At 72.2% G+C, this 112,923-nt stretch carries 98 protein-coding genes, 1 tRNA gene and 2 pseudogenes (1 of these 101 only partly in view); 43 read left to right on the top strand and 58 right to left on the bottom strand.

Annotated features, from left to right (window positions below):
• Positions 1-331: 331 nt before the first annotated feature.
• Entirely contained in the window at positions 332-1,582 is a 1,251-nt protein-coding gene (locus tag ACFVT2_RS03100; RefSeq protein WP_390011369.1) for an acyl-CoA dehydrogenase family protein, read from the top strand.
• Between the two features lie 85 nt (positions 1,583-1,667).
• Here ACFVT2_RS03100 and ACFVT2_RS03105 read toward each other — a convergent pair whose 3' ends face one another.
• The 6 genes from ACFVT2_RS03105 to ACFVT2_RS03130 form a co-directional block, all read right to left on the bottom strand.
• Positions 1,668-2,327: a GAF domain-containing protein gene (locus tag ACFVT2_RS03105; protein WP_390011371.1), complete on the bottom strand. Its 660-nt coding sequence runs from the start codon at positions 2,325-2,327 to the stop codon at positions 1,668-1,670.
• The gene (locus tag ACFVT2_RS03110; protein ID WP_390011373.1) at positions 2,324-2,944 is read right to left on the bottom strand and encodes an ATP/GTP-binding protein; all 621 of its coding nucleotides are present in this window, start codon (positions 2,942-2,944) and stop codon (positions 2,324-2,326) included. The genes ACFVT2_RS03105 and ACFVT2_RS03110 overlap by 4 nt, the downstream gene beginning before the upstream one ends.
• Positions 2,922-3,332, bottom strand: a complete 411-nt coding sequence (locus tag ACFVT2_RS03115; protein ID WP_390011376.1) for a DUF742 domain-containing protein — start codon at positions 3,330-3,332, stop codon at positions 2,922-2,924. Before ACFVT2_RS03115 ends, ACFVT2_RS03110 begins: the two co-directional genes overlap by 23 nt.
• Positions 3,329-3,778, bottom strand: coding sequence for a roadblock/LC7 domain-containing protein (locus tag ACFVT2_RS03120; protein WP_390011378.1), 450 nt, complete (start codon positions 3,776-3,778; stop codon positions 3,329-3,331). Before ACFVT2_RS03120 ends, ACFVT2_RS03115 begins: the two co-directional genes overlap by 4 nt.
• Positions 3,768-5,747, bottom strand: a complete 1,980-nt coding sequence (locus ACFVT2_RS03125) for a sensor histidine kinase (RefSeq protein ID WP_390011381.1) — start codon at positions 5,745-5,747, stop codon at positions 3,768-3,770. Before ACFVT2_RS03125 ends, ACFVT2_RS03120 begins: the two co-directional genes overlap by 11 nt.
• A 213-nt stretch (positions 5,748-5,960) precedes the next feature.
• On the bottom strand, positions 5,961-6,161 hold the full coding sequence (locus ACFVT2_RS03130) for a hypothetical protein (RefSeq protein ID WP_390011384.1): 201 nt from the start codon (positions 6,159-6,161) through the stop codon (positions 5,961-5,963).
• Between the two features lie 390 nt (positions 6,162-6,551).
• Between ACFVT2_RS03130 and ACFVT2_RS03135 the strand changes: the two genes are divergently transcribed.
• Positions 6,552-7,271 (top strand): hypothetical protein, encoded by a 720-nt coding sequence (locus ACFVT2_RS03135; RefSeq protein WP_390011386.1) that lies wholly within the window; start codon positions 6,552-6,554, stop codon positions 7,269-7,271.
• A gap of 625 nt (positions 7,272-7,896) precedes the next feature.
• On the opposite strand, the gene ACFVT2_RS03140 is transcribed toward ACFVT2_RS03135, so the two are convergent.
• The 3 genes from ACFVT2_RS03140 to ACFVT2_RS03150 all read right to left on the bottom strand — a co-directional run bounded on the left by ACFVT2_RS03140 (position 7,897) and on the right by ACFVT2_RS03150 (position 11,925).
• Complete coding sequence (locus tag ACFVT2_RS03140; RefSeq protein WP_390011388.1) at positions 7,897-9,120, bottom strand: MBL fold metallo-hydrolase; 1,224 nt, start codon at positions 9,118-9,120, stop codon at positions 7,897-7,899.
• Between the two features lie 335 nt (positions 9,121-9,455).
• Complete coding sequence (locus ACFVT2_RS03145) at positions 9,456-10,322, bottom strand: GNAT family N-acetyltransferase (RefSeq protein ID WP_390011391.1); 867 nt, start codon at positions 10,320-10,322, stop codon at positions 9,456-9,458.
• Between the two features lie 196 nt (positions 10,323-10,518).
• Positions 10,519-11,925, bottom strand: coding sequence for an NAD(P)/FAD-dependent oxidoreductase (locus tag ACFVT2_RS03150; protein WP_390011393.1), 1,407 nt, complete (start codon positions 11,923-11,925; stop codon positions 10,519-10,521).
• Positions 11,926-12,480: 555 nt separating this feature from the next.
• Between ACFVT2_RS03150 and ACFVT2_RS03155 the strand changes: the two genes are divergently transcribed.
• Positions 12,481-13,455, top strand: a complete 975-nt coding sequence (locus tag ACFVT2_RS03155) for a carbohydrate kinase family protein (RefSeq protein WP_390011395.1) — start codon at positions 12,481-12,483, stop codon at positions 13,453-13,455.
• Here the strand turns inward: ACFVT2_RS03155 and ACFVT2_RS03160 are convergent.
• Together ACFVT2_RS03160 and ACFVT2_RS03165 are read right to left on the bottom strand one after the other, a co-directional pair.
• Positions 13,431-14,561, bottom strand: a complete 1,131-nt coding sequence (locus tag ACFVT2_RS03160) for a DUF6745 domain-containing protein (RefSeq protein ID WP_390011397.1) — start codon at positions 14,559-14,561, stop codon at positions 13,431-13,433. The two genes, ACFVT2_RS03155 and ACFVT2_RS03160, sit on opposite strands and share 25 nt — an antisense overlap.
• A 170-nt stretch (positions 14,562-14,731) precedes the next feature.
• Positions 14,732-15,058 carry a hypothetical protein gene (locus ACFVT2_RS03165; protein ID WP_390011399.1) on the bottom strand — a complete coding sequence of 109 codons (327 nt, stop codon included), beginning with the start codon at positions 15,056-15,058 and terminating at the stop codon, positions 14,732-14,734.
• Positions 15,059-15,270: 212 nt separating this feature from the next.
• Here ACFVT2_RS03165 and ACFVT2_RS03170 point away from each other — a divergent pair, with 212 nt between their 5' ends.
• The 5 genes from ACFVT2_RS03170 to ACFVT2_RS03190 all read left to right on the top strand — a co-directional run bounded on the left by ACFVT2_RS03170 (position 15,271) and on the right by ACFVT2_RS03190 (position 20,761).
• On the top strand, positions 15,271-16,230 hold the full coding sequence (locus ACFVT2_RS03170; RefSeq protein ID WP_390011400.1) for an STM4015 family protein: 960 nt from the start codon (positions 15,271-15,273) through the stop codon (positions 16,228-16,230).
• Between the two features lie 83 nt (positions 16,231-16,313).
• Positions 16,314-17,471, top strand: a complete 1,158-nt coding sequence (locus tag ACFVT2_RS03175; RefSeq protein ID WP_390011403.1) for an STM4014 family protein — start codon at positions 16,314-16,316, stop codon at positions 17,469-17,471.
• Between the two features lie 61 nt (positions 17,472-17,532).
• Complete coding sequence (locus ACFVT2_RS03180) at positions 17,533-18,339, top strand: STM4013/SEN3800 family hydrolase (RefSeq protein ID WP_390012208.1); 807 nt, start codon at positions 17,533-17,535, stop codon at positions 18,337-18,339.
• Entirely contained in the window at positions 18,336-19,718 is a 1,383-nt protein-coding gene (locus ACFVT2_RS03185; RefSeq protein ID WP_390011406.1) for an STM4012 family radical SAM protein, read from the top strand. Before ACFVT2_RS03180 ends, ACFVT2_RS03185 begins: the two co-directional genes overlap by 4 nt.
• 11 nt (positions 19,719-19,729) lie before the next feature.
• Complete coding sequence (locus tag ACFVT2_RS03190) at positions 19,730-20,761, top strand: STM4011 family radical SAM protein (protein WP_390011408.1); 1,032 nt, start codon at positions 19,730-19,732, stop codon at positions 20,759-20,761.
• Here ACFVT2_RS03190 and ACFVT2_RS03195 read toward each other — a convergent pair.
• Genes ACFVT2_RS03195 through ACFVT2_RS03205 form a run of 3 tightly spaced genes read right to left on the bottom strand, consistent with a single transcriptional unit; the run spans position 20,734 to position 22,784 of the window.
• Positions 20,734-21,636 carry an SAM-dependent methyltransferase gene (locus tag ACFVT2_RS03195; RefSeq protein WP_390011410.1) on the bottom strand — a complete coding sequence of 301 codons (903 nt, stop codon included), beginning with the start codon at positions 21,634-21,636 and terminating at the stop codon, positions 20,734-20,736. The genes ACFVT2_RS03190 and ACFVT2_RS03195 overlap by 28 nt on opposite strands.
• Before the next feature lie 10 nt (positions 21,637-21,646).
• Positions 21,647-21,910, bottom strand: coding sequence for a DUF397 domain-containing protein (locus ACFVT2_RS03200; protein ID WP_390011413.1), 264 nt, complete (start codon positions 21,908-21,910; stop codon positions 21,647-21,649).
• Positions 21,911-21,917: 7 nt separating this feature from the next.
• Entirely contained in the window at positions 21,918-22,784 is an 867-nt protein-coding gene (locus ACFVT2_RS03205; RefSeq protein ID WP_390011415.1) for a helix-turn-helix domain-containing protein, read from the bottom strand.
• 214 nt (positions 22,785-22,998) lie between these two features.
• Here ACFVT2_RS03205 and ACFVT2_RS03210 point away from each other — a divergent pair, with 214 nt between their 5' ends.
• Positions 22,999-23,382, top strand: coding sequence for an ATP-binding protein (locus ACFVT2_RS03210; protein ID WP_390012210.1), 384 nt, complete (start codon positions 22,999-23,001; stop codon positions 23,380-23,382).
• Between the two features lie 51 nt (positions 23,383-23,433).
• Here the strand turns inward: ACFVT2_RS03210 and ACFVT2_RS03215 are convergent, their stop codons facing one another.
• On the bottom strand, positions 23,434-24,234 hold the full coding sequence (locus tag ACFVT2_RS03215) for an SGNH/GDSL hydrolase family protein (protein ID WP_390011418.1): 801 nt from the start codon (positions 24,232-24,234) through the stop codon (positions 23,434-23,436).
• A gap of 273 nt (positions 24,235-24,507) precedes the next feature.
• Between ACFVT2_RS03215 and ACFVT2_RS03220 the strand changes: the two genes are divergently transcribed.
• The gene (locus tag ACFVT2_RS03220) at positions 24,508-25,317 is read left to right on the top strand and encodes a tyrosine-protein phosphatase (RefSeq protein ID WP_390011420.1); all 810 of its coding nucleotides are present in this window, start codon (positions 24,508-24,510) and stop codon (positions 25,315-25,317) included.
• Positions 25,318-25,427: 110 nt separating this feature from the next.
• Here the strand turns inward: ACFVT2_RS03220 and ACFVT2_RS03225 are convergent, their stop codons facing one another.
• The 15 genes from ACFVT2_RS03225 to ACFVT2_RS03295 form a co-directional block, all read right to left on the bottom strand.
• The gene (locus ACFVT2_RS03225; protein WP_390011422.1) at positions 25,428-26,810 is read right to left on the bottom strand and encodes an aspartate aminotransferase family protein; all 1,383 of its coding nucleotides are present in this window, start codon (positions 26,808-26,810) and stop codon (positions 25,428-25,430) included.
• A gap of 94 nt (positions 26,811-26,904) precedes the next feature.
• Positions 26,905-27,930 (bottom strand): adenosyl-hopene transferase HpnH, encoded by a 1,026-nt coding sequence (gene hpnH, locus ACFVT2_RS03230; protein ID WP_390011424.1) that lies wholly within the window; start codon positions 27,928-27,930, stop codon positions 26,905-26,907.
• 5 nt (positions 27,931-27,935) lie between these two features.
• Complete coding sequence (locus ACFVT2_RS03235) at positions 27,936-28,592, bottom strand: 1-hydroxy-2-methyl-2-butenyl 4-diphosphate reductase (RefSeq protein WP_390011427.1); 657 nt, start codon at positions 28,590-28,592, stop codon at positions 27,936-27,938.
• A complete protein-coding gene (gene shc, locus ACFVT2_RS03240; protein ID WP_390011430.1) occupies positions 28,592-30,631 on the bottom strand; it encodes a squalene--hopene cyclase in 2,040 nt (679 codons plus the stop codon). The genes ACFVT2_RS03235 and shc overlap by 1 nt, the downstream gene beginning before the upstream one ends.
• Before the next feature lie 106 nt (positions 30,632-30,737).
• Positions 30,738-31,847, bottom strand: coding sequence for a polyprenyl synthetase family protein (locus ACFVT2_RS03245; protein ID WP_390012213.1), 1,110 nt, complete (start codon positions 31,845-31,847; stop codon positions 30,738-30,740).
• A gap of 2 nt (positions 31,848-31,849) precedes the next feature.
• On the bottom strand, positions 31,850-33,319 hold the full coding sequence (gene hpnE, locus ACFVT2_RS03250; protein WP_390011433.1) for a hydroxysqualene dehydroxylase HpnE: 1,470 nt from the start codon (positions 33,317-33,319) through the stop codon (positions 31,850-31,852).
• Between the two features lie 100 nt (positions 33,320-33,419).
• The gene (hpnD, locus tag ACFVT2_RS03255; protein WP_390012215.1) at positions 33,420-34,346 is read right to left on the bottom strand and encodes a presqualene diphosphate synthase HpnD; all 927 of its coding nucleotides are present in this window, start codon (positions 34,344-34,346) and stop codon (positions 33,420-33,422) included.
• A gap of 26 nt (positions 34,347-34,372) precedes the next feature.
• Positions 34,373-35,239: a squalene synthase HpnC gene (gene hpnC, locus ACFVT2_RS03260; RefSeq protein WP_390011435.1), complete on the bottom strand. Its 867-nt coding sequence runs from the start codon at positions 35,237-35,239 to the stop codon at positions 34,373-34,375.
• Positions 35,240-35,684: 445 nt separating this feature from the next.
• On the bottom strand, positions 35,685-36,476 hold the full coding sequence (locus ACFVT2_RS03265) for an ABC transporter ATP-binding protein (RefSeq protein WP_390012218.1): 792 nt from the start codon (positions 36,474-36,476) through the stop codon (positions 35,685-35,687).
• 4 nt (positions 36,477-36,480) lie between these two features.
• Positions 36,481-37,410 (bottom strand): ABC transporter permease, encoded by a 930-nt coding sequence (locus ACFVT2_RS03270; RefSeq protein WP_390011438.1) that lies wholly within the window; start codon positions 37,408-37,410, stop codon positions 36,481-36,483.
• Between the two features lie 76 nt (positions 37,411-37,486).
• A complete protein-coding gene (locus ACFVT2_RS03275) occupies positions 37,487-38,431 on the bottom strand; it encodes a glycosyltransferase family 2 protein (RefSeq protein WP_390012219.1) in 945 nt (314 codons plus the stop codon).
• Between the two features lie 14 nt (positions 38,432-38,445).
• Complete coding sequence (locus ACFVT2_RS03280; RefSeq protein ID WP_390011441.1) at positions 38,446-39,225, bottom strand: CDP-alcohol phosphatidyltransferase family protein; 780 nt, start codon at positions 39,223-39,225, stop codon at positions 38,446-38,448.
• On the bottom strand, positions 39,203-40,264 hold the full coding sequence (locus tag ACFVT2_RS03285; RefSeq protein ID WP_390011444.1) for an iron-containing alcohol dehydrogenase family protein: 1,062 nt from the start codon (positions 40,262-40,264) through the stop codon (positions 39,203-39,205). Before ACFVT2_RS03285 ends, ACFVT2_RS03280 begins: the two co-directional genes overlap by 23 nt.
• On the bottom strand, positions 40,252-40,995 hold the full coding sequence (locus tag ACFVT2_RS03290; RefSeq protein ID WP_390011447.1) for a sugar phosphate nucleotidyltransferase: 744 nt from the start codon (positions 40,993-40,995) through the stop codon (positions 40,252-40,254). The genes ACFVT2_RS03285 and ACFVT2_RS03290 overlap by 13 nt, the downstream gene beginning before the upstream one ends.
• Positions 40,992-42,812, bottom strand: coding sequence for a DUF5941 domain-containing protein (locus ACFVT2_RS03295; RefSeq protein ID WP_390012220.1), 1,821 nt, complete (start codon positions 42,810-42,812; stop codon positions 40,992-40,994). Before ACFVT2_RS03295 ends, ACFVT2_RS03290 begins: the two co-directional genes overlap by 4 nt.
• A 469-nt stretch (positions 42,813-43,281) precedes the next feature.
• Between ACFVT2_RS03295 and idi the strand changes: the two genes are divergently transcribed.
• On the top strand, positions 43,282-43,893 hold the full coding sequence (gene idi, locus ACFVT2_RS03300; protein ID WP_390011450.1) for an isopentenyl-diphosphate Delta-isomerase: 612 nt from the start codon (positions 43,282-43,284) through the stop codon (positions 43,891-43,893).
• Here idi and ACFVT2_RS03305 read toward each other — a convergent pair.
• The 4 genes from ACFVT2_RS03305 to ACFVT2_RS03320 form a co-directional block, all read right to left on the bottom strand.
• On the bottom strand, positions 43,868-44,359 hold the full coding sequence (locus ACFVT2_RS03305; RefSeq protein ID WP_390011452.1) for an ATP-binding protein: 492 nt from the start codon (positions 44,357-44,359) through the stop codon (positions 43,868-43,870). The two genes, idi and ACFVT2_RS03305, sit on opposite strands and share 26 nt — an antisense overlap.
• A 201-nt stretch (positions 44,360-44,560) precedes the next feature.
• On the bottom strand, positions 44,561-45,151 hold the full coding sequence (locus tag ACFVT2_RS03310; protein ID WP_390011455.1) for an HdeD family acid-resistance protein: 591 nt from the start codon (positions 45,149-45,151) through the stop codon (positions 44,561-44,563).
• Between the two features lie 139 nt (positions 45,152-45,290).
• Positions 45,291-45,364, bottom strand: a tRNA-Met gene (locus tag ACFVT2_RS03315).
• Positions 45,365-45,445: 81 nt separating this feature from the next.
• Complete coding sequence (locus tag ACFVT2_RS03320; protein ID WP_390011457.1) at positions 45,446-47,098, bottom strand: ABC-F family ATP-binding cassette domain-containing protein; 1,653 nt, start codon at positions 47,096-47,098, stop codon at positions 45,446-45,448.
• Positions 47,099-47,151: 53 nt separating this feature from the next.
• Here ACFVT2_RS03320 and ACFVT2_RS03325 point away from each other — a divergent pair, with 53 nt between their 5' ends.
• The gene (locus tag ACFVT2_RS03325; protein ID WP_390011459.1) at positions 47,152-47,922 is read left to right on the top strand and encodes an enoyl-CoA hydratase/isomerase family protein; all 771 of its coding nucleotides are present in this window, start codon (positions 47,152-47,154) and stop codon (positions 47,920-47,922) included.
• Positions 47,923-47,955: 33 nt separating this feature from the next.
• Here the strand turns inward: ACFVT2_RS03325 and ACFVT2_RS03330 are convergent, their stop codons facing one another.
• Positions 47,956-48,627, bottom strand: a complete 672-nt coding sequence (locus ACFVT2_RS03330) for a DJ-1/PfpI family protein (RefSeq protein ID WP_390011461.1) — start codon at positions 48,625-48,627, stop codon at positions 47,956-47,958.
• 72 nt (positions 48,628-48,699) lie between these two features.
• Positions 48,700-49,659, bottom strand: coding sequence for a GlxA family transcriptional regulator (locus ACFVT2_RS03335; protein WP_390011464.1), 960 nt, complete (start codon positions 49,657-49,659; stop codon positions 48,700-48,702).
• 140 nt (positions 49,660-49,799) lie between these two features.
• On the opposite strand from ACFVT2_RS03335, the gene ACFVT2_RS03340 reads away from it, so the two are divergent.
• The 5 genes from ACFVT2_RS03340 to ACFVT2_RS03360 all read left to right on the top strand — a co-directional run bounded on the left by ACFVT2_RS03340 (position 49,800) and on the right by ACFVT2_RS03360 (position 58,355).
• The gene (locus tag ACFVT2_RS03340; RefSeq protein ID WP_390011467.1) at positions 49,800-50,666 is read left to right on the top strand and encodes a hypothetical protein; all 867 of its coding nucleotides are present in this window, start codon (positions 49,800-49,802) and stop codon (positions 50,664-50,666) included.
• Between the two features lie 141 nt (positions 50,667-50,807).
• Entirely contained in the window at positions 50,808-53,270 is a 2,463-nt protein-coding gene (locus ACFVT2_RS03345; protein WP_390011470.1) for a Tex family protein, read from the top strand.
• A 169-nt stretch (positions 53,271-53,439) separates the two neighbouring features.
• Entirely contained in the window at positions 53,440-54,840 is a 1,401-nt protein-coding gene (locus ACFVT2_RS03350) for a hypothetical protein (protein ID WP_390012223.1), read from the top strand.
• Positions 54,837-56,702 carry an AAA family ATPase gene (locus tag ACFVT2_RS03355; RefSeq protein WP_390011473.1) on the top strand — a complete coding sequence of 622 codons (1,866 nt, stop codon included), beginning with the start codon at positions 54,837-54,839 and terminating at the stop codon, positions 56,700-56,702. Before ACFVT2_RS03350 ends, ACFVT2_RS03355 begins: the two co-directional genes overlap by 4 nt.
• A gap of 450 nt (positions 56,703-57,152) precedes the next feature.
• On the top strand, positions 57,153-58,355 hold the full coding sequence (locus ACFVT2_RS03360; protein ID WP_390011475.1) for a Cmx/CmrA family chloramphenicol efflux MFS transporter: 1,203 nt from the start codon (positions 57,153-57,155) through the stop codon (positions 58,353-58,355).
• Between the two features lie 318 nt (positions 58,356-58,673).
• Here ACFVT2_RS03360 and ACFVT2_RS03365 read toward each other — a convergent pair whose 3' ends face one another.
• Positions 58,674-60,653: an FUSC family protein gene (locus tag ACFVT2_RS03365; protein ID WP_390011478.1), complete on the bottom strand. Its 1,980-nt coding sequence runs from the start codon at positions 60,651-60,653 to the stop codon at positions 58,674-58,676.
• Between the two features lie 466 nt (positions 60,654-61,119).
• On the opposite strand from ACFVT2_RS03365, the gene ACFVT2_RS03370 reads away from it, so the two are divergent.
• The gene (locus ACFVT2_RS03370; RefSeq protein WP_390011481.1) at positions 61,120-62,220 is read left to right on the top strand and encodes an FAD-dependent oxidoreductase; all 1,101 of its coding nucleotides are present in this window, start codon (positions 61,120-61,122) and stop codon (positions 62,218-62,220) included.
• On the opposite strand, the gene ACFVT2_RS03375 is transcribed toward ACFVT2_RS03370, so the two are convergent.
• Both ACFVT2_RS03375 and ACFVT2_RS03380 read right to left on the bottom strand, forming a co-directional pair.
• Complete coding sequence (locus ACFVT2_RS03375) at positions 62,187-63,557, bottom strand: M14 family metallocarboxypeptidase (RefSeq protein ID WP_390011484.1); 1,371 nt, start codon at positions 63,555-63,557, stop codon at positions 62,187-62,189. The two genes, ACFVT2_RS03370 and ACFVT2_RS03375, sit on opposite strands and share 34 nt — an antisense overlap.
• A 69-nt stretch (positions 63,558-63,626) precedes the next feature.
• Positions 63,627-65,600, bottom strand: a complete 1,974-nt coding sequence (locus ACFVT2_RS03380) for a Xaa-Pro dipeptidyl-peptidase (protein ID WP_390011487.1) — start codon at positions 65,598-65,600, stop codon at positions 63,627-63,629.
• Between the two features lie 164 nt (positions 65,601-65,764).
• On the opposite strand from ACFVT2_RS03380, the gene ACFVT2_RS03385 reads away from it, so the two are divergent.
• Positions 65,765-67,252, top strand: coding sequence for a M1 family metallopeptidase (locus ACFVT2_RS03385; protein ID WP_390011490.1), 1,488 nt, complete (start codon positions 65,765-65,767; stop codon positions 67,250-67,252).
• Positions 67,253-67,306: 54 nt separating this feature from the next.
• Here the strand turns inward: ACFVT2_RS03385 and ACFVT2_RS03390 are convergent, their stop codons facing one another.
• Together ACFVT2_RS03390 and ACFVT2_RS03395 are read right to left on the bottom strand one after the other, a co-directional pair.
• Positions 67,307-68,182 carry an oxygenase MpaB family protein gene (locus ACFVT2_RS03390; RefSeq protein WP_390011493.1) on the bottom strand — a complete coding sequence of 292 codons (876 nt, stop codon included), beginning with the start codon at positions 68,180-68,182 and terminating at the stop codon, positions 67,307-67,309.
• Between the two features lie 11 nt (positions 68,183-68,193).
• Positions 68,194-69,120, bottom strand: a complete 927-nt coding sequence (locus ACFVT2_RS03395; RefSeq protein ID WP_390011496.1) for an oxygenase MpaB family protein — start codon at positions 69,118-69,120, stop codon at positions 68,194-68,196.
• Between the two features lie 101 nt (positions 69,121-69,221).
• Here ACFVT2_RS03395 and ACFVT2_RS03400 point away from each other — a divergent pair, with 101 nt between their 5' ends.
• The 4 genes and pseudogenes from ACFVT2_RS03400 to ACFVT2_RS03415 form a co-directional block, all read left to right on the top strand.
• On the top strand, positions 69,222-69,842 hold the full coding sequence (locus tag ACFVT2_RS03400) for a DUF6230 family protein (protein WP_390011499.1): 621 nt from the start codon (positions 69,222-69,224) through the stop codon (positions 69,840-69,842).
• Positions 69,843-69,857: 15 nt separating this feature from the next.
• Entirely contained in the window at positions 69,858-71,129 is a 1,272-nt protein-coding gene (locus ACFVT2_RS03405) for a DUF6114 domain-containing protein (RefSeq protein WP_390011501.1), read from the top strand.
• Between the two features lie 134 nt (positions 71,130-71,263).
• Positions 71,264-72,145, top strand: a complete 882-nt coding sequence (locus ACFVT2_RS03410; protein WP_390011503.1) for an oxygenase MpaB family protein — start codon at positions 71,264-71,266, stop codon at positions 72,143-72,145.
• A 51-nt stretch (positions 72,146-72,196) separates the two neighbouring features.
• Positions 72,197-72,478: pseudogene (locus ACFVT2_RS03415) on the top strand (aldehyde dehydrogenase family protein); the annotation flags it as partial.
• A gap of 34 nt (positions 72,479-72,512) precedes the next feature.
• On the opposite strand, the gene ACFVT2_RS03420 reads toward ACFVT2_RS03415, so the two are convergent.
• Positions 72,513-73,211 carry a TetR/AcrR family transcriptional regulator gene (locus ACFVT2_RS03420; protein WP_390011506.1) on the bottom strand — a complete coding sequence of 233 codons (699 nt, stop codon included), beginning with the start codon at positions 73,209-73,211 and terminating at the stop codon, positions 72,513-72,515.
• Positions 73,212-73,258: 47 nt separating this feature from the next.
• On the opposite strand from ACFVT2_RS03420, the gene ACFVT2_RS03425 reads away from it, so the two are divergent.
• Positions 73,259-73,663, top strand: a complete 405-nt coding sequence (locus tag ACFVT2_RS03425) for a hypothetical protein (RefSeq protein ID WP_390011509.1) — start codon at positions 73,259-73,261, stop codon at positions 73,661-73,663.
• A 99-nt stretch (positions 73,664-73,762) separates the two neighbouring features.
• Positions 73,763-74,779, top strand: coding sequence for a sphingomyelin phosphodiesterase (sph, locus tag ACFVT2_RS03430; protein WP_390011512.1), 1,017 nt, complete (start codon positions 73,763-73,765; stop codon positions 74,777-74,779).
• 95 nt (positions 74,780-74,874) lie between these two features.
• Here sph and ACFVT2_RS03435 read toward each other — a convergent pair whose 3' ends face one another.
• The 3 genes from ACFVT2_RS03435 to ACFVT2_RS03445 form a co-directional block, all read right to left on the bottom strand.
• Positions 74,875-75,369 (bottom strand): macro domain-containing protein, encoded by a 495-nt coding sequence (locus tag ACFVT2_RS03435; protein ID WP_390011515.1) that lies wholly within the window; start codon positions 75,367-75,369, stop codon positions 74,875-74,877.
• 116 nt (positions 75,370-75,485) lie between these two features.
• Entirely contained in the window at positions 75,486-76,928 is a 1,443-nt protein-coding gene (locus ACFVT2_RS03440; RefSeq protein ID WP_390011518.1) for an amino acid permease, read from the bottom strand.
• Between the two features lie 128 nt (positions 76,929-77,056).
• Positions 77,057-78,901 (bottom strand): AMP-dependent synthetase/ligase, encoded by a 1,845-nt coding sequence (locus ACFVT2_RS03445; protein ID WP_390011521.1) that lies wholly within the window; start codon positions 78,899-78,901, stop codon positions 77,057-77,059.
• A 133-nt stretch (positions 78,902-79,034) separates the two neighbouring features.
• Between ACFVT2_RS03445 and ACFVT2_RS03450 the strand changes: the two genes are divergently transcribed.
• The gene (locus ACFVT2_RS03450; protein WP_390011524.1) at positions 79,035-79,820 is read left to right on the top strand and encodes a MerR family transcriptional regulator; all 786 of its coding nucleotides are present in this window, start codon (positions 79,035-79,037) and stop codon (positions 79,818-79,820) included.
• A gap of 39 nt (positions 79,821-79,859) precedes the next feature.
• Here ACFVT2_RS03450 and ACFVT2_RS03455 read toward each other — a convergent pair whose 3' ends face one another.
• From ACFVT2_RS03455 to ACFVT2_RS03475, 5 genes and pseudogenes are all read right to left on the bottom strand, one after another.
• Positions 79,860-82,040: a 3-hydroxyacyl-CoA dehydrogenase NAD-binding domain-containing protein gene (locus ACFVT2_RS03455; RefSeq protein WP_390011527.1), complete on the bottom strand. Its 2,181-nt coding sequence runs from the start codon at positions 82,038-82,040 to the stop codon at positions 79,860-79,862.
• A 32-nt stretch (positions 82,041-82,072) separates the two neighbouring features.
• Positions 82,073-83,287: an acetyl-CoA C-acetyltransferase gene (locus ACFVT2_RS03460; RefSeq protein ID WP_390011530.1), complete on the bottom strand. Its 1,215-nt coding sequence runs from the start codon at positions 83,285-83,287 to the stop codon at positions 82,073-82,075.
• An 87-nt stretch (positions 83,288-83,374) separates the two neighbouring features.
• Positions 83,375-84,517 carry an acyl-CoA dehydrogenase family protein gene (locus tag ACFVT2_RS03465; protein WP_390011533.1) on the bottom strand — a complete coding sequence of 381 codons (1,143 nt, stop codon included), beginning with the start codon at positions 84,515-84,517 and terminating at the stop codon, positions 83,375-83,377.
• A 102-nt stretch (positions 84,518-84,619) separates the two neighbouring features.
• Positions 84,620-85,255 (bottom strand): annotated as a pseudogene (locus tag ACFVT2_RS03470) (LLM class flavin-dependent oxidoreductase).
• Positions 85,255-86,421 carry a CaiB/BaiF CoA transferase family protein gene (locus tag ACFVT2_RS03475; RefSeq protein WP_390011536.1) on the bottom strand — a complete coding sequence of 389 codons (1,167 nt, stop codon included), beginning with the start codon at positions 86,419-86,421 and terminating at the stop codon, positions 85,255-85,257. Before ACFVT2_RS03475 ends, ACFVT2_RS03470 begins: the two are co-directional and overlap by 1 nt.
• Positions 86,422-86,866: 445 nt before the next feature.
• Between ACFVT2_RS03475 and ACFVT2_RS03480 the strand changes: the two genes are divergently transcribed.
• Positions 86,867-87,601, top strand: a complete 735-nt coding sequence (locus tag ACFVT2_RS03480) for an MgtC/SapB family protein (RefSeq protein ID WP_390011539.1) — start codon at positions 86,867-86,869, stop codon at positions 87,599-87,601.
• Positions 87,602-87,656: 55 nt separating this feature from the next.
• On the opposite strand, the gene ACFVT2_RS03485 is transcribed toward ACFVT2_RS03480, so the two are convergent.
• Positions 87,657-89,195: a sialate:H+ symport family MFS transporter gene (locus ACFVT2_RS03485; protein ID WP_390011542.1), complete on the bottom strand. Its 1,539-nt coding sequence runs from the start codon at positions 89,193-89,195 to the stop codon at positions 87,657-87,659.
• A gap of 228 nt (positions 89,196-89,423) precedes the next feature.
• On the opposite strand from ACFVT2_RS03485, the gene ACFVT2_RS03490 reads away from it, so the two are divergent.
• The gene (locus ACFVT2_RS03490; RefSeq protein WP_390011544.1) at positions 89,424-90,611 is read left to right on the top strand and encodes a saccharopine dehydrogenase family protein; all 1,188 of its coding nucleotides are present in this window, start codon (positions 89,424-89,426) and stop codon (positions 90,609-90,611) included.
• Positions 90,612-90,623: 12 nt separating this feature from the next.
• On the opposite strand, the gene ACFVT2_RS03495 is transcribed toward ACFVT2_RS03490, so the two are convergent.
• Positions 90,624-91,346, bottom strand: coding sequence for an endonuclease V (locus ACFVT2_RS03495; protein WP_390011547.1), 723 nt, complete (start codon positions 91,344-91,346; stop codon positions 90,624-90,626).
• A gap of 90 nt (positions 91,347-91,436) precedes the next feature.
• Between ACFVT2_RS03495 and ACFVT2_RS03500 the strand changes: the two genes are divergently transcribed.
• A complete protein-coding gene (locus ACFVT2_RS03500; protein WP_390011550.1) occupies positions 91,437-91,736 on the top strand; it encodes a YciI family protein in 300 nt (99 codons plus the stop codon).
• A 130-nt stretch (positions 91,737-91,866) separates the two neighbouring features.
• Here the strand turns inward: ACFVT2_RS03500 and ACFVT2_RS03505 are convergent, their stop codons facing one another.
• Entirely contained in the window at positions 91,867-93,324 is a 1,458-nt protein-coding gene (locus ACFVT2_RS03505; protein WP_390011552.1) for a sugar porter family MFS transporter, read from the bottom strand.
• 356 nt (positions 93,325-93,680) lie between these two features.
• On the opposite strand from ACFVT2_RS03505, the gene ACFVT2_RS03510 reads away from it, so the two are divergent.
• The 3 genes from ACFVT2_RS03510 to ACFVT2_RS03520 all read left to right on the top strand — a co-directional run bounded on the left by ACFVT2_RS03510 (position 93,681) and on the right by ACFVT2_RS03520 (position 97,115).
• The gene (locus tag ACFVT2_RS03510; RefSeq protein ID WP_390011555.1) at positions 93,681-94,586 is read left to right on the top strand and encodes an SIS domain-containing protein; all 906 of its coding nucleotides are present in this window, start codon (positions 93,681-93,683) and stop codon (positions 94,584-94,586) included.
• Between the two features lie 91 nt (positions 94,587-94,677).
• Positions 94,678-95,559 (top strand): class II fructose-bisphosphate aldolase, encoded by an 882-nt coding sequence (locus tag ACFVT2_RS03515; RefSeq protein WP_390011558.1) that lies wholly within the window; start codon positions 94,678-94,680, stop codon positions 95,557-95,559.
• 752 nt (positions 95,560-96,311) lie between these two features.
• On the top strand, positions 96,312-97,115 hold the full coding sequence (locus ACFVT2_RS03520; protein WP_390011561.1) for a DeoR/GlpR family DNA-binding transcription regulator: 804 nt from the start codon (positions 96,312-96,314) through the stop codon (positions 97,113-97,115).
• Positions 97,116-97,532: 417 nt separating this feature from the next.
• On the opposite strand, the gene ACFVT2_RS03525 is transcribed toward ACFVT2_RS03520, so the two are convergent.
• Complete coding sequence (locus tag ACFVT2_RS03525) at positions 97,533-98,312, bottom strand: SDR family oxidoreductase (protein ID WP_390011564.1); 780 nt, start codon at positions 98,310-98,312, stop codon at positions 97,533-97,535.
• Positions 98,313-99,079: 767 nt separating this feature from the next.
• Between ACFVT2_RS03525 and ACFVT2_RS03530 the strand changes: the two genes are divergently transcribed.
• Both ACFVT2_RS03530 and ACFVT2_RS03535 read left to right on the top strand, forming a co-directional pair.
• Positions 99,080-99,700 (top strand): TetR/AcrR family transcriptional regulator, encoded by a 621-nt coding sequence (locus ACFVT2_RS03530; protein WP_390011567.1) that lies wholly within the window; start codon positions 99,080-99,082, stop codon positions 99,698-99,700.
• 242 nt (positions 99,701-99,942) lie between these two features.
• Positions 99,943-100,251, top strand: coding sequence for a hypothetical protein (locus ACFVT2_RS03535; protein ID WP_390011570.1), 309 nt, complete (start codon positions 99,943-99,945; stop codon positions 100,249-100,251).
• A 276-nt stretch (positions 100,252-100,527) separates the two neighbouring features.
• Here the strand turns inward: ACFVT2_RS03535 and ACFVT2_RS03540 are convergent, their stop codons facing one another.
• Entirely contained in the window at positions 100,528-101,133 is a 606-nt protein-coding gene (locus ACFVT2_RS03540) for a TetR/AcrR family transcriptional regulator (RefSeq protein ID WP_390012226.1), read from the bottom strand.
• A gap of 231 nt (positions 101,134-101,364) precedes the next feature.
• Between ACFVT2_RS03540 and ACFVT2_RS03545 the strand changes: the two genes are divergently transcribed.
• Both ACFVT2_RS03545 and ACFVT2_RS03550 read left to right on the top strand, forming a co-directional pair.
• The gene (locus tag ACFVT2_RS03545) at positions 101,365-103,542 is read left to right on the top strand and encodes an FUSC family protein (protein ID WP_390011573.1); all 2,178 of its coding nucleotides are present in this window, start codon (positions 101,365-101,367) and stop codon (positions 103,540-103,542) included.
• Between the two features lie 93 nt (positions 103,543-103,635).
• Positions 103,636-104,142: a MarR family winged helix-turn-helix transcriptional regulator gene (locus ACFVT2_RS03550; RefSeq protein WP_100600194.1), complete on the top strand. Its 507-nt coding sequence runs from the start codon at positions 103,636-103,638 to the stop codon at positions 104,140-104,142.
• Between the two features lie 158 nt (positions 104,143-104,300).
• Here the strand turns inward: ACFVT2_RS03550 and ACFVT2_RS03555 are convergent, their stop codons facing one another.
• Both ACFVT2_RS03555 and ACFVT2_RS03560 read right to left on the bottom strand, forming a co-directional pair.
• Complete coding sequence (locus ACFVT2_RS03555; RefSeq protein ID WP_390011577.1) at positions 104,301-104,627, bottom strand: hypothetical protein; 327 nt, start codon at positions 104,625-104,627, stop codon at positions 104,301-104,303.
• Positions 104,628-104,809: 182 nt separating this feature from the next.
• On the bottom strand, positions 104,810-105,607 hold the full coding sequence (locus ACFVT2_RS03560; RefSeq protein WP_390011579.1) for a TetR/AcrR family transcriptional regulator: 798 nt from the start codon (positions 105,605-105,607) through the stop codon (positions 104,810-104,812).
• Between the two features lie 389 nt (positions 105,608-105,996).
• Between ACFVT2_RS03560 and ACFVT2_RS03565 the strand changes: the two genes are divergently transcribed.
• The 3 genes from ACFVT2_RS03565 to ACFVT2_RS03575 all read left to right on the top strand — a co-directional run bounded on the left by ACFVT2_RS03565 (position 105,997) and on the right by ACFVT2_RS03575 (position 108,636).
• A complete protein-coding gene (locus ACFVT2_RS03565) occupies positions 105,997-106,515 on the top strand; it encodes a PH domain-containing protein (protein ID WP_390011581.1) in 519 nt (172 codons plus the stop codon).
• Positions 106,512-108,119 (top strand): PH domain-containing protein, encoded by a 1,608-nt coding sequence (locus ACFVT2_RS03570; protein WP_390011584.1) that lies wholly within the window; start codon positions 106,512-106,514, stop codon positions 108,117-108,119. The genes ACFVT2_RS03565 and ACFVT2_RS03570 overlap by 4 nt, the downstream gene beginning before the upstream one ends.
• Before the next feature lie 106 nt (positions 108,120-108,225).
• A complete protein-coding gene (locus ACFVT2_RS03575) occupies positions 108,226-108,636 on the top strand; it encodes an SsgA family sporulation/cell division regulator (RefSeq protein ID WP_390011587.1) in 411 nt (136 codons plus the stop codon).
• A gap of 104 nt (positions 108,637-108,740) precedes the next feature.
• Here the strand turns inward: ACFVT2_RS03575 and ACFVT2_RS03580 are convergent, their stop codons facing one another.
• On the bottom strand, positions 108,741-109,523 hold the full coding sequence (locus tag ACFVT2_RS03580; protein ID WP_390011590.1) for a polysaccharide deacetylase family protein: 783 nt from the start codon (positions 109,521-109,523) through the stop codon (positions 108,741-108,743).
• 155 nt (positions 109,524-109,678) lie between these two features.
• On the opposite strand from ACFVT2_RS03580, the gene ACFVT2_RS03585 reads away from it, so the two are divergent.
• From ACFVT2_RS03585 to ACFVT2_RS03600, 4 genes are all read left to right on the top strand, one after another.
• Positions 109,679-110,383, top strand: coding sequence for a response regulator (locus ACFVT2_RS03585; protein WP_390011593.1), 705 nt, complete (start codon positions 109,679-109,681; stop codon positions 110,381-110,383).
• A 17-nt stretch (positions 110,384-110,400) separates the two neighbouring features.
• Positions 110,401-111,909, top strand: coding sequence for an ATP-binding protein (locus ACFVT2_RS03590; protein WP_390012228.1), 1,509 nt, complete (start codon positions 110,401-110,403; stop codon positions 111,907-111,909).
• Positions 111,906-112,535, top strand: coding sequence for a hypothetical protein (locus tag ACFVT2_RS03595; RefSeq protein WP_390011596.1), 630 nt, complete (start codon positions 111,906-111,908; stop codon positions 112,533-112,535). Before ACFVT2_RS03590 ends, ACFVT2_RS03595 begins: the two co-directional genes overlap by 4 nt.
• A gap of 94 nt (positions 112,536-112,629) precedes the next feature.
• On the top strand, positions 112,630-112,923 hold the 5' portion of the coding sequence (locus tag ACFVT2_RS03600; RefSeq protein WP_390011598.1) for a DUF1992 domain-containing protein. The gene runs 108 nt beyond the window's last position; the window shows 294 of its 402 coding nt (coding positions 1-294); its start codon is at positions 112,630-112,632; its stop codon lies off the right edge, out of view.

Consider the following 112,923-nt stretch of genomic DNA (forward strand, 5'->3'; position numbering starts at 1 on the left):
GGGGTGGCGGCGGCGCGCGCCGGGGCGGGCCGCCCGCCGCGCCCGCCGGCCGGGGCGGGGCGGGGGCGCGGGGGGGGGGGGGGGCCCCGGCCCCCCCCCCCCCCCGCCACCCTGCATGTGGCGGCCGGGGGGTGCGCGGCGCATCCGCGCACTCCAAGTGCCCGTATGAATGCGCCCGGTTGATGTTTTGCGCGACCCGCAGCTGGTATGCCAACGGGTGTTGCACACGGTAGGCACAAGATCATTTCCGATACGATCACGGCGGCACCGTCCGTGCCGCCCCGAGGCGGGGAGCGATCGGCACGCGGAAGTTCGCGCAGGAGGGCTCGTCTTGCATCGCTACTTCACGGACCAGCGACATGAGGGACTCCGGTGCCGGGTACGGGACTTCGCCGAACGCGAGGTCCGCCCCCGGATCGCCGAGATGGAGGCGAGCCGCACCGTTTGCCCCGACCTCTCGCGGCTGATCGCCCGACAGGGCTGGATCGGCGCGACGGTGGACCGCGCGTACGGCGGGATGGGCGCCGGGCACGTCGCCAAGACCCTCATCATCGAGGAGCTGTCGCGGGTCAGCGCCGCGATGGGCGCCATGGTGCAGGCGTCCCAGCTGGGCGTGGCGAAGATCGTCCACTTCGGCAGCGAGGAGCAGAAGAAGACCTGGCTGCCGGCGATCGCCTCGGGCGACTGCCTGCCGACCATCGCGGTCACCGAGCCGCAGTCCGGCGGCCATGTGCTGGGCATGGCCTCCACCGCGGTCCGCGACGGCGACGACTACGTCCTCAACGGCCGGAAGATCTACGTCGGCAACAGCCACATCGGGGATCTGCACGGGGTGGTGGTGCGCACCGGCGAGGGCTCCAAGGGCCTGTCGGCGTTCCTCGTCGAGTCCGGTGCCCCCGGCTTCCGGGTCGGGCCGCAGCGGCCCGCGATGGGCCTGCACGGCTTCAGCTTCGGTGAGTTGTTCTTCGACGACTGCCGGGTCCCGGCGGCGCAGTTGCTGGGCCGGGAGGGCGACGGGCTGTCCGTGGCGTACTCCTCCAGCGTGCTGTACGGGCGGCCGAACCTGACCGCGGTCTCGCTCGGCATCCACCAGGCGGTCCTGGACGAGACCACGGCGTTCTGCACCGAGCGGCGGCGCTACGGCGAACCGCTCGCGGAGCTGCCGACCATCAAGCTCAAGCTGGGCCGGATCCAGTCCCGGCTACTGCTGGCCCGACTGTCCGCGTACCACGCGGTGCACCTGCTGGACCAGGGGCTGCCGTGCGACGCGGAGCTGATGAACGCCAAACTGGTGAACGTGGAGTCGGCGCTGGAGTCGGCGCGGGACGCGATGGACATCCACGCCGCCTGCGGATTGTTCACCGACCGGCCGGTGGAGCGCTTCCTGCGCGACGCGCACCACATCTTCGCGCCGGCCGGCACCTCCGACATCCAACTGCTGCGGCTGGGCGAACTGGCCCTGGGACAGGGGAAGGGCGACTGGTCCGACCGGCTGGCGGAACTCCTACGGCCGGCGCCGGCCGAGCGGCCGACGGAAGAGGCGCTGCCGGGCGGCCGGGAGGCATTGGCCCGGGTGTCCTGAGCGGCGGGCGCCCGCTCCTCCGGTGCGCCGCCCGGGTGCGGCCCCGGCCGGCCGTACGGGCCTCCGGGGCCGCGGCCGCGCCCGGTCAGGAGGCGTCGGCCTCCCGCTGCCGCCGTTCCATCTCGTCGATCTGCTCGACGAGTTCGGCGGCGAACGCCTTGATGGTGTGCAGCCCCTCGCGCCCCCAGGGCCGGGGTTCGCGGTCGATGACGCAGACGGTGCCCAGCGTCATCCCGGTGCGGTCGATCAACGGAGCGCCGAGGTAGGTGCGGATGCCCAGTTCGTCGACGACGGGGTTCCCGGCGAACCGCGGGTAGTCGCAGACGTCCTCCAGGACCAGCGCCTTGCGCCGCACCACGACGTACGGGCAGTAGCCGTGGTCACGGGACATGATCCGCTCGGGGCGGCCGCTGGGCGGCGCCGGGCCCAGCTCGACGGAGGTGTCGAGGTCGGGGGCGTAGAGGCCGGCGAAGTACTGCTCTCGCTCGTCGATGAAGTTGACCATCGCGTACGGGGTGTTGGTGGTCCGGGCGAGCTTGCGGGCGAAGTCGTCGAACGCGGGCAGCGGGTTCTTGCCGATGCCCAGCTCGCGCAGCCGGGCCACCCGGGCCGGCGCCTCGTGGTCCTCCGGCGTGATCACCAGCCGACGCGTCATGTCATCGGTCAAATAAGGGAGTTGGGAGGAGGGGTAACGCCAGGACGGATAACGGGAGGGAAGGGGGAAGCGTGCGGAGGGGACGTTCATGGCAGCTCCGGGGTGGCGGTGAGGACAGGGCTGAGCAGGTATTCGACGAGGGACACCAGGACATGGGTGCCGGAGGCGCACTGACGGGCGTCGCAGCGCACGACCGGTACCTGCGGGGAGAGGTCCAGGGCGGCCCGGACCTCATCGGGCGCGTAGCGGTGGCCGCCGTCGAACTCGTTGACCGCGACGACGAAGTGGATGCCCCGCCCCTCGAAGAAGTCGACCGCGGCGAAGGACTGGTCCAGCCTTCGGGTGTCGGCGAGCACCACCGCGCCGAGCGCGCCGTGGGACAGCTCGTCCCACAGGAACCAGAAGCGGTGCTGCCCGGGCGTCCCGAAGAGGTAGAGGACGTGGTCCGGGCCGAGTGTGATCCGCCCGAAGTCCATGGCGACGGTCGTGGTGGTCTTGTCCTCCACGCCGGCCAGGTCGTCGGTGCCGGCGCTGATCTGGGTGATGAGCTCTTCGGTGCTGAGCGGTGCGATCTCGCTGACCGCGCCGACGAAGGTGGTCTTGCCGACTCCGAAGCCGCCCGCGACCAGGACTTTCAGCGCGGTCGGGAAGCAGTCGGACGCGGAGTCCCCCGGGAGCCGGGAGTCAGAGTCGTTCACGAAGTCCATGCAGCACGGCCTCCAGCAGAGCACGGTCGGTACAGGGGACGGGCCCGGCCGAGACGGCCGGAGGAGTCCGCGCGGTGAGCGCCCCGCAGTCGACGAGGTCGGCGAGGAGCACCTTGGTGACCGCGGCGGGCAGCCGGACGTGCGCGGCGACCTCGGCGACCGGGACGGGCCCGTCGCACAGCCCCAGGACCCGGTCGTAGTCGGGTCCTTGGAGGCCGGCGGGCCGCCGCCCGGTCGCCCGCACCATGGTCATCAGGTCGAAGTGCGCCGTGGGCCGGGTGCGGCCCTTGCTGACGGTGTAGGGGCGGACCAGGCGGCCCGCCACCTCGTCGATCCACGGCGCGTCCGGGCCGTGCGACCGCTGCCGGCGCGGCAGGGCCACGGTCAACGGCCACCCGCCGGGGCTTGGTGGCGCGGGGGCGTCGACAAGTACGGCCGGACGCTCTTGACCAGCATCCCCATCTCGTAGCCGAGCACCCCGGCGTCGGCCTCGCGTCCGGCGAGGACCGCCAGACAGGCGCCGGAGCCGGCGGCGGCGACGAAGAGGAAGGTCTGCTCCATCTCGACGACGACCTGAAGGATGTCGCTGCCCTCCCCGAAGCGGGAACCGGCGCTGCGGGCGAGGGAGTACAGGCCGGAGGAGAGCGCCGCCATGTGGTCGGCGACGTCCGGTTCGAAGCCGTGGGATGCCTTGACGAGGCCGTCGGAGGACAGCAGGACGGCGCTGCGGGTGTGCGGTACCCGCTGGACGAGTCCGGTCAGCAGCCAGGAAAGGTCGGTGTGCTGATTGGCGCGGAACTCCGCGTGCGCCTGCGCGCGCACATCACTCACCATGGTCGGGGTCGTCTCCTCGGGGGCGGGCCATCGGGGCGTCGTGGTCGGGGGCAAGGAGCAGTTCGGGGTCTCCGGGGCTGCCGGTCACGCAGTCCTGATCCGGGGTGGTGGCAGGAGCGGGGGCGGGGTGGCCGGCGGCGATGAGGCCGGCCGCGTAGCTGGGGTCGGCTCGGCTGAAGCCGCGCTGGTAGGCGGCCATCAGGTTCGGGTCGTGGAGGCGTTCGGGGCCGGTGCGCTGGGGCGGGGGGTCCGGCACGTCGCGCAGTTGGGGGGCGATGTGCGCCTGCTTGACGCGGCGCGGCAGCCGGGGGCGGGTGCCGTCGTCGAGGGGCGGCGGCGGAGGCGGCAGGACCACCGGGCCGGGATCGGCGAGCCAACCGGTGGCCGGCCGGGCCTCGGCGGGCCGGTGGTCGGCGGGGTGGCCGCCACCGGGCAGGAAGGCGGGCGGGCCGTCGGGCACGCCGGACGTGTGCTGCGGGGCGAGCACCGCGGCCTCGACACTGGCGATGGTGGTCGAGGCGGGGGTGCGGACGATGCGCCGGCGGGCGGGGAGGTCGTCGGATCCGGCGGTGAGCGCACGGGCGGGGGGCAGGGCGCGGGGCGCGGGGGCGGCGGGGGCGGCGGCCGGTTCGCGGCGGCCGGCGACGCCGTCGAACCGGTCGCCGTACGCCCGTTGGCCGCGCGCCGGGGCCGGTTCGGCCTCCTCGTCCTCCATGCCGTCCGGGAACTCCTCGCGGGTCTCGGCCGAGTTGGCGCCCAGCAGCTCCGGCGGCACGATCACGGTGGCCTGGACGCCGCCGTAGATGCTGCCCTGGAGCCGGACCACGAGGCCGTGCCGCTGGGCGAGCGAGGAGACCACGTAGAGACCGATCCGGCCGTCGTCGAGAAGTTCGGTGAGGTCGATCCGCTCGGGGTCGGCCAACAGGCGGTTCATCTGCTCCTGTTCCTCCGCCGGCATGCCCAGGCCACGGTCCTCCACCTCGACGGCGAGCCCCGCGGTGACGTGCCGGGCCCGCACCGTGACCGGCGTCTCCGGGTCGGAGAACTCGGTCGCGTTCTCGACGAGTTCGGCGAGCAGGTGCACGACGTCGGCGACCGCATGCCCGCGCAGGGTGCCCTCGAACGGCGACACCAGCTTGATCCGGGTGTACTGCTCGACCTCGGCGGTCGAGGAGCGTACGACCTCGGTCATGGTGATCGGGCGGGTCCACTGGCGGCGGGTGATGGCGCCGCCGAGGACGGCGAGGTTCTCGGCGTGCCGCCGGATCCGCGTGGCCAGGTGGTCGATGACGAACAGGCCCTTGAGCAGGTCCGGGTCCTCGACCTGGTGCTCCATCTCGTCCAGGGTCAGGATCTGGCGGTGGACGAGGGATTGCAGGCGCCGGGCGAGATTGACGAAGACCTCCAGCTTCTGCTGGTTGCCGGTGGCGTCGCTGCGGACGATGCCCACCGCCTCGATGAGCGCGGCCTCGGCGGCCCGGCCGGTGGCGGCGACCTCGTGGGCGAGCCGGCCGAGCGGGTCGCCACCGGGCTCCGGCAACTGCTCCCGGTCGTCGTGGGTCCGCAGCCATTCGTCATTGCGCACCCGGTCGAGGAGAGCGTCGATATCGGCCTGCGCGCGGGCGCACACCTCGCGCAGCCGCGCGCACCGGTGCGCCAGGGCGCGCGCCTCGAAGTTCCCGACCAGGCCGCCGACGAGGACGATGCCGCAGACCACTACGAGGCCACCGGCCAGCACCGCCCACTCACGGCCGCCGAGCCGGGCGCCGCCGCTGCGGACCACGAACGCGGCGACGCCCGCGCAGACCACCGCGGCCAGCAGGGCGGGGAGGGCGGCGAGCCGGACCAGGCGGGACCGTATGGCCGAGTCGGTGACCGGCTCCGAGAAAGCCGTCCGGCCGTGCCGTCCGCCATGGGACCGGGGAGCCTCCTGGGACGTCTCGGTCCTCGGCGGGGTTGCGGTAGGCATCGGCGCCCTCCGGATCGGCCGTTGGCAGTTCGCGGAGCACGCACGCTAGTTGTTGCGGGGGTGGGATTCGGACCCCCTCCGGGGTTTCGCTACCCCTCGCCACCTCCTTGGGTAGGCACGTCCCGCACGAAAGTGCGAAAAGATCCGAACTCCCGTACAGGAAACAGTCGTTGAGGCGTCACCGAACGCCTCACCCGCACCACTGCCCCCGCCTCACTGCGGGAGTTCGACCGAGGTCACGCCCACCGAACCGTCCACCGCCGCGGTCGACCGTGCCGCCACCGGGCCCACCGGCGGCCAACTCGGCCAACCCCACACCGGCGGCACCGCCACCGCCCGCCACCACGGCGCCACGACCTGCCCGTCGGCGAGCTCGAAGGGCCGCCCCGGCGGCGGCACGGCCGCCACCGCCATGGAGGTCGAGGTGGACCCGCGACCGTTCCGCCGGCAGCATGGCGATATCGGGGCAGAGTTCTACGAAGTGTCCGATGGGTCTGGTGACTTCGGGTGAGTTCAGGTGGGTTCGAGTGACTTCTGATTTTCCTGACCGCTCCGGTCGCTGTGGGGCGGGGCGCCGGTGGGTACGACCTTGACCTGTCGGATGCCCCTGGTACCGGCAAACAGCTGCGTATTCCCCCACTAGGCAGCCGCGGCCTGGCTCTTCGGGTTCCTCTGGGCGTCCTTCCCCTCCCCGCACCCGTGTTAGCCGGATGTTAGCGGCGCGGCAGCCTTGTGACAGCGGCGCCGATCAAAGTGGGAGACGTACCGAGGAAACAACGACGCCCACCGCCCCCGGGGACCGAAATGAACTCCAACACCACCGTCCGCACCGTCCGTCGCCGCACCCTGCGCGTTGCCGCCGCGGCCCTGACCGCAGCCGCCGCCCTGACCCTGACCGCCTGCTCCGGCTCGGACGCCTCCGGCGCGAAGCCCGCGGCCCACACGGACACGGGTACGGCCACCGCCCAGTCCAGCGGCGCGGGCTCCTCCGCCGGAGTGCAGGGCTCCGATGCCAAGGCCGGCTCCGATGCCAAGGCCGGCACCAAGGCGGGCGCTGTGGGCAAGCAGTCGGGCAGCTCGCACACCGGCACCGCCAAGACGGCATCCCCGGTCCGCACCGTGCCCCTGGTGGACGGCAGCAAGGCCGAGATCTACGAGCTCGGTGCCCAGCGCTACCGCGCCAAGATCGTCAGCCGCGGTTCGGTCCTGGCCACACTGGAGACGACGGGGCAGGACGCCGACGCCGGGCTCGACGCCAACGACATGTTCGTCGTGCTCACGATGGGCGGCGAGGTGCACTCCTGGATGGGCGGTGGACACCAGGGACCAGGCACCTTCAAGCTCGCGGGCGGCTGGACGGCCAAGGTCACGAAGGTCGGCGAGCTGCGGTACCGCGCGCAGATCCTCGGCCACGGGGGCGAGGTGGACGCCACGCTGGAGACGAACCAGCACGACGTCGGGGTCGACGCCAACGGCGTATACATCGTGCTCAGCAACGGCGGTGTGATCAGCGCCCACGAGTAGACACCCGACCCGCTGCGGCAGTGGAGCCACCTCCGGCGGGGCGGCTCCACCGCCGCAGTGACAGAAGCGTTCGCGTGGCCCTGAATGCCTCCCAGGGCCACGCGAACGCGGTGTGCGAAGCGGGTCTTGCATGAACGAATTGATGGCACCAGCCTTCGCGGAATCGCCGTGCAGCTTGTTGAGCCCCGACAGATGAACCTACGAAGTCGGGCTGCCCTGGCCACCGTTGACCGGTCATGACCACTCGGAGGGCAGCCACAGCCCTCGGTCTCACCGCTGCCGCGGTCCGAGCCGGACTCATCAGCGCCGCACCCGCGTCAGCCGGCGGATCGCTTTCACACCCCGGCCGCCAGTAGGTGACAGCGGGCGCACCATCACGAGCGGGCGCTCGGCCATATCACTACCGGGCGCTCAAAGTGTCGTCGTCGCACCTCAGGAAGACACCATTCGGCTGACCACGCGTACGGCCGCCCCGGGGTGGCGCGCAGACGGCAGGGGACGGAATTCCGGCTCATTCTCTTTTCTCGCCTGCCGCGGCGGCCCGTCGACAGCTCGAAGCAGCCGTTGACGCTCCGAATCTGACATGGACGCAAAGGCTTGCGCTACCTGCCTCAGCTCGTCCGCATCAGCCCTCGCGGACAAGGTCGAGGTCTCTTCTGCCCTTCCTCGACGCGCTCTCGGGGACGGGCCATTTGCGGTTCAGGGGGAGGGCCAAGTCACGCCACCAGGGCCGTATGGGGAGCGTGCCAGCGGGCTCATAAGGCTGGCCCGGGACGGGGAAGGCGACGTCCTGCCCAACGGTCTTCGCGGCCGCCATCGCCCACTCCGCAGGCTCGGCCCACGGGTGCGGGGCGAGGTTGAACGTCCCCCAGTGGATCGGCAACATGACCCCGCCGGCACGGCCTTGTTGCAGGTCAAGGTGACTCTGGACGCCTTGAGCCGGATTCATGTGAATGTCCGGCCACCCGCCGGGATGGGGTGCACCGCTCGTGCGGTTATCGGGCCAGAAGTCGGAGTAGGCCCCTATCTGGATCATCGTCGCGTCGAACGGGCCGTGCGCCGCACCGGTCTCGGCGAAACCGGGGAAGTAGCCGGTGTCACCGCTGTGGTAGATGCGGTGCTCGGGGCCGGCGACGACCCAGGAGGCCCAGAGCGTGTGCTGTGCACCGCGCAGACCGCGACCGCAGAAGTGCTGGGCCGGTGTGGCGGTGAGGGTCAGCCCACCGATCCGGGTCGACTCGTGCCAGTCCAGCTCGGTGATCCGCGCCGCGGGTACGCCCCAGAACTCCAGGTCGGCGCCGACGCCGAGCGGTACGACGAAGAGCACACCGGAGGCAATCAGGCCCTTGATGGTGGGCATGTCGAGGTGGTCGTAGTGGTCGTGCGAGATCACCACGACGTCGACCGGGGGCAGCTCCGCCAGCTCCACCGGCACCGGGTGCATCCGCTTCGGCCCGGCCCAGCTGAACGGTGAACAGCGCTCGCCCCAGACCGGGTCGAAGAGCACCCGCTGCCCGTCGATCTCGGCGAGCACGCTGGAGTGTCCCATCCAGGTGAGTCGCAGACCGGAGGCGGGCGGGCGGCCCCAGTCCGCGTCGGTCGGGCGGTGCACCGGGATCCGTCCGACCGGTGCCCGCCGCAGCCGCCCCTCGCGGCTGAGCCGCGTACGCGCCATCGGCAGCGCGGCACCCCGGAGCAGATCCCGGGTGGGGGTCGGGTTGCGGAACTGACCGTCCACGAACTGCGGCGATCTTTGCATCCTCGCCAGCCGCTCCCCGGTCGGCTCGGCGCCGAAACTCTCGGGGCGCAGCGCGGTCAGTCGCGTGGGGCGGGGTCGGGATGCGGTCACGGCACCTCCATGGTCGGGGCAGTCGCGGAGTGAACGGACCGCGTGAACGCTGTGTTCCGGTACTTCCGGCCCGCCGGGTGGCGGCCCCGGATGCAGCACCGGCACTCTCCGGGGCAACGGCGCAGCCTGCCGGCGCATTCCCGGCCGGGGTGGACGGGTGTGTTCATCGGCCGGTGGCGGGAGGGTTCGGGTGCTTACGACGGGATGAACGGGAGCGCCAGCCGAAAGCACCCGTTCGGGTGAATCGTGGGTGGGTGTGCCGGGAGCGCGGGGGCGGATGCCGCACGGCGTGCCGCCGGCTCCCGCGTGCCGCCTGCCTCCTCCCCCGCCCCTCCCTAGCTGGCCCGCTCCTCCGCTCCGAACGCGATGACCAGGTGGTCCTCCACCGGGCGGTAGCCGATCCGCTGGTAGAGCGCGTTGCTGGTGGGGTTCGCGAGGTCCGTGAAGAGCAGCAGCTCGGTGACGCCTGCGGTCCGGGCGGCTCCCGAGAGGGCGGCGGTCAGGGCGCCGGCGTAGCCGCGTCCGCGCAGCTCCGGCGGTGTGTAGACGGGGGCGACGCGAGCCATGCCGGCGAGCGTCACGGTGATGCCGGCCATCGCGACCGGGCGTCCGCCGGCCTCCCAGAGGGTGCAGCGGCCCTCGGCGATCCGCTCGTCGAGGGCGCGGGCGTCGCGGGGCGGCGGCTGGCCGATGTCCGCGGCGAAGGCCGTGGACCAGCGGAGCAGTTGTTCCCGATCGGCGGGCGTGGCGGGCCGAGCCGCACCGGGTGGGGCGGGCTGCGGCGGCGTCAGCTCGCCGAGCCGGTAGAGCCGGTGCCGTTCGACGATCCGCACAGGACGGTCGTGCCGCCGCTGCCAGGCCGCGGCGACCGCCTCCGCCGCCGCCCGCCCCGCGTTCACTCCGGGGAGCCCCGTCCGCCGCCGCGCCAAGACGTCGACCAACTCGGCCGCGGCGCCCTCCGGCAGCGGGGAGAGCAGCAGCTTCCGCGGCGGCGTCCATAGGAACGCCCCGCCGACCGCCGCCCCTTCGTCGCCGCGCCACCAGCCGTACCGGGGTGCTTCCGAGCCGTACGCGTCCGGCCCGAGCGCCCGCACGGCGGCCGACACCGACAGCAGCGTGGTGTGCTCGACCGGCCGCCCCCGTAGGAACTCCCCCGCGGCCGTCTCGAAGTCGGCGGGGTCCCGGGTCAACGCCCAGGTCATGGCGCGGCCCCCGCCCTGGTGCCGGTCACCGTTGCCGTCCTTACCGCCGTTGTCCTTGCTGCCGTTGTCCTTGCCTCCGTCGCCGTTTCTGCCGTCGCCGTTTCTGCCGTCGCCGTTGCTGCCGCCAGTCGTCCCCCTCGGGGCCGGTGTGGGCCGGGCGTGCGGGGCCGGTCGCCGGGGCCTCCGCTCCGTGGTGTCATGCCGCCTCCACCGCGACGGATGGGCGGGGCAGGCCCGGGCGGCGGGGCAGGAAGACGGTGCGCAGGAGGACCTGTGGGGCCATCAGGCGGGAGGGTGCGGCGGTGAGGCAGAAGACGTCCCGGAAGGCGGCTCCGACGACACGGTCGACGGCGGCGCGGGCGGAGAGCCGGTCGAGGTACCACGTCGTCAACCGCTCGCCGAGACCCGCCTTGGCACCGGCCCCCCGCACATAGGGGCGGTCCGCGCCGACCGCGGCGATCCAGGCCGGATCCGCGGCCCGGCAGACCGCCCGCTGCGCCCGGGCGAGGACACCGGGCCCCGGCCCACCGGCGGCGTCGAGGGTGTCCCGTAGGGCCATCGCGCCGAGCGCGGCCACCGACATGCCCTGGCCGTAGACCGGGTTGAAGGTGCAGTTGGCATCCCCCAGGACCAGGAGACCGTCGGGGACCGCACCGGGGCGCTCGTAGTGCCGGCGGCGGTTGCAGGTGTCGCGGAAGCCGTGCACCGGCGAGATCGGTTCGGCGCGGGTGAGCAGTTCGTGGACGTAGGGGTCGCCGATGGTGGCGCTGAACGCGGCGAACTCCGCCTCTTCGGTGGGCGGGTGGTGCCCGCGCACCCCCGACAGGGTCAACAGCCAGTTGCCGTCCTCCACGGGGATGTAGGCGGCGCCCCGCGGGCACTCCGGCCAGCCGGGGACGTTGATGCCGACCTCCGGTTCGCCGTCCTCGGCGGTGGGGCGGTACATCCGGGTGGCGTAGGCGAGACCGGAGTCGACGGTCTCCTCCTGCGGCGCCTCGCGGCCCAGTTCGGCGTACCACCGGGGCGTACGGGAGCCCCGGCCGGAGGCGTCGACGACCAGGTCGGCGCGGAGCGCCCGGGCGGTCCCGGCACTGCGGTCGCCGTTGCGGGCACGGACCTTGACGCCGGTGACCCGCCGGGCGTCGCCGGTGAGGCCGATGGCCTCGGTCGCCTCCAGGACCTCGACGCGGGTGCCCGGGCCGGCGGTGGCGCGCAGGGCCCGCTCGCGGACGACGCCGTCCAGGACCGGTCGGGTGACGCTGAGCGTGGGATGCCGGCGCTCGTCGAAACGGCGCTGCCAGCCGGTGGGCGTACGGGTGACCAGGTCGCGCGGCAGATACAGGCTGCGGGCCCCGGCCTCGGTGAGCGCGGCGACCGTACCGGGCAGCAGCCGGTCCAGGGCTCGCTGTCCACCGCTGAGGAAGATGTGCAGGTGGTGGGCTTGCGGGACGCCCTTACGGAACGTGCGATCGGCCGGGTAGCGGTCCCGTTCGATGACCGTGATCGCGTCGAAGTGGCCCCGCAGGGCAGTGACGGCGAGCATCCCGGCGAGTCCGCCGCCGATCACGATCGCGGTCCGCCCGCGCCCGGTGTGCTCCGCCATGCGTACCCCTTCTCCGCCGCGGCCGGCGCGTCCACCGACGGGTGGTCGTACCGGTCACCGGGACCTGCTCACTGGTGCGCCTCAGCCTCAGCGCCCGGCACGCCCGTGTCAACGATCCGTTCCCCATCGTGACCGTTCCTCCGACAAAGCGACCGGGCGCCGCCCCTTCCGACCCGGCTCCCTGCCCCCCCAGCCGCTATGCCTGCTCCTGTCCCTCCTCCTCTGCCTGCTCCTCTGCCTGCTCCCGTACCTGCTCCCCATTCCTCTCTGCATCCTGGTCTGCTTCCCGCCCCTCCCCGTGTACTTCCTCCTCACGTCCCCGCTCTGCTTTCTGACGGCCGGTCGGGAGTAACCCGGTCGTCGCCCGTTCACCGCCGGGCTCCGGGCCTGAGCGGCGGCTTCTCCGGTGCCGTTCCGCCCGCGCGTCACGCCAGTCCCTAACATCCCGATATGAGGCGAGTGTGCGTCTAGACTCCCGACGGCGGGCGCACCGCGGCCGCGGCCGCTCCCACCAGCACGGGACTCGTCTCACCAGCAAGGGATTCAGGGACGCTTGTGACCTTCCAGCAGGTATCTGAGCCATATGACGTACTCGTCGTCGGCGGATCGGGCGTGGACACCATCGTGCGGGTCGGCGCACTGCCCGTACCGTCCGCCGACAGCCATGCGGTGCCGCCCATCCGCGAATGGGCCGGGCACACCGGTACCGGTGTCGCGCTCGGCTGCGCGGCGCTGGGACTCGCCACCGGATTCGTGGACTTCCTCGGCGACGACCCGCCGGGCGCGCTGGTCCGCGAGCGGCTGGCCGGCAGCGGCGTCGACTTCCGCCCGCTGATCTCCCCGCACGGAACCCGCCGGGCGATCAACCTCGTCTCGCCCGACGGCCGCCGGATGTCCTTCTACGACGCCCGCGACCCGCTCGATCTGCGGATGCCGCCCGAGCACTACCTCCCCCTCCTGCGCCGCACCCGCCACGTCCACCTGTCGATCAGCCACTTCGCCCGCTACCTCTACGACGACATCGAGGCACTGGGCATCCCCATCTCCACGGACCTGCACGACTGGGACGGCCTGACCGAGCACCACCGCGCCTTCGCGTTCCGCTCGGACCTGGTCTTCCTCAGTACGGCGGGAGCCGGCGAGCGGATCGGCCAGATCATGCGGGAGATCATCCGCGAGGGGCGTGCCAAGGCGGTGATCGCCACCGCCGGCGCGGGCGGCGCCTATCTCCTCACGCCCGACGACCGCACCCCGCGGCTGGTGCCGGCCGCCGTACCGTCCGCCCCGGTCGTGGACAGCAACGGTGCCGGTGACGCCTTCACCTGCGGCTTCCTCTACGGCCGGCTGTCGGGCGAGGACCTGGAGGAGTGCGCCCGGCTCGGTGCCGTGGCCGGCGCCCACGCCTGTACCGCGGCGGGCACCCACACCGCGCTGGCCGAACCGGACGACCTCCGGGCCGCCGTCACCCCGCCGCCGCCTCCGCCCCCGATCCCCGCCGCCGAGTCTCAGGTCTCCAGCACCGGGGCATAGCTCTCCTCTGCGAGCCCGAAGGTCCAGGCGACGCCTTGCCGCGCCGTCCGCGTCCGCGGCGGCACCCGCAGCCAATACGTGCGATGGGTGCCGTCCGGCTCGGGCGTGGAGTTGACCACCTCGACCATCACCGCCGGCTCGTCGTCGGGCAGGTCGATGCGCCACAGCACGCCCGTCTCGTCGCGGTCCATCGGCCGCGCCCCGGACTCCTCCAAGTAGCGGTCGTAGCCGTAGAACTCCAGCATGATGCGGCGGAGTTCGGCGTTCTCCTCCGCGCGGATCCGCTGTGGGGTGAGGCCCCCGAGCTCGTCCAGGAAGGCGGCCGGGACCGGCATTCCCCGCCAGGCGTGCAGCGCGAAGCCGTCGGGGAAGGCCAGCGCCGGGCCGTCGGCGCGATCCAGCCGCCCCGCCTCGTCACGGTGCAACTCGGTGGGCCGTTCGGCGACGAGCGCGACCTTCTCGTACGGCCACCACCAGCCGGCGCTGCGTGCCACCGCGGCGAGCCCGGCCAGCCGCCCGTCCGCCGCGCCGAACGCGGCCAGCCAGGGCGCGTCGTGCTGTCCGTGCACCGCGTCCAGCAGCGCCAGCCGCACCGCGCCCTGCTCCTCCGGTGCTCCCGCCAGCTCCGCGACGACTCCGGTCGCTATCCGCTCGGTCAGCGTCCGGGTGGTGTCCCACAGCCGGCCGCCGGTGCGCTGCCAGTGCTCGCTCCAGGCGGCCCGTCCCACCGCGGCGTGCCATGCGTCCCGTTCAGCCGCCCAGGGTCGGCTACGGACGACGTCGCGGACGCTCGCGCCCAGTTCGCCCGGCGGCGCAGCGAGCACCCGGGCGACCGCTTCCCTGGGCGACGCCACCCACTCCACGCGCTCCGGTTCGTCGAGTCCGGCCAGCCGGTAGGCAAGCCGCACCCCGGCCTCGGCGGCACCCCGATCCGCTGCGTCCGTGACGGTCACGAGCCGACGCCACTCCTCGGTCTCGGCGACCGCCGTGGACACCTCCGTCGCACGGGCCGCGTCCACCGACGCCTCCACCGACACCGCCGCTTCCGTCACTTCCACCAATTCCGTCACTTCGGCCGTCTGTGCCGCCTCTGCAACGTCTGTCATGTCTGCCACGTCTGTCACGTCTGTCACGTCTGTCATATCCAACGCCCCGTTCTCGCCGTTCTCCCCGTAATCCCCGTGATCCCCGATCTCGCGCTCGCAGCCGCTGCCGCTGCCGCTCCGTACGCCACTGCCGCAGCCGCTGCGCGCCCCGCCGCGTACGGTGAACGGCCCTAGTCCGCCACCAACCGCACCGACCCCGGCACGTACTCGCGCTGGCGGACCACGCGGTACCAGCCCTTCGGGAGCGATATCGCGGCGTGCTCCTCGTGGACCACCCGGCCGCCGTCCGGCAGGTGCAGCAGCATCGGGCCCCAGTCCCCCGCCACCCGCCGGAGCGCTCCGGGACCGACCACCGCATGGGCGTGGCCGGTGACTTCGCCGAGCGCCAGCACCATCCGCCCGCGGGCATCGCGCGGTTCGTCCGGCAGCCCTTCCGTATGCTCCGGCAGCGCCCCTTCCGCGACCGGCACGATCAGTACATCTCCCTGTCGGTACACGACCGTTGTTCCTCTCGTCCGTTCTCGCCCGTTCTCGTCCGTCCCGACGTCCGACCCGCCGCACAGCGGTCGTGTCGCACTCCGCGAGTTGTCGAAAACGTTAGGGGGTGGGTCTGACAATCGGCGCTGAGCTGCGGAAACGCCCGGACCGCGGCGGGCGGGAAGCGGGGGCTCGGGCGGGATTGTCAGTGCCGGTTGATAGGAATGTCGGCATGAGCGTTCACGAGTTCATCGAAGAGTTCGACGGGCTGCCCGTCTTCACGTTCCCGGAGTCCGCCGAGGCCCCGGACCCGCTCCCCGCGGCCGGCGCGGTCGCCTGGCGGCTCGCCCACGATCCGTACGGCGACGGCGAGGACAGCAGCTTCGAGGAGCTCTGGAAGCGCTTCGTCAAGGCCGTGGACCTGTCGGGGGTGCGCGCGCTGATCGTCGGTCAGTGGGGCGAGGCGTACGACAACACCTCCGAGGTCGTCGTCTCGGCCATCGTGGCCGCCCAGGACCGGTTCACCAGCCTGCGGGCCGTCTTCCTCGGCGAGATCGCCCAGGAGGAGTCGGAGATCTCCTGGATCCAGCAGTCCGATGTGTCCCCGCTGCTCACCGCCTTCCCCGCGCTGGAGGTGCTCACCGTGCGCGGCGGCACGGAGCTGGAATTCCCGGCTGTGCGCCATGAGGCGCTGCGGGAGCTGCGGTTGGAGTCCGGTGGGCTGCCGGCCGAGGTGGTCCGGGGGGTCTGCGGGAGCGACCTCCCCGCCCTGGAGTCGTTGGTCCTCTGGCTCGGGGTGCCGGAGTACGGCGGGGACTACGAGATCGGCGACCTGACCGGGGTGCTGTCCGGCGCCCGCTTCCCCCGGCTGCGTCACCTGGGGCTGCAGAACAGCGAGATCCAGGACGAGATCGCCACCGCCGTCGCCGCGGCTCCGGTCGTCGCCGGCCTGGAGAGCCTGGACCTGTCGATGGGCACGCTCACCGACACCGGTGCGGAGGCACTGCTCGTCGGCCAGCCGCTCACCCACCTCAAGCAGCTCGACCTGGAGCACCACTTCCTCACCGCCGCGATGGCCGAGCGGGTGCGCACGACACTGACGCAGCAGGGCGTCGAGGTCGTCATAGGCGAGAGCGAGACGATGGGGCAGTACGAGGACCGGGTCTGGCGGTACGCCGCGGTGACCGAGTAGCCCGCGACGCCGCCACGACCGACCCGAGACCGGACCGGGCCCTCCCCAAGTCCCGCCGGACCACCCACCGCCCGGAGGCACCCATGCACACCGCCGACCGACCCGGCACCGCGGGCCCGCCCCGCTTCGCCGTGGTCGGCAATCCCGAGAACCGTCGGGTGACGCTCTTCACCGAGGCGGTCCGCGCCGCGGGGCTGCCCGCGCCGCGACTGCTGGCCTGGGCCGAGGTGCTGCGCACGGGTGCGGAGTTCGCGCCGGGCGAGTTCGTGCGGATCGACTCACCGGGGGAGAACGCCGACGTCGAGCGGCTGCTGCGGGGGGCAGTCGATCCGACCGCGGTCGAGGGCACCGCCCGGTGGTACGCCCGCTTCACCGAGGCGGTGCGCGCGGTCGCCCGGGCCGCCTCGGTGGGCGGGGCCGTCCTGCTGGACGATCCGGGCGAGTTGGCGGTGCTCTTCGACAAGCGGCGGTGCCACGGGGTGCTGCGGGCCGCCGGGGTGCCGGTGCCGGAGTCGCCGACGTCGGGCCCGGCCGCGCCGGCGTTCGGTGGCTGGGCCGAGGTCCGGGCAGTGTTGGAGTCGGCCGGTCTGTGGCGGGCCTTCCTCAAGCCGGCGCACGGCTCCTCGGCGTCCGGAGTGGTGGCCTTGGAGGGCGACGGCCGGGGTCGACTCCGCGCCACCACCTCGGTCGAACTGACCGGGGACGGGCGCCTGTTCAACTCCCTGCGGGTGCGCCGCTACGACGGCGAGCCGCAGATCGCGGCCATCGTGGACGCGCTGGCCCCGGACGGCCTGCACATCGAGCGGTGGTATCCCAAGGCGGCGCAGCACGGTCGGGTGGCCGATCTGCGGGTGGTGGTCGTGGCCGGCCGCGCGACCCACGCCGTGGTGCGGACCAGCCGTTCCCCGATGACCAACCTCCATCTGGGCGGGGTGCGCGGCGACCTCGATGCCGCGCGGGCGGCCATCGAGGCGTCGGGGGCCCGCTGGTCCGATGCCCTCGCGGTCTGCGAGGCGGCCGCCGCGTGCTTCCCGCGCACCCTGTGCGTGGGCGTGGACCTGCTGCCGGCGGCGGGCTGGCGGCGGTTCGCGGTGGGTGAGGTGAACGCCTTCGGGGATCTGCTGCCCCGGCTGACCGGACTGCCCGGCGGTGGTGCCGAGGGCCTGGACACCTACGGGGCGCAGGTCGCCGCCGTATGCCGTACGCATGGAAAGAACGGAACGTCTCGTGCACGCCCCTGAAACCGCCCCCCGGATCCCGAAAGCAGCGGCCGTCCCCGAGGGGGTGCCCGCCGGGCCCGACATGACCGCGATCGTGGGCAGCCACGACCTGCTGCTGGTCACCCTCGACACGCTGCGTTACGACGTGGCGCAGGAGCTCGCCGCGGCCGGCCGGATCCCGCATCTGGCCCGCCATCTGCCCGGTGGCCGGTGGGAGCGCCGGCACGCCCCTGGCAGCTTCACCTACGCCTCCCACCAGGCGATCTTCGCCGGTTTCCTGCCGACGCCGGCCTTCCCGGGGCCGCATCCGCGGTTGTTCGCGGCGCGGTTCGCCGGCAGCGAGACCACCGCGCCCGGCACCTGGGTGTTCGACGCCCCCGACCTGGTCTCCGGGCTGGCCGCGGTGGGCTACCGCACGGTGTGCATCGGCGGGGTGGGGTTCTTCAACCGGCAGGCGGCGCTGGGGTCGGTGCTCCCCGGGCTGTTCCAGGAGGCGTACTGGGAGCCCGAGTTCGGCGTCGCCTCGCCCACTTCGTTCGAGGCTCAGGTGCGTCGGGCCGAGGAGGTCGTCGCCGGGCTGCCGGCCGAGCAGCGGCTCTTCCTGTTCGTGAACGTCTCGGCGCTGCACCAGCCGAACTGGTTCCACCTGCCGGGCGCCACCCGGGAGGCCGGCGACAGCCGTGCCACGCACGCCGCCGCCCTGGAATACGTCGACCGGCACATCGGCCGGCTCTTCGCCGCGGCCGCCGGCCGCCGCCCGTGCTTCGCCATCGTCTGTTCCGACCACGGCACGACCTATGGCGACGACGGCTATACGGGCCATCGCCTCGGCCACGAGGCCGTATGGACCGTCCCCTACGCCCAGTTCACGATCGAGGCCGCCCGATGATCCGCACCCCGCTCCCCCTGCTGTCCCCGGCTCCCGCCGCGGCACCCGTCTCACCGTACGAGAGCTACGTCTACGCCTACCCCCACAAGACGGCGTACCGGCGGCTGCCGGACCGCCCGGCGCTGCGCGAGCTGTGGGCGGCCGAGCCACAGCACGCCCTCTCGCTCTACCTCCACATACCGTTCTGCGAGGTGCGGTGCGGCTTCTGCAACCTCTTCACCCGGATCGGTGCCCCGGGCGAGCTGACCACGGCGTATCTGGACGCCCTGGAGCGGCAGGCGACGGCCGTCCGCGCGGCGCTCGGCCCGGACGCCCGCTTCGCGGCCGCGGCGTTCGGCGGTGGCACTCCGACGTTCCTCGGCGCCGGGGAGTTGTCGCGGCTGTGCGACATCGCGGAGCGGCGGATGGGGGCGGATCTGCGGACGGTGCCGCTGTCGGTCGAGACGTCGCCGTCGACCGCCACCGCGGACCGGTTGGCGGTGCTCGCCGAGCGGGGGGCGACCCGGATCAGCATCGGTGTGCAGAGCTTCGTCGAGGAGGAGGCGCGGGCGGCGGTCCGTCCGCAGGATCCGGCGGAGGTGACGGCGGCGCTGGACCGCATACGGGAGTCGGGCGTTCCGGTGCTCAACATCGATCTGATCTACGGGATCGACGGGCAGACGGAGCGCAGCTGGCAGCGGTCGCTGGACGCCGCGCTGCGCTGGCGCCCCGAGGAGCTGTATCTGTACCCGCTGTATGTGCGACCGCTGACGGGGCTGGGCCGCAAGGAGAGCGCCGGCCCCGACCCGGAGTGGGACGCCCAGCGGCTGCGGCTGTACCGCCACGGCCGGGACCACCTCCTCGCCGCGGGATACGAGCAGGTCTCCATGCGGATGTTCCGCCGTCCGGCGGCCGGTCCCGACGTGGCCCCGGGCGCGGACGGCGACTACGCCTGCCAGACCGACGGCATGATCGGCCTGGGCTGCGGTGCCCGCTCGTACACCTCGACGCTGCACTACTCCTTCGACTACGCGGTCGGGATGACGCAGATCCGCTCGCTCATCGACGACTACGCCTCCCGCCCCGCCGCGGACTTCGCGCACGCCGAGTTCGGCTGGCGGATGACCGGTGACGAGCCGCGCCGCCGCCATCTCTTGCAGTCGGTCCTCCAGGCGGCGGGCATGCCGGTGGCGGACTACCGGGCCCGCTTCGGCAGTGCGCCGGCGGACGACTTCCCGGTGGAGCTGGCGGCGTTCGCCGAGCGCGGCTGGCTGGACGGGACGGCCGGCCCGGACCTGCTGCGACTGTCCCCCGAGGGACTTGCGCACTCCGACGCCCTGGGCCCGCTGCTGTTCTCCCCCGGCGTCCGGTCCCGGATGGCCGCCTACGACCTCAAGTGACGGACCCTGCGATGGACTTGACGCTTCTCTACCGCGGGCCACTGGCGTCCTGCGACTACGACTGCCCCTACTGCCCGTTCGCCAAGCGGCGGGACAGCCGCGAGCAGCTGCGTGCCGACCGGGCCGCGCTGGACCGTTTCACCACCTGGGCCGCGCACCAGACGGGCGACCGGCTGTCGGTGCTCTTCACCCCGTGGGGCGAGGGCCTGGTCCGCTCCTGGTACCGGCGCGCCCTCGTCGAGCTGAGCCGCCTCCCGCACGTGCGCCGGGTGACGATCCAGACCAACCTCAGCTGCCGCACGGACTGGCTCGCCGGGGCCGACCTCGACACCCTCGCCCTGTGGTGCACCTACCACCCGGGCCAGACGCCCTCCGAGCGTTTCCTTTCGAAGACCCGGGAGTTGGCCGACCGCGGTGTCCGGTTCAGCGTGGGCGTCGTCGGCTTCCCCGAGCACCTCGAAGCCGCCCGCAGGCTCCGCGCGGACCTTCCCGAGCGGGTCTACCTCTGGGTCAACGCCGCGGAGGGCCGTACGTACACGGACGCCGAGGCCGCCGACTGGACGGCGCTGGATCCCCTCTTCCCGTACAGCCGGCATCCGCACCGCAGTGCCGGACTCCCCTGCCGGACGGGCGAGTCGGTGCTGTCGGTGGACGGTGACGGCACGGTCCGGCGCTGTCATTTCGTCCGGGCCGAGCTGGGCAATCTCTACGACGGCAGCTTCCGCGCTGCGCTCCGCCCGCGCCCCTGCCCGCTGGCCGTCTGCGACTGCCACATCGGCTACGTCCATCTGGAGACTCTGCCGCTGTACGACGTCTTCGCGGGCGGCGTACTGGAGCGGATCCCCGCCCCGGGGCAACTCCCCGCCCCCGGGCATCACTCCGTGCCCGTGGAGCTCTCCGTGCCGGTGGAACTCCCCCTCCCCGGGCGACTCCCCGCACCCGGTCGGACTCCCACACCGGATCGGCCCCGTACTGCGGGGGCGCCGGCGTCCGACCGTGCCGGGGTACCGCCGGTTCAGTCCTTGCGGCCCACCACTCCGTAGAAGATGGTGTCGTTGAGCTCCTTCGGGCCGGGCACGGGCCCGTCCGGTCGCCATAGCGGCACGCGTACGATCCCCGGCTCCAGCGGGGTGAACGGCCCGAGGAGGGCCGCGAACTCGTCCTTGGTGCGGAGCGCGAGCGGGGTGGTGGCGCTCTTGTAGACCTCCTCCACATGGGCCCGGGCCGCCTCGTCGATCTTGCCTTCCGCATAGCCCTCGTACGGTTCGTACGTGCCGTGCGAGAGCACCAGGTGGCTGCCGGCCGGCACCGCGGCGCCGAACGCGGCGAGCAGTGCGGCGGGGTTGTCGTCCTCGCCGAGGAAGTCCATCACGCCGCCGACCAGCAGCCCCACCGGGCGCTCGAAGTCGATCAGTTCGCGGACCACCGGGTCGTCCAGGACGGCCTTGGGATCGCGGATGTCCCCGAGGGCGAAGGCGGTGCCCGGGGCGTTGGCGAGCCGGGCCCGGGCGTGGGTGGCGACGATCGGGTCGCTGTCCACGTAGACCACCCGGGTACCGGGTGCGGTCTCCCGGGCCACCTCGTGGGTGTTGGGCGAGGTGGGGATGCCGATGCCGAGGACGAGGAACTGTCGGATCCCGGACGCCACCACCGCGCGGACCGCGCGCCGGCGGAAGGCCCCGTTGGCGCGGACGCTGTCGCGCACCTGCGGGTGCAGTTCGATGACCCGGTCGGCGGCGACCCGGTCGACCTCGTAGTTGTCCCATCCGCCGAGGAAGTAGTCGTACATCCGCGCCGGATGCGGCCGGCTGGTGTCGATCTCCTCGGCGGAGAAGCCCAGATGGTCCGGCCCCGGCGGGTACGGCCCGATCTCCGGAACGCCGGCGTCCGCCTCGGGAGGGCTGTGCTGGTCGGTCATGGCCCCTCCCTCAGTGCGCCGAACACGGCGCGGCGGAGAGCAGGAAGTCGGCGTGGCCGGCCTTCGCGCCCTCGATGAAACTGACCATCTCGCGGTGGGTGTAGATCAGTGCGGGACCGTCCGGGTCGGTGGACTGGCGCAGTGCGACCCGGCCGTCCCGCAGGCGCATGGCCTCGACGCACTCGCCGCCGTTTCCGCCGCTCCACGGCTTGTGCCAGCCGTCGTTGCCCAGTTCGTTGGCGGGCATGCCGTTGTAGATACGTATGCGATCCATGGGGGGTTCAGATCTCCTTGCGAAAGCCACCCAGAATGGCCTCGGTGGTGTGTGCCGGCGCGGCCTGCGCACACATCCGGTCCAGGGCCTCCAGGAACTGCGAGACGTCGTTGCGCTGGTCGAAGTACACGGCTCCGACGAGGCTTTCCGCGTACGCGATGTCCGGGAGCTCCGGGATCGGGAAGCGGAAGATGTGGAACGGCCCGTACATGGCTGGGTGCGGGCCCGCGGCGAAGGGCATCACCTGGAGCCGGACGTTCGGCATCGAGGTGGCATCCATCAGCCGGGCGATCTGGTCGCGCATCACCTTGGGTCCGCCGATGGGCCGCCGCAGCACGGTCTCGTCCATGACCGACCACAGCATCGGGGCGTTCTCGCGGGTCAACAGTGCCTGCCGCTCCATGCGCAGGGCCACGATGCGATCGATGTCGGCCGGGGCGGCGTGCGGCATTCCGGCGCGCAGCACGGCGGCGGCGTACTCCTCGGTCTGCAACAGGCCGGGGACGTAGTGCGGTTGGTAGGAGCGGATCAGGTTGGCTTCGCTCTCCAGGCTGACGAAGGCGCTGAACCACTCGGGGAGGACGTCGCGGAAGCGGTGCCACCAGCCCGGGCGGTTGGCCTCGCGGGCCAGGGAGAGGAAGCCGTCGATCTCTCGTTGATCGGTGACGCCGTAGGTCGCCAACAGCTTCTCGACGTACGGGATCTTGAGGCCGACCTCGGCCTTTTCCATGCGCCGTATCGTGGCGTGCGTCACATCCAGCGCGGCCGCGGCCCGCTCGAAGGAGAGCCCCGCCCTCTCCCGCAGGTCCTGCAGTCGCTTGCCGAGCACTACCCGCAGGACGGTCGGTGCACCTGCAGACCGTGGGTCCGCCACGTCCGATCCCCTCCAACCAGCTTCAGTGTTCAGCAGTGTGTCATGCCGTCATCAGCTCGAACAGACTGCACTTTCAATTCTGCAAATTACAGACTGATCCTTGCCAACGGTGAGCAACATCGCACATAGTTATGTCGTGGCTTCCTACAAAAACGCTCCGTCGTTAGGGCGATGCGGCGGCTTCCTCGCCCAGAGCCCTCAGGACGCGTTCCACTTGCCGGCGCGGCGCACGTCCGTGCCCGAGGCACGCAGGCGCGTGAGCACGCTGCTGCGCGAGTGGGACGCTGCTCAACAGGTCCGCGACGACGTGGAGTTGGTGGTCACCGAGCTGTTCACCAACGCGGTGCGGCACACCGACAGCGAAAAGGTCGGTTGCGAGATCGCGGTGGTCGGCGCGCACATACGCATAGAGATCACCGACGAGGGCGGCCCGGGCCTCTCCGCCCCGCACGCCCAACCCGGCACCCTCGACCAGGAGGGCGGGCGCGGACTCTTCCTGGTCGGTGCGCTCTCCGACAGTTGGGGCACCCGGCCCGACGACAGCGGCCGGGGCCAGGTCGTCTGGGCGGACCTTCCGTACCACACCGCAACGCACTGAAGGCCCCGCGCCGCCACGGGGGCGGACACGGGGCCTTGCGCACCGGAAGAGTTACAGCGGCAGCAGATCGGGCCGCTTGGGCTCGACGTGATCACCGGAGGAGACGCCGCGCAGTCGGCGGCCGATCCACGGCACCAGGTGCTCGCGCGCCCAGTGGACGTTGTCCCGCCGGGCCTCGGCGGCGGTCCGCTCGGTCTCCGGCGGCCACGGCTGGTCCGGGTCGGCCGGCACCGCAAGGCCCAGCACCTGCCCGGCCCGCAGCGCCACCCGGGTGTGGCCGTCGGCCGACAGGTGCAGCCGGTCCTGACTCCATGCCCGACGGTCCTGGACGGACTTCAGCGACCACAGGTCGAGCACCGGGCAGTCATGCCGGTCGGCGATGGCCCGCACATGAGCGGTGTACGTGGCGATCTTTCCCCGCAGATGCTTGAGGACCGGGACCCCACGGGTGTCGAAACCGGTGCACAGCAGCACCGTCGGGACCGTCTCCCGCAGCGCGACCACGGCCGCCTCGTAGCGCTCGGCCACCGCGTCCGGATCCGAGCCCGGCCGCAGAATGTCATTGCCACCGGCACAGAACGTCACCAGCTCGGGGGCGAGCTGCTGCGCCCGGGGCACCTGCTCCTCAATGATCCGGTCCAGGAGTCGCCCGCGCACGGCGAGGTTCGCATAGCGGAAGTCCCCCTCGTCCCGCTGGTCGGCGAGGAGGACCGCGAGCCGGTCCGCCCAACCGATGTACGCCCCGTCCGGACCGGGATCCCCGACCCCCTCGGTAAAGCTGTCCCCGACGGCTGCGTACGACCCGATGGCGCTTATCGCGCTCTTGCTTATGTTGTTCGAATCGTCTGCCACGTCAGGACATACTTCACCTTCCGAAGTGACCTACGCCACCGTAACCAGGGGTTGACGGGAGGTGATTAATACCACCAGGTCAAATTCTGTCCAACTTGGAATAATGAACGCTCACGGAGTGCTGCTCCGGAGCCGCGCATGGGGGATGATGCGCGCCGTTGCGATGGTGTTGCGCGCTCTTGCCACCTGATTGCCTACGGCATCAATGTCGTATCGTCGAAGGAGCCCGCCTCGTCGACGAGTAGCGTCGGCGGCCGACCCCGAGGAGCGCCCGTGACGCAGCAGACGCCGCAGGTCCCCCAGTCCCAGCCCGAGCTCGCCGAGGTGCGCAACTTCCGCGACGTGGGCGGACTGCCGACCGTCGACGGGCGTCGCATCCAGCACGGTCGGCTCTACCGCAGTGGCCACCTGGCGCACGCCACCGAGGCGGACGCCGCATTCCTCGCCGGTCTCGGGCTGCACACCATTTTCGACTTCCGCAACGCCTCCGACATCAAGCTCGAAGGCCCCGACGTCACCCTGCCCGGTGTACGGAACGTCAACATCCCGCTCACCGATCCCGCCGACGGGGCGGAATTCTGGACGATGGTACGGGACGGCGAACTGGACCAGCTCCGGGTCATGCTCGGTGACGGCAAGGCCGCGGGCCGCATGGCCCACACCTACCGCGAGATCATCACCACCCGCACCGCGGACCACAGCCGGGTGCTGCACGCCCTCGCCGAGGACAGCGTGCCGGCGCTGATGCACTGCGCCGCCGGCAAGGACCGCGCGGGGCTGTCCATCGCGGTCACCCTGCTCGCGGTCGGCGTGGAGCGGGACGCCATCGAGGCGGACTACCTCCAGTCCAACGACCCCAGCCGGCGCTACAAGGTCCGCCGCTCGAACCACTCCGCGGCAGGCATGTCGCCGGAGGTCATGGAACTGCTGTCGCCGCTGTTCGGCGCGGACATCGACTACCTGACGGCCGCCTTCGACGCGATCGACGAGACCTGGGGCTCGACCGAGACCTACCTCGTCGACGGCCTGAAGCTCTCGCCCGCCACCCGCGAGCGGCTGCGCGACCGGCTGCTGACGGACTGACGTCCGACCGGGTGGGTCACGGCTCGGTGACCCACCCGGTCGCGCTTCACCGGACCTGCCGTGTTTCCGTGCGGGCGGGCCCGGCGACCACGGCATCTCCCCCTGCGCCGTCAGCGGTTGGCGACCGCCTGTTTGACCAGCGTCCGCCCGAAGTCCCACATCAGGCCGCCGCCGCTGTGGGCGTCGTCCATGACGGCCGTGAACGCCCCGACGAACCGGTCCACTTCCCGTTCACCGATGATCAACGGCGGAATCAGCTTGATGACCTCCAGGTGGTCGCCGGAGACCTGGGTCAGGATGCGGTGGCGCTGGAGCAGCGGCACCACGACCATCTGCGCGAACAACCCCTTGCGGGCGGCCTGCAACATCGTCCAACGGCTCCGCAGGCCAAGGGACTTGGGGCGGCCGAACTCGATGCCGATCATCAGGCCGCGGCCGCGCACCTCGTGCAGCAGCTCGTACCTGTCGGTCAGCGCGGCCAGTCGGGTGCGCAGCAGATCGCCGGTGTGCCGGGCGTTCGCGACGATCTCCTCGTCCTCCATCACCGCGAGCACCGCCAGCCCGGCCGCCATCGCCTGGGCGTTGGCCCCGAAGCTGGCGGAGTGCACCAGCACCCGGTCCATGGACGAGTAGACCTTCTTGAAGATCCAGTCCTTGCCCAGGGTGGCGCCGACCGGGATGTAGCCGCCGGAGAGCGCCTTGGCGACGCACACCAGGTCCGGTTCGACGCCCTCCTCGTGCTGGTAGGCGAAGAAGTCGCCGGTCCGGCCGAGGCCGGTCTGCACCTCGTCGGCGATCAGCAGCGCCTTGTGGCGGTGCAGCAACTCCTGTGCGGCGCGCAGGAATCCGGGCGGCGCTGCGGTGACGCCCTTGCCCTGGATGGGTTCGACGACGAAGCCCGCCACGTCGCCGCGCCCCAACTCCCGCTCCAACGCCGCCAGGTCGCCCATCTCGACGGCGGTGTCCGGCAGGAGTGGGGTGAAGCCGTCGCGGAAGCCGTCCTCGCCGTTGACGGAGAGCGAGCCGGTGGTCAGACCGTGGAAGGCATGGGTGCAGTAGAGGATGCGCGGCCGGCCGGTGGCGTAGCGGGCGAACTTCAGGGCGGTCTCGACGGCCTCGGTGCCGCTGTTGCCGAAGAAGACCCGGTCCAGGTGGGGCGCGTGGCCCAGCAGCTTCTCGGCGAGCAGTCCGGGCAGCGGCTGGCAGTCGAAGCGGGTCAGGTCGGCGAGTTGGGCGTCGAGTACGTCGTGCAGGGCCTGGCGGACGACCGGATGGTGCCGGCCCAGGCCCATCACGCCGAAACCGGCGAGCATGTCGAGGTAGTCCTGGCCGTCGGCGTCGTAGAAGTAGGCGCCCTCGGCCCGTTCGTAGACCTTGTCGAAGCCGATGGTGTGCAGCATCCGCGGCAGTTGGTGGTTGAGGTGGCGGCTGTGCAGTGCGTAGCGCTCGGCGCCGCGTTCGGCGAGCAGCTTGGTCAGGTCGAATCCGGTCACGAGGTGTTCTCCTTACGGGCGGCGGGCCCCGCCGCCCCGAGCCGGACCGGCGGCACCGGACCGCTCCGGTGCCGCCGGCTCTCCGCACGTCGTGTCAGCCGCGGTTCCCGGCGACGGTCTCCCTGGCGGCCCGGAGGGACTCCTTCAGGGAGCCCATGGTGGCCAGGACGGCGGTGGGCTCGTAGCCGCAGTGCGCCATGCAGTTGGCGCAGCGGGGGTCCTTGCCCCGGCCGTACTTCTCCCAGTCGGTCTTCTCGATCAGCTCCCGGTACGTCGGGACGTAGCCGTCGCTCATCAGGTAGCAGGGGCGTTGCCAACCGAACAGCGAGTAGTTGGGGATCGCCCAGGCCGTGCACGGGAAGTCGGCCTTGCCCTCCAGGAAGTCCAGGAAGAGCGGGCTGTGGTTGAGCCGCCAGCGCTGCCGGTTGCCGCCGGCGAACGCCTTCCGGAACAGCTCCCGGGTCTGCTCCACGCCGAGGAAGTGCTCCTGGTCGGGGGCCTTCTCGTAGGCGTAGGCGGGCGACAGCATCATCTCGTCGACCTGTAGGTCGTCGTTGAGGAAGTTGAGGACCTCGATGATGGTCTGCGGGGTGTCGGTGTTGAAGAAGGTGGAATTGGTGGTGACCCGGAAGCCGCGCCGCTTGGCCTCCTTGATGGCCGCCACCGCCTCGTCGAATACGCCTTCCTTCGCCACGGATTCGTCGTGGCGCTCCCGCATCCCGTCGATGTGCACCGCGAAGGCGAAATACGGCGAGGGCTTGAACTTGTCGATCTTCTTGCGCAGCAGCATCGCGTTGGTGCACAGGAAGACGTACTTCCGGCGGGCCACCAGTTGCCGGACGATCTCGTCCATCTGAGGGTGCATCAAAGGCTCACCGCCGGCGATAGAAACCATCGGGGCGCCGGATTCCAGCACCGCCCCCACCGCCTGGGCCACCGGCATCCGCTGCTTGAGGACTCCGGCCGGATGCTGGATCTTCCCGCATCCCTCGCATTTGAGATTGCAGGCGAAGAGCGGTTCCAGTTCGACAATCAGCGGGAATTTCTCCCGCTTGCGCAGCACTTTCTGTTCAAACAGATAGGTCCCGACCCGGATGGACTGACGGAGCGGCATTGCCATCTGGCTCACCTCCTGGGGAGCAGCAAAGAACGGTGCCATTCAAAGAAAACAGGGAAAACCGAGCGCAGCACACGGAAGGCAGATATTCCACCGCGTACCGTCCCGATACGCACGAGTTCGTGTTCCGGAGCGTCCACGACCACTCGGACGGCCGCAACCGCACGGCTGCCGCAGTGCACCGCGGTCCGGAGCGTCGCGGCGGACTCCATGTCCACCGCGAGCGCGCCCTCGGCGTGCAGTGCGGCCCGCTCCGCGCCCCGGACGACGTGGTCCGAGCCGCGCAGCAGTCCGGTGTGCACCCGCAGGCCGCGCTCCCGCAGGGACCGCACCAAGGGGCCGTTGTCGCGGCAAGGAACATCGGGGACGCCGGGCCGATGGTCCCGGGTGGCCTCGGCGACGATCACGTCCCCGGGGCGCATCCCCGGGGCCAGCCCGGCGCAGAAGCCGCTGGCCACCACGGGCGAACCCGCGGTGGCCGCCCCCTCACCCAGTGCGGCGGCCAGGGCCCGCTCCGCCGCCTGGGGCCCCATGCCGGTGCGGAGGGTGACCACGGGCGCCACCGCTGCCCCGTGGTCACCGCCCCGCAGCGCGAACCGTTCGATGCCGAGCGCACAGGCGACCAGCAGCGGCGGTTCCACGTCCGGCGGGAGCCGTCTCGGCATCAGTCCCCCACCGGCGCCCCGGCGATCCCGCCGGTGGCCGGTCCGCCGTGGACGTAGCGGCCGAGGGCGGTCAGCGGGAAGACCTGGCGGTAGAGGTGGTAGTTGATGGAGAAGTCCCCCGGGAAGCCGGTGCCGGTGAAGTACGGCTCGTCCCAGGAGCCGTCCGGCAATTGGGTCTCCACCAACCACCGCACCCCGCGGCGGACCGCTTCGCCGTCCCGCTCACCGGCCGCGAGCAGCGCCATCAGCGCCCAGGCGGTCTGCGAGGCGGTGGAGGCGCCGCGTCCGGCCCACCCTTGCGCGTCCTGGTAGGAGCGCTGGTCCTCACCCCAACCACCGTCGTCGTTCTGCACCCGCTCCAGCCAGCCGACGGCCCGTCGGACGGCGGGGTGCGAGGTGGGGATCCCGGCGGCGGTGAGCGCGGGCAGCACCGAGCCGGTGCCGTAGACGTAGTTGGTGCCCCAGCGTCCGAACCAGGCGCCGCTGGGCTCCTGTTCGGCCAGCAGCCAGGCGAGGCCGCGGCGGGTGCGCGGGTCGTGGACCCGGCCGACCTCGGCGAGCATCTCGACGACGTGCGCGGTGACATCGGCCGACGGCGGGTCGATGACCTCGCCGAAGTCGCAGAACGGCAGCCGGTTGGGGAACGGGCTGGTGTTGTCGGCGTCGAACGCGCCCCAGGCCCCGTTCTTCGACTGCATCCCGAGGTTCCAGCGCACCGCGCGGTCGAGCGCGGCCTCCACCCGCTGCGGGTCGGGGTGCCGGACCCGGCGCAGCGCCAGGACCACCTCGGCGGTGTCGTCGATATCCGGATAGTTGTCGTTGTGGAACTCGAACGCCCAACCACCGGAGGGGAGTTGGGGGCGGCGCACGGACCAGTCGCCGGGGCGGTCGATCTGCTCGCCGAGCATCCACTCGGCGGCCTGGACCAGCTGCGGGTGATCGGCGGGCACCCCGGCGTCGGCCAGGGCGATGGTCGCCAGGCAGGTGTCCCACACCGGCGACTGGCACGCCTCGATCATGCGGGCACCGTCCTCGCGCCAGACCGCGAACCGGTCCAGGGATTCCAGGCCGGCCCGCAGCACGGGGTGGTCGAGGTCGTAGCCGAGCAGGTGCAGGGCGATGACGGAGTAGACGGCGGGGGGCTGGATGCCGCCCCAGCAGCCGTCGTTCTCCTGCCGCTCGATGATCCAGCGGCCGGCCGAGCGCATCGCGGCGGCGCGCGGCCGGCGCAACGCGACCTTGTGGTAGAGGTGCAGCGCCTTGTCCAGGCGCTGGAAGAGGCCGTCCCAGCTCGCGGCGGGGGCGATCGGCCGCGGCGGGTTGGGGTTGCGGGGGTCGGTGTGCAGCTCGTCGAGGGCGAACGGCGCCGGGCGGACCGGGCGTTTGGCCGAGACGACGGTCAGCGGGACGATGGTCTGCCGGGCCCAACAGCCGAAGGCGTAGATGCTGAGCGGGAACCACTTCGGGAAGTAGATGAGTTCCGGGGGGAGTTCGGGCAGGTCGTCCCACTTCCACCAGCCGAAGAGGGCGAGCCAGATCCGGGTGAAGACGCGGGAGGCGGCGATGCCGCCCTGTTCGCGGATCCAGGCCGACGCGGTGGCCATGTGCGGGGCGTCCGGCGCGTCGCCGGCCAGCCGCAGCGCCACGTACGCCTCGATGGTGGTGGAGAGTTCACCGGGCCCGCCGTAGAAGGTGGCCCAGGTGCCGTCCGGGTGCTGCTCGCCGCGGATGTAGCGGGCGGCGGCCTCGGTGAGCTCGGGGTCCTGGATGCCCAGGAACTGACGGAGCAGCAGGTCCTCGGCGTCCATCGTGACGTTGGTTTCGAGGTCGCCCTTCCACCAGCCGGCGGGGTCCTGGACGGAGAGCAGGTAGTCGGTGGCGCGGGCGGTCGCTTCCCGCGCGGCGTCCGCCGTGACCTGGAGCACGGCGGTGGGCGGTCTGCCGGCCGGACCGGCCTGCGCGGTCTCGTCGGCGGCATCGGTGGCCGAGGAGCCCGGGGGCGGGAGCGCTCCGGTGCTGCCGTCGGTCGTCGCTGTCATGGCTTCCCCTTCTGCAGTGAACTGTCAATGCGTGCTCAGGGATTCCGTCGGCCGGCGCCCGGACGGCGCCGGCCGGCGACTGCGATCTAGTTCGTGTTGATGGTCATCATCTCTCTCGTACGACGACGAAGTCCGCGAGCGCGATGAGCTGCGCGCGGATGCGTTCGGGCATGTCGATCTCGTCCAGGGCGGCGATGGCGGTGGCGTGCTGGCGGCGGGCCTCCTGGGAGGTCCACTCGCGGCCGCCGGCCTCTTCGATCAACGCCGCGCGGGAGGCGAATTCTTCCTCGGTGAAGTCGGCGATCTCGGTCTCGCTCTTCTTGGCGTCGGCGGCCAGGATCTGAGCGAGCCGCTCGGAGGCGGGCCCACCGGCCGCGAGCGCGGCGACGACCGGCAGCGACTTCTTGCGCTGGCGCAGGTCGCTCCAGGTCTGCTTGCCGGTGGCCTCCGGGTCGCCCCAGATGCCCAGCACGTCGTCGACGGCCTGGAAGGCGAGGCCGAGGTGGTAGCCGTACTTCTCCAGGATGTCCGCGGTGCGGTCGTCGGCGCCGCCGAGGACCGCACCGATGGAGACCGCGCAGGCGAGCAGGGCGCCGGTCTTGTTGCCCTCCATCTCCAGGCACTCCTCGACGGTGACCCGCTCGCGGTGCTCGTAGGAGATGTCCTGGGCCTGACCGTCGATCAGTTTGCGGGTGGCCAGGGTCAGTCGGCGGGTGGCGCGGCCCGCTTCGACGGTGCCGAGCTCCAGCAGTATTTCGTTGGCCAGCGCGAACAGCGCGTCGCCGACCAGGATGGCCTGCGCGGGTCCGTGCACCTTCCAGACCGTGTCGCGATGCCGGCGCTGCTCGTCACCGTCCATCAGGTCGTCGTGCAGCAGCGAGAAGTTGTGCACCAACTCGACGGCGACCGCGCCGGGCACTCCGATCTCGGGGGCGGCGCCCGCGACCTCGGCGGACAGCAGGGCGAGTGCGGGGCGCACCGCCTTGCCGCTGTCACCGGCGCTGGGGTTGCCGGCCGCGTCGATCCACCCGAAGTGGTAGGCGGCGACGGTGTCCATGGGAGGGGCGAGCCTGGCCACGGCGGCACGCAGCACGGGAGTGGCGAGTGTCCGCCCGCGCTCCAGCAGCGCGGTGACGCTCGCGGTGTCGATAGCCGGGGAAGCCACGGTTTCTCCTCTGTTTCCGATGCTTGTGCTCGTGCGAGCGCCCGTACTCATGGTCATGCCGCCTCCTGAGGCAACCGGCCCTGGGGGACGCCGAGTTCGGTGAGTGCCTCACGGGCGGCGGCGGTGCCGCTGCGGACAGCGCTCTCCATGGTCGCGGGCCACCCGGTGGCGGTCCACGCACCGGCCAGGAACAGGCCGGGAACTTGGGTGCGGGCAGCCGGGCGGAGCCGACCGACGCCCGGTGCGGGCGCGAAGGTCGCGGTGCGCTCGCGGGTGACGAAGAAGTCGAGGACCCGGGCGCCCCGGGCGGCCGGGAGCAACCGTTCCAGCTCGGGGAGGTAGCGGGCACGGAGTTCGGCGACCGGCCGGTCGATCTCCTCCTGTGCGGCGGACTGCGAGAGGGCCAGGTACTGGCTGCGTGCGTGGCCGGTGGTACGGGCCAGTCCGGAGGCGTCGGTGCGGTCGAAGACCCACTGGACCGGCGAGCTGACCGCGGCGAAGAACGGGCGGCGCACCACCTTGCGGTCGTAGACGACGTGGACGTTGAGGATCGGTGCGGTGCCGATGTCCAACAGCCGGTCCCGGGCGGGCAACGCGCCGTCGGGCAACAGGGCGTGCGCCTCGCGCTGCGGTACGGCGAGGACGACGGTGTCCGCGGCGAGCGTCTCCCGACCGTGCGGGCCGTTCTCCACCGCGACCCGCCAGCCGGCGTCGTCGCGGGTGACCGCGGCGACCCGGGTGCGCAGCGCGGTCCGGACACCGGCCTTCTTCAGCGCGGCGGCGGCGTGGGTGTCGTGCAGGTCGCCGAGCGGTACCCGGGCCCAGCCGATGTCGGCGGCGCCGGGGGCGGAGAGCAGCCCGGTCTTGAAGACCTTGGCGGCCAGCCCCAGCGAGGCGTCGCCGGCAGTGGCGTTGAGGGTGGCGATACCGACCAGGTCCCACAGCGCTTCGACGGCGCGCGGGCTCTGTCCGTGGCGGCGCAGCCAGCTGCCGAAGTCGGTGGCGTCCAGCGCGGGGTCGGCCAGGTCCAGGCGTCCCAGGGCCAGGGTGGCGCGGACCACGCCGGCGCGTTCGGCGGGTGAGAGGTGCGGATAGAGCGCGAGGCTCTTGGCCAGGTGGAGCGGGACCGGCAGGCCGGCGCGGCGCAGCCGGCCGAGCCGCGGCCGGCCCCCGGCGTTCCCCGCATCGAGCACCGGGACGTCCATCCGGTCCTGGAGAGGAGCAAGGTGGCCCGCGCCGAGCCGCTCCAGGTGGCTGCCGTAGGCGGTGCAGCAGCGCAGGTAGACGTGCTGACCGTTGTCGACGGTCAGCGGGCCGGCGGCGGAGTCGCGGCGGAACGAGAAGACCAGACCACCGAGCCGCGGCCGGCCCTCGACCAACGTGACCCGTAGGCCGGCGTCGGCCAGGGCCAGCGCCGCGGTGGTGCCGGCGAGTCCGCCCCCTACGACCACCGCGGCCGCCCCTTCGGGACGGCCGGAGGGACGGGCGGAATCGCGCCCGGGCAGCGTGGCTCCCACTGTCATGTGCTCTTCCCCCTTACGCCTGTCATGGACGCCTCCGTCCGGCGAAGGGTTGCCCGCCGCACCGACGCCGGACCGTGGCCGGTGTACGCGGTCCGGCACCTCATCCACGCCTCCTGCTCACGGCCTGCCGGCGGCCGATCGCCCGCGCGTCGAGCCCGGAGAGCCCGCGCACCGCGACGAACGCCTTCTCCCGGCCGGGCAGCGAGACCCGGCCGCGGAGGACCGCCGCCGGGTCGTCGGCGATCCGCGACAGCAGACGGTGGTAGATACCGGCCATCGCCGCCACGCAGGCGCCGCTGCGCCGGTCGAGCATCGGCAGCAGCCGGAAACCCTCGGCGAACAGTGCGCGGGCCCGCCGAACCTCGAACTGCACCAGACCGGCGAAGTCGGCGCCGGGCGGCGGCACCGGGCTCTGGAACCCCGCCGAACAGCCGAACTTGGCGAGATCCTCGGCCGGGAGGTACGTCCGTCCGTTGCCCGCGTCCTCGCGAACATCCCTGAGGATATTGGTCAGTTGGAGCGCGAGCCCGAGCGTATCGGCGTATTCCGGGGCGCGTTCGGCGTCGAGTGCGCCCGGTACGGTGCCGAACACACCGAGTGAGATCCGGCCGATCGCCCCGGCGACGCAGCGGCAGTAGACCTTCAGCTCGTCCCAGGTCTCGTACGTCTCGCCGCGAACGTCCGCCAGCACCCCGTCGATCAGCTCGTCCAGCGCGCCGAGCGGAATGGGGAAGCGCCGGGCGGCGTCGGCGAGCGCGACGGCCACCGGGTCGGTGTCGTCCTCGGCGATCCGGCCGTCCTTGATACGGGTGAGCAGCGCGCGGGTGTCCTCCAGGCGCCGCCCCTTGGCTTCGGGGGCCAGCGCCCCGTCACCGATGTCGTCGACCCGGCGGGAGAAGGCGTAGAGCGCCGACATGGCCTGTCGCCTGTCGGCCGGCAGCAGCCTGATCCCGTAGGCGAAGTTGCGCGCCTGCTGCCCGGTGACCGTCTCGCAGTAGCGGTACGCAGCGAGCACCGGCGCGGACATCCGTGTGGTTGCCTCCACGGTCCGACTCACCCCTCTCGTCGCAAAGTCGCCCCGACCTCGCGCAGCAGGCTGAGCTTGGTCGGCTTGGGCGGTCCAGGGAGTACGTCGTGATCGGCGGCCGCGACCGCCTGGAGTGCGGCGCGCCCGCCGGCGACGAAGCCGGCCAACAGCAGCTTGAGCCGGCCGTGCACGCTCCCCACCAGCGGAGCGCCCTCGTCCAGCAGCTCACCGGCGCGCTCCGCCTCGAAGGCGATCAGCGCGCGCACCGAGGGGCCCCCGGTCGGCGCGGCCAGATCATCCTCGGTGACGCCGAAGCTCTTCATGTCCTCGGCGGGGAGGTAGACCCGGTCCCGGCCCAGGTCCTCGGCGACGTCCTGGATGTGCTCGACGAGCTGGAGGGCGGTGCAGATGGCGTCCGAGAGCCGGACGCGCTCGGGACTGGACGTGCCGGTGACGCCGAGGACGAGCCGGCCGACCGGGTTGGCGGACAGCTCGCAGTAGGCGGCGAGGTCACCGTAGGTGGCGTAACGGCTGATCCGCTGGTCCTGGCGGTTGGCCTCGATGAGGCCGAGGAAGGGCTCGGGAATGAGCGCGCAGCGGCGGACGGTCGGGCCGAGCCGGCGCATCAGCGGGTGCTTGGGGCCGGGGGCTCGGTCGCTGAAGACCCGGTGCAGGTCCGCTTCCAGGGCGTCGAGCAGTGCCGGACGGTCGTCGTACTGGACGCGGTCCAGGCCGAGGAGGACGGCGTCGCCACCGCCGGGCGCCAGATCGCCGTCGCCGATGTCGTCGACGAGGCGGGCGAAGCCGTAGAGGGCCATCAGGTCGGCGCGCCAGGCACGGGGCAGGAAGAACGGCGCGACCGGGAAATTCTCGTGCGCGGCTTGATCGAGCACGGTGCGCGTGTGGTCCCTCCCGCCACTCACCGCCACCCTCCGGAGGAAGGCGCGACGCGCCTGCTCGTCTCCTCGGCTCACCGGGGTCTACCCGGCGTGTTGTGGAGCCGGAGCGAACCAGTAGCCATTGCCGTCACGTCTCCCGTTCTACACCGCCAAGCTAAAACATCCCATTTCGGACACGCCGCACCTCGCGACGCGCTCCGATCGAGCCCCGTCGCTCGCCCGGGTGAATGCCCGACTTGCACCACTTGTGCTGTTCAGTACCCGTACAGCTTACGCCGTACAGCTAGACCGCGTCCGAGTGGGTGCTACAGCCTCGGGCAACGATCCGATCAACGTCGCGCGGAACCCAACTGTTCCCGCACTCCGCGAAGTTGACCTTTCCGTCACGATCGAAGGCCCCCGCGAACCGGATTCGCGGGGGCCTCCTGCGAAGGATGGGCTATTTGCCCGTCTCCTTCTCGTACGCCTTGATGACCTCGTCGGTCGGGCCGTCCATCAGCAGTTCGCCTCGCTCCAGCCACAACACCCGGTCACAGGTGTCCCGGATCGAGTTGTTGTTGTGGCTGACCAGGAAGACCGTACCCGCTTCCTTGCGCAGCTCGCGGATGCGGGCCTCGGAGCGCTTCTGGAAGGCCCGGTCGCCGGTGGCCAGCGCCTCGTCGATCAGCAGCACGTCGTGGTCCTTGGCCGCCGCGATGGAGAACCGCAGTCGGGCCGCCATACCGGACGAATAGGTGCGCATCGGGAGCGAGATGAAGTCGCCCTTCTCGTTGATGCCCGAGAAGTCGACGATCTCGTCGTAGCGGGAACGGACCTGCTCGCGGGACATGCCCATCGCCAGGCCGCCCAGGATGACGTTCTTCTCGCCGGTCAGGTCGTTCATCAGGGCCGCGTTCACGCCCAGCAGCGAAGGCTGACCGTGGGTGTAAACCTTGCCGCGCTCGGCGGGCAGCAGACCCGCCACGGCCTTGAGGAGCGTCGACTTGCCGGAGCCGTTCGAACCGATCAGACCGATCGATTCGCCCCGGTAGGCGGTGAAGGAGACACCCTTGACCGCGTGCACCTCGCGCGCGCCCGCCGACGGCCGGCGCCGGATGATGCGGTTGAGCGCCGCGGTCGCGCTGCCCTTGCCCGCGCCGGTGCCGTAGACCCGGTAAACGATGTGCAGGTCGTCTGCGATCACCGTCGGGATGTGCTCCTGCGCCGCCTCCGTCGGCTGGACGCCGTCCATCTGCTCAGCCACGTCCGTACCGCTCCTCAGCCTTCCAGAAGTACACAAAGCCCGCGACGCCCGCCAGCACAGCCCAGCCGAGCGCGAACAGCCACACGTGCGGCGGGAGCTGGTTCGCCTTGAAGCTGTCGATCAGCGCGAACCGGATCAGGTCGATGTAGACGGCGGCGGGGTTGCCATAGAGCAGCACCTCGACCCAGTGCGGGACGTGCTTGCCCTTCATGATCACGCTGATGCTGAACATCACGCCGGACGCGTACATCCACGTCCGCATGATGAAGGGCATCAGCTGCGCCAGGTCCGGCGTCTTGCTGCCGAGCCGGGCCATGATCATCGCCAGTCCGGTGTTGAACACGAACTGCAGCGCCAGCGCGGGGAGCACCAGCAGCCAGGACAAGGTGGGCAGCTGTCCGAAGGCCAGCAGGATCACCACCAGCACGCCCATGGAGAACAGCAGTTGCTGGAGCTGCATGAGGCAGAACGAGATCGGCAGGCAGGCCCGCGGGAAGTGCAGCGCACGCACCAGACCCAGGTTGCCGGAGATCGCCCGCGTACCGGCCATCACCGAGCTCTGGGTGAAGGTGAAGATGAAGACACCGGTCACCAGGAACGGGACGTAGTCCGGGACGCCCCGCTTCGTGCCGATCAGCATGCCGAAGATGAAGTAGTAGACGAGCGCGTTCAGCAGCGGCGTCGCCACCTGCCAGACCTGACCCAGCTTCGCCTGGCTGAACTGCGCGGTCAGCCTCGCGCTGGAGAAGGCGGAGATGAAGTGCCGCCGGTCCCACAGCTCGCGGACGTATTCCGCAAGGCCGGGGCGGGCCCCGCTCTGCGACAGCCCGTACTTCTCAGCCCGCTGGGCCGGCGTGAGTCCTTCGTCGGCGGATGGCGGGGCACTCATGGCGACCGCACTGTCGTGCGTGGTCTCGCTCACAGTTGACACTTTCGTCCTCAAGGTGCGCTGCCGGGGACGCCCCGGTTCGCGCCTGATGCTCTCAGATACGAGCTTGTCAGATGATGGGAGGGCGGCCCAGCCGGCTCAGTCGCCAAACGGTAGCCCACTTCATGGGACGCCTGGGACCGCACGGAGTGGCCCAGCCTTCCTTGAAGCCGCCCAACCAGGCCCGGAGCCCCGGCAGCGACGGCCGGCGGGCGAGGGTGAGCAGGAACCAGACACCGAGATAGACCGGGACCAGCGGGGCGGGGAGGTTGCGGCGGGCCAGCCAGACCCGGTTGCGGGCCACCATCCGGTGGTAGACCGCGTGCCGGGCCGGGGCCGTGGTGGGGTGGTGCAGGACCATGTCCGCCCGGTAGTCGACCAGCCAGCCGGCGTCCAGCGCCCGCCAGGCCAGGTCAGTCTCCTCATGGGCGTAGAAGAACTCGTCGGGCAGGCCGCCGACCTGGGCGAACACCGCCGTGCGGACCGCGTTGGCGCCACCGAGGAAGGTGGTCACCCGCGAGGAGCGCATCGGGTCGGAGGCGCGCAACCGCGGGACGTGCCGGCGCTGGGTCAGTCCGGTGTCCGGGTCGGCGATCCGGAAGCTGATGATGCCCAGCTCCCGGTCCGCGGCGAACGCTTCGCGGCACAGCTCGGCGGTGTCCGTCCTGGCCAGCAGCCCGTCGTCGTCGAGGAAGAGCAGGGCGTCCACGCGGTAGCCGTCGGCGTTGGCGGTGCTGCCTGTGCCTTCAGTGCTGCGGGTGCCGGCAGCGCCGCCGGTACTGGCGGTCTTGAACGCCTCGATGCCGACGTTGCGGCCGGCCGGGATGCCGACGTTCTCCGGCAGCTCGACCGTCCGCACGACCAGTCCGGGAACGGCCAGCTCGGGCAGCGGTGCGCCGTTGCCGACCACCACCACCTCGATCGGGTCGCCGTCCTGCCGGGCGACAGAGCCCAGCAGCGCGCGCAGCTCGTCGGGGCGGTTGCCCATGGTCAGGACAACCGCACCGAGTCGCATTCCGGACGCCGCGGTCACTTCAGCCTGCTGGAGGCGAGGATGGACACGAGGTGCAGCAGGGTCTGGAGGAGCGCGATACCGGCCAGCACCGCGACGCCGAGCCGGGAGAAGAACAGGTCGCCCCGCACCGAGTCCACGATCGCCAGGACCAGGATCAGCAGGGACGCCTCGATCCCGAGGACCAGCCGGTGGAACTTGAGCGCGGCGGCGGCCTTGCGGGCCAGCGCCAGACCGGACGAGCGCGGCTCGGCAGCCGCCTCCTTCACCGGCGGCAGTCCGCCCTGGTGGCGGGCGACGCCGACGAGGTCGGTCTCGGCCTTGATCAGGATCGCGCCGAGAGCGGCCAGGGTGCCGAGGAAGGCCCAGAGCCAGTCGATCCGCCCGGGACCCCACAGGTCCGCGGCCCGCAGGCCGAAGCCGACGAGCACCGCGGCGTCACACAGGTAGGCACCGACCCGGTCCAAGTAGACCCCGCCGAGCGAGAACTGCTTCTTCCAGCGCGCGACCTCGCCGTCGATGCAGTCGAGCAGCAGGTAGAGCTGGACCATCACCACGCCGAGCACGGCGCCCCAGATCCCCGGCACCAGCAGCGCCGGAGCCGCGAGGACCCCGAAGACGGTCATCAGGTAGGTCAGCTGGTTGGGCGTGACCCGGGTGTTGACCAAGTACCGGTCGCAACGCAGCGAGATTTCCCGCATGTAGAGGCGGCCTGCCCAGTGCTCACCGCTGCGCCGGTCCTTCACGCCCGCGGGGTGAACGACCGGGCGGAGTTCAGCTACTGATGGTTTCGGCATAGTCGGCGTATGCGTCCCTGATCTGATCGGTGGACAGGTCCAGGTGCTCCAGGATCGTGTAGCGGCCCGGACGGGTCTTCGGGGCGAACTCGACGGCCTGCACGAACTCCTCGTCGGTGAAGCCCATTTCGCCCGGGGTGACCGGCAGGCCGTGGCGCTGGAGCACCTCGACCATCAGCGCCGAGGTCTCCCGGTCGCCACGCAGGTGGGTGGCGAAGGCGGCGCCGAGGCCGCACTGCTCGCCGTGGCTCGCCGCCCTCTTGGGGAAGAGGATGTCGAAGGCGTGGTTGATCTCGTGGCAGGCGCCGGAGGCGGGACGGCTGTCGCCGGCCACCGACATCGAGATGCCCGTGAGGACCAGGCCCTCGGCCAGCACCTGGAGGAAGCTGTCGTCGCTGACGCTCCCGGGGTGGCGCAGCACGGCCTCGCCGGCCTGCCGGGCCATGGCCGCGGCCAGCCCGTCGATGCCCTCACCGGTCTCCCGGTGCGACAGCTCCCAGTCCGCGACCGCGGAGATGTTGGAGATCGCGTCCCCGATGCCGGAGCGGACGAAGCGGACCGGGGCCTCGCGGACGATGTCGAGGTCGATCACCACGGCGATCGGGTTCGGCACGCCGTAGGAGCCGCGGCCCGCATCGTTGTCGAGGGTGGCGACCGGCGAGCACAGCCCGTCGTGCGCCAGGTTCGTCGCGACCGCCACCAACGGCAGGCCGATGCGTGCCGCGGCGAACTTCGCACAGTCGATGATCTTGCCGCCGCCCAGGCCCACGACCGCGTCGTAGTGGCCCTTCTTCATGGCGTCGGCGAGCTTGATCGCTTCGTCCAGGGTTCCGCCGCCGATCTCGTACCACTCGGCGCCGGGCAGGGCGGGGGCCAGCCGTCGGCGCAGCCGCGCCCCCGAGCCGCCGCTGATCGCGATGGCGAGCTTGCCGGACGCCGAGATGCGCTGGTCGGCCAGCAGACCCGCCAGGTCGTCCAGGGCGCCGGCGCTGATGTCGACGACGACCGGGGACGGAATGAGGCGGGTCAGTACTGGCATGCGATAACACGGCCCTTCGCGAGGTCGTCGTGGTTGTCGATCTCGACCCACTTGACCTCGCCGATCGGTGCCACATCGACCTTGAAGCCGCGGTTGACCAGCTCCTGGTAGCCGTCCTCGTAGTAGAGGTCGGGGTCCCGCTCGAAGGTGGTCTTCAGGACGTCGGCCAGCTCGGCGGCGGCCTCGCCCTCGATGAGGGTGACGCCGATGTACTCGCCGGTCGCCTCGGCCGGGTCCATCAGCTTGGTGATCTTCCGGACGCCCTTGGCGGGGTCCGCGACGACCTTCATCTCCTCGTCGGCGAGCTGCTTGACGGTGTCCAGCGCGAGGATGATCTTCTGGCCGTTGCCGCGGGCGGCGAGCAGCGTCTGCTCGACGGAGACCGGATGCACGGTGTCGCCGTTGGCGAGGATCACCGAGTCGTGGGCCGCGAACACGTCACGGGCGCACCACAGGGAGTAGGCGTTGTTCCACTCCTCGGCCTTGTCGTTGTCGATCAGCGTGATCTTGAGGCCGTACTTCTGCTCCAGGGCCTCCTTGCGCTCGTACACGGCTTCCTTGCGGTAGCCGACGATGATCGCGACCTCGGTCAGGCCGATCTCGGCGAAGTTGCCGAGGGTCAGGTCGAGGATCGTGGTGTCCCCGTCGACCGGCACCAGAGCCTTGGGCAGGGTGTCGGTGTAGGGGCGCAGACGCCGTCCGGCGCCGGCGGCCAGCACGAGGCCGATCATGCGGGTTCTCCTTCATCGTGTACGGCGGGTGCACCGTGTTTGTGGGCGGCCACCCAGAAGCGGATGCTCTCGGCGAGCACCAGCAGCGCCAGGACCACAGCGAGTGCCGTGAGCGCGATTGTGAAACCTGTGGCGGGCAGCAGGGCGGCGAGGATGGTGACCACGAGGATCCGTCCTTCGTGCCCACCGGTCGCCCGGACCAGCCACCGCGGTGGGGCCCCGGTGCCACCGCGGATGCGGTAGACCGTGTCGTAGTGATGGTAGGCGACCGCCGCGACCAGCCCGAACGCCGCGGGCAGCGCTCCGTGGGCGTCCGACCGGGCGGCCAGCACCAGGACGGTGACGTACTCGCCGACCCGGAAGAAGGGCGGGACGAGCCAGTCCAGGGCGCCCTTGAGCGGGCGGGACACTGCTGCGGCGGCCAGCAGCGCCGAGCAGGCCGCGACGCCGACGGTGAGCCAGGAGGCGGGGTCCGGCTGGGAGATCACCCACACCAGTAGCACCGCGGACGAGAGAAACGCCATAACGGGTGCGAGGAAGGAACCGGTCCGGCCCCGACCCCGGCCGCCGCCGGTGAGCAGTTCGACCAGCGGGCCGTAGTCGGCCAGGTCCGCGAGCGCGCGGGCGGCCCGGTCGGTGCGCCGGGCCCGGCGGGCCCGGGAGCGCAGCACCCGGCCGGCCGTGGTGTAGCAGGCGGCCAGCGCACAGCCGATGAGCAGGACGTAGAAGACGATGCGCGGGGTGGTGAGCGCGGTCAGTACGGCGATCATGGCCCAGCGTTCGCCGATGGGCAGCACGATCATCCGGCGCGCCCAGACCGTCCAGCCGACCCGGTCGAGCCGGTCGGACAGTGCCACGGCGGGGCCGGCGTTCCCGGCGCCGCCCTCGAAGTCACTGGCCTCGTTGAAGGCGAAGTCGACGACGTGCCGGCAGGTCTGCAGGATCATCGCGCCGAGCGCCAGCGCCCATACGTCGTCCCCGCCCCGGGCCGCTCCGAGAGCGAGTCCGGCGTAGTACGCGTACTCCTTGGCGCGGTCGAAGGTGGCGTCCAGCCAGGCGCCGAGCGTCGAGTACTGGAGCGAGTAGCGGGCGAGCTGCCCGTCGGTGCAGTCCAGGACGAAGGAGAGCAGGAGCAGCACACCGGCGGCGATGAAGCCGCCGCGGGTGCCGGTGGCCGCGCAGCCCGCCGCGATCAGCGCGGTGAGCAGGGAGGCGGTGGTGACCTGGTTGGGGGTGAGGCCGCGGCGCGCGCACCAGCGGGCGAGGTAGCGGGAGTACGGGCTGATGAAGAAGGTGGTGAAGAAACCGTCGCGGGACTTCACGGCGGTACGCAGCCGGACCGCCTCGTCGTCGACGGCGGCGACCGCCTCGCGGGCCTCCTCCCGCTGGGCGGGGGTCAGCGCGATGGTGGCGACCAGGCTGCCCGGCTCCACGTGGTGCAGCCCGACGTCGGCCCGGTCGAGCGCCTCGGTGAGGGTGTCGGTGAGCACGTCGGTCAGGTGGGCGGTGCCGGCCCCGACCGGAATGCGGCCGGCCGCCCGGTCCAGCGCGGCGCGGGCCTCGGGCTGCACGGTGAGTACGCCGGGCACCGCGGCGGCCGGGAAGCGGGGGTCGGTCAGGGCGAGCCGCAGGGCGTGCAGGTGGCCGACGAAGCGGGGGTCCACCAGGGCCACCCGTTCCTGGGCCGGGACCTCGGCGAGCAGCTCGGTGGCGCCGGTGGGTTCACTGACCGTACGGACGTCAAAACCCAGTGTGCGCAGGTCGGTTTCGAGCGACGACCCGGCGACCGGCGGACCGGTGAGGATGGCGGTCGACAGACGAACTCACTCCTTGGATGCTGACGAGCAACGCCGGTCGGTCCGCATTCGACACGAACTACCCGGGCGGCGGGCGTGGCACACCCTGGCCCCGGAGGGCTGGGAGGCACGTCGGCAGAGGCTATCCGATCGCGGGATGCGGCCGTTCACCACGTATTCACCACTCGATCGGGTGAGCGACGGCTGCGCCTGCCGCGATCATCATGGTGGATCGGGCCTCGCCGGAACAACTGGCCGCCGGCCCGGGTGCCGGTTATGCGGGGGCTGGTCACGGTTGCCGCGGAGCCGCTGTGGCGAGGGCCATGCCGCGGGCCGGTGCCGAGCGACCGCCCCCGGCGGCGGACTGTTCGGGGGCGGTCCGGCTCGGCGCCGGGACATGCGGCGCCGCGCGGCACCCGGCAGTGCTCTGCCACTGACGGCGGCCCTGGTGGGGCAGACTTGACAGCGACGACCGACGACAAGGATGAGCATGCCGATCACACCTGCCAACGGACAGACCGCCGGAACTTCGGCGGTGGGCGCGCCGGGCGGCGCCGCCGAGCCGATCATGCTGGAGCTGGTCGACGAGGACGGCACGACGATCGGCACCGCGGAGAAGCTCGCGGCGCACCAGCCGCCCGGGCAGTTGCACCGGGCGTTCTCGGTCTTCCTCTTCGACGAGAAGGGGCGGCTGCTGCTCCAGCGCCGGGCGCTGTCGAAGTACCACTCCCCCGGTGTGTGGTCCAACACCTGCTGCGGCCACCCGTACCCGGGCGAAACGCCGTTCGCGGCGGCGGCCCGGCGGACCGCGGAGGAGCTGCACGTGGCACCCGCGCTGCTCGGCGAGGCCGGCACGGTGCGCTACAACCACCCGGACCCGGACTCCGGCCTGGTGGAGCAGGAGTACAACCACCTGTTCGTGGGGCTGGTGCGGGCCGAGCCGGACCCGGACCCGGAGGAGATCTCCGAGGTCGCCTTCGTCACGCCGGAGGAGCTGGCCGAGCGGCATGCCCGGGTGCCGTTCTCCGCGTGGTTCATGACCGTGCTGGACGCGGCGCGGCCGGCGGTCCGGGAGCTCACCGGGCAGTCGGTGGGCTGGTAGCGAGCGGGGTCAGCGGCAGCTCGGCCCAGATGGACTTGCCGCCGCCCGCGGTGTGCTCCACGTCGCACTTCCCGCCCACTTCCGCGGTGAACGCCTTGACCAGCCACAGTCCGCGGCCGCCGATGTCACCCTCGTCCGCCTCCAGTGCCTTGGGGCGGTAGGGGTGGTCGTCCTCGACCGCGACCCGGAGCCAGTTGGCGCCGATGGTGAGCTGGACGGCGATCTGCGGGGAGAGCAGCGCGGCGTGCCGGACGGCGTTGGTGACCAGTTCGGAGACGATCAGCAGGAGCCCGTCCAGGATGTCGTCGGCGACGGGCACGTGCTGTTCGACGAGCAGATCCCGCACCGCGTGGCGCGCCTGGGGCACCGACGACTCCAGTGCCGGGGCGGTGAACCGCCAGACACCTTCGTAGGCGAGCGGGGAGGTCAGCTCCTCGGGGGGTTCTGCGGGGGGTCCGGAAGGCATCCTCACACGATGAGTGTTGAGAATGTGCTGGTCCGGGCCGGCCTCCTGAACACAAGTCAGCGCCAATCGACGCCTTTTGGTCGATTCTGACGGAATCGACCGGCCTCGCGACATGTTCCGTCGTTTTTGATTCGCGTTTTTATGGCGACCTCCGGGACGGCCGCCGGTCCGCCGCCGGAACGGGCTTGGCCGGGGTAAGGATCAAGCCACTCTGCTGTCCTCGACCATGCCGACCACGCGCCGGCCGCCGATCCCCATGGCGAGCAGGCCCAGCCCGTCGAAGAGCAGTTCCAGCGAGAAGAAGCAGCCGATGACGTAGAGGCTGCTCTGCGGCCAGTTGGCGAGCACCAGGACGCCCAGCAGGATGCCGATCACGCCCTGGAGCAGCGTCCAGCCGAACTGCGGTCCGCGTACCACCACGGCGCCGGCCAGGCGGAACAGCCCGCCGGTCAGGAAGAGCAGGGCCGCGAACATGGTCAGCGCGGCGGCGGTGGCGTCGGGCAGGCGGAGCACCACCACCCCGGCCGCGATGTTCAGTGCCGCGACGATCACCGCGAGCCAGAAGTAGCTCGATCCCCGGGACTGGACGGCGTGCACCAGTCCGACCAAGCCGCCGATCAACAGCAGCCATCCGAAGAGCAGCATCGTGGTGAGCGTGGCCACACCGACGTAGATCAGCCCGACGATCCCGGCCAGGACGAGGATGACCCCGAGGGCCGCGAGGAGCCCGAAGCTGCGCCCCAGCTTGGCCGCCGCCGGATTGCGCCGGGAAGTTCTGGACCTGCCGGTCATCGCCGCCTCCTCGATCGGGGACCGTTTTTCCCGGTATACCCCGTATTACGGGAGGAGGCAGAGTGAGTGGGCAGCGCCCGTGCGTGCACATACGACAGCAGGCCCGGTGCCTGGGCACCGGGCCTGCTGTTCTTGTGAGTAGCGGGGACAGGATTTGAACCTGCGACCTCTGGGTTATGAGCCCAGCGAGCTACCGAGCTGCTCCACCCCGCGTCGACTCGGATTACCTTACGGGGTCCCTGCCCCGCACACAAATCGAAAACCGGAGCGGGCTCCTGGCCGCATCAGGGCTGGTCACACCGCCCGGTCGGTGATCCGTCCGCCGTCGACCTCGATCCGGCGCGTGGTGTGCACCGCCGTCAGCATCCGGCGGTCGTGGGTGACCAGCAGCAGGGTGCCCGGGTACGAGGCGAGCGCGGACTCCAGTTGCTCGATGGCGGGGAGGTCGAGGTGGTTGGTCGGCTCGTCGAGCACCAGGAGGTTGACCCCGCGGCCCTGGAGGAGGGCGAGCGCGGCCCGGGTGCGCTCGCCGGGCGAGAGGGTGCCCGCCGGGCGCAGCACGTGGCCCGCCTTGAGGCCGAACTTGGCGAGGAGGGTGCGCACGTCGGCGGGCGCCAGGTCCGGGACGGCGGCCCGGAAGGCGTCCATCAGCGCGGTGTCGCCGCTGCCCCGGAACAGCTGGCCGCGGGCCTGGTCGATCTCGCCGACCACCACGCCGGGGCCGAGCGAGGCCGCTCCGGAGTCCAGCGGCAGCCGGCCCAGGAGGGCGGCGAGCAGGGTGGACTTGCCGGCGCCGTTGGGGCCGGTGATGGCGACCCGGTCCGCCCAGTCGATCTGGAGGTCCACCGGGCCGAAGTGGAAGTCGCCGCGGCGGACCGTGGCCTGCCGGAGGGTGGCCACCACCGCGCCGGCCCGGGGCGCCGCGGCGATCTCCATCCGCAGCTCCCACTCCTTGCGGGGCTCCTCGACGACGTCCAGCCGGTCGATCATGCGCTGGGTCTGCTTGGCCTTGGCGGCCTGCTTCTCGGTGGCCTCGACCCGGCCCTTGCGGGCGATCTTGTCGTTGTCGGGGGCCTTGCGGCGGGCGTTGCGGACGCCCTTCTCCATCCAGTTGCGCTGGGTGTGCGCCCGGGTCTCCAGGGTCGCCCTGGTGTCGGCGTACTCCTCGTAGCGCTCGCGGGCGTGCCGCCGGGCCCGTTCGCGCTCTTCCAGGTACGCGGTGTAGCCGCCGCCGTAGGTGTTGACCTGTTGCTGGGCGAGGTCGAGTTCGACGACCTGGGTGACCGTGCGGGCCAGGAACTCGCGGTCGTGGCTGACCAGGACGGTGCCGGCGCGCAGACCGGTGACGAAGGACTCCAGGCGGTCCAGGCCGTCCAGGTCGAGGTCGTTGGTGGGCTCGTCGAGGAGGAAGACGTCGTAGCGGGAGAGCAGCAGTGAGGCGAGCGAGGCGCGGGCGGCCTGGCCGCCGGAGAGGGTCGTCATCGGCTGGTCGAGGCTGACCGACAGGCCCAGCTGTGCGGCGGTCTCCTCGGCGCGGTCGTCGAGGTCGGCGGCGCCGAGGGCGAGCCAGCGTTCCAGGGCCGTGGCGTAGGCGTCGTCGGCGCCCGGGCGTCCGTCGGCCAGCGCCTCGGTGGTGGCGTCCAGGGCGTGCTGGGCCTCGGCCACGCCCGTGCGGCGGGCGAGAAAAGCGCGGACCGACTCACCGGGGCGCCGGTCCGGCTCCTGCGGGAGGTGGCCGACGGTGGCGGTCGGCGGGCTGAGGGCGAGAGCGCCCTGCTCCGGGGGGACCAGCCCGGCGAGTAGGCGCAGCAGGGTGGACTTGCCGGCACCGTTGGCGCCGACGAGGCCGATCACGTCGCCGGGGGCGACGACCAGATCGAGACCGGAGAACAGGACGCGCTCGCCGTGGCCGGCGGCGAGGTCTTTGGCGACGAGGGTTGCAGACATCAGTCGCCGATCGTATCCGGCCGGGCGCCCGGCGGTCGCTCTAATATCCGGGCATGGAACCGGGTCTGAAGACGCATGTCAGCGACGGTACGGCGACCGTCACCATCAGCAATACGGGCAAGCGCAATGCGATGACCGTCCCGATGTGGCAGGAGCTGCCGCCGCTGCTGGCGCGGCTGGCGGACGACGGCGCGGTGCGGGCGCTGGTGCTGACCGGGGATGGCGGGACGTTCTGCGCGGGAGCGGACATCGGGTCGCTGCGGGACGCGTCGGGTGCGTCGCAGGGGCTGGCGGTGGTGGCCGAGGAGGCGCTGGCGGCCTTTCCGCGACCGACGGTGGCGGCGATACGCGGCTACTGCGTGGGGGGTGGCGCCCAGCTGGCGGCCGCGTGTGATCTGCGGTTCGCGGAGGAGGGGGCGTTGTTCGGGGTGACGCCCGCCAAGTTGGGGGTGGCCTATCCGGCGTCCGCGACCCGGCGGCTGGTCCGGCTGGTGGGACTGTCGGCCGCGAAGTACCTGCTGTTCTCCGGGGAGTTGATCGACTGCGCGCGGGCGCTGCGGAGCGGGCTGGTGGACGAGGTGGTGGCCGAGGGTGAGCTGGACAAGCGGATCGCGGAGTTCACCGCCGTCCTGGCGAGCCGGTCGCTGCTGACCCAGACCGCGGCGAAGGAACTGGCCAACGGGACCTGGGACGTGCCGCCGGAGGAGGCGGAGGCGCGCGGGGCGTTCTGGGCGGCACAGGCACGGGAGAGCGGCGACACCGCGGAGGGTGCCGCCGCCTTCCTGGAGCGCAGGGCGCCGCGGTTCAGGTGGCCCGAGGGCTGAGCGGCGGCCGCCGCCCGTACACCTGACGCACCGTCACTTCCCTTCGGCCCCTTCGTCCCGCCACCGCTTCCCGGCCAGGATGGAGGGGCCGTGTTCCCGCAGGGCGGTGACGACGTCGGCCGGTGCCTTGTCCGGGGCGCCCGCGTCGTAGGGCGGCTGCGGGTCGTACTCGATGCCGAGCTGGATCGTCTGCGCGACGAAGTCGCCGGCGATCCGGCCGGCCAGGGTGAGCCCCATGTCGATGCCGGAGGAGACGCCGGCGGCGGTGACGTACTTGCCGTCGAAGACCACCCGCTCCCCCGTGGGTTCGGCGCCGTAGGTGGGGAGCAGGTCCAGCGCGAGCCAGTGGGAGGTGGCCCGGCGGCCCTTGAGGAGGCCGGCGGCCGCGAGGAGCAGCGAGCCGGTGCAGACCGAGGTGGTCCAGGTAGTGCCCGCGTCCACGGCCCGGATCCAGTCGTGCAGCGGACCGTCCGTCATGAGCGCGGCCTGCCCGGGGCCGCCGGGGACGACGAGGATGTCCGGCGCGGTGACGTCGCCGAGGGCGGCCTCCGCGACCAGGTTGAGGGACCCCTTGTCGTTGCGGTGGATGCCGGGGCGTTCGGCGACGAACACCACTTCGGCGTCCGGGACGAGTCCGAGGGTCTCGTAGGGGCCGATGGCGTCGAGCGCGGTGAAGCGGTCGTAGAGGAGGATGGCGATCTGCACGGGGGCCTCGTTCCTGTTTCGGTGGTGCGGTGTGCCGTGGTGGTCGGTGGCGGCGGGCGGTTCCGGGGGCGGTCAGGGCTGCCGGGCGGGCCGGAAGCGGCGGCGGTACTCGGCCGGGGAGGTGTCGAGGACCCGGACGAAGGCGCGGCGCATCGCCTCGGTGGTGCCGTAGCCGCACTGTCGGGAGACCTGTTCGATGCCGTCGGCGGTGTCCTCCAGGCGCCGGCGGGCCGCCTCCAGGCGGACCCGGTCGACGTAGCGGCCGGGGGTCATCCCGGTCTCGTCGCGGAAGGCGCGGGCGAAGTGCCGCGGGGAGAGCCCGGCGCGGTCGGCCAGGGCCTCGACGGAGAGGTCCGCCGCCGGGTGCTCGGTGATCCACTGCTGGACGTCGCGCAGCGGGCGGCGCTCCGCGGTCTGCGCGGCGAGCTGGGCGCTGAACTGGGTCTGGTTGCCCGGCCGGCGGAGGAAGACGACCAGGTGGCGGGCGATGGCCAGCGCGAGGTCGCGGCCCTGGTCCTCCTCGACCAGGGCCAGTGCCAGGTCGATGCCGGCGGTGACACCCGCGGAGGTGGCCACGTCGCCGTCGCGGACGTAGATCGGTTCGGATTCGACGCGGACCGCGGGGTGGCGGGCGGCGAGGGCGGCGCACAGGCTCCAGTGGGTGGTGGCGCGGCGGCCGTCCAGCAGTCCGGCCGCGGCCAGCAGGAAGGCGCCACTACAGACCGAGACCTGGCGGCGGGCCAGCGGGGCGTGCGTGCGCAGCCAGTCGACCAGCCGCGGGTCGGGCGTGCGGGTGCCGTGGCCGCCCGGTACGAGGAGGGTGTGCGGGGGCTCGGCGGCGTCCAGTGCGAGGTCCGGGACGAGGGTGAGGCCGCTGGTGGTGCGGACCGGGGCGCCGTCCAGGGTGGCGGTGCGGATGCGGTAGGCGCCGGGGGCGCCCTGCCCGGCACCGCTGAAGACCTCGACCGGGCCGGTCACGTCGAGGCTCTGCACGCCGTCGAAGAGGACGACCAGCACGTCACGCTGTTCCATGCGTCCATCCTGGTCAGCAAGATCGATGGCGGCAATGACGGATATCCCACCTTTTCTGCCATACGCGCTCCGGGGCGGACCCGGGAGCCCGAGGGGCGGCTCGGGGTAGCGACATACCAACGGGTCGGTAACCTGCTGGCATGACCTCTTCCAGCGCACTTCCCGAACGGGCCGGCCGGCACTGCCACAACGCCCTCAACCCCTTCCACTCGGCGCACTACTTCTCCCCGGAACTCGCCACGGAAATGACCGGGTTGGGGGTGGAGGGCCGTGCCGGGTACTTCGCCGCCCGGAGCGCGCCGATGGGCGCGGTGGGCGCGGGGACGGTCACCGCGACCTTCTACTCCTTCAAGCACGAGCTGGTCGCCCAGCACGTCCCGCAGGTCTGGACGGTCACCACACCGCAGGCCGTCCTGGACGCCCGGCTGCGGGCGGTGGACGCCTCTCTGCGCCGGCACCTCGGCGACGCGGTGGAGTCCGCGGAGATGGCGGAGGCGGCGAAGCTCGCGCTGACCGCCGCCGAGGGCTGCGCCCGGCACGCCCGGCCGCTGTTCTCCGCCTACGCCGACCTGCCGGTGCCGGACGCCCCGCACCTCGCCTACTGGCACGCCGCGTCGCTGCTGCGCGAACACCGCGGCGACGGCCACCTGGTGGCGCTGCTGGACGCCGAGCTGGACCCGGTGGAGGCGCTGGTCTCGCACGCCGCCAGTGGGCACGGGATGAGCTACCGCGGCATCCTCGCGACCCGCGGCTGGACGCAGGAGGAGCTGACGGCGGCACAGGAGCGGCTGCGCGCACGCGGACTGCTGGCCACCGCCGACGAACTGACCGAGGCCGGGACGGCGCTGCGCAAGGAGCTGGAGCGGACGACGGACCGGCTGGACCGGGCGCCGTACGCGCACCTGGGGGCGGCGGGCGTGGCCCGGCTGACCGAGCTGGCGGCCGGGTTCGCCAAGCTCCTCCTGGAGTCCGGGGCGTTCCCGCAGGCGCTGTTCAGCAGGGAGTAGCCGGCTGCCCGGTACCGGGGCGCCGGGGGTGCGTGCGTCTTCTCACACCCCGGTGTCCCCGGCCGGGCGGTGCGACAGTCCGGGGCACCAACCGGCACAATGCAGGCTCAGGAAAGTCGCTGGAAGGCGGGCAGGATCAACGTGACGGCAGCCACTGAGCCCATCGGGACCCTCGGGTCCATCGAAGCGCGGATCGCCGACGAGCTCGGCGTCAGGGAGCGGCAGGTGAAGGCCGCGGTCGAACTGCTCGACGGCGGCTCGACCGTCCCGTTCATCGCGCGCTACCGCAAGGAAGCGACCGAGACGCTGGACGACGCGCAGCTGCGCTCCCTTGAGGAGCGGCTGCGCTACCTGCGGGAGCTGGAGGAACGGCGGACCGCCGTCCTGGAGTCCGTGCGGTCGCAGGGCAAGCTGGACGCCGGGCTGGAGGCGCAGATCCGCGGGGCCGAGTCCAAGGCCCGGCTGGAGGACATCTACCTGCCGTTCAAGCCGAAGCGGCGCACCAAGGCGCAGATCGCGCGGGAGGCCGGCCTCACGCCGCTGGCCGACGGGCTGTTGGCCGACCCGTCGGTGGAACCGACCGCTGCCGCCACGGCGTTCGTGGACGCGGACAAGGGCGTCGCCGATCCGGCCGCGGCCCTGGAGGGCGCGCGGGCGATCCTCACCGAGCGGTTCAGCGAGGACGCGGACCTGATCGGGGAGTTGCGCGAGCGGATGTGGTCGCGCGGCCGGGTCGCGGCGAAGGTCCGGGCGGGCAAGGAGGAGGAAGGCGCCAAGTTCGCCGACTACTTCGACTTCGCTGAGCCGTTCACCGAACTGCCCTCCCACCGGGTGCTGGCGATGCTGCGCGGTGAGAAGGAGGACGTGCTCGACCTCACCCTGGACCCGGAGGACCCCGCGGAGGCCGTCGAGGGCCCCAGCTCCTACGAGCGGTCCATCGCGCACCGCTTCGAGATCACCGATCGGGGCCGGCCGGCCGACAAGTGGCTTCAGGACACGGTCCGCTGGGCCTGGCGCACCCGCGTCCAGGTGCACCTCGGCATCGATCTGCGGCTGCGGCTGCGGCAGGCCGCCGAGGACGAGGCGGTCCGGGTCTTCGCCGCCAACCTGCGGGACCTGCTGCTGGCGGCACCCGCCGGGACGCGCGCCACGATGGGCCTGGACCCCGGTTTCCGCACCGGCGTGAAGGTGGCCGTGGTCGACGCGACCGGCAAGGTGGCGGCGACCGAGACGATCTACCCGCACGTGCCGCAGCAGAAGTGGGACGCGGCGCTGGCCGCCCTGGCGCGGTTGGCGCGGGAGCACCACGTCGAGCTGATCGCGATCGGCAACGGCACCGCCTCCCGGGAGACCGACAAGCTGGCGGCCGAACTGATCGACGGGCAGCCGGAGTTGAGGCTGACGAAGGTGATGGTGTCCGAGGCCGGCGCCTCGGTGTACTCGGCCTCCGCGTTCGCCTCCCAGGAGCTGCCCGACCTCGACGTGTCGCTGCGCGGCGCGGTGTCCATCGCGCGGCGCCTCCAGGACCCGCTGGCCGAACTGGTCAAGATCGACCCCAAGTCGATCGGGGTCGGCCAGTACCAGCACGACCTGTCCGAGACCAAGCTGTCGCGCTCGTTGGACGCGGTGGTCGAGGACTGTGTGAACGGCGTCGGCGTGGACGTCAACACCGCCTCCGCGCCGCTGCTCGCCCGGGTCTCCGGCATCAGCTCGGGCCTGGCCGAGAACATCGTGACCCACCGGGACGGCAACGGCCCGTTCCATTCCCGCAAGGCCCTCAAGGACGTCCCGCGACTGGGCCCCAAGGCGTACGAGCAGTGCGCGGGCTTCCTGCGGATCCGGGGTGGCGACGACCCGCTGGACGCCTCCAGCGTGCACCCGGAGGCGTACCCGGTGGTGCGCCGGATCGTGCAGGCGGCGAACAGCGAGGTCGGGGCGCTGATCGGCAACACGGCCGCGCTGCGCACCCTGCGCCCGGCGGACTTCGTCGACGACTCCTTCGGTCTGCCGACGGTCACCGACATCCTCCAGGAGCTGGAGAAGCCGGGCCGCGACCCGCGGCCGGAGTTCCGGACCGCGACCTTCAAGGAGGGCGTGGAGAAGATCGGCGACCTGGCGCCGGGGATGCTCCTGGAGGGCGTGGTGACCAACGTCGCCGCCTTCGGGGCGTTCGTGGACGTGGGCGTCCACCAGGACGGCCTGGTGCACGTCTCGGCGATGTCGAAGACCTTCGTCAAGGACCCGCGGGACGTGGTGAAGCCGGGCGATATCGTCCGGGTGAAGGTGCTCGACGTCGACATCCCGCGGAAGCGGATCTCGCTGACCCTGCGGCTGGACGACGAGCCGGGCAAGGGCGCTCCGGCCGGCGGTGGTGAGCGGCGCGGCGGTGCGGGCGGCGGTACGGGCGGCGGCGAGCGGCGCGGCGGTACCGGCGGCGGCCAGGGACCGCGCGAGGGCGGTCGGGGCGGTGCGCCGCGGCAGCGGCAGGGCGGCGGTCAGCGGGGCGGCGAGCGCCGCGGCGGCCGGGAGGCCGCGCCGGTCAACGACGCGATGGCGGACGCGCTGCGGCGGGCCGGGCTGTTGGGCGGCAAGGACGGTCGTTGAGCGTGACGGACTGACGGTGGGTCGGTGCGGGTGGCACTGCCGCCCGTACCGACCGCCGCGACGAGCGCCCCGCCCGGACCGGGCGGGGCGCTCGTCGTCGAACCCGTTGTCAGTGGCTGCTGGTACCAATGGAGGCAGCTGAGAACGGGGGTGGGTCGTGGCTCACGATATGGCGGCGGCCGCGCGGCGGCCGGTGATCGGGGCGGCCGACCGGCGGGCGCTGGAGAGTTGGCGGCCGGCGGATCCGGCGGTGGTCGCCGAGGCGCGGCGGCTCAAGGAGGCCGCGCTGATGGACTTCGGGCTGACCGAGTCCGTGGTGGCGTCGTGGATCTACGCCAAGTGCCACCAGCAGATCCCGACGACGGCGGTGGACACCGCGGCCCTGATGGCCAACGGGGACGGCACTCGTCCCCTGCTGTACAACCCGGACTTCTTCGTCCGACTGGGCCTGGAGGGCGTCAAGTTCGTCCTGTTCCACGAGGCCCGGCACCTGGTGCACCGGCACTTCTTCGCCGATCCGGAGCTGCGCGCCGACCCGGTGTTCACCCTCGCCGCCGAAGTGGCCATCAACCACGTCGCGTTGGTGCGGCTCCTGCGCACCGCCCTGCCACTGCTGGACGACCGGCCCGCCGGCGTCGACCCGTTCGAGGTCCACGCCGGATACGTCGCCGACCTGACGGCCCAGGGCCTCGACCCGCTCCCCTACGACGACTTCGTCGAGACCGACCTGCGGGTGTTCACCGAGCTCAAGCGGATGACCAGGCCCCCGGTGCCGCCGCCGGCGGCGGTGTGCCTGCACCTGACCGACCCGGCGGTGGCGGGCGGCGATCAGGACACCATCGACGAGGTGGTCTCCTCCGCGCTGCTCAACGCACTGCTCGCGGCCCGGCGCGGACACCCCGGCGCGGAGCGGGAGTTGCTCGACCTGATGGACCGCACGGACGGGGCGTCGGCGCGGGCGAGCCGGGTGTGGGGGCGGCTGGGCGCGGGGTTGTTGCGCGGTGAGACCCCGCGCACCGGTCGGGTCGACTGGTGGCAGCGTTGGCTGGTCGATGTGCTGGCCTCGAAGCTGGCGGAGGGCGAGCGGTTGGTCTACCCGAAGAAGCGCGGCGCGCTGCTGGCCGCGCTGGGGCACGATCCGCTGCTCTCGCGGCGCGGCCCGATCCGGGAGAAGGTGCTGGCCATCGCGTACGACACCTCGGCCTCGATGCCGGACCGGGTGGTCGAGTGGCTAACCGGGCTGGTGGGTTCGATCGACGGGGTGGCGGCGCACTGGCTGTCGTTCGACGGTGTGGTGATGCCGTTCCGCCCCGGGGAGCGGGTGTACGGCGGCGGCGGGACGAGCTTCCAGGCGGTGGCCGATTACGTCGAGGGCCGCACGACGGTGGACGGCCACCCCTTCGAGGACATACCGGATGCCGTGGTGGTGCTCACCGACGGCTGCGCGCCCGCGATCACCCCCGCCGAACCGGACAAGTGGATCTGGCTGATCACCGACGGCGGCGGCGACTGGCCCGACCACCACACCCCACCGATGGCCTGCCATCGCGTGACGACAGGAGACCGATGAGCACCATCACGCCGGCGACGCCGGCCCGGGTGAGCTGGCGGGCGAACGCCACCTATCCGGAGCCCCCGGAGGGCTGGACGGGGGTGTCCCGGCTGGAGTCGTTCATCGACGCGATGATCGACATGGGTCAGACCGGCCAGATCTTCGGTGAGCACGGCATCGGGAAGACCGCGACCTTCTTCTCGCACCTCCCCGAGGCGTATCCGGACGCCGAGTTGGTCTTCGTCCCGGCCGCCAATCTCACCCCGGACGACCTGCTGGCCAACGCCCCGGTGCGGGACGCCCGGACCGGTGAACTGGTGTTGCGGCAGCTGGTGATGAGCCAGCTGCGGCCAGGTAAGCCCTTCGTGCTGCTGATCGACGACTCGTTGCAGGCCGGCGCCACGATCCAGTCGCAGCTGATGCAGATCGCCTGCAACTGGACGCTCGGCGAGTACGACCTGCGGGAGCTGGGCTGCATCGGCGTCTTCCTGGCGGACAACGAGTCGCTGGCGGAGACCGCGGCCCGGCGCAGCGATCTGGCGGTGCTGGACCGGATGGTGACGATCCGGTTGTCCGCCAACGACACGTCCTGGCGGCACCGGCTCGCGGCGAAGTACCACGACTGGGACCTGCGCCAGGTGTTCACCACCTGGGCCACGCTGGCCCCGTCGCTGCGCGAACTCCTCTCGCCGCGCACCCTCGACCACATCCTGGCCAACGCCCGCGAGGGCTTCCCGCTGCGCTGGGGGCTGCCGCTGGTGGGCGGCGAGCGGCTGCGGCTGGTGGAGGAGCGGCCGGGGGGCAAGGCGGGCGCGGACCGTACGGCGGAGATCCTCGACCGGATCGCGGCGGCGGTGGGGGCCGGGAATCCCGCCACGGTCCCGGACCCGGTGCGCGCGGTGGTGCGGGCCGCCCTGCGCAACCGCTGGACGGTGCTGCTCCAGGGCCCGCCAGGATGCGGCAAGACCGAGCTGGTACGGGAGACGGTCCGGGAGGGCCTGGACGGACGCGAGCCGTTGTACTTCTCGCTGCCGGTGACCAACGTCGAGGACCTGTGCGCGCCGATCCCCACCGCCGACGGTGCGTTGGACAACCTCCTCGCCGCGCCGTTCCTGGCCCCGGAGCCCAAGGCGATCGTCTGGGACGAGTACAACCGCCCCAAGGACAAGGCGGCGTTCGCCAAGCTGATGGAGATCACCCAGGAGTGGTCGCTGGCCGGGCGGCCGATCCCGAACCTCCGGGCCCAGATAGCGGTCCAGAATCCGCCGTACCACCTCGGCCGCAAGCTACTGGTCGCCCGTAACAACATCGCGCAGGCGACCCGTTTCACCGCCTCGCTGACGGTGGAGCCGGGTGACATCCCGGCCAATGAGTGGCTGATCGCGAAGTACGGCGCGGTCGCCGAGACGGTCCTGGAGTGGTGGAAGCACGACATCGACGAGGAGGGCCGGGCCTGGATCACCAAGCGCACCATCGAGCGGCTGATCAAACTCCACCAGCGCGGTCTGCCGCTGGAGATGGGCACGATCTACCTCGGCGAGGGCGCGTACGCTCCGGTGCCGCTGACCGCCCTGCTCGACCGGCTGAGCGACCGGCCGGTCACCGGGCTGACGGAGGTGGCGCGGGACGTCGACGCCTGGGAGGACACACTGCGGGCGGCCGCCGAGGCGTCCAGCGAGGGGACGAACGACAGCGACACGGTCCACCAGGTGCTGGCCACCGCCGAGTTGTCGCAGCTGAAGCAGCACCGTGCGGCGGTGGCCCGGTTGGTGCCGCTGCTGCCGCCGAAGCTGCGGTCGACGTATCTGATCGGGGCGGCACCCGATGTGCAGCGCTTCTGGATCGAGATCTTCGCGCAGATACCGCGGGTGCCGCGCTGACCCGACGGTCGGCGCGCCGGCGTCGCGGCGCGGGCGGACCACCAGCGCCTGTCCGATCCTGATCCGCCGGACTGGCCCTGGGCCGTCCGCCCTCGTCCAGCGGACGGGCACTAATCCGTGGACGGGGGCCGGGCCGTCCGGTTAGCCTGCGGATCATGTCCAGCCCCGAGTCCTCAAGACGCTAGCCACCGGGCGTCGTCCGGTGGCTCCTCGCCCTGCCGTTTCCGCGGCCGCGACACCGCCCTCGGGCTGCCGTCGCGCCGGCGCGCGTTCCCTCGCGCCGCCACGTCGAGGTCTTCTCCCGCCACCGGACCGCCTGTTGAGGCAGGTCTTGTCCATGCGGTAGCCGGGGCTGCCGCTTCCTCAACCGGCCCTACCGATCGCCGTCGGCCCCGCCGACAGTGCCTTTCGGCCGGTGCCGGTCCATGGTGTGGTTGCGGAGATTTTCTGATGCCATTCGCTCTCTACGTGCTCGCGCTGGCGGTATTCGCGCAGGGCACATCCGAGTTCATGCTGTCCGGGCTGATTCCGGACATCGCCGTCGATCTCCAGGTGTCCGTTCCGGCCGCGGGCGCACTGACCTCGGCGTTCGCGGCCGGGATGATCGTCGGGGCGCCGCTGATGGCGCTGCTGAGCCGGCGCTGGCCGCGGCGGCGCGCCCTGCTGGCCTTCCTGGTCACCTTTCTGCTGGTCCACGTCCTGGGCGCGGTGACCACCGACTTCGGCGTGCTGCTCGCCACCCGTGTGGTGGCGGCGCTGGCCAACGCCGGGTTCCTGGCGGTGGCACTGGCGACCGCGGCCGCGATGGTCGCACCGGACGCCAAGGGCCGGGCCACCTCCGTCCTGTTGGGCGGCACGACGCTGGCCTGTATCGCGGGTGTTCCGGCCGGTGCCGTGCTGGGGCAGGAGTGGGGCTGGCGCTCGGCGTTCTGGGCGGTGGCCGCGCTGTCGGTGCCGGCCGTCCTCGCCCTCGTGCGGTCGGTACCGGGCGGTCCGGCCGGTACCGGTGCGGACGCCGCGGCGCCCGGTGCGCGCGGTGAGCTGCGGACGCTGCGCAGTCCGCGGCTGCTGGTGACGCTGCTGTTGGGGGCGCTGGTCAACGGTGCCACGTTCTGCACCTTCACCTACCTCGCACCGCTGGTCACCGACGTCACCGGTTTTGGGGCCGCCGGGGTGCCGGTGGTGCTGGCGCTGTTCGGGCTGGGTTCGTTCGCCGGTGTCACGGCGGGCGGACGGCTGGCGGACCGGCGGCCCCGGGCGCTGCTCGCCGTCGGGGGCGTGGCGCTGCTGGTGGGCTGGGCGGCGTTCGCGCTGACGGCCGGTAGCGCGGTGGCCACGGTCGCGCTGGTCTTCGTCCAGGGCACCCTGTCGTTCGCGGTCGGCTCCACCCTGATCGCGCAGGTGCTCTACGCGGCGGCCGAGGCTCCGACGTTGGGCGGCGGTTTCGCGACCGCGGCGCTCAATGTGGGCGCCGCGGCCGGCCCTTGGTGGGGCGGCATCGCGCTCGCCGCGGGCTTCGGCTACCGCGCACCGTTGTGGGTGAGCGCCCTGCTGGTGGCGGTGGCGCTGGCCGTCGGTGGCGCGGCGGAGGGGGTGCGGGTGCGCCGGCGGGCGGCCGGCGGTACCGGGAAGGTGGCGGCGCCGACACTGTGACCGTGATGGGCTGGCCCCGGGGCGGTGGGCATACGGCCCCGGGGTCGGAGTCGGGGCCCTGTCCGGCCCCGGGGCCGAGATCGGGTCCGGAGCCAAGGTCGGGTCCGGCCCCGACCCCGTGGTCGTCGGGCCGGTCGCCACGCGGCTCCGTACGCCGGGGTGACGGTCACCGCCCGGCTGCGCGGTGATCCTTGAGGAAGGCTCCCGCAACCGGGGCGCCCATGTCCCGTCTCGCAAGACCGTGTCTCCGTCTCACGGGACGTTCTCCGATTCGCACCGGGTCACCGGGTCACCGGGCCGGGTCACCAGGTCACCGGGTCAGCGGGCGCCCGCGTAGCCGCGCAGGCGCTCCAGTTCGGCGGCGACGTCGGTGAGGGTGGCGCAGTCCGGGACCGGTCGGAGTTCCGGCGGCGGGGTGCCGGGCGGGCGGCGACCGGGGGTCTCCAGGGCGTCGGCCATGGCGGAGAGGGCCTGGCAGAGCCGCTCGGCCTCCGCCGGGCCCGGGCGCCGGGCGCCGTGGTCGAGGCGGACGGCGCAGGCGGTGGCGGCGTCCACTATGCGTTCCGCGGCGGTGATCGCGGTCAGCCAGTCGGGGCCGTGGTCCCGGGCGGGGCGGAACTCCGCGGCGGCGGTCTCCGCGGCGCCCCGGGCCTGGGCCAGCGTCCGGTAGGCGGCCCGGCGCAGCGCCAGCCGCCGGGTGGCGACGGCAGCGGGGTCGGCGGCCGCACCGGGCGGCGCGGTGGCGGCTGCGGTCCGGGGTTCCAGGACGTACCGCAGGAAGCGCTCGGTGCTCCGCAGCGCCTCCGTGACCCGCGGGCCGACCCGGCGGCGCGGATCGGAGAGGTGCGGCAGGTGCCCGACGACCAGCACGATCCCGCATGCGAGGGAGGTGTCGACGATCCGCTCGGGGGCGGCCTGCGGAGCGCCCCCGACGTAGACGAACGACAGCACCATCACGGTGATCGCCCCGGTTTGCAGCGCGAAGTGCCGGGTGGCGAACGGCAGTAGCGCACCGCCCGCACCGGCCATCAGGGCGGGCCACCAGCTCCCGGACAGCAGCGCACCGGCCGCCCCGAAGACCAGGACGCCGGCCGCGGTGCCGGCGAAGCGGTTGACCGTACGGGAGAACAGCGGGCCCAGGTCCGGCTTGACGAGGAAGGTGACGGTGGCCGGCAACCAGTACCAGTGGTCGGCGCGGAGCAACAGGGCCACCGCCGCGCTGGCGCCGATGCAGAGGGCGACCCGCAGCCCGTAGTCCCGGCCGGCCGGGCCCAGTGCTCCGCGGGGTCCCGCGGTCCGTTCCGGCGGGGTGTCGGTGCCCGCCGCGGGTGGTGGCACCGGCCGTTCCCGGTCGAAGGCGACCGCGGCGTCCAGCAGGGCGTGGTCGAAGGCGCCGCGGGCGGCGGAGCTGCGTTCCGGGGCGGAGAGGCGGCCCGGTGGCCGGCCGGTGCGCAGCGCCTCGGCGAACCGGCGGGGGCTCTCGGCGACCCGCGGCGGCAGCGGACGAGCCTCCCACAGCAGCGCGACGCTGGCCTCGCAGAGCGCGGTGGCCGCGGCGAAGCGCTCCGCCAGCAGGAGTTCCTCCGGGCGGGCCGGGCGGCCCAGCAGCCGACTGGTGAGCCGGCGCAACCGCAGCGCCTCGTCGGCGCGGTCCAGGGCGGCGGTGAGCCGGCGGCGGGCGGGTTCCGCGCCCGGCCCGCCGGCCGCCGCCAGGGCGTCGGCGAGCGCGTCGAAGACCGTGGCGACGGCCGCCCGTTCCCCGCTGAGCGGTCCGCCCGCCGGGCGCGGCGACCGCAGGACGAGCCGGAGCAGGAGCAGCCAGAGGCAGCCGGCGAGGAGGTAGAGCGCCTTGGCCCAGGGCGCGCCGGGCAGGGGCATGCCCGCCCCGAGGACGGTGGCGGCGAGCATCTGCATCCCGGCGGTGGAGCGCACCGGCCCGGCCACGCTGCCGGCGCCGGAGACGAAGCCGACCGCACTGAGCGCCGGCACCACCCACCAGCCCGCGTCGGCGCCCCGCAGGGACGCGCCCAGCAGCATGCCGAGCGCGGAGGCCAGCGCGGGCAGGCCGATGTGGACGATGCCGGTGCGCCGGGTGCCGGGGCGGTCGTTGACGCCCGCCAGCATCGAGCCGAGGGCGATCAGCACGCCGGGGGCCGGGTGCCCGGTGGCGATCCCCGCGGCCAGCAGCGGTCCCGCGCAGAGCGTGCCCCGGGCCACCGCCGCCCAGGGCACGGGCAGCCGCTGCCAGCGGAAGGGGTGGGCGAGCCAGGCGGGCACGGCGCGCCGGTGGCGGAGCATGGGTCTCCTCGGACGATGGCGGGGACGGGATACGGGATACGGGTGCGCGGCCACGGGTGGTCGCGGGCGGATCCGAGGGGCGTCATCGGCCGACGGTGCCGGGGCCCGACCGGTGGCGTGGCGGGGCCGGACCACCGGGGGCCCCACCAGCCTAAGGTCCGGACTTGTCCGGCCCACTGCCGGAGGGTTACACGAAGATCACAGGTGGAGAAGATCACAGGACGACGGGTTCGGAGGACAGCGAGCTCATCGGGCGTGGAAATCCAGGACGACGGACGGCGGACGACGGGACGACGGACCACGGGACGACGGACCACGGGACGGCGGGCGGGCCACTGGACGACGACGGCCGGACGACGACAGTCGGACGGCCGGACGAGCACGACGGCACGAGCACAACACAACGAACGACACGACGAACGACACGACGAACAGCACAGCGACGGGACCTCGGGAGGGCACGGAGATGACTGATCGGCGATCGGCGGGGACGGGCGGGTCGGTGGACCCGGAGATATGCGTGGTCGGTGGCGGGGTGATCGGACTGACCTCGGCGATCGTGCTCGCCGAGGCCGGGTACCGGGTGCGGGTGGTGGCCCGGGACACGGCCGGCGACACGACCTCGGCGGTGGCCGGCGGTCTGTGTTGGCCCTACCGGATCCAGCCGTACGACGACGCGATCCGCTGGTCGCTGCGCTCCTTGGAGGTGCTCACCGGGCTCGCCGCGCGTCCGGCGGAGACCGGGGCCCGGCTGGTGACGGGCACCCTCGCGAGCGCCCCGGGGGCGGACACCGGTGACAGCGATGATGGGGATGGCGGGGATGACGATCGCGCCGCGGCTGGTCCCGAGGAAGGGCTCGGTGCCTGGTACGCGGCGGTGCCGGGGCTGCGGCGGGCCCGCGCCGAGGAGCTGCCCCCCGGGTGCGGTGCGGGGTGGCGGGCGCGTACGCCGCTGGTGGAGATGCCGGTGCACCTGAGGTATCTGGAGCGGCGGCTGGTGGCGGCCGGCGGGACCGTGGTGGCGCGTCCGGTGGCGTCCCTGGCGGAGGCGGCCGACGGCGTCCGGGCGGTGGTGAACTGCTCCGGGTTGGGCGCCCGTGAGCTGGTTCCGGACCCGGGGATGCATCCCGTCCAGGGGCAGTTGGTGATCGTGGCGAATCCGGGCGTCGAGGAGTGGTTCACCGCCGCCGATGCGGACGCGGTGGACACCACGTACCTCCTGCCGCAGCCGTTCGGGCTGGTCCTGGGCGGGACGGCGCGGGAGGGAGCCTGGTCGCGGGAGCCGGATCCGGCGGTGGCGGAGGCGATCGTGGCGCGCTGCGCCCGGTACTTCCCCGAGGTGGCGCGGGCCCGCGTGCTGGCCCACCGGGTGGGGTTGCGGCCGGCCCGTCCGGCGGTGCGGCTGGCGGCGGAGCGACTGCCGGACGGGACGGTGTGCGTGCACAACTACGGGCACGGGGGTGCGGGGGTGACCGTGTCCTGGGGGTGCGCGGACGAGGTGCTGCGGCTGGTGCGGGCCGAGGTCGCGCCGGCTCAGGGGCCGACCGGGGTGCCGGCCGCGACGTGATGGTCGGCGCGGGCGTCCAGCAGCAGCGGGACCAGCGCGCGCAGTGACTGGCGCAGCGGGACGGTGGCGCCGCCGTCGTCGTCCCGCCGCCAGTGCACGCCATGTGCCGCCAGTACGGCTTCGGCCCGGGCGAACTGTGCCGCGTCCAGGCGGTAGGCGCGCGGCGGGCGGGTCAGGACGCGGTCCGCGGTCGGGGGTTCGTTGTCGGCGCCGCCGAGGTAGATCGGGCCGCGGTCGGCCAGGCCGGCCGTGCGGGCCGCCGCGGTGGCCGCCTCGATGCGTCCGCGGTGTCGCTCAAGGAAGGCGAACAGCCCTTTCAGGCCGGCGAGTTGGGAGTCCACCCGGCGACGGTTGTTCCGGGCCGGGTCGGCCTTCTCGGCGTCGGCGGGCGCGGCGGGACGGAGGTACCCCCGGCCGATGGCGGTGGGAGGGTCGACGCGGGTTTCCACCAGCAGTCCGATGGAGCCCTTGACCCCGGCGGTGTTGCGCAGGATCCGCTCCTGGCCGTCGCCGGCGACCTGTTTGACGGGGGCGCCGGTCACCGGGTCGGTCCAGATGCCGTAGACGCCGGTGCTGAAGCCGGCTGCCCGGGCGGCGGGGGCGACGAAGTCGCGGGACAGGGCGGTCGATTCGCGGTGGACGGGGTCCGCGGTGTTGAGGTTCCGCGGCCACAGGGAGAGCAGGTCCTTGACGTAGTAGGGCGCCTTGGGGGTGTATTCGTGCAGGTCATAGACGGTGTCGGGGCGGTAGTCGCGGATCACCCCGGCCATCGCGCGGGCTTCGGGGGTGGTCAGTGCGAGGTGGTCGCGGTTGATGTCGGTGCCGTCGGCGTTGCCGCGGGTGTCGGCGGCCCGGCCGTCGGGGTTGGCGGTGGGGATGACGAGGACGCTGGTGCGCGCGAGGAAGTGAAGGGTGGCCGGGTCCTTGGCGTAGGCGAGGTTGCGGACGGTGGTCAGGCACGCCTCGCGGCCGGAGGGTTCGTCGCCGTGCTGGGAGCAGATCAGCAGCACGGAGTTGCCGCGGCGGACGGCGGCGGGGCGCGCGGGGGCGGGGGCGCCGAGGCGGACCAGTCGCAGGGGGCGGCCCTGTGCGGTGGTGCCGATGCGGTCGATGCGGACGCGGGTCGAGGCACCCGGGGCCCGGTCGATGGCCGTGAGGAACGCCGTTTCCTCCGGATCGCTGGTCCACCGGGCGCCGTGGCTGGTCTCGAATCCCGTACGCGGCGGGTGAGTTGGGGTGGCGTCGGTGGACGGGGCGGGGCTGACCCCGGCGGTGAGGGCGGCGGCCAGTGCACCGAGGGCGAGGCCGCGGGAGCGGAGTGATCCAAGGGGTGCCACGAGGGTGCCTCCGTGGGTCGGCAGCGTGGGTGGTGGGGCCGCCCCGTGTGCGGGGCGGCCCCGGGCCGGTCAGTCTCCGTACGGCAGCCGGCTGAGGGCCGGCGGTGGGGCGATGCCCTTGGGGGCGGTTCCGGTCGGGCGGGTGGCCGCCGGGGTGCCCGCGGTGGCCCGGGCGAGGGCCGGGGCGCCGCCGGTGAGCGGCAGTCGGGCGGCGGTGCGGGCCAGATCGAGGGTGAGCGTGGGACGGGAGGCGGGCGGGTTGATCAGGTTGGCGTCGGTGCCGGCCACGATGAGCGCGAGCCGGTGCCCGGCGGGGACGATGTGGTCGCTGGCGGCCAGTTGGAGGGTGAGGGTGTAGGGCTTGCCGGGGGTGAGCGGGTGGCCGTGCTGCGGGTCGGTGGCGTGGCCGAGGTCGGCCCAGCCGCGGCTGAAGACCGTGAAGCCGACCTTGCTGACGTCGGCGGCGGTCTCCTTGAAGCAGCCGGTGTCGCCGGTGGTGCCGGCGCCCCAGCAGGTGCTGTTGGTGCGGGTGACGATGCCCTCGCCGTCGGCGCCGTAGTTCCGGATGGTGTCCGGGCCGAGGTCGACGAGGACCGCGGAGAGGCGGGCGCTGGTGGTGCTGGGGGTGGCGGTGACGGTCACCGTGCCGGCGCCGGAGAGCCGCAGGGGTGCGGTGAGCGGGCCGGTGGTGAAGCCGGCCTTGGCCGGGGTCGAGCGGTCGACGGCGGCGGCCCAGTCGGCCTCGCCGAGCTTCGGGTCGTCGGTGAAGGCCGCGGTCTGGCCGGCCGGGGTGGGCCGGGTGCCCAGGACGCCGACGCCGGCGGTGGTACCGGTACGGGGGTGCAGGGTGACCGCGGCGGTGCCCGGTGCGGGCCACCGGGCGTCGGTGCGCCAGGTGTCGGGGGCGCGCTCGATGTCGGCCATCGGGGCGCGCTGGATGCCGTTGTCGTAGCCCATCAGATAGTGGTCGAACCACTGGTGGAGGGTGCGCACCCAGTCACCGCGGCGGTAGTCGAAGGGGTCGACGTGGCCGGTCTGGGAGAGCCAGATCTTGCGCTGGACGCCGCGCTTGGCGAGCGCGTCCCACCACTGGCCGAAGTGCTTGGTGCGGACGTTGAGGTCCTGCATGCCGTGGACGAGGAAGACGCTGGCCCGGACCTTGGCGGCGCCTCGGACGTAGTCCCGTTCGGTCCACAGGTCGGTCCAGTCGCCGTTGCGCGGGGCGCCGGCGACGAGCTTGCGCTGGACGGCAGCGCAGTTCTTGTGCGCGCCGGGGCTCTCGACGGCGGAGGCGAGTCCGTCGGGGCCGCCGTCGTAGAGCGGGGCGCCCTGGGCGAAGTAGTAGTCGTACCAGGAGGAGATGCCGGCGATCGGGACGATGGTCTTCAGGCCCGGGACGCCGGTGGCGGCGACGCCGTTGGCGATGGTGGCGTCCCAACTCTTGCCGATCATGCCGGTGTTGCCGTTGGACCAGTCGGCGGTGACGGGTTTCCCACCGCTGCGGGCGGTGTAGCCGCGGGCCCGGCCGCCCAGCCAGTCGATGACGGCCTTGGCGGACTGGACGTCCGAGCGGCCGCCGACGTCGACGCAGCCGTCGGAGCGGTTGGTTCCGGCCAGGTCGACGAGGACGGTCGCATAGCCGCGGGGCACGAAGTAGTTGTCGTAGAAGAGCGGGAACTGGACCGGGCGGCCCTGCGGGTCGTAGGTCTTCTTCTGGCTCTCGTTGCCGCGTCCGCAGCACGAGTAGTAGGGACTGGCGTCCATGATCGTGGGGATTCGGTGGCCCTGTTGCGCGGGTTCGGCGGGCCGGATGATGTCGGCGGCGACCCGGTCGGGGTGGCCGTCGGCGTCGCCGTCGAGGCCGGTGTCCACCCAGACCGTTTCGCGGATGGCGTGGTCGTAGGAGTAGACCGGCTTGCTCTCCCGGGGAGCGGGGGCCGCGCCCGCCGCACCGGGGGCGGCGAGCAGGGCGAGGAGGGCGAGGACGGCTGACAGGACGAGGGTTTTCCAAGGGATGTGGGGGGTTCCCGGGCGTATGGTCACGCGCGGACCGTAGCGCGGGTCAACTCCCGTGCAGAAGGGGGGCGTCGGGGGCGCGTGTCGGTGAGATGTCGGTCATGTGTCAGATGTGGCCATGGACATGACGCGGCCCCGATGCGTACATAAGCTCCGTAAGAGATCGACCTCCCCTACGAGTTGGAGGACTCGTGCGTCACAGACTCCTGGTCCCGGGCGCGGCCGCGCTCAGCCTGCTGCTGGCGATCCCGGCGGCGGCGGCCGACTTCACCCCGGGTGCCCCGGGTGCGGGCGACAGCTACTACCCCGAGAGCGGCAACGGCGGGTACCGCGTCTCCCACTACGACCTGCGGCTGAAGTACCAGCCGGCGACGGACCTGCTGGAGGGCACGGCGACCCTGCTCGCCCGGACCACGCAGGACCTCTCCCGCTTCAACCTGGACTTCGGTCTGAAGGTCAGCGAGATCCGCATCAACGGCAAGAAGGCCACCTTCGCCACCTCCGGGAAGCACGAGCTGGAGGTCACCCCGGCCGCGGGGCTGGAGAAGGGCAAGGACATCAGCGTGGTGGTCCGCTACGCGGGCAAGCCCTCCGAGCTGAAGATCGACGGCTTCACCGCCTGGGCCCGGACGCCGGACGGCGGGGTGGTGGCCCAGGAGCCGGACTCGGCGGTGTGGTGGTTCCCCAGCAACGACCACCCCTCCGACAAGGCGACGTACGACATCTCCATCGCGGTTCCGGACGGCACCCAGGCGCTCAGCAACGGCGTGCTGGCCTCGCAGACCTCCAAACTCGGCTGGACGCGCTACAACTGGCGCTCGGACAAGCCGCAGGCGACGTACCTGACGACGCTGGCGATCGGCAAGTTCGACATCACCACCGACACCACGGCCGACGGTCTGCCGGTGATCAACGCGGTCAGCCCGGACCTGGGCGCGAACCTGGGGTCGGCGCGGGCGAGCATCGAGCGCACCACCGAGGTCACCGAGTGGCTTCAGGGCGTCTTCGGTCCGTACCCGTTCAACTCGGTCGGCGGCTATGTCCCGAACGTCCCGGCCCATTACGCGCTGGAGACCCAGACCCGTCCGTTCTACGGCAAGAAGGCGTTCGACAAGGGCACCAACGTCTCGGTGGTGGTGCACGAGTTGGCGCACCAGTGGTACGGCGACAGCGTGTCGCTGAAGGACTGGAAGGACATCTGGCTCAACGAGGGCTTCGCCTCGTACAGCCAGTGGCTGTGGTCGGAGAAGGAGGGCGAGGGCACCGCGCAGCAGCTGGCGGACTACGTCTACGCCCAGCACCCGGCCGATGACCCGTTCTGGACGGTGAAGCCGGGCGACCCGGGCGCGGACAAGCAGTTCGACTCGGCGGTCTACGACCGCGGTGCGCTGGCCCTCCAGTCGCTGCGCAACAAGGTCGGCGACAAGGTCTTCTTCGACATCCTCAAGTCCTGGCCGACGGAGCACCGGTACGGCAACGCCGCGATCGGGGACTTCGTGAAGTTCGCGGAGAAGAAGTCCGGGCAGCCGCTGGCCGACTTCTTCGACACCTGGCTGTACCAGCCGACCAAGCCGGCCGCGAGCGCGGGCGCGCGGGCGTTCGCCGCGCGGGGTCTGGTCGCCCAGCCCAAGTCGTGGAAGCAGATCGCGGCCACCCACGAGGTGCACGACGGTCACTGACCGGGTGCGGCGGGCGGGGTCCGGTCAGTGACCGGGCCCCGCCCGCCCTCGTCGTTACCGGCGGGCCGCCCGGTGCTTCCGGCGGGCCCGCCGCGCGATCGGCAGGAACCGCAGCCGATCCGGCAGCGCGGGCACCACCAGTCGCACCACGAGGCCCAGGCGGCGCAGCCGGCGCTCCTGCGCGTCGGTCCAGGTGAGGCCGATGGCACGCCGGGCGTCCGGCGGCATCAGCCCGATGGTGACGAACCGGCGGAACCGCGCGAACCCCGGCAGCAGCACCGGCCAGACCAGGCGCAGCGACAGTCGCACCCACCAGGGGCCGCGGTCCGGGACCGGCAGCGGCCGGTCGGTGGCGATCAACTCCCGTACCACCACGGTCTCCTCGACCTCGGCGGCGAGGACCTTGCGGTAGTACGGCCAGAACTCCTCGATGGTCTGCGGCATGTCCCGGTCGTGGATGCCGAGGATCCGGCCGACCTGGAGCCACTCCGCGTACAGCGCTCGCTCCTGCGCCGGGGTGAAGGGGCGGCCGAGGTAGCGCTGGGCGTGCCGGAAGACGGGGTAGCCGGTGGCGTGCACCCAGGCGTAGTACGCGGGGGTGAGCGCGTGGTACTTCCGGCCGTACGCGTCGGTGCCCTGGATGGACCGGTGCAGCTTCCGCAGTCGCCGGCCCTCCTCGACGGCGGCCCGGCCGCCGTACACCCACAGCTGGAGCGAGGCCAGTGACCGTTCGCCGCGCCCCCATGGGTCGGTGCGGAAGACCGAGTGGTCGTCCACGCCCGCTCCCACCGCGGGGTGTGCCACCTGCATCGTCAGTGCGGCGGGCAGGGTCAGGAGTGATCTGACGTCCCCGACCAGCGTCCAGAGCACGCCTCCGGGCGGTGGGGGTTCCGGGTCAGTCCGTTCTAAGGCTGTTCGTACCGTGTTCATACGGTTACTCATCATACGGTGGCTCCCAACGGACGGCGGGTCCGCGGGTCGGTGCCGGGGCGGTGGGTGTTCCAGTAGGCGAGGAAGAGCGCCGGGGCGATCCGCAGCGGGGGCGGCACCAGCGCCGTCAGGCAGCGCACCACCCGGGCGAACCGGCGCAGCCGGCGCTGCTGCCGGGCGGTCCAGGTCAGCCCGAACCGCTCGCGGAGGACCGGTGGCAGTACGCCGACGTTGACCAGCAGGGCGTAGTGGGCGGCGAGCGCGGCGAACGGCCGCCAGAGTACTGCCGGGACCCACCACACCGGCGGCTTCTGCGGTCGGGCCAGCTCCGCCAGGACGTCGCGCACCGAGTCGTTGAGCTCCAGCCGCCCGGCCACCACACCGTCGTAGTAGGCGCAGAACGACGCCCAGTCGGGCGGGAGGTGATGGCCCTTCAGGCCCCAGACCCGTCCCACGTCCCGCATCTCGCGGTAGTACTCCTCGGTCTCCTCCGCCGTCAGGCCCGGGCCGAAGAGCCGGAGCGCGTCGATGGGGCCGCGGACGAGGGTGGCGTGCACCCAGTGGTACGCCTCGGGGTGCAGGGCGTGGTAGCGCCGGCCCTGCGCGTCGGTGCCCTTCATCTCCCGGTGGACCTCGATCAGCCGTCGGGCCTCGACGGTGGCCGCGGCCTGTCCGCCGTAGATCACCGTGCCCAGCGAGCCGACCGTGCGCAGCAGCCGCTGCCAGGGCTCGGCGCGGAAGGTCGAGTGGTCGGCGACGCCGGCGCCGACCACGGGGTGCGCGACCTGGAGCAACAGGAGCTGAGGGGACGTCAGGAAGGCCCGGGTGTCGCCGAAGTGGCGCCAGGCGACGCCGCCGCGACGGGGCGCCCGGACCTGCGCCGGGGGCCGTTGCGCCGGCTGGTCGAAGGGGGTGCCGGGTGCTGCCACGGTGTCCATCCCGCCTCCTCGCTGAATCCGTGTCAGCAGTGTTGACGCGGCTCGTGAAACAAGTCAATAGTCCTTGTAACATTGACTCACCTCATCGGGAGGTCCCCGAAATGGCCGTGAGCGCACGTGAGTTGAGCCCCGAGGGACGGACGCACTGGAAGCGCACCGCCGTGCTGCTGGTGCCGGGCGTGGCCTGTGTCGGTGCCGTGCTGATCGCCCTGGCGCAGGGGGCGATGGCCGCGTCCTTCGCGGTGTCCGGCAAGAACTTCAAGGTCTCCGCCGACGAGATCACCGGTCAGGGGATCTCCAGCTTCCCCTCCTCGCTCGGCGACGCGGACGGCACCAGCCACCCGGTGCTGCTGGCCGGCATCAAGTCCGGTACGGCCAGGGGCGTCTGCCTGTCGATGAAGCAGCGGCTGCCGCTGGTCGGCGAGGTGTCCCTGCTCGTCCGCTCCGGCGGCGACCGGCCCGTCCGGGGCGAGAACCTCGTCGTCAACGCCGACGCGCTGACCAGCAGCGGGGGCCGGGTGACCGGCGTCCAGGCGGGCCGGGACGCGGCCACGCTCACCGGGGCGCCGGGGGTCAGCGGGCCGCGCGGACTGTTCGGCGTCCAGGCGAGCACCGCGCTGGCGCGCGACGTCAAGAGCACCGCCTGGGCCTCCAACGGCGGTTCGCTCACCCTCGACAAGGTCGAGATCGAGCTCAGCCACACCGGCAAAGAGTGCTACTGACCGGGAGGCGGCCCCGTGCTCACCTTCGTCCTCGGCTTCCTCGCCGAACTCGCCAAGGAGACCGGCAGTTGGCTCGACCGCGTACTGCCCGCCCCCGGGCTGCGCCGACCGCTGCGGTCCTGGCGCCGCCGCCGTCCGTTCTGGGCCGGGCTGTGGGCGGTCGCCGGCGGCCTGGAACTGATCGCCCTGCCGCTGGCGCCGCTGCCGCTGATGCTGAAGGTCGGCATCGGCGCGATGTCCGCGATCGGGGTCGGCCTGGTGCTGATCGCCGGCGGGCTGTTCGTCGTCTTCGCCCCCGCCCAGCGGATGTTCGTCTCCGTGGTCACCGCCATCGCCTCCGTGGTCTCGCTCGCCACCACCAACCTGGGCGGCTTCGGGATCGGCTGCGGGCTCGGCCTGTTGGGCTCGTCGATGGCCTTCGGGTGGCTACCGGACGGACCGACCGGAAGCGCGGAGGGCACGGCCGACACACCGTCCGCGGCGCCCGCCGGGGCGGTGACCCCGCGCCCAAAAGCACCTGACGGCCGGGGCGTTGGGCCGTCCTCGCCCGGCTCCTGCGCCCTCGCCCTGACGCTCCCGCTCGCCCTCGCCGCCGGACTGGTCACCGGCGCACCGGCCCGCGCGGCCGACTCCGACCCGCGCGACGCCCTCGGCGCGCTCCCGCTGCCGTGCCTGACCGGTATCGACACCGGCGGCGCGGACAACCCCGACCCCACCGGCCCACCCCCGTCCGGCGGCGACCGCCCCGCACCACCCACCCGGACCGCCCGCCCCGGGGAGATCGGCGCCCCCGGCGACCTCACCGCCCTGACCCCGCCCCTCGTCATCGGCGAACAGCCCGGCCCGGGCCGCGCCACCTACCCCGTCAGCCCGTACTACCCGACCGTCGGCGCCACCCGCCTGACCGCCACCGACGCCCTCATCCACGGCGCGACCTACCTGCCCACCGCGGGCGGCGGCCGGATCAAGGTCCTGTGGGTGCACGCCGCCCGGATCGTCGCCGACGACTACCACCTCCGGGTCACCGGACCGGACGGCGCCGCTCACGTCCTCGACGTCCAACTCGACATCCGCGACGTCGACGTCTACGCCACCTACCTCCGGGGCGCCCTCGACATCCCCTGGCTGAAGGTCAGCACCCCGCGGCTCTGCCTCGGCGCCGACGTCGTCCCCGCCAACCTCCCCGTCGCCGTCCGGCTCCCCGCACTCACCCTGCGACCGGTCACCGCGGGCCAGGTCCTCGTCGACGCCGCGGAGGTCCACTACCGCGTCCTGGGCGGTCACTAGGGCCGGCCCGGCCCCGATCCGGACAGCCCCTACGGCCTATCCGGCCCTGCTCCACCGGACCGGCCCCAGCACCGACTCCCGGGCAGCCACCGGGAGACCGCCGCGCACGCCACCCCACCTCAGGAGGCACGCACATGGGCCGCTACACCCGGCTGCGGGAGATCCGCCGAATGGACCCCGAGCGGGACTTCGAGCAGATCTTCCGCTGGATCACCCAGTACGAATTCCCCTGGGACTACGCCCAGGGCCTCTCGGTCGCCTTCCTGCGCGACTACGGCGTCCCGCGCATCTCACAACTCCTCGACCGTACCCAGGAGTTCGAGCGCAACGGACAGAAGCGCTACGACGACACCGTGCTCCTCGGCTTCGAGCTGACCGCCGACGGCTTCGACTCCGCACGGGGCCGCGCCGCCGCCCGCCACCTCAACCGCATCCACGGCAAGTACCGCATCCCCGACGACGACTTCCGCTACGTCCTCGCCACCACCGTCGTCGGCCCCAAGCGGTGGATCGACCGCTACGGCTGGCGCCCCCTGTGCGCCAACGAAAAGGCCGCCCTCGCCCTGGTCGGCCACAAGCTCGCCACGATGATGGGCATCGCCGACGCCCCCCGCACCATGGCCGGCTACGAGAAGCTCCTCGACGACTACGAGGCCGCGATGTTCGCCTACCATCCGGCCAACCACCGGGTCGCCAACGCCACCTTCCGGGTGCTGGCCTCCTGGTACCCGGCCGCCCTCCGCCCCGCCGTCGCCCGCTTCTCCCTCGCCCTGCTGGACGACCCCCTGCTGCACGCCCTGGGATTCCCCCCACAGCCGCCCTGGCTGCGGACCCTGGCCCACCACGCGCTGCGGGCCCGGGCCGCCGTCGTCCGTCTGCTGCCCGCCCGACCGGACTCCCGGCCCGGCCTGTCCCGGCCCCGCTCCTATCCCTTCGGCTACACCCTCGACGACCTCGGGCCCGCCTGGGCCCAGCACCGCCCGCTCCGCCCGCTGCCCTCCGAGGACGCCTCATGACCGTACTGATCTCCCGTTCCCGCTCACCGGCGAACCGGTAGGCGAGTACCCCGCCGCACCGGCCGCGCCGTCGCCGAACGCCTCGACTCCGGTGCGGTATCGGTCAATTCCGTCCTCGGCTTCGCCGTCGTCCCCGCCCTTCCCTTCGGTGGCTCGGGCGATTCCGGCCACGGGCGCGTCCACGGCGCCGAGGGCCTCCGCGCCTTCGCCGCCCCGCACGCGCTGACCGTCCGCCGGTTCCGCCCGCCCGTGGACCTGACGTCGTTCAGCGCACCGCGACGCAGGGCGGCCCGGGCCGTCGCGGTGGGGCGGTGGCTGCACAGCCGCCGTTGACCGGGCCGCCGCGCTCACCCCGGGCCGGTCCCCCTCACCGATCGAGCAGCGGAGCGAGATACCTCCGCGCGAACCGCCGCGCCTGCTCATCGTCGTCCAACGCGAAGCAACTCACCGGGTTCAGCAGGAAGGACACGGTGATCCGCACCATCAGCTCCGCCACCGCCGTCGGATCCCCGCCGTCGTCCTCGTCACCGCCGCTCTCGTCACCGCCGCCCTCGCCGCTGCCGTCCCCCTGGCGCACCGTCCGGCCGTCCCCGCTCGCCGCCACCCGCTGCGCCCGGCGCAGATGCCCCGCCAGGTACCCCCGCATCGCGAGGAAGGACGGCCCGCTCTCCAGCGTCAGGTACGGCAGCATCGTCTCCGGCTCCAACCGCATCAGCCCCCCGATCAGCGGATGTCCCCGGATCAACCGCAGGATGGCGGCGAACCCCTCCACCATCCGTTCCTCCATCGTCGGCAGCCCGGCCACCGCCGCGTCCACCTCGGCGACGAACAGCCGGTACTCGCGCAGCAGTACCCGCTGCACCAGCTCGTCCTTGTTGCCGACCCTCCGGTACACCGTGACCCGCGAGACCCCGGCCCGTTTGGCCACGTCGTCGACGGTGGACCGCCGTAGCCCGAAGGTCATGAACTGCTCCCGCGCCGCGTCCAGGATCTTCTCGGTCAGCGCGCCCCCGGCCCCCGGTGCACCCTCCAACACCCTGGTCAGCAGCTGCCGTTCGTCCGCCATCGGTCCCCCTCCTCGCACCCGCCACCGGCCGGCGGCACACCCCGCCGGTGACAAAGACACTAACCGAATCACTTTGTAACGAAGCGCTGCCCAGGAGGCACACCGCGACCCGCCCGGCCCCCTCGCCACTGCCGCCCACCGCCCGACTCTCCCCGGAACAACGGGAGTTCGCCGCCACCCGCCGCGATGTCGCCCGCCAGGAGCGCGGCACCCGCGAGCGGCCCGACGCACTGACCGCCGGGACCGCCGGGACCGCCAAGCTCGCCGCCCTGGAAGGCAGGCCGATGATGGGCGGCTACAGCTACGGCTACGGCACCGAGTACGGCATGGAGCGCCGCCTCCGGACGGCCGTGGTCTCCACCGTCTCCGGCGGTACCAGCGAGATGCAGCGTGATCCAGCGAGATGCGGCGAGATCCAGCGCGACATCGTCGGCAAGAGACTCGGGCTGTAAATCTGCTGCCCGCCGAGCGGTTACCTGGAAGTAACCCCAGCTGGTTTGATGTGCGTCGCCGCTATATATCCCCAAGTCCCCCCTCGATAGGGAGTTTCAGTGCCGCACTCCCCCCTGCGTATGTCCCGGGCTGTCGCGATCGCCGCAGCCCTCGCCGCCACGCTGGCCGTCGCGTCCCCCACCGCGTCGGCCGCGACCACGCCGGCCCTGGCCGGCCCCGCCGGTTCCCCGGCGGTCGCGAGCGCGCCCCGGCTCAAGGTGCTCACCTACAACACCTTCCTCATGAGCAAGAACCTCTATCCCAACTGGGGCCAGGACCACCGCGCCCAGGCCATCGCATCCGCTGACTTCTTCCACGGCAACGACGTCGTCGTGCTCCAGGAAGCCTTCGACAACTCCTCCTCCGACGCGCTCAAGTCGCAGGCCGCCGCGGAGTATCCGCACCAGACCCCGGTGGTCGGCCGCAGCCGGAGCGGCTGGGACGCCACCAGTGGCGCCTACTCGGCCGTCACGCCCGAGGACGGCGGGGTGACACTGCTGAGCAAGTGGCCGGTGCTGCGCAAGGAGCAGCACATCTACCAGGACGCCTGCGGTTCGGACTCCTACTCCAACAAGGGCTTCGTCTACGCGGTGCTGGACGTCAACGGCACCAAGGTGCACGTCGTCGGCACCCACACCCAGTCGACCGATTCGGGCTGCAAGGCCGGTGAGGCGGCCGCCGACCGCGCCAAGCAGCTCAAGGAGCTGGACGCCTTCCTCGACGCCAAGAACATCCCGGCGAGCGAGGAGATCATGGTCGCCGGTGACATGAACATCGACTCCCACGGCACCGAGTACAACGCCCTGCTGGCCAACGCCGACCTGGCACCCGCCGACAGCCGCACGGGCCACCCGTACTCCTTCGACACCCGGACGAACTCGATCGCCGCGTACCGCTACCCGAACGACCCCCGCGAGGACCTGGACTACGTGCTGTTCCGCAACGGCCATGCCCGGCCCACTGGTTGGCGGAACACCGTGATCAAGGAGCAGTCGGCGCCCTGGACCGTCTCCAGCTGGGGCAAGGACTACACCTACACCAACCTCTCCGACCACTATCCGGTCATCGGCGGCTGACCCGACCCGCCCGGGCGGCGGACCGGCCGCGCGGGCGGGTCCACCGCACAGCCGGTCCACCGGGCGCACGCTCCGCCGGCGGCGGCCCCCGGCCCTCACTGGTCGTAGACCGTCACCGCGACCCCGCGCCCGATGAGCCGCTGGGTTATCAACGGCTCCACCCGGGACCACTTCCCACCGGCCAACCCACAACCGATCCGCGGCATGTGGACCGAGGCCCCCGACTCCAGCGCCTTGTCCGCGACCCGGCCGAGCCCGGCCGCTATCGCCTCGTACCGCACCGGCACGCCCTTGCTGCCGGTCCGTATGCCCCGTTGCCCAACGACATTGGCCACCCACACATGCTCACCGACCGGCACGAACTGGACGGCGCCCAGCCCGAAGTCGTTCCTCGCCCGCTCGCGGTGCCAGCGGCGGTAGGCGCGCTCCGGCTCCGGCCAGCGGCGGGAGAGGGCGAGCACGAAGCCCTTGCCCCAGCCCCCGAGGTCATTGCAGACATGCACGATCATCTTGACGCCCTTGCCCTGAGGTGCGGTGGCATCACCCTTGGCGTAGACGATTGCGGCGTCGATCCCCGTTTTCTCAGCCATGACTCAACGGTACGGGCGACCACTGACAACGGGCCCGCACGACGGAGGGCGGCCCCGGCGACCTTCCGGTCCACCGTGGCCGCCCTCCGCTGTACGGGCGTCCGTCCTCGCGCGACCTACTCGGCGAGTTCGCGTTCCTCGGCGATCCGGCGCACCCGGCCGCGGACCACGAACCAGCCCCCCACCAGCGCGGCGGCGAGGATCGGGATCAGCAGGACGGTCTGCCGGCCGACGCCGTCGTCGAACCACATCAGCACGATGACGCCGAGCAGGAAGACGATGGTGGCGATGTCGGTGATCGGCGTGCCCGGCAGGCGGAAGCGCGGCCGCTCGACCAGGCCCTCCTTGGAGCGGCGGACGAACACCATGTGACAGACCATGATCGTGCACCAGGTGCTGACGATGCCCAGCGCCGCGATGTTGATCACGATCTCGAACGCCTTACCCGGCAGCCAGTAGTTGAGCCCGACACCGAGCACGCACACCGAGGAGGTGAGCATGATGCCGCCGTACGGCACCTGGTTGCGGTTCATCCGGGCGGCGAACTTCGGCGCGGAGCCCGCCATGGACATCGAGCGCAGGATGCGGCCGGTGGAGTACAGCCCGGAGTTCAGGCTGGACATCGCGGCGGTGAGCACGACGAGGTTCATCACATCGCCGGCGTGCGGGATGCCGACGTGGGACAGCACGGTGACGAAGGGGCTCTCGTTGGCGCTGAAGACGTTCCACGGCAGCAGCATCGCCAGCAGGATCACCGAGCCGACGTAGAAGATGCCGACCCGCCACATGATCGAGTTCACGGCCTTCGGCACGACCTTCTGCGGTTCGCTGGTCTCACCGGCGGTGACGCCGACCAGTTCGACCGCGGAGTAGGCGAACACGACGCCTTGGAGCACGATCACCACGGGCAGCAGACCGGTCGGGAAGATGCCACCGTGGTCGGTGATCAGGTTCAGGCCCGGGGTGTGTCCGTCGACCGGGTGCTGGGTGGCCAGCAGGTAGATCCCGATGAACATGAAGGCGACCAGCGCCGCGACCTTGATGATCGCGAACCAGAACTCCATCTCACCGAAGATCTTCACCGATATCAGGTTGATCGTGAGCACCACCGCCAGCGCGATCAGCGCCATCACCCACTGCGGAATGCTGGTGAACATGCTCCAGTAGTGGGTGTACAGGGCGATCGCGGTGATGTCGGCGATACCGGTCGTCGACCAGTTGACGACGTACATCCAACCCGCGACGTAGGCGCCCTTCTCCCCGAGGAACTCCCGGGCGTAGGAGACGAACGAGCCGGACGACGGGCGGTGCACCACCAGTTCACCGAGGGCCCGGACGACGAAGAAGGCGAAGAGGCCGCAGACCGCGTAAGCGATGGCGAGCGCCGGACCGGCCGAGTGCAGCCGGCCGCCGGCACCCAGGAAGAGACCGGTGCCGATCGCGCCACCGATGGCGATCATGTTGATGTGGCGGCCCTTGAGGCCCTTGCTGTAACCGGCGTCTCCCGCGTCCTGCCGGGTCCCGCTCCCCCCGTCCGATGGCCGCTGGGCTTCATCCACGACGGTTTCTGTGCTCACTACTGGTTATCTCGCTTTCGGAGAGCTTGACCATGGCCCGCTCCGCAGATCGTGCGAACGGCCAGTCGGCACACCTTCCCCGAAGAGTGGCCCCCCGTCTGTGTGCGAGATCACATGGCGTACATTCGCCCTAGGGTTCGTCTGTATTTGTGTCGAATAACACCGCGGCGAAGCTTCAACGACGGTGTGAGTTCGCCAGTTTCCGGACGCCATTCCTCGCCCAACAACGAAAATCGCTTGACCTGTTCCGTGCGATTCAGCCGGGCATTCGCCGCCGCCACACCCCGCTCGACCTCCGCCTGGACGGCGGGATTCCGGGCCAGTTCCGGCAGGCTCCCCGCGATGCCGTGCCGGGCCGCCCAGGCCGGGGTCAGCTCCGGATCCAGCACCAGCAACGCCACCAGATACGACCGGCCGTCGCCGTGCACCAGCGCCTGCCCGATGAGCGGATGCTCCTTGAGGGCGTTCTCGACCAGCGCGGGCGAGACGTTCTTGCCGGTCGACGTCACGATCATTTCCTTCTTGCGGTCGGTCAGCCACAGGAAGCCGTCCGCGTCGATCCGGCCGATGTCCCCGGTGCGGAACCATCCGTCCGCACCGACGGCCGGTTCCACCGTCCCGTCCGCCCGGAGGTACCCCGCGCTCACCGTCCGGCCGCACACCTCGATCTCCCCGTCCGCGGCCGTACGCACCTCCAGCCCGGCGAGCGGCCGGCCCACCGACCCCAGCCGGAAGGCACCGGGGGCATTGGTCGTGGCCACCCCCACCGTCTCGGTCAGCCCCCACGCATCCATGATCACGATGCCGAAGCCGGCCCAGAACCGCACCACCTCCGGGGGCATCGGCGCGGAGGCGCTCGCCGTCCACACCAGCCGGTCGAAACCTGCCGTCGCCAGCAGCGGGTCCAGCACCTGCGCCTTCGCCGCGGAGTACGCCGCCGCCAGCCCGGCGGGCGGCCGCTCCCCGCGCTCCCGGCAGGCGACGTGGGCCCGGGCGGTCTCGGCCGCCGCCGCCACCGCCGCCCGGTGCTCCGCGGGCAGCGCCGCCAGCGCGGCCCGGACGGCCGCCGCCAGCTTCTCCCACACCCGCGGCACCCCGAAGAACTGCGCCGGCCGCAGCTCACGGGCGATCGGCGCGACCTCCGCCGGATCCGCGCAGAGGTGGACGTGCGCGGCCCGGAAGACCGGCAGGTAGATGCCCAGCATCCGCTCGGCGATATGCGCGAAGGGGAGGTAGGACAGGTGCGCGGCGTGGTCCGGCAGCTCCACGACGCCGTCCAGCGCCACCGCGTTCAGCAGCACGTGCCGGTGGCTGACCACCACCCCCTTGGGGTCGCCGGTCGTGCCGGAGGTGTACACGACGGTCAGGGTGTCGCCCGCGTCGCCCTGCCGCCAGGCCGCCTCGAACGCCCCGGGGTCGTACGCCGCGGCACCGCGGGCCGCCACCGCGGCGAAGCTCTCGTACCTGCCCGCCGTCGGGTGGCCGGCGGTCGGCGGCCCGTCCGCCGGCTCGACGACCACCAGTCGCGCCAACCGCGCCGCCGCGTCATTGAGCAGCGGCTCCCAGCGCGCCCGCTCCCGGGGCCCCTCCACCACGGCCAGTCGGGCCCGGCTGTGCCGGACGATATGGGCGATCTGGCCGGGCGCGGCGGTGCCGTAGACCGTGACGGGTACGGCGCCCAGGTGCACCAGGGCCAGGTCGCTGAGCCAGTGCTCGGGGCGGTTGCCCATCATGAGCAGGACGATCTCCCCGCGCCGGACGCCGAGTGCCCGGAACCCGGCGGCCAGTTCACCGATCCGGCGGCGGGCCTCCGCCCAACTGAGCGTCCGCCAGCCGCCGTCCGGCGCGCGCCAGGAGAGGGCCGGCCGTGCGCCGTGGTCCTCGGCGTTGCGCAACAGCAGGGCGGGCAGCGTGAGTGCGCCCGGCTCACCGGGCATACGCAGGAACGTGGTCATGGCGGCCTCCCGAGGGTGTGGGCCTGATCTACGGACCGTACGGAGGACCCAGGCCCTGCCCGAAGGGGGCCTGGTGCGCGCTGAGCGGTGAAGAAGGTTTCACAGGACTGGTGAGACAGCAATACTGTTGAACATGATGGAGTCCGCCCCCGACGGCCTGACCGTCGACGAACTCGCCGCCCGCGCCGGCGTCACGGTCCGCACGATCCGCTTCTACAGCACCCGCGGTCTGCTGCCGCCGCCCGAGATCGGCCCGCGCCGGGTCGGCCGCTACGGCCCGGACCACCTCTCGCGGCTCGCGCTCATCGAGGAACTCCAGCACCAGGGCCTGACCCTGTCCGCCATCGAACGCTACCTGGCGCAGCTGCCGCCCGACCTGAGCGCCCAGGACCTGGCCATCCACCGCGCCCTGGTGGCGAGCTGGGTGCCGGACAAGGCGGAGGACACCACCCGGGAGCAGTTGGAGCGGCGGGTCGGCCGGGAGCTGACCGAGGAGGACCTCGATCGGCTGGCGGCGATGAACGTCCTCGTCCGGACCGAGGATCCGCAAGTCTTCCGGGTCGACCCGGGGCTGCTGCACCTGGGGACGCGGCTGCTCGACGTGCCGATCGCCCTGGAGACGATCCTGGCGGCGCGCACCGTCGTCATCGAGCACACCCGCTCGGCGGCCCGTGAGCTCAGCCGGCTCTTCAAGGACGAGGTATGGGAGCCGTACCGGGACGGCGGGCCGGACGCGGAGGAGGTGGCGCGGATGAAGTCGCTCTCGGCGCACATGCAGCCGATGGTGGTGCAGGCACTGGTCACCGCCTTCCAACGGTCGATGAAGGAAGAGTTGCGGGAGTGGCTCGGCACGGGCGAGCACGACGGCCGGGCGGAACGCACCGGCCGGCGCGAGGACGGTGGCACGGACGAGGGGTGACGGGGGCGGGCCCTGGTGGCCCGCCCCCGCACGTCCGGCTCAGTCGCTGAACTTCTCGCCCCGCTCGGCCTTTTCGACCAGCAGCGCGGAGGGCGCGAACCGGTCGCCGTAGGCCGCCTGGAGCTCGCGGGCACGGGCCACGAACCCGGGCAGGCCCCCTTCGTAGCCGTTGATGTACTGGAGCACGCCACCGGTCCAGCCCGGGAAGCCGATGCCGAAGATGGAGCCGATGTTGGCGTCGGCGACGGAGGTCAGCACGCCCTCCTCCAGGCAGCGGACGGTGTCCAGCGCCTCGGAGAACAGCATCCGCTCCTGCATGTCCCGGAACGGGACGGCGGCGCCGGCCCTCTGGAAGTGCTCGCGCAGCCCGGGCCACAGGCCGGCCCGCCTGCCGTCGTCGCCGTAGTCGTAGAAGCCCGCGCCGCCGCTGCGGCCGGGGCGCTCGAACTCGTCCACCATGCGGTCGAGGACGGCGTCGGCCGGGTGCGGCTGCCAGGTGCCGCCGGCCTCCTCGATTGCGCGCCTGGTCTCGTTGCGGATCTTGCGCGGGAGGGTGAGGGTCAGCTCGTCCATCAAGGACAGCACCTTGGCCGGGTAGCCGGCCTGGGCCGCGGCCTGTTCGACCGAGGCGGGGTCGAGGCCCTCGCCGATCATCGCCACGCCCTCGTTGATGAAGTGGCCGATGACGCGGGAGGTGAAGAAGCCGCGCGAGTCGTTGACGACGATCGGGGTCTTGCGGATCTGGCGGACCAGGTCGAACGCGCGGGCCAGCGCCTCGTCACCGGTCCGCTCGCCCTTGATGATCTCGACCAGCGGCATCTTGTCGACCGGCGAGAAGAAGTGCAGGCCGATGAAGTCGGTGTCCCGCTCGACGCCTTCGGCCAGCAGCGTGATGGGCAGGGTGGAGGTGTTGGAGCACAGCAGCGCATCGGGCTCGATGACGTGCTGGATCTCCTTGAACACCTTGTGCTTGAGGGCGACGTCCTCGAAGACCGCCTCGATGACCGCGTCGCAGCCGGCGAGGTCGGCGGGCTCGGCGGTGGGCGTGATCCGCGCCAGCAGCTCGTCGCGCTGTGCCTCGGTCGTCCGCCCCCTGGTCAGTGCCTTGTCGAGCAGCCCCGCGGAATACTCCTTGCCCCGCTGGGCCGCCTCCAAGGTGACGTCCTTGAGGACGACCTCGATGCCGGCCTTGGCGCAGGCGTAGGCGATCCCGGCGCCCATCATGCCGGCGCCGAGGACGGCGGCCTTCCGGACCGTGCGCGGCGCGATGTCCTTGGGGCGGTTGGCACCGGAGTTGACGGCCTGGAGGTCGAAGAAGAACGCCTGGATCATGTTCTTGGAGACCTGGCCGGTGACCAGCTCGACGAAGTAGCGCGCCTCGATGGTCTGGGCGGACTCGAAGTCGACCTGGGATCCCTCGACGGCCGCGGCGAGGATGTTCCGCGGCGCCGGGTAGGGGGCGCCGGCCAGCTGCTTCTTGAGGTTGGCGGGGAACGCCGGGAGGTTGGCGGCGAACTTCGGGTGCGCCGGGGTGCCGCCGGGGATCCGGTAGCCCTTGACGTCCCAGGGCTGCTGGGACTCGGGGTGGGCGTCGATGAACTCCCGGGCCTTGGCGAGCAGTTCGTCGGGGGTCTCGGCGACCTCGTGGATCAGCCCGTTGTCCTTGGCGCGGGTGGCGTTGTACTGGGTGCCCTGGAGGAGCACCTTCAGCAGCGCGTCGGTGATGCCCAGCAGCCGGACGGTGCGGGTGACGCCGCCGCCGGCGGGCAGCAGGCCGAGGGTCACCTCGGGGAGGCCGATCTTGGTGCCGGGGGTGTCCAGGGCGACACGGTGGTGACAGGCCAGGGCGATCTCGTAACCGCCGCCCAGGGCCGCGCCGTTGATGGCGGCGACCACGGGCTTGCCGAGCGTCTCGATCCGGCGCAGGTCGCGCTTGATGCCGTTGCCGGCCTCGAACGCCTGCTGTGCCTGGGCGGGGGTGACGGCGATCAGGTCGCGCAGGTCGCCGCCGGCGAAGAAGGTCTTCTTGGCGGAGGTGAAGATGATGCCGCGGATGCTGTCCTTCTCGGCCTCCAGGCGGTCGGCGACCGCGGTGAGGGAGGTCTTGAAGGCGTTGTTCATGGTGTTGGCGGACTGGTCGGGGTCGTCCAGGACCAGGGTGACGACGCCGGTCTCGTCCTGTTCCCAGCGGATGGTCGACGCAGCAGCGGATTCGCTCATGGTTGGTACTCCGTAGTGGGTGGGACGAGGGGTCAGAGGCGCTCGATGACGGTGGCGACGCCCATGCCGCCGCCGACGCAGAGGGTGGCCAGGCCGTAGCGCTTGTCCTGCCGCTCCAGCTCGTCGACGAGGGTGCCGAGGATCATCGCGCCGGTGGCGCCGAGGGGGTGCCCCAGGGCGATCGCGCCGCCGTTGACGTTGACCTTGTCCAGGCTGAGGCCCATGTCCTTGACGAAGCGGAGGACGACCGCGGCGAACGCCTCGTTGATCTCGACCAGGTCGATGTCGTCGATGGTCAGTCCGGCCTTGGCCAGGGCCTTGCGGCTGGCGGGCGCGGGGCCGGTGAGCATGATCGTCGGCTCGGAGCCGGACACCGCGGCGGAGACGATGCGGGCCCGCGGGGTGAGACCGTAGCGCTCGCCGACCTCCTTGGAGCCGATGGCGACCAGGGCCGCGCCGTCCACGATGCCGGAGGAGTTGCCGGCGTGGTGGACGTGGTCGATCTTCTCGACCCAGTGGTACTTCTGGAGGGCGACCGCGTCGAAGCCGCCGGCGTCGCCGATGGCGGCGAAGGAGGGCTTCAGGGCCGCGAGGGAGTCGGCGGTGGTGCCGGGGCGCAGGTGCTCGTCGTGGTCGAGGACGAGCAGGCCGTTGCGGTCCCGCACGGGGACGACGGAACGCTCGAAGCGGCCGTCCTTCCAGGCCGCGGCGGCCCGCTCCTGGGACAGCGCGGCGAACTCGTCGACGTCGCGGCGGGAGTAGCCCTCGATGGTGGCGATGAGGTCGGCGCTGATGCCCTGCGGGACGAAGCCGGTGTCGAAGTTGGTCATCGGGTCGGCGAACCAGGCGCCGCCGTCGGAGGCCATCGGCACCCGCGACATCGACTCCACGCCGCCCGCCAGGACCAGGTCCTCCCAGCCCGAACGGACCTTGGCCGCCGCCATGTTGACGGCTTCGAGGCCGGAGGCACAGAAGCGGTTCTCCTGGACGCCGGCGACGGTGTCGGGCAGGCCGGCGGCGATGGCGGCGATCCGGGCGATGTCCGAGCCCTGGTCGCCGACCGGTCCGACGACGCCGAGCACGATGTCGTCGATCGCGGCCGGGTCCAGGTCGGGGAAGCGCCGCCGCACTTCGTGGATCAGGCCGACGACCAGGTCGATCGGCTTGGTGCCGTGCAGTGCGCCATTGGCCTTGCCGCGACCGCGGGGGGTGCGGATCGCGTCGTACACATACGCTTCGGTGCTCACAGGAAAGCCTTTCTTTCCGGCCTGGGGTCGGGGGCCGCGGTGTCGACCGCTGAGGTCAGGGCCCCGGGAAGACACAGTCGGGGAGGGTCAGCCGAGCAGGGAGCGGCCGATGATCTCCTTCATGATCTCGGTCGTCCCTCCGTAGATGGTCTGTATGCGGCCGTCGGTGAAGGCCCGGGCGACGGGATATTCGGCCATGTAGCCGTATCCGCCGTGGAGTTGGAGACAGCGGTCGGCCACCCGCTTCTGGAGTTCGGTGGCCCACCACTTGGCCATGGAGGCGTGCACGGCGTCGAGGGTGCCCTCGGAGTGGTCGGCGATGCAGCGGTCGAGGAAGGTGCGGGTGACCGCGCACTCGGTGGCCATCTCGGCGATCTCGAACCGGATGTGCTGGAGCTTGGCGAGCGGCCGGCCGAACGCCTCACGCTCCTTGACGTACCGGGTGGTGATCTCCAGCAGGTGCTCGGCGGCGGCTATTCCGGCGATCGCTATCGCCATCCGCTCCTGGGCGAGGTTGGTCATCAGGTGCACGAAGGCGCCGTTGAGCTCGCCGAGGAGGTTCTCCTTGGGGACCCGCACGTCGTTGAAGAACAGCTCGGCGGTGTCCTGGGACTTCTGGCCGATCTTGTCGAGGTTGCGGCCGCGCTCGAAGCCCTCCGTACCGCGTTCGACGACCAGCAGGCTCAGGCCGTGTGCGCCGCCCTCGGGGGTGGTCTTGGCGACGACGATGACGAGGTCGGCGAGGATGCCGTTGGAGATGAAGGTCTTGGAGCCGTTGAGGATCCAGTGGTCGCCGCGGTCCTCGGCGGAGGTGCGGATGCCCTGGAGGTCGGAGCCGGCGCCGGGCTCGGTCATCGCGATGGCGGTGATGGTCTCGCCGCTGCAGAAGCCGGGCAGCCAGCGGCGCTTCTGCTCGTCGGTGGCGAGCGACGTCAGATAGGGGCCGATGATGTCGTTGTGCAGCCCGATGGCGAAGCCCGGGCTGCCGGCGCGGGTGAACTCCTCGGCCAGGACCGCGCTGTAGCGGAAGTCGGTGGTGCCCCCGCCGCCGTACTCCTCGGGCACGGCCAGGCCCAGCAGCCCCTGCCGGCCGGCCGCCCGCCAGGCGTCCCGACTGACGATGCCGTCCTTCTCCCACTGCTCGTAATGCGGCGTCACCTCCTTGGCGAGGAAGGTGCGCACCGTCTCGCGGAAGGCGTCGTGGTCCTCGGTGAAGATCTGGCGCTTCACTCTGCTGTCCCTTCGGGGGTGGTCCTGGCGGTCGGCGGGGCTGCTCGGCCGGGGTCCGGGGCGTCGCCTGGAGGGCGCTGGTGTCGCCCGGTCCCCTCAGAGTCAGTTCCGGACGGTCTCGATGAGCTTGGCGGGATCGGGGCCTATGGGCTGGACGTCGAGCATCGTCACGCCGGCCTCCGGGGAGGCGGCGATCCTCCCCCAGCCTTCGGCCGGGGGGATCCGCATCTCGCTGCGCTCCCGGACGTATCCCTCGGGCCCCGCACAGCGACACCTGTTCGCAGAACGCGTCCGGTACCGCGGCCTCGGCCTCGCGCTTCCGGCCGGCGAGGTAGAGCTACTGGATGGCGTGCGCGGCCTGCTCGTAGCCGTAGGCGACGGCGAGGTCGTACGCCTTGCCGTGCCAGCCCTCGATGGCCTGTGGCCCGAGGCGCCCGGGCCGAGCAGGGCGCGGCCGCCGGAGACGGCGTCGAGCCCGGCGGCGGTCTGGGCGATCGGGGCAGGGGTGCGGGAGTAGACGTTGAGGATCGCCGAGCCGATCCGGGCGTGCTCGGTGCGGGCGTGCTCGGTGCAGGCGTGCTCAGTGCGGGCGGTCAGGAAGCCCATGAGGGTGGGCGAGTCGAAGCCGTGGGCGTCGGCGACCCGGATGGCGTCCGGTCCGGGGCGATCGAGGGCGGCGGCCGCTTCGGCGGCGCGGTGCGGACCGGTCGCGTGCTGGAGGGTGGTGGAGAGTTCCATCAGCGGGCCGTTTCCTTCCGCTCGGTGCGGCGCGGGTCGCCGGCCGGGGTGGCGAGGCTGGGCGCGCGCCAGTCGCGGGCGACCTCTTCGGTGTCCGCTCCGGGGCGGGCGGGAGGTCTGCGGAGGGTCCCCGGGGTGGCCGAGAAACGGGGCGCGGGGGCGGGCTGGGTGAGGCCGGCGTGCTCGGTGAAGGTGCCGCGGGCGGCGAGGTGCGGGTGCCCGGGGGCCTCGCGCAGGGAGAGCACCGGCGCCACGCAGGCGTCGGACTCCTGGAAGACTGCGGTCCACTCGTCCCGCGTACGGGTCCGGAACCGGGCGGCGATGGCGGTGCGGAGGCCGTCCCAGGCGGCGAGGTCGTCCCGGCCGGGGGCGTCGTCCTCGATGCCGAGCAGGTGGATGAACTCCGCGTAGAACCGCTGCTCCAGTGCGCCGACGGCCATGTAGCCGCCGTCGGCGGTCTCGTAGGCGCCGTAGAACGGCGTGCCGCCGTCGAGCAGATTGGCGCCCCGCCGGTCCTGCCAGCCGCCGGCCGCCAGCATGCCGTGGATCATCGCCGTCAGGTGGGCCGTACCGTCGACGATCGCGGCGTCCACGACCTGGCCCGTCCCGCCCTCGGTGCGGGCGTGCTGGAGGGCCGCGAGGACGCCGATGACGAGGTAGAGGGAGCCGCCGGCGTAGTCGCCGAGCAGATTGGCGGGGATGGCGGGCGGGCCGTCGGGCGGGCCGATCATGCCGAGGGCGCCGGTGATGGCGATGTAGCCGATGTCGTGCCCGGCGGTGCCGGAGAGCGGTCCTTGCTGGCCCCAGCCGGTCATCCGGCCGTAGACCAGGCGGGGGTTGCGCGCCAGGCAGGGCTCGGGTCCGATGCCCAGCCGCTCGGCCACTCCCGGTCGGTATCCCTCGATCAGGACGTCGGCGCGCTCGGCCAGGTCGAGGACCTGGCCGACCCCGGCGGGCTGCTTCAGGTCGACCAGCACCGAGCGCTTGTTGCGGTTGGTGATGTCGGACGCCGGGTCGATGCCCAGTCCGGCGCCGCCGGGTCGGTCGACCCGGACGACGTCGGCGCCGAGGTCGGCCAGCAGCATGGCCGCGAACGGGCCGGGGCCGATGCCGGCGAGCTCCAGCACCCGCACCCCGCTCAGCGGGCCGTTCCCTGACTGCGTCATCGCGCCCCACGCCTTCCGCACTGTGACACTTCTGATGTAACACTCGTGATGTTAAGAACGTGTTCCATTTTCCACAAGCCCCCCGTACCAAGTGGCCATGCACGGCAAAGGCCCGTGGCGACGATGCTCAACTGCCATCGCCGCCACGGGCCTTCGCGCGCCTGCTGCCGCCGCGCCGCTATCCCCCGCCGAGCCGGTCGATGAGCAGCTCAGGGGCTATCCGAAGGCGGAGCGCGCCGGCCCGCGCCCGCACCGGTGCCGTCCTCGGCCGTGCCGCCTTCGCCATGCCGCCCTCCATGTCCGCTCCCCCGTCCGACACCGCCCGCGGTGCCTTCGGCGGGCCGCGCGTACGCCCGCGCAGCCCATCGACCTCAACGCTAACCGCGACCACTGACAACGGCCCGCGGAGCGCCGGACGTCGGTCCGGCGGAGGGACAATGCCGTCATGTCACACCTCGCCGCCGCACTGTTCGACGTCCACGCCGGCCAGGGGTTGCGTCAGTTCGCCGAGCTGGCCATAGCCCTGTTGCTGTCCTCGCTGATCGGGTTGGAGCGGGAGGCCCGGCAGAAGAGCGCCGGGTTGCGCACTCACACCCTCGTCGGGGTGGGCAGCGCCCTCTTCATGGAAGTGTCGATCCACGGCTTCGGCTCGCTGCTGGGCACGGAGGGCGTGGCGTTGGACCCGTCCCGGGTCGCCGCGCAGGTCGTTTCCGGTATCGGCTTCATCGGCGGTGGACTGATCTTCGTGCGCAAGGACGCGGTCCGGGGTCTGACGACGGCCGCGACCATCTGGCTGACCTGCGCCATCGGCATGGCGTGCGGCGGTGGGCTGCCGCTGCTCGCGATCGGCGCGACGGCGGTGCACTTCCTGGTCGTGCGCGGCTTCTCCAAGGTGTCGGAGCGGATCGCCGCGGGGCCGTCCTTCGACCGGATAGAGCTGCGCCTCACCTACCGGGCGCAACACGGGCTGCTCGGGAGGATGTTGGAGCTGTGCGCCGGCAGCGGGTTCCGGGTCACCGACGTCCAGGTGGAGGCCCATCCGGACGACGCCCGAGTGGCGGCCGAGGTACTGCTCCGCCTGGAGGGCAAGGGTTCCGCGCATCCCCTGGTGGAGGCGCTGACCGAGTTGGAGGGCGTCCGCGGGGTGGCGCTGGGGCGGCACGGCGACAGCACGGAGTGAGCCCGGCCGCGTCCGCGCACGGCGACACCGTCCCGGCCGGCGTGCGCCACCACCGCTACGCCGCACCGGCCGACGACTCCCCACGCGCGGTATCCGGCCCACCCACCCGCTCCGCGCCCGCACCGCCCTCCGCCCCCGGCACGAGGTGGTCGCCGGGCACCTGATGGTCCACCAGCCGCGCCAGTCGCCGCGGGACGTCGCCGCCCACCAGGACGACGACCAGCAGCGTCAGCCCGAAGGTGAGGACCGCCAGCGCCCGCCCAAGGGGCATGCCGCGGGCGAGTTGCGCCCCGAGGACCGGCGCCACGGCGCCGCCCAGCGCCCCCACGTTGTAGACGAAGCCCAGCGATGCGGCGCGGGTCGCGGTCGGGAAGTGCCCCGCGATGTACTTCGGCAGGATCCCGGAGATGCCCTGCCCCAGCGCCAGCAGGACGAAGATCAGCACCCCCAGCCCCACCAGACTCCCGCGCACCGCGAACACCGGGAACACGAACGCCATTGAGGCCAGCAGGGTGTACGCATAGGCGCGCCGGGTCCCGAGCAGATCGCCGGTGAACCCGGCGAGCCAGCAGCCGGCCATGGCACCGAAGCCCGCGACGAACATCACGTCGCCGACCTGCGCGGGCGGGTATCCCAGGTCGGTCTTGAGGTAGGTGGGCAGCAGAGCCTGCACCGGCCAGCTGTAGAGGAACGCGCAGAACACCGTCACCATCAAGGAGACGTACAGCAGCCAGCCGCGGCGCCCGCCCAGTTGTGCGGCGAAGGCGACCAGGCACAGCGCGGCGACCGCGGCCGACCACGGCACGAACCCCGCACCGAACGGTGTGAAGGCGCAGAACAGCGCGACCGAGGCGATCGCCGCCAGCGCGACGTTGCCCCGGCGGCGGAGGCGGCCGGTGGGCAGCGGCCGGAACGGGTTCGGGCGTTCCGGAGTCGCCGCCCCGCCTCCTCCGGCCGCGGTGGCGACCTCGGTCTGCCGGTCCCCGGCTTCCGGCAGCGACCGGCGCATCCACAGGGCGACCACTACGGGCAGTACGCCGATCCAGAACATCCAGCGCCAGCCCCATGCGGGCACCACCCAGGCGTAGAGCTGGGCCGCGACGGCCGTGCCGCCCGCGTAGCCGGAGATCAGGAATCCGGAGGCCCGGTTGCGGAGCCGGGCCGGCCAGCTCTCCAGGACGTACGTCACGCTGGTGCTGTACTCCCCCGCCATGCCCAGCCCGATCACCAGTCGGGCGGCGAACAGACTGGTGTAGTCCCAGGCGAACCCGCAGGCGAAGGTGGCGAGCGAGTAGAGCAGGATGCTGGCGATCATGGCGGTTCTGCGGCCGTGGCGGTCGCTCATCGCGCCCAGGAGCGCGCCTCCCAGCCAGCGGGTGATGAAGGCGGCGGAGACCAGGGAGGCGGCGGTGGCGGTGTCCAGTCGGAAGTCGTCGGCGATCTCGGTCAGCACCAGCGTGATCAGCACGAAGTCGAAGCCGTCCAGGAGATAGCCGATCCAGGCAGCGGCCAGCGCCTTCCACTGGCGCGGGGCGACCTCGTGGTACCAGGCGCGGCGCGGTGTCCGGCCCGACGGGTCCGCGGAGTGCGTCATCACAGGAACCGGCCTCCTCCAGAAGCCGCCCGGCCCACCCGCCGTACGTAACCGACCAAACCGGACGTCGGATGTCCCCTCTCACCGGACGAATCTGGCCGTGCTCCCCCACCGCGTCAAGACCGGACGCACACCGGCCCGCCACCGGCAACCCTGCTGTCCCGTTCTGCCGTTGACGTAGCGTCGGCAACTGCCTAGGGTCCGGACCCCGGACCAGAGAGGACACAGATGGCACGGCAGGACACCTCAGGACGGGACCACGACCTCGTCCTGTACGGAGCGACCGGATTCGCCGGTGAGCTCACCGCGGAGTACCTCGCCCGGCACGCGCCCGAGGGCTGCCGCTGGGCGCTCGCCGGACGCAGCACCACCAAACTGGAGCGGCTGCGCGACCGGTTGACGGCGGTCAACCCGGCCTGCGCGGACCTCCCGCTGCTCCGGGCCGACAGCGCCGACCCGGACTCGCTGCGCGCGCTCGCCGCCGCCACCCGCGTCCTGGCCACCACCGTCGGGCCCTATCTGCTGCACGGCGAGCCCCTGGTCGCGGCGTGTGCCGAGGCCGGCACCGATTACCTGGACCTCACGGGCGAGGCGGAGTTCGTCGACCGGATGTACCTGCGCCACGACGCCACCGCCCGCGCGTCCGGGGCGCGGCTCGTCCACGCCTGCGGCTTCGACTCCGTCCCGTACGACCTGGGCGTGCACTACACGGTGGGGCTGCTTCCCAAGGGGGTTCCGCTGCGCATCGACGGCTTCGTGCGGACCCACGCCACGTTCTCCGGCGGGACGCTCTCCTCCGCGCTCACCGCGGTCTCCCGGCCGGCCGCCATGGCCCGGGCCGCCCGGGCCCGTCGACGGGCCGAACCGCAGCCCGCGGGCCGTACCGTGAGCGCCCCGTTCGGGCCACCCGTGAGGAGCCGGGACACCGGCACCTGGGGCGTCCCGCTGCCGACCCTGGACCCGCAGATCGTCGCCCGCTCGGCGGCCGCCCTGGACCACTACGGCCCGGACTTCCGGTACCGGCACTACGCGGGGGTGCGCCGGCTGCCGACGGCGGTGGCCGGGGTGGTGGGCGCGGGGGCGCTGTCCGCGCTCGCCCAGGTACCGCCCGCCCGACGTTGGTTGTCGGGTCGGCTGCAACCGGGCGAGGGGCCCGATCCGGAGCGGCGGGCGCGGAGCTGGTTCGCGGTGCGGTTCGTGGCGTCGGGCGGCGGTGCGCACCTGGTCACCGAGGTCAGGGGCGGTGATCCCGGCTACGACGAGACCGCGAAGATGCTCGCCGAGGGAGCACTCAGCCTGGCCTTCGACGATCTCCCGGACACCGCGGGCCAGGTGACGACGGCCGTGGCCATGGGGGACGCACTGACCCTGCGCCTCCGGGACGCGGGGATCACCTTCCGGGTGGTCCGCGGGTAGCCGGGCCGGCCGTCAGGCGTTCGCCAGGGCCTTGCGGCACAGGGAGTCGGCGGCCCGGGTCGACTCCGGAAGGCGGTATGCGGCCGCCAGATGGAGCGTGTGCGCACAGGCTCGGTCCAGGTCCACCCGGTGCCCGACCGAGACGAAGACCGGTTTGACGCCCCGTTGGGTGCGCAGCGCACGTCCTACCTCCTCGGGCTCACCGTCCGCCGTCCGGTCGTCCACCAGGGGCGAGGTGGCGCCGCGCTCCGGGCCCGGCGCCTCGTACCGGAAGGTGAAGGGGTTCTTGGCGACCCCGATGGTGGGCAGTCCGGTCAGTACCCCGAGGTGGCTGGCGAGGCCGAAGCGCCGTGGATGGGCCAGCCCGTAGCCGTCGCAGACCACCAGGTCGGGTGTGCGGGCGAGCCGGTCCAGCGCGTCGAGGACCGTGGGGATCTCCCGGAAGGCGAGCAGCCCGGGGACGTACGGGAAGGAGACCGGGCCGACCGCGGTGGCCTGGTCGACGACCGCGAGGGTACGGGCGTCGAGGGCGACGGCGGCCGCGGCGACCACGTCCCGCTCGTCGTCGTAGGCGACGTCCACGCCGACCACGGTGCCCTCGAAGCCTGGTTCCGGGCCGGGCTCGTCGAGCCGTACGTGGGTGCGCAGGCGGTCCTGGACGGCGCGGGCCCCGGCTTCGTCCGCCGGCCAGTGCCGCAGTTCGTCGGCACGGGAGATGATTCCGGAAGTGTCCATGGTGGCCGCAACGCTACCGAACCGCTGACCGGGTGCGTACGGTCGCGTACCGCGCTCCGCCCCCAACAGCCACTCCTCTATATTGCAACCATGTTCGTATTGGAACTGACTTACACCGCGCCCCTCGACCGCGTCGACGCCGCCCTCTCGGACCACGTGGCGTGGCTGGAGAAGCAGTACGCGGCCGGGCACTTCATCGCGTCCGGGCGGAAGGACCCGCGTGACGGGGGCGTGATCATCGCCGCCGGGATCGATCGCGCGACCGCCGAGAAGATCACGGCCGAGGACCCGTTCGTCCGCTCCGGGGCCTGCGAGTACCGGATCACCGAGTTCATCGCGACCAAGACCGCACCGGCCCTGGCGGAATACCAGCAGCAGCTCCCGTCCTGAGCGCCCGTCGCATCGTGGCCCGGTCCGTCGGAACCGTCCGGCGGGCCGGGCCGTGTGCCGCGCGGGCTCCTGGGCGCATGCCCGACCGCGCACCGACGCACGCGTTCCGCGCCGCCCCGCAACGGGCCGCCTATGAGGGCGAGGCCGGGGACGCCGCCGTGCCTAGCGGCCCGGCGCCGACCGGTCCGGGCGCGGGCTCCGTGGGCCAGCGGCCGCCGTTGCGCCAGTATTCCTGGATCTCCTCCAGCTGGCGGCCCTTGGTCTCGGGAGCAGTGAAGGCGGCGAACACCAGGGCACCGAGCGCGAGCACGCCCAGGCCCGCGAAGGTCGCGGCGGCCCCCGCCTTCGCCATCAACGACGGGAAGAACTGGGCGATCAGGAGGTTGGCGACCAGGTCGGCGGTGAGCATCACCGAAGCCCCCGTGGAGCGCAGCTGGGCGGGGAACGCCTCGCTCGCGTAGACCCAGATCAGCGCTCCGAAGCCGAAGTTGAAGGCGGCGGTGAACAGGAGGATCGCGGCGAATCCCACCCAGGTGGTGGCACCGTGCAGCTTTCCCGCGCTGAAGACGGCGGTCAGGACCGCGAGCATCACCACCATCGTGCCGATCCCGGAGAGCAGCACCACCCGGCGGCCGACGCGGTCGATGATGAGGATCGCCAGCACCGCGGCGGCCAGGGAGGCCAGTTCGACGAAGGACGGCAGCAGGAAGTTCTGGCCGCTGCCGGTGAAGCCCATCTCCTCGAAGATCTGCGGGCTGTAGTACGTCACGGCGTTGATGCCGGTGATCTGGCAGAAGAAGCCGAGGCCGACCACGAAGAACGCGGCGCGGGCGTACGGCTTGCGCAGCAGCGAGCGCATCGAGCCGCCGCTCTCCTCCGTCAGCGCGGCGCGCACCGCGGCGACCTCGGCGCGCGGGTCGACCTCGGGATCGGTCATCGCCATGACCTCGACGGCACGTTCGGTGCGCCCCTTGAGGACGTACCAGCGGGGGGTGTCCGGCAGGCGGAGCAGCGGGATCACGACGAGCGCCGCGGGGATCGCCGACAGCCCCAGCATCCAGCGCCAGTGACCACCGCCGGACAGGCCCCAGTTGACGAAGTACGTGAGGACGATGCCCACGACCGTGGCCACCTGGTAGGCGGCTACCGAGGCACCCCGGATACGGGCCGGGGTCGATTCGGCGACATAGAGCGGTGCCGCCACGATCGAGATGCCGATGGCGACACCGAGCAGGAACCGGACGGCGTCGAGCACCTCGATGGTGGGGGCGACCGCGGACAGCGCGACGAAGACCGCGTACGAGCCGGCGACGATCAGCATCGCGGCCCGGCGTCCCAGGGCGTCGGCGAGCTTGCCGCCGATCAGCGCGCCCAGGATCGACCCGAACACCAAAACGCTGTTGACCAGCCCCTTTTCGGTCTCGGTGAGGTCGAAGTCCTTGCTGAGGAACACCAGGGCGCCGGAGATGCTGCCGGTGTCGTAGCCGTAGATGACACCGACGACGGCGCCGGTGAGGGCGAACATCCGGCCGGTGCGGAGGCGGGTGGGGGGCGACGGGCGCGGTGTGGAGAGGGGGGCAGTGGACATGGGAAGTCCTTTGTGCGACGGAGCGTCTTTGCTGCGTGACTGCGTGACGGGCGCCTGGGCACCGCGTCGTCGGCCATGACCGGGCACCGGCATGACTGATCTTGCGAATATCAGGCACCTTTCACGCAGATGTCAACAGTCACTTACCCGCTTTTCGCTCCACGCCACGCCCACTTCGCGCCATACGATCACCCGCCCATCCCCGCTCAACTGCGCATCCCCCTTGCCGTCATCACCCGCACGAGGGATGGAACGCATGCACGAAACTGCGTAGAGTCGCATCCAGCGAAGCAGAAAGTTGCAGTGTCAGCGCAATCGATCAGCAATCACCGAGCACGCACCACGGGAGGGTGGCCATGAGCGAGACCTCGTACATGGAGCAGGAGCTGCGCAGCCAGCCGGAGACGTGGCGGGAGGCCGCGCGGATCGGCGCCGGCGATGTGCCACTGCCCAAGGCCGGCCAGCGCGTGGCCGTCGTCGGCTGCGGCACGTCATGGTTCATGGCGCAGTCCTACGCGGCCCTGCGCGAAGGCGCGGGCCTGGGCGTCACGGATCCCTTCCCGGCCTCGGAGGCGTTCCTCGGCGCCGACCGCGGCTACGACGCGGTGGTGGCGATCACCCGCTCGGGGACGACGACCGAGGTGTTGCGGGTGCTGGAGGCGGTCAAGGGGCGGATCCCCACCGTGACGGTGCTCGGCGATCCCGAGACCCCGGCGGTCGAGCTGTCCGACGAGACGGTCGCGCTGCCGTTCGCGGACGAGCGGTCCGTGGTGCAGACCCGCTTCGCGACCACGGCGCTGACGCTGCTGCGCGCCCATCTGGGCGAGGACGTCGCGCGGGCGGTGGGCGACGCCGAGGAGGCGCTGACGGCACCGGTCGAGAAGGAGTGGGTGGACGCCGAGCAGTTCGCGTTCCTCGGCACCGGCTGGACGTACGGCCTGGCCAGCGAGGCGGCGCTCAAGATGCGGGAGGCGTCGCAGAGTTGGACGGAGTCGTACCCCGCGATGGAGTACCGACACGGCCCGATCTCGATAGCCGCTCCCGGCCGGGTGACCTGGCTCTTCGGCCCGGCACCGGAGGGGCTGGAGGCGGATGTGGCAAGGACCGGAGCGCGCTTCGTGTCCCATGCCCGGGATCCGTTGGCCGACCTGGTGCTGGTGCAGCGGGTCGCTCTGGAGCGGGCGCGCGCCCGGGGCCTGGACCCGGACAATCCGCGCAGCCTGACCCGCTCCGTGATGCTCCAGGAACCGGCCGCGTCCTAGCCGCGCACCGCCGCCCCGGCACTCCCTTCCGCAGTCCCGCCCAGCCGCCCCCGACGTCAACTCACCCCTTCCGCAAGGGAGTCAGGACACCATGCCCCTCGTCCCCACCGCGTCGATCGTCGATACCGCGCGTGCCGCGCGGGTCGGTGCCGCGGCCTTCAACGTCATCCATCTGGAAACCGCCGAAGCCCTGGTAGCCGCCGCCGAGCGCACCGGCCTCCCACTGATCCTGCAGATCAGCGAGAACTGCATCCGCTATCACGGCAGCCTGCTCCCCATCACCCGGGCCACGCTCGCCCTCGCCGAGGGATCCACAGCCCGGATCGCGGTCCACCTCGATCACCTCACCGACTCGGAGTTGGTGCACCAGGGCATCACCGCCGGCGTGGGATCGGTCATGGTGGACGCCTCCGCCCTCCCCTACGAACAGAACGTCGCCACGACCGCCGCACTCACCGCCTGGTGCCACGAACGGGGCGCCTTCGTCGAGGCGGAACTCGGCGAGGTCGGCGGGAAGGACGGGGTCCATGCGCCGGGAGTGCGGACGGACCCCGCGGAGGCCCTGGCCTTCGTCCGGGCCACCGGGGTGGACGCACTCGCCGTCGCCGTCGGCTCCTCCCACGCGATGCGTGAGCGCACCGCCGAGCTCGACAAGGAGCTGATCGCGGCGCTGCGCACCGCACTGCCGGTGCCCCTGGTACTGCACGGCTCGTCCGGAGTGCCGGACGACGAGCTCCGCCGGGCCGTCGCCGCGGGAATGACGAAGATCAATATCTCCACGCATCTGGTCTCCGTCTTCACCGGCTCGATACGGCGGACCCTGGACGCGGACCCAGCGCTGGTCGACTCCCGGAAGTACCTCAAGCCGGCCCGGGAGGCGGTGGCACAGGAGGCCGCCCGTTTGCTGGAGGTGCTCAACACCCCGGTGACGGTGCCCACTCTGCAGACGGCGGAGGCCACGGTCCGGGGGTGAGTCTCCCCGGCCACCGCTACCGACTCCCGGAACCGCTGGGACCGCCTCCAGAATCAGCGGGACCGGCTCCCAGAATCAGCGCGGCCGGGCTGCCCACGCCGCGGGCCACCGCAATCAGCAGAGGACCGCGGCGCGACACCACTACCTCTCCGCACCCGTCGCGGACGGGCTACCCCTGCTGACTGCGCCCGGCTTTCTGGACGGCACACCGAGGAGGCCGTCGCCACGATGTCGGCGGCACTCCTGACCAGCGGCGCGCCCGCCGACTGCGCGCCGCTGGCCCGGCAGCGGCCCGGCAGCTCCTGCAGGGGCACCTGACCCGGAACACCCGATCCGGGACACCTGACCTGGGACACCTGAGCCGGGACACCCCATCCGGGACACCCGATGTGGGGAGCCGCGCCATGGCGATGCGCCCTCGGCGGACAGGGCTGGGTCTGCGTCGGCGCGCGCAGCCCACGACGGACCCCGCTCGGCGAGCGACCACCTGTCGGAGCACCAGCGAGCACCCTTGGCCAGGTGCCTCGACTGGCCGCGGGGCTGATCCCCGGCACTTGGGCGCACAAGGGGGTGGGGCGAGCTGACAGGACTGAGTGGCCAGGCGGAGGGGAGCAGAGGTGACGGGTCGGGCAGAGGTGACGGGCCAGGCAGAGGCAGAGGTCAGTGGCGATGAGTCAGTGGGCGGGGAGGGGGGAGGGAGCAGGAGCGGACCGGGGAGCGGTGCGGGCAGGGAAACGAATTAGGCTCGCGCCATGAAGCGCCATGAACGAATGAATGCCCTGCTTGAGCTGCTCGGCGACCGGGGCCGGGTGGAGGTCGAGGAGGCGGCGACCGAGCTGGAGGTCTCGGCTGCCACGATGCGGCGCGACATGGACACCCTCGCCGAACAGCAGCTGCTGGTCCGTACCCGGGGTGGGGCGGTGCTGAGCTCGGTGGCGTACGACCTTCCGATCCGGTACAAGCAGGGACACCGGTCGGCGGAGAAGGAAGCGGTGGCGAAGGCGGCTGCGCGACTGGTCGAGCGAGGGGACGTGGTCGGGCTGAGCGGTGGGACGACGACCACCGCGATCGCGCGGGTGCTCGCCACCCGGGCGGACTTTGCGGAGGCGGGCCCGCAACCGCATCTGACCATCGTCACCAACTCGTTGAACATCGCCAGTGAGCTGGCCGTCCGACCGCAGATCAAGATCGTGCTCACGGGTGGTGTGGCGCATTCCCGTTCCTATGAACTGGTGGGGCCGTTCAGCGAGTTGGTGCTCCAGCAGATCTCCATCGACATCGCGTTCATCGGGGCCAACGGCGTGGATCCGTTGATGGGCGCCACGGTGCACGACGAGGCCGAGGCCCGGATCAACCGGCTCATGGCCGAGCGCGCCCGGCGGGCCGTGGTCGTCGCGGACTCGTCGAAGATCGGTGAACGGTGCTTCGCGCGGGTGGGTGACGCGGATGTCTTCGACACCCTCATCACCGACGGCGCGGTGACGGAGGAGACCCGTAGGGAGTTCGCGGAGCGCGGGTTGAAGGTGGTGGCGGCCCGCCCGTCCGGGAACGACTGACTGGCCCTACTGGGCTAACCGGTCCGACCGGGCTGACTGGGCTGACTGGGCTGACTGGGCTGACTGGGCTGACTGGGCTGACTGGGCTGACTGGGCTGACTGGGCTGACTGGGCTGACTGGGCATGGTCGAGGGTGGGGGCGCATGTCCCGAGGGCAGGTGTTCTTTCAGGTCTGGTGCTTCTCTGGGTGGGAGTTTCGTAACGGCCTGAGGCACCACCGTCTGGTGCCCAGGGCGGGGTGGGGCGTCAGACGGTGGTGCCTCAGGGGTGGCGTAGCGGCGGTGCCACGACGTTGGCGTGGTAGCTCCGCGCGGCATGAGGCCCGGGGGCGGACCGTGCACCGGGCGTCGAGGGTCGTCCAGAGCGGAGCCCGATGCCGGATGCTCGGAGGCTCGGCTGTCGTCTACGTCCGGCGCATCACCAGCCGGTGTCGCCGCGCAGGGTGGCGTCGGCGCCGCCGTCGGCGAAGAGGATCTGGCCGGTGACATGGGTGTTGTCCGGGGAGGTGAGCCAGGCGAGGACGGGGGCGATCTGCTCGGGGCGGGCGTGGCCGTGCAGTGGCATCGGCAGGCTGGCATCGATGACCTCACGCATCGCGGGGTCGTCGAGCAGCGGTGCGGTCATCGGTGTGACGACCGTGCCGGGGGCAACGGCGTTGAGCGGGATGCCGGCGCCCGCCCAGTCCTCGGTGACGGCAGCGCGGCGCAGCCAGCGGGCAACGGCGTGCTTCGAGGAACCGTAGACGGTGTGGCCCTCGCCGCGGTCGATGGCCGCCTGGGCGGCGGCGACGGCCGCGTCCTCGTCACCGGCGAGTGCGGCGTCGACGACTGCCGGGTCCGACGGGTGGATGGTGACCGCGGAGGAGACGAGGACGGCGCGGGGATCGGTGCCGGCGGCGAGCAGGGGGCGCAGCCCTTCGAGGGTGGCGACCGTGCCGAAGTAGTTGACCCGGAGGGTGACGGGGTCGGGATGGGCGAGTCCGGCGCAGGCGATCACGGCGTCCAGGCGCCCGTCGGTCAACTCACCGGCGCGGTCGGCCAGTTCGGTTCGGCCGGCGGATGTGGCGAGGTCAGCCGAGATGTCGGCGCCCCTGAGATCGGCGCCGATCACGGTGTGACCCCGATCGCGGAGCCGGGCCGCAGTGGCCCGGCCGATGCCGGAGGCAGCGCCGGTGACGAGGTAGGTACGACGGGGCATGGTCGACTCCTTCAGTCTCGGTCCTTTGACCCTTTGGCCCTTTGGCCCTTTGGTGCGTTGGTCCTTGGGTGCGTTGGTCCTTCGTTCCCTCGCGGTTCGGACCGTCACAGGAGGACCGACGCGGGCAGTCCGTCACGGGCGATCCGTCACGGCGGTCTGTCACAGTCCGCCCGTCGTGGACGGACCGTCGCAGGCGGTTCAAGGCAGGTGGTGCGAGACACGTGGTGCGGGACAGGTGGCCTGCTTCATGGGCGGGCCACACGGTCGGTGCGTGACGGGGCAGTCCGTGACGGGCGGTACATCGCAGGCTGTCAGGTGGGGTTGGGCCGGCACGTTCGGGCCTCCTTGTGTGGACCGTTGCCTGCGGTCGGTCGATGCGGAGGGCCGCGGCGGTTGGCCTGTCTGTTGTGCTCGGCTTCTTGTGCTCGGTTTCTCGTGCGCCGTTGCTAATGCGTCGTCCTTCGTGCGCCTTCTGCCGTGTCCGGTCTGTCACGCATGCGCTTGGACAGGCGGTCGGGCAGGTGGTCGGTCGATCGCGCGGGCGGGACGGTCTTCGTCGTGGTGCCGGGCAGGCGGTGTCGCGGTAGTGGGCGGCTCGCTGCCCAGGCGGATGGGCGTGCGGACGGGGCGGGGCAGGTGGTGTTGGGTGATCAGCCGGGGCCAAGATAGCTTTTTTGGCATGACGTGCCAAGAAGCTTGTTGGTGACAATATGTAGAGCCGGGCAAGCGGGGCCGGGCCGGGTGGCCGCGGGGAGTGGGAGAGGCGCATGACCGCAGTGCGAGGCAGGCCCTCGTTGACCGAACGACGGCGGCAGGAGACCCGGCTGGAGATCGCCGAGACCGCCGCCGCTCTGTTCTCCGAGCGGGGGTACGAGGCGACGACCGTAGAGGACATCGCCTCGGCGGCCGGGATCTCGCTGCGCACCTTCTACCGGTACTGCGCGGCCAAGGAGGACGCGCTCACACCCGTACTGACCTCCAGCGTGGGGGTGCTCGTGCAGCAGCTCGCCGGCCGGCCCGGCGACGAGCCGCTGACCAGCGCGGTGCGGGCGGCGTTCGACGACTCGACAGCGGCCCGGCGGCTGACCGACCCGGACAAGGCCCGGCGGCTGATCCGCGTCATGGGTAGCGTGCCGGCGATCCGGATGCGGTGGCTGGCGGCGGGGCGGGACATGCAGGACCAGTTGGTTCCGGTGCTCTCGGCGCGCACCGGCGCGTCCGAGGGCAGCATGGAAGTACGACTGCTGGCCTGTGCGTTGATCGATGCGCTGACGGTCGCCATGGAGCACTGGGCGTGGCAGGACAAGCCGGACGACGTGGCGGATCTCACGCGGCAGGCCCTGGCGTATCTACGGGTGGACGAACTCCAGGCAGCGACCCGGGGCTGAAATTCGAGGTGCGGGTGTGGAGAATGGGGCGGAGCCGACGAAGGCACGGAAAGCCCAGACAGCCGGGGCTAGACAGCCGGGGCTAGACAGCCGGGCCAGGCGGCCGGGGACCAGGCGGCCGGCAACGGGAACCAGACAGTCGGGAAGCAGAAGGCCGAGAATGCGCGGGGCGGGCGGCCGACCGGTCATCGAATGAGGGCCGGGCGGTGGACCGTCGCCGCGCAGTGAGCGGGGGAATGCGGATGCGGAAGATCATGTCGATAGCGCTGGCGGGTGCGGTGTGCGGGGCCTCGCTGACGCTGGCCACCGCGACGCAGGCGGCGGCCGAGCAGGTGCCGCGCTGCGTGAAGGTGCGCAAGTTCTTCAGCCAGGGCGGGCAGCGTTACGTCCAGCTGACGAATCTGTGCGCCCAGCGGCCGGCCTGCTACACCATCGTCATCCCGCATCAGGCGGACTCGCGGGGCCAGCTCCCCAAGGCCGTGACGAAGGACGTGCGGTACGGCACGACCACCGGGCCGCGGGCCCTGTACGTCAAGAACGTGGCCTGCTGACAGCAGCCCGCTGACGCGGACGGGTCGCGCGTCCTCGTGCCGCGTCCTGGCGTCGTACGTCCTCGTGCTGCACGCCCTGGTGTCGTACGTCCGCGTGCCGCGCGGACACTGTCCCGTCGCGTGCGTACCTGTCCCCTCGCGGGTCCTCGCGTCCCGTCGCATGCATCCGGTTGCATGCATCCCGTCGCATGCATCCGGTCGTATGCATCCCGTCGCGGGGCCTCGTGTCGGATGTGGCATGCCAGGCATCCGTGTACGGGCGTCAGGCGCCCGGTGTCACCCGGACCCGGGGAGTGCGATCCCGTCGAGGACCATGGCGAGGTACTGGCGGGCGATTTCCTCGGGGGTGTGTCGGCCCTGCGGGCGGTACCAGCTCGCGGCGACCCAGACCGTGTCGCGGAGGAAGCGGTAGGCCAGCCGGAGGTCGAGGTCGGCGCGGAAGACGCCCTCGGCCACCCCGCGCTCCAGCGTGCCGAGCCACGCCTCCTCGAACTTCCGCCGGGATGCGGTGAGGTAGTCGAAGCGCGGCTGGGTGGCGAGGTGCCGGGCTTCCTTCTGGTAGATCGCGACCGCGGCGCGGTGCCGGTCGATCTCCCGGAACGACTCGGTGACCAGCGCCTCGATGGTCTCCCGCGGTCCCAGACCACCCGCCAGGACCGCGTCGTAGCCGGCCCACAACTCGTCCAGGAAAGCGGCGAGGATCTCGTCGACCATCGATTCCTTGGAATCGAAGTGGTAGTAGAGGCTGCCCGCGAGCATGCCGGCCGCGTCCGCGATCTGCCGGACGGTGGTCGCGTTGTAGCCCTGCGCGGCGAACACCTCCGCCGCGGTGTCCAGGAGTTCGCGGCGGCGGTCCGGGGAGGCGGGCGCGGCGGCCGGCACCGCCTTCCCGGTGCTTTTGGCGCCACCCCCGGCACCGGCACCCCCCGCACTCTTGGTGCTCTTGGTGCTCCTGGCGGTCGCGGCGTTCTTGGTGGCCTTAGTGGCCTTGGTTGCCTCGGTCGCCTTGGTGTTGTTGACGTTCTTCGCGGTTGGCACGGGGTTATTGTCGCGCGCTCGCGGGGTGACCCGGGACATACCTTTTACAGGTAAAACACCTGCTAATGTTTTGGCATGGGGAAGCACGCCAAGCACGCCAGACCTGCGGAGTGGTGGAAGACGAGGACGGCGCCCGGCCGAGCGGCCGCGGTGCGGTTCCGGCCGTTGCCGGTGCGGAGCACGGTGCGGTTGCGGCGGCCCGTCGACATCTGGCACAAGCCGGCGCTCAGTGCCGTGGTGGCACTGGCCGTCCCGGATCTGGTGCTGCTCGCACTGGGACGACTCGACCTGGTCCTCTACACCTCCGCCGGGGCGATGTGCGCGCTGTACGCACACGGCCTGCCGTACGCGGCACGGGCCCGCACTCTGCCGTGGGTGGTGCTCGGGATGGTGGCGAGCCTGGCCGTCGCGTTGACCGCGGCCTCGCTGGTCACCTCGGCCGCGGTGCTGGTGGTGCTGGCCTCGCTGGTCGCCGCGGTGCACAAGATGGTGTGCGACGCGACGCGGATCGGGCCGCCGGGGAATCTGATCCTGACGTTCATCGCGGCCTCGGCGTTCTTCGTGCCACAGCGGCCGGCGGAGGTGCTGCCGCACACGGCGCTGGCGCTGGTCACCGGGGCGTTCGCCTGGCTGGTGTGCATGGCGCCGGCGCTGGTACGGCCGCAGGGACCGGAGCGGATCGCCACCGCGCGGGCGCTGGAGGCCGCCGCCGGGCTGCTGCGGGCGCGGGCGGACGCCGTCGGTACGTTGCCGACCGGGGACGCGGAACCCCCCGGGGTGGCGCACGCCCGGCACGCCACCGCAGCGGCGGTGAACGCCGCTTGGCACGCACTGTTCCTGGTACCGACCCGTACGCCGGCGAAGGCCGCGGCACGGGCGGGGTTGGAGCGGCTGCTGGTGCGGGCGGAGTCGGCGCTGGGCGGCGTCCCGCGGGACGCCGCGGCGGAGGCCGGACGGCTCGGCGGCTGGGCGCGGGAGCTCCGGAGCGGGCGGTCGTTGCCCGAGGTGACGCTGACCGCCGCGGAAGCCGAGGAACTGGCCGGGGTCGCATGGGAAGCCGGTGTGGCGCTGGAGCCCGGCATGACCCTGCGGTCCGGGACGGGGGCTGAGTCCCGGACGACTGCGGAGTCCTGGATGGCGGTTGAGTCCCGGATGGCTGTAGGGCCCCGGATGGCGGTTGAGTCCTGGCCGGCCGTGGAGTCCTCTCGTACGGCAGACGGGGGCTGTACGGCGGCGGAATCCCGTACGGCGGTCGGGGTCGGTAAGGCGGCGGAGTTCGGCACAACAGCGGAATTCGGTACGGCGTCGGGGTCCCGTTCCGGGTGGGGCGTGGGCGGGGCCGGGCTGCGGCGCCCGGTGCCCGGACGGCCGCGGGGCGTACGGGCGGTGGCCGGGCGGCTCCGGCCGGGTTCGCCGTTGCTGCCCATCGGCGCGCGGGTCGCGGTGGGGTGCATTCTGGCGGGTTGGGCTTCCTTGGCGGTGGGGGTCGGGCACCCGTACTGGGCCGTGGTGACCGCGGCGTCGATCTACCAGGCCAACACCACGCTCTCGTGGCAGCGCGCCTTCCAGCGCACCCTCGGGAACCTGCTGGGGCTCGTTCTGTTCACCGCGCTGCTCCCCCTGATCCACACCGGACAGGTCACGATGATCGCGCTGGCGCTGGCGTTCCAACTCGGCGCGGAGGCCACGATCACCCGGAACTACTGGCTCGGGTCGGTGTGCGTGACGCCGATGGCGCTGCTGCTGACCGAGTTCGGCCGGCCGCTGCCGGCCAGCACGCTGATCGCCGACCGGTGGCTGGACACCGTGGTGGGCGCGGCGGTCGGGCTGATCTGCTGTGTGCTGGTCACCAACCGGCGGGCCGCCGACCGGATCGATCTGGCATTGGAGCGGGTCGCGGCGGCCGAGGTGGCGGCGACCCGGCTGCTGGCGGCCTGCCCCTGCGCGGCCCCGGCACGCACTGGGACGGAGGGTACGCGGACCGGGGCGGAGGGTGCACGGACTGGGGCAGCGGGTGCGCAGGGCGGGTCAGAGGTTCCGCAGACCGGGGCGGGCGGTGCGCGCGAGGCCGGCTGGGCGCGGGACCGACTCGCGGGGTCCCTGGTCGAGCTGCGCGAGGCGGTGGACGTGGCGGCCGGCGAGTGGTGGCAGCGGGCACTCCCCGAGGAGCGGATCGCCCGCGCCGAACAGCAGGGGCACCGGACGCTGGCGGTCCTGGTGCGGCGACTGGCCGTACCCGCACTGGCCGCCTGACGTGCCCCTCGGACCGGTCCTGGGCAGGCACAATGAGGTGCATGGGCGACCGGATATGCCGGCCGGACGGACGGGGCCGAGAGGAGAGTGCGGGTGACCGAGGACATCGTCGCGGGGGTGCTGCGCCAGTGGCAGCAGGTGCACCCAGGGCTGGACACCGGCCCGATGGCGGTGATCGGACGCCTCAACCGCTGTTCCGCGCTGTTGCAGCAGGCCGCCGATGCGCCGCTACGGCGAGCGGGGCTGACCCGACCCGAGTTCGACATCCTCGGCACGCTGCGCCGGATGGATCGTGAGCTGACCCCCGGCCGGGTGGCGCGGGAGACCTTCGCCTCGGGGGCGGCGGTCACCAAACGCATCCGGCAGTTGGAGGAGCGCGGGCTGATCAGCCGTCGGCCGGACGACCGCGACCGCCGGGTCACCCATCTCTCCCTCACGGAGGAGGGGCGGGAGACCATCGACCGGCTGCTGCCCGAGCAGTTGCGTTACGAGGCCGCGCTGCTGGAGGGCATCGGAGAACAGCGGCAGGAGGAACTCTCCTCGGCGCTGAGCGAGTTGCTGGTGGTGCTGGAGGGGCGACTGGCAAGCCTGATGGACTGATGGACTGATGGGTTCAACAAGTCCGCCGGGGACGGCTCGTCACACCACTCACTGTCCACTCACTGCCCCGCTCGCTGTTCCACTCACTGATCCGCCCACTGTCCCGCTCGCTGTTCCACTCGCCGCTTCGCTCGCTGTTCCACTCATCGCTTCGCCCGCTACTCCGCCGGGAACGGCTCGTCGCTCCAGCGGAACCACGCCGCATCGTCCTCGATGTGCAGCAGGAACTCCGCCACCGGACCTTCCGGGGCGATCAGCCGGACACCGTCGCTGGCACGGGCGTAGGCGTCCTCCCAGGCAGCCAGGTCGTCGTCGATGGTGTCGCTGAGCGCCAGCTCGCGGGCGAAGTGCGGCCGCAGTTCGGCGAAGGCCGGGCCGGGTGTGAAACGGCCGTTCAGCCAGGGGAAATCCGCCTCCGTGACGGTGATCTCGCCGACCACGTCGGCGCCCCGTTCCACCCGCCAGATCTCCCCGATGTACGGCATCGCTGCCTCCCCTTGGTCGTGCCGGTGACGCGCGGAAGCGCCCCACCGGGGTGCGGTGGGGCGAAGGTTCTGCGCGACGGTCGGACGACAGGATGGCAGACCGCGCGAACGGGCCGAGCGGCGATGGCGCGAAAGCGCGGAAAGCCGGCCGATGGGTCGTGCGGCGCACGACTGACGGTACGTCAGGTGCGTTCGGTGGGCTTCGCTGCCGGTCCACGCTCCCGACCGACGTGGTCTCCGGCATCACTGCCGGCGTCGGCGCCTCTCCCGTCGTCGCTGCCGCTGCCACTGCCGCCGCCGGCGTCAACGCTGGCGTCAGCATCGGCATCGACACCATCACCGACACCGATTCGCGAGCCGGCGCCGCCTCCCGGGGTGGCCTCCGGCCCGAAGAGGCCGTCCAGTTGCCGATCCAGCAGGGCGAGCGCCTGCTCGGGGCCGTGGATGCCCAGCAGGACGTAGGAGGCGAGGCCGTCGGCGAGGGCGATCAGGAGCATCGCCTCGTCCTCGTTGGCGCGCTCGGGCGGCACCTCACCGCGCTCGGCGGCCAGCCGCAACTGGCCGGCGAAGAAGTCACGGAGCTTGGGGATGCCGTCCCTGGCCTCCGCGCCCAGGGCGGGGTCGTGGACCGCGCGGGAGTAGTAGGCCGCGCCGACCAGGAGGCCGGCGCGGCTCTCCGCATCCAGCGGGAGCATGCCGGCGCAGCAGACGCGGAGAACCGTACGCGGCGTCGGCTCCTCCTCCAGGGCCTGGAGGCGCTGCCGGATCCGTTCGGTGGCCTGGTGGTTGATGTGCCGGAGGGCGAACAGGAGCAACTCGTCCCGGTTGCGGAAGTAGTGCTGGATCCGGCCGAGCGAGATCCCGGCCTCGGTGGCGACGTCGCGCAGGCTGACCCCGTCCACACCCCGGGTGTTCGCGAGCCGCCAGAGTGCTGCCGAGATCTCCTGGCGCCTGGCTTCGTGATCCACCTTCTTGGGCACGGGCGGCTTCCTTTCATCTCATCCGTACTGCTCTTCCGCGCTGCGTTTCCGTAACGCTGCTCTTCCGTACTGCTGCGCTTTCCGTAACGCTGCTCCTCGGTACCGCCCCCCAGCACCGCCCCTCAGCGCCCCTCTCGAAACCGCTCTCCTCGAAGCCGCTCCTCGACACCACCGCCCCTCGATACCCCTCCTCGGCATGACCCCTGACGCATGGCGCTTCCGTCGTGTGGCGTCCCGGCGCGCTCATCCTGTCGGCGCGGTCCGGCGTCCCTTCCGTTGCGGCGTCGGCGTCCATCCGGCGCCGGTGACCGGCCGACTTTTACAAGTCGCTCGTACCGTTATAACGTACCGCCACACAATACGTTTGACTTGGAAAACGGTGACCCCTCATGCCCGAGCACGCCGCACCGCTCCTCCGCCCGCCCCGGCACCGCGTCGATCCCCGCGCCCGCTCCTGGTGGCGGGTCCAGGCACTGCTCACGCTCAGCGGGCCGATGCTGCTGACCGCGCTGGTCATGGCGGTGCTGTCGCTGCTCTTCTTCCCGGGGGCGCTGCCGTGGCTGGGGCCGCTGCTGCTGGTCGTCCTGGTCCTGCCGGCGGTGGGCTACCTCGTGGTCATGCCGCGGATGCGGTACGCGGTGCACGCCTGGGAGCTGGGCGAGCGCGCGGTCTACGCGGCGGGCGGCTGGTTCTGGCAGAAGCGGCGGATCGCGCCGCTGTCCCGGGTGCAGACGGTGGACACCCTGCGCGGGCCGATACAGCGGCGGTACGGGCTGGCGACGGTGACCGTCACCACCGCTTCGACCGCCGGCGACATCAAGATCGCCGGCCTGTCGGACGCGGATGCCGAGGCGCTGTCCCGACGGATCGGTGAGGTCGCGCAGGACGTGCCGGGTGATGCCGCATGAGCACCCCCTGGAAGGGCAACGACGACGGCGCACCGACCGCCACGTCGTACGCCGACGGGCAGCCCGCGACGCCGGCCGCGCCCGAGTGGCGGCGGTTGAGCCCCCGCACCCTGCTGGTGCACTGCGGCTGGCTGGGGGCGCCGCTCGGCTCGCTGGCGCTGACCGCGCTGGCCACCGGCGGGCGGATCACCGGCGGCGCCTGGCTCACCCTCGCCGCGATCGCCACCGCCTTCGCCGTGGTCACCGCGGCCGGGCTGATCCGCTGGGCGCGCACGGATTTCCGGGTCACCGGCGAGAGCCTGGACGTGCGGAGCGGACTGCTCACCCGGCGGCTGCGGAGCGTGCCACTGCACCGGATCCGCACCGTCGACCTGACCGCGTCGCCGCTGCACCGGCTGCTGGGCGTCACGGTGCTGCGGGCCGGCACGGCGGGCTCCGGTGAGGGCAGCGGCGAACTGTCGCTGGAGGCCCTCCCGGTGGCCGAGGGCGAGCGGCTGCGCGCCGAACTGCTGGCCCGCGCGGCCACCGGAGCGGTCGCCGAGGACCCGGTGCTGGCGCGGATCAGCTGGCGCTGGCTGCGGTACGCGCCGCTCACCTTCTGGGTCGTCGGCGGGGTGTTCGCCGCGGGCGGCTCGGCCTACCGGGCGCTGCACGAGATGGGCATCGAGCCCTGGAAACTCGGCTTCGTACGGCGGGCGTTCGAGGAGTTCGGCACCGGGATGCTGTGGCTGACCATCCCCGCGGCGCTGCTGGTGGTGATCGTGCTGGGCACGGTCGGCGCGATCGTCCTCTACGTCGAGAACTGGTGGAGCTACCGCCTGGAGTGGGCCGACGCCGGCACGCTGCGGGTGCAGCGGGGGCTGCTGACCACCCGCTCGGTGACCATCGAGCGGGCCCGGCTGCGCGGGGTGGTACTGCGCGAACCGCTGCTGCTGCGGGCCGGCGGCGGGGCGACGGTGCGCGCGGTGGCGGGCGGTCTGGGCAACAAGGAAGAGAACCGCAAGCGCAGCGGGCTGCTCCCGCCGGCGCCCCGGCGGGAGGCGGTCCGGGTGGCCGGCGGGGCGTTGCAATCCCCGTTCCCGTCCGAGGAACTGACGGACAGTCAGCACGGTCGACTGATCCGGCATCCGCGGGTCGCGCTGCGTCGGCGGCGGATGCGCGGGCTGCTCTTCGTGGTACTGCCGGGCAGCGCGCTGCTGGCCGGTCTCGGGGCGGCGTTCACTCCCGTCCTGCTGCACGCCGCGTGGATCTACGCGGTGGTCACCACGCCGATGGTGCTGTGGCTGGCCCGGGACGCGTACCGGAATCTGGGGCACGGGATCGCCGGCCGCCATCTGGTCACCCGCTCGGGCACCTTCAGCCGGGACACCCTGGCCCTCCGGCGCGAGGCCGTCGCCGCCTGGACGTTCACCACCTCGCCGTTCACCCGTCGGGCCGGGCTGGTGACGCTCACCGCGGCGGTGGCCGCGGGCGAGGAGGGCTACCGCATCCCGGACCTCGCGGAGGGCACCGCGCCCGGCTTCGCGGCGGCCGCGACCCCGGGCATCCTGGACGAATTCCTCACCCGTCCGGCACGGAACGGCGGTCCGACACCGGCTGCATGACGCAGATCACACCCCCGCCGTATGCACGGCGAGGCCGGGCAGACCGTCCTACAGGATGACCGCGCCCGCGTTACGCGGGCCGACCAGCCGTGAGGGAGTCGCCGCGATGCATACCGCCATCGACCAAGCCGTCCAGGTCCGTCTCCTCGCGACGTCGGTCGGCCACGCGGTGCCCGCGGTACTCCGCTACCAGCGGACCGATCCGCTGGCGGTGCGGATGACCTTCCCCCCGGAGATCTCGCTCGACGGTGCGGCGGTGGACTGGGCGTTCGCCCGGGACCTGCTCGCCGAGGGGCTGCGCGGCGCGGCCGGCCGGGGCGACGTACGGGTGCGGCCGTCGGGTCCGGACCGCACGGTGATGGAGTTCCACGCCGACGAGGGCATCGCCATGGTCCAGTTGCGGACCGCGGACGTCCGGCGGTTCCTGGCCCGCTCGTACGAGGCGGTGCCGGACGGGCGGGAGCACGAACACCTGGGCGTGGACCAGGGACTGGCGGAGCTGTTCGGCACCGCGTGAGGCGGTACCGCGTGCGGCGAGGCGGCGCCGCACGGGACGCGAAACGGGCAGGACACGACGAACGGGCCGGTGGAAACCGGCCCGTTCGGCTGTGTGGGGGTGCGCTACCGCTGCGGGAACCCGAAGCCGTAGCCCTGCTGCTTCATCCACGGCAGCAGCCGCTCCAACGCCTCCACCGTGCGGGCCCGGTTGCCGCCGCCGTCGTGGAAGAGGACGGTGGGGCCGTTGCGGAGTTCGCCGCGGACGGTCGACTCGATCTTCGCGACGGTGCCGCCCTCGAAGTCCTTGCTGTCGACGTTCCAGCCCAGCGGACGCATACCGTGTTCGGCGGCCAGCTGGCGGCTGTAGGGGGTGAAGGCGCCGCCGGGGGCGCGGTAGTACTCGACCTTGGCGCCGCCCGCCGCGTCCTCGATCATCTTCTGGGCGTCGAGGATCTGCCGGGACTGGTAGTCGTCCGGCCGGTGGTCCATGGCGGTGTTGTGGCTGACGGTGTGGTCGCAGAGCTTGTGGCCGTCGGCCACCACCTTCTTGACGACGTCGGGGTGCGCCGCGGCCTGCGGGCCGATCATGCAGAAGGTCGCCTTGACGCCGTTCTCCTTGAGGACCGCGAGGACCTTCGGGGTCCAGACGGGGTCCGGGCCGTCGTCGATGGTGATGTTGAGGCTGCGGCCCGGACGGTCCGAGGCGTGCGCGATGGTCGGGTCGACCGGGGCGGTGCGCGGCGGTTGGGCCGGCTTCCGGCCCTGCGTGACCGTATCCGCCTCGGCGCTGGGTTGGAGGAATGCGAAGGCTCCCGCCACCGCCAGCGACGCCACCGCCGCGGTGGTCACGCCGATGATCCCGCCTTCGATACCGAAGCGCCGTCCCCTGCCGAAGCGCCCTGCCATGTCGAACCCGCCCCTCGTGTGCTCTGCTGATATACCTGCCGGCGGCGTGGTGTGCCCCTTGGTACGGACGCCGGCTTCACTCCCACAGATGCACAGGACTCGGGACAGGCTGCGCCTGTTACGGATCCATCATGAAACTTATTGATACTGGACCCATGCCACGAGTACTTCTGATCGAGGACGACGCCGCCGTCCGGGACGGGGTGTCCCTCGCGCTGCGGCGGCGCGGCCATGACGTCGCGGCCGCGGCCAGCGGCGAGGAAGGGCTGGCGGCGCTGCCGGGCTTCCGCCCCGACATCGTTCTGCTGGATCTGATGCTGCCCGGCAAGGACGGCTTCGAGATCTGCCGGCTCATCCGCGCCGAGCGGCAGCTGCCGATCATCATGCTCACCGCCCGCGGCGACGACCTCGACGTGGTCCTCGGGCTGGAGGCCGGGGCCGACGACTACATCGTCAAACCGGCCCGTGGTGAGGTCCTGGAAGCCCGGATCCGGGCGGTGCTGCGGCGCACCGCGCTGCCCACCGACGGCGCCCCGGCCACCGAGCCGGGGCCCACGCCGGTGGAGACCTACGGCGAACTGACCATCGACCGGGCCGGGCTGGTCGTCAGCAAGGGCGGCCAGGACCTGGCGCTGGCGCCGTCCGAGATGAAGCTGCTGCTGTTCCTGTCCGCGACCCCGGGCCAGGTCTTCAGCCGCCAGCAGCTGTTGGAGCACGTCTGGGAGCACAGCTACCACGGCGACGCGCGGCTGGTGGACGCCTGCGTGATGCGGCTGCGGACGAAGATAGAGGACACCCCGCGCAGCCCCCGGTACGTCCAGACCGTGCGCGGTTTCGGTTACCGCTTCGGACCCCTGTGAGCCGCCTCCGCCGCCTGATGCCGGGCATGTCCGCGGTGCGCGGTCTGCGCGCCCGGCTCGTGGTGGCGTTCCTGCTGGTGGCCGCGGTCAGTGCGCTGACCACCGCAGGGCTGACCTACCGGGAGGCCCGGAACGCCATCCTCCAGCGGTCCCAGGACGGCGCCGTCAACGACCTGCGGGCCCAGGTCAATTCGCTGGCGCCGGAACTGGCGGTGCCGCCGTCCCAGTCGGACCTGGATTTCTTCCGGGTGAAGCTGGAACGCTCCGGCAAGTCCCGCGACTGGGACATCTCGGTGCACTACAACGGCGTGCCGGACGACGGCGCGGCCGGGCTGCGGCGCGACATGGTGGTGCCGGCCGACTTCAAGGCGTCGGTGGAGAAGCGGCGGGTGCCGGCGTTCCAGCGCATCGACCGGGACGGCGCGCCCTGGCTGCTGATCGGGATGCCGGTGCGGCAGACCGACAACCAGCCGTCCCCGCTGACGGTCTACGCCCAGCTGCCGCTGCGCGCCGAGGAGGCCAACGTCGAGGCGCTGGTGACCGCCGCGCGGGGCGGGGCGCTGCCGGCCTTCGCGCTCGCGGTGATCCTGCCGCTGTTCGCGGCGCGCGGGGTGCTGCGGCCCGTCCGGGGGCTGCGGCAGGCCGCCGGGCGGATCGCCGAGGGCAAGCTGGACACCCGGCTGGAGGTCAAGGGCTCCGACGAACTCGCCGATCTGTCACGGACGTTCAACGAGATGGCGGCGAAGCTGGAGGAGAGCGTGGCGGAGCTGCGCCGGATGGAGGCCAACTCCCGGCGGTTCGCGGCCGATGTCTCGCACGAGCTGCGGACGCCGCTGGCGGCGATGGCCGCGGTGACCGACGTGCTGGACGAGGATGCCGACTCGCTCGATCCGGACACCGCCTCCGCGGTCCGGCTGATCAGCCAGGAGACCGGGAAGCTGGCGCGGATGGTGGAGGACCTGATGGAGGTTTCGCGGTTCGACGCCGGCGCCGCCGCGCTCCACCTGGACGAGGTGGACGTCGCCGAGACGATCCGCAAGACCCTCCAGGCCCGCGCCTGGCAGAACCGGGTGACCGCCCAGTTGCCGGACGACGTCCGGGCCCGGCTCGACCCGCGCCGGCTGGACGTGGTGGTCGCCAACCTGGTGGGCAACGCCCTGCACCACGGCGGCGAACCGGTCCGGGTGGTGTTGTGCGCGCCGGAGCCCGGCGATACCACCCTGCTGATCGAGATCCGCGACAGCGGTCCGGGGATAGACCCGGAGGTGCTGCCGCACGTCTTCGACCGCTTCTACAAGGCGGACTCGGCCCGTGCCCGGTCCGAGGGCAGCGGACTGGGGTTGGCCATCGCGCAGGAGAACGTCCGGCTGCACGGCGGCGTCCTGCGCGCCGCCAACGCCCCGGAGGGCGGTGCGGTGTTCACTGTGGAGCTGCCGCTGCGACAGGAGGAAGCACCGGCCGGTGAGGCCACCGACGAGCCCGTCGGGAAGCCCGCCGATGCCGGGAAGGGGAACGACACCGCATGACCGATCGACGCCTGACCGCACGCCGTACGGCCGCGTGCCGCCCCGCCGTGCGCCGTGTCCCCGGCCGCCGGGCCGTGCTGGGTGCCCTGGCCGGGGTGCTCACCGCGGCGCTGGCCGGCTGTGGGATCGAATCCACCGATGTGATCGACGCCGGTGAGCCGGCGACCGGGGTACGGGCCCCGGGCAAGCCGACGGCCAATGTGCAGCTGTTCTTCTACGGCCCGGACGGACTCCACCCGGCGACCCGCCCGGCGCGGGAACCGCTGGATCCGCAGGCCGCGATCGACCTGCTGGTGCAGGGGCCCAACCACGCCGAGCGGATGCGTGGGCTCTCCAGTGTGGTGCCGAAGTTCCCCGCTCCGCTCACCGCGTCGTCCGGGCCCGGCCAGGTCGTGATCACCCTGCCGGTCAACGCCAAGCTGCTGGACCCGGCCTCGCTGAACCAGCTGGTGTGCACCGCGGCCAACGCCCGGGTCCCCGGGAACAAACCACCGGGCCAGGTCACGGTGACCCTGGTCGGCGAAGGCGTCCGGGTCGGCCCCATGGTGTGCGGTGGCAGCAACGCCTTCCCGCTGGTCCAGCCGACCCCGACCGGCGTCGGCGAGACCGGCGGCGGAGGCGGCTGACCGGGCGCCCCGCTCCGGGGCCCGGGCCGGACAGGGGCCTGCGCTACCGTGAAGAGGCGAGGACCGTCCGGCCACACCTTGGGAGACTCCCACGATGACCGAGCGCAAACCCCCCGGCGTCAGCTTCGAGAGCTGGGTCGAGAAGCAGATCCGCGAATCGGCCGAGCGCGGTGGCTTCGACAGCCTTCCGGGCTTCGGCAAGCCCCTCCGCAATCTCGACCAGCCCTACGACGAGATGTGGTGGATCAAGGAGAAGATGGGCCGGGAGCAGGTCTCCTTCCTCCCGCCCAGCCTCGTCCTGCGCAAGGAGATCGAGGACGCACTGGCGGCCGCCTCCGCCGCGCCGAGCGAGGCCGCGCTCCGCCGCATCCTGACCGAGATCAACGGC

This window comes from Streptomyces sp. NPDC058000 (assembly GCF_042886435.1).
GTDB lineage: Bacteria > Actinomycetota > Actinomycetes > Streptomycetales > Streptomycetaceae > Streptomyces.

Bases quoted from the DNA above. Each gene is read 5' to 3' on its own strand.
- ACFVT2_RS03105 (WP_390011371.1), bottom strand. From the start codon at position 2,327: ATGAACGTCCCCTCCGCACGCTTCCCCCTTCCCTCCCGTTATCCGTCC.
- ACFVT2_RS03110 (WP_390011373.1), bottom strand. From the start codon at position 2,944: ATGGACTTCGTGAACGACTCTGACTCCCGGCTCCCGGGGGACTCCGCG.
- ACFVT2_RS03120 (WP_390011378.1), bottom strand. From the start codon at position 3,778: ATGGTGAGTGATGTGCGCGCGCAGGCGCACGCGGAGTTCCGCGCCAAT.
- ACFVT2_RS03125 (WP_390011381.1), bottom strand. From the start codon at position 5,747: ATGCCTACCGCAACCCCGCCGAGGACCGAGACGTCCCAGGAGGCTCCC.
- ACFVT2_RS03130 (WP_390011384.1), bottom strand. From the start codon at position 6,161: ATGGCGGTGGCGGCCGTGCCGCCGCCGGGGCGGCCCTTCGAGCTCGCC.
- ACFVT2_RS03135 (WP_390011386.1), top strand. From the start codon at position 6,552: ATGAACTCCAACACCACCGTCCGCACCGTCCGTCGCCGCACCCTGCGC.
- ACFVT2_RS03145 (WP_390011391.1), bottom strand. From the start codon at position 10,322: ATGACCTGGGCGTTGACCCGGGACCCCGCCGACTTCGAGACGGCCGCG.
- ACFVT2_RS03150 (WP_390011393.1), bottom strand. From the start codon at position 11,925: ATGGCGGAGCACACCGGGCGCGGGCGGACCGCGATCGTGATCGGCGGC.
- ACFVT2_RS03160 (WP_390011397.1), bottom strand. From the start codon at position 14,561: ATGACAGACGTTGCAGAGGCGGCACAGACGGCCGAAGTGACGGAATTG.
- ACFVT2_RS03170 (WP_390011400.1), top strand. From the start codon at position 15,271: ATGAGCGTTCACGAGTTCATCGAAGAGTTCGACGGGCTGCCCGTCTTC.
- ACFVT2_RS03175 (WP_390011403.1), top strand. From the start codon at position 16,314: ATGCACACCGCCGACCGACCCGGCACCGCGGGCCCGCCCCGCTTCGCC.
- ACFVT2_RS03180 (WP_390012208.1), top strand. From the start codon at position 17,533: ATGACCGCGATCGTGGGCAGCCACGACCTGCTGCTGGTCACCCTCGAC.
- ACFVT2_RS03185 (WP_390011406.1), top strand. From the start codon at position 18,336: ATGATCCGCACCCCGCTCCCCCTGCTGTCCCCGGCTCCCGCCGCGGCA.
- ACFVT2_RS03190 (WP_390011408.1), top strand. From the start codon at position 19,730: ATGGACTTGACGCTTCTCTACCGCGGGCCACTGGCGTCCTGCGACTAC.
- ACFVT2_RS03195 (WP_390011410.1), bottom strand. From the start codon at position 21,636: ATGACCGACCAGCACAGCCCTCCCGAGGCGGACGCCGGCGTTCCGGAG.
- ACFVT2_RS03200 (WP_390011413.1), bottom strand. From the start codon at position 21,910: ATGGATCGCATACGTATCTACAACGGCATGCCCGCCAACGAACTGGGC.
- hpnH (WP_390011424.1), bottom strand. From the start codon at position 27,930: ATGGCAATGCCGCTCCGTCAGTCCATCCGGGTCGGGACCTATCTGTTT.
- ACFVT2_RS03235 (WP_390011427.1), bottom strand. From the start codon at position 28,592: ATGCCGAGACGGCTCCCGCCGGACGTGGAACCGCCGCTGCTGGTCGCC.
- shc (WP_390011430.1), bottom strand. From the start codon at position 30,631: ATGACAGCGACGACCGACGGCAGCACCGGAGCGCTCCCGCCCCCGGGC.
- ACFVT2_RS03245 (WP_390012213.1), bottom strand. From the start codon at position 31,847: ATGAGTACGGGCGCTCGCACGAGCACAAGCATCGGAAACAGAGGAGAA.
- hpnE (WP_390011433.1), bottom strand. From the start codon at position 33,319: ATGACAGTGGGAGCCACGCTGCCCGGGCGCGATTCCGCCCGTCCCTCC.
- hpnD (WP_390012215.1), bottom strand. From the start codon at position 34,346: ATGTCCGCGCCGGTGCTCGCTGCGTACCGCTACTGCGAGACGGTCACC.
- ACFVT2_RS03265 (WP_390012218.1), bottom strand. From the start codon at position 36,476: ATGGACGGCGTCCAGCCGACGGAGGCGGCGCAGGAGCACATCCCGACG.
- ACFVT2_RS03275 (WP_390012219.1), bottom strand. From the start codon at position 38,431: ATGCGACTCGGTGCGGTTGTCCTGACCATGGGCAACCGCCCCGACGAG.
- ACFVT2_RS03280 (WP_390011441.1), bottom strand. From the start codon at position 39,225: ATGCCGAAACCATCAGTAGCTGAACTCCGCCCGGTCGTTCACCCCGCG.
- ACFVT2_RS03285 (WP_390011444.1), bottom strand. From the start codon at position 40,264: ATGCCAGTACTGACCCGCCTCATTCCGTCCCCGGTCGTCGTCGACATC.
- ACFVT2_RS03290 (WP_390011447.1), bottom strand. From the start codon at position 40,995: ATGATCGGCCTCGTGCTGGCCGCCGGCGCCGGACGGCGTCTGCGCCCC.
- idi (WP_390011450.1), top strand. From the start codon at position 43,282: ATGCCGATCACACCTGCCAACGGACAGACCGCCGGAACTTCGGCGGTG.
- ACFVT2_RS03305 (WP_390011452.1), bottom strand. From the start codon at position 44,359: ATGCCTTCCGGACCCCCCGCAGAACCCCCCGAGGAGCTGACCTCCCCG.
- ACFVT2_RS03310 (WP_390011455.1), bottom strand. From the start codon at position 45,151: ATGACCGGCAGGTCCAGAACTTCCCGGCGCAATCCGGCGGCGGCCAAG.
- ACFVT2_RS03320 (WP_390011457.1), bottom strand. From the start codon at position 47,098: ATGTCTGCAACCCTCGTCGCCAAAGACCTCGCCGCCGGCCACGGCGAG.
- ACFVT2_RS03325 (WP_390011459.1), top strand. From the start codon at position 47,152: ATGGAACCGGGTCTGAAGACGCATGTCAGCGACGGTACGGCGACCGTC.
- ACFVT2_RS03335 (WP_390011464.1), bottom strand. From the start codon at position 49,659: ATGGAACAGCGTGACGTGCTGGTCGTCCTCTTCGACGGCGTGCAGAGC.
- ACFVT2_RS03340 (WP_390011467.1), top strand. From the start codon at position 49,800: ATGACCTCTTCCAGCGCACTTCCCGAACGGGCCGGCCGGCACTGCCAC.
- ACFVT2_RS03350 (WP_390012223.1), top strand. From the start codon at position 53,440: ATGGCGGCGGCCGCGCGGCGGCCGGTGATCGGGGCGGCCGACCGGCGG.
- ACFVT2_RS03355 (WP_390011473.1), top strand. From the start codon at position 54,837: ATGAGCACCATCACGCCGGCGACGCCGGCCCGGGTGAGCTGGCGGGCG.
- ACFVT2_RS03360 (WP_390011475.1), top strand. From the start codon at position 57,153: ATGCCATTCGCTCTCTACGTGCTCGCGCTGGCGGTATTCGCGCAGGGC.
- ACFVT2_RS03365 (WP_390011478.1), bottom strand. From the start codon at position 60,653: ATGCTCCGCCACCGGCGCGCCGTGCCCGCCTGGCTCGCCCACCCCTTC.
- ACFVT2_RS03370 (WP_390011481.1), top strand. From the start codon at position 61,120: ATGACTGATCGGCGATCGGCGGGGACGGGCGGGTCGGTGGACCCGGAG.
- ACFVT2_RS03390 (WP_390011493.1), bottom strand. From the start codon at position 68,182: ATGAACACGGTACGAACAGCCTTAGAACGGACTGACCCGGAACCCCCA.
- ACFVT2_RS03395 (WP_390011496.1), bottom strand. From the start codon at position 69,120: ATGGACACCGTGGCAGCACCCGGCACCCCCTTCGACCAGCCGGCGCAA.
- ACFVT2_RS03400 (WP_390011499.1), top strand. From the start codon at position 69,222: ATGGCCGTGAGCGCACGTGAGTTGAGCCCCGAGGGACGGACGCACTGG.
- ACFVT2_RS03410 (WP_390011503.1), top strand. From the start codon at position 71,264: ATGGGCCGCTACACCCGGCTGCGGGAGATCCGCCGAATGGACCCCGAG.
- ACFVT2_RS03420 (WP_390011506.1), bottom strand. From the start codon at position 73,211: ATGGCGGACGAACGGCAGCTGCTGACCAGGGTGTTGGAGGGTGCACCG.
- ACFVT2_RS03435 (WP_390011515.1), bottom strand. From the start codon at position 75,369: ATGGCTGAGAAAACGGGGATCGACGCCGCAATCGTCTACGCCAAGGGT.
- ACFVT2_RS03445 (WP_390011521.1), bottom strand. From the start codon at position 78,901: ATGACCACGTTCCTGCGTATGCCCGGTGAGCCGGGCGCACTCACGCTG.
- ACFVT2_RS03450 (WP_390011524.1), top strand. From the start codon at position 79,035: ATGATGGAGTCCGCCCCCGACGGCCTGACCGTCGACGAACTCGCCGCC.
- ACFVT2_RS03455 (WP_390011527.1), bottom strand. From the start codon at position 82,040: ATGAGCGAATCCGCTGCTGCGTCGACCATCCGCTGGGAACAGGACGAG.
- ACFVT2_RS03475 (WP_390011536.1), bottom strand. From the start codon at position 86,421: ATGACGCAGTCAGGGAACGGCCCGCTGAGCGGGGTGCGGGTGCTGGAG.
- ACFVT2_RS03480 (WP_390011539.1), top strand. From the start codon at position 86,867: ATGTCACACCTCGCCGCCGCACTGTTCGACGTCCACGCCGGCCAGGGG.
- ACFVT2_RS03485 (WP_390011542.1), bottom strand. From the start codon at position 89,195: ATGACGCACTCCGCGGACCCGTCGGGCCGGACACCGCGCCGCGCCTGG.
- ACFVT2_RS03490 (WP_390011544.1), top strand. From the start codon at position 89,424: ATGGCACGGCAGGACACCTCAGGACGGGACCACGACCTCGTCCTGTAC.
- ACFVT2_RS03495 (WP_390011547.1), bottom strand. From the start codon at position 91,346: ATGGACACTTCCGGAATCATCTCCCGTGCCGACGAACTGCGGCACTGG.
- ACFVT2_RS03500 (WP_390011550.1), top strand. From the start codon at position 91,437: ATGTTCGTATTGGAACTGACTTACACCGCGCCCCTCGACCGCGTCGAC.
- ACFVT2_RS03505 (WP_390011552.1), bottom strand. From the start codon at position 93,324: ATGTCCACTGCCCCCCTCTCCACACCGCGCCCGTCGCCCCCCACCCGC.
- ACFVT2_RS03510 (WP_390011555.1), top strand. From the start codon at position 93,681: ATGAGCGAGACCTCGTACATGGAGCAGGAGCTGCGCAGCCAGCCGGAG.
- ACFVT2_RS03515 (WP_390011558.1), top strand. From the start codon at position 94,678: ATGCCCCTCGTCCCCACCGCGTCGATCGTCGATACCGCGCGTGCCGCG.
- ACFVT2_RS03520 (WP_390011561.1), top strand. From the start codon at position 96,312: ATGAAGCGCCATGAACGAATGAATGCCCTGCTTGAGCTGCTCGGCGAC.
- ACFVT2_RS03525 (WP_390011564.1), bottom strand. From the start codon at position 98,312: ATGCCCCGTCGTACCTACCTCGTCACCGGCGCTGCCTCCGGCATCGGC.
- ACFVT2_RS03530 (WP_390011567.1), top strand. From the start codon at position 99,080: ATGACCGCAGTGCGAGGCAGGCCCTCGTTGACCGAACGACGGCGGCAG.
- ACFVT2_RS03535 (WP_390011570.1), top strand. From the start codon at position 99,943: ATGCGGAAGATCATGTCGATAGCGCTGGCGGGTGCGGTGTGCGGGGCC.
- ACFVT2_RS03545 (WP_390011573.1), top strand. From the start codon at position 101,365: ATGGGGAAGCACGCCAAGCACGCCAGACCTGCGGAGTGGTGGAAGACG.
- ACFVT2_RS03555 (WP_390011577.1), bottom strand. From the start codon at position 104,627: ATGCCGTACATCGGGGAGATCTGGCGGGTGGAACGGGGCGCCGACGTG.
- ACFVT2_RS03565 (WP_390011581.1), top strand. From the start codon at position 105,997: ATGCCCGAGCACGCCGCACCGCTCCTCCGCCCGCCCCGGCACCGCGTC.
- ACFVT2_RS03570 (WP_390011584.1), top strand. From the start codon at position 106,512: ATGAGCACCCCCTGGAAGGGCAACGACGACGGCGCACCGACCGCCACG.
- ACFVT2_RS03575 (WP_390011587.1), top strand. From the start codon at position 108,226: ATGCATACCGCCATCGACCAAGCCGTCCAGGTCCGTCTCCTCGCGACG.
- ACFVT2_RS03580 (WP_390011590.1), bottom strand. From the start codon at position 109,523: ATGGCAGGGCGCTTCGGCAGGGGACGGCGCTTCGGTATCGAAGGCGGG.
- ACFVT2_RS03585 (WP_390011593.1), top strand. From the start codon at position 109,679: ATGCCACGAGTACTTCTGATCGAGGACGACGCCGCCGTCCGGGACGGG.
- ACFVT2_RS03590 (WP_390012228.1), top strand. From the start codon at position 110,401: ATGCCGGGCATGTCCGCGGTGCGCGGTCTGCGCGCCCGGCTCGTGGTG.
- ACFVT2_RS03595 (WP_390011596.1), top strand. From the start codon at position 111,906: ATGACCGATCGACGCCTGACCGCACGCCGTACGGCCGCGTGCCGCCCC.